The following is a 115015-nucleotide window of genomic DNA, read 5'->3' as shown; positions in this document are numbered from 1 at the left end:
TATGATCCATCATCGCGATCTGTGATCGTCTGGGACGCCAAGTATCGTGCTCCTGGCGGAAGCTATCCGACTTCCTTACCAGATTCAAAGTTAAAGGCCTGGCAGTCAGAGATCATAAACTCCGTTAAAAATATGCCGGAGGGATCGGCCAAAGCAGCCGCGGAGAGCGCGCTTAAGGCTGGCAGGGTCGAAGGTCGAATATTCAAATGGCCACAGTAGGCTTGAGGTATTTAACATGAAAGAATGGTCATCGCTGTGCAAGTCAAAGGTAGGGGACGTCGTTGTTGAACGGGAGCAATGCGTTATCGCTATGGACGACGGTGCATACAAAATTTCAGACGATCAGTATTTTTTAGCTGACGCTTTTTCTGATGAGGGAGAGGAAAAACTTTGTTTGCTATCCCTCTACTGGGCCTGCAGTGAGCCTGCATTTAGAAGAGCCTACTACAGGGATGTTGAAAATGATGACATGGCCGTATGCCGGCCGCCGCCTGAATTGCTTCCAGTTGGGGCGGGGGAGACCTATAGTCAGATAAAAAATGCTCTTGGCTCTCTTGGTTCTGACAAATTTATTGAGTACGCCTCCTATCGTGTTATGTCTGATGGTGCATTTGTTCATAAGGGCTTAGAAAGCTCATTGGCTGTTTATTATTTTCGCTTGCATGATATTGTTGATGAAGAGCTGCGTTACGCGATACTGTGGAAGCTTTCTAATGTGTGATTTGATGGAGGGGAAAGGGGACGGATTTATTTAATTTTACGAGTGCTTTGTTAATTAAATAAATCTGTCCCCTTTCCGCCCTATCGAAATGAACCCGGTCAGAGCGGGTATGGTTGCTCATCCGGGCGACTACCGTTGGACCAGCTATAGGGCAAACGCACAGGGCGAGCTATCAGGCTTTATAAGTCCGCATGCAGTTTATAGCGACTTAGGTAGCGGCGCCGCGCAACGAGCCGAAGCTTACCGGTCAACATTCCTGGATCGGCTTTCACCTGAGTTGATAGAACAAATTCGATCTTCTACAAACGGCAATTATGTTTTGGGCGATCAGAAGTTTGCGTCAGAGATTGCGCAGATATTAGGTAAAGGAGTTTCGCCGAGTGTGTCAGGACGCCCGGAAAAGTGTGTGTTAAAAGTTTAAGAATGGTGGTCTGACCCCTATTTCCTATAGTGGGTAGTGAAGTTAATAAGTAGCTGGCTAGGGATTGATATGAAATATTATTTGCTGCGTCAGGATCTTTCTATTTCCGGAAAGTGGGTGCTCGGCGATGTGAGGCACGTGGATAATTGGAACTTTAGTAATCCACCCCTTAATTTCATGGAGCCTGGCAGATATACGCTCGATGTCAGGTTCGACGGCGTTGAAATTGATTATTCTCTAGCGGGCTACGCGAGTGTTCCTGTTCTGAGTGAGAGAGCTCGAAATTCACTCATAGGTTTGTCTGAAGTCGATCAAACTTATCATAATGTGGTCTTTGAGCCCGTTGATATCGAAGGGAAACACGTTTCGCAAAATTATTTTCTAATGATCATAGAAACACAAATAGATTGTGTAGATGAAGAGTCTTCAAGGTTTACAAAGTTTTCAGTGAATGATCCTGTGCGCCCAGACATGGCTGGTCAATACCGCGCGTTTTATAATTTGGCCATAGATGAGTCAAAAGTAGGTGATTTTCATATTTTTAGGATTAAAAAATATTTGGGTGCGATTGTAGTAAGCGAAGATGTGAAACTTCGATTTGAGGCAGCAGGAGTGTTGGGGGCGGTATTTGAGTCGGTTAATGGCGATAAGGTTACTGTTGCATAAAGAAAATCAGAAGAGCAAAAAATAGGCATCAGCCAAAAGAAAAAAGTGGACGGATTTATTTGATTTTTCGAGTGCTTTGTTAATTAAATAAATCTGCCCCTTTTCGCCTCTCATCAAGGATGACCAATGAAATCCAGCAAGTTCTCGCTCCTCGCCTTTCTGATGTCCTGCTTGTTTGCAGGCTGGGGGTTGGTGTACGTCGGCCGTATCAAATGGGCCATCCGGGTGGCGGCGCTGATGTATATCGGCGTTGTGCTGATGGGGGTGAGCGGGTTGGCCGCCACGCCTGTCGGGCTGTATGTATTCATCGCTTTTATCATCACGCTCAAGCTGGCCACCGCGATTGCCTCCGCTGTGCTTGCCCGCCGTTACGACGGCCCGCCAGGCCTGCCACGCAAGCGTTTCCATGTGCTCTACGTGGGTGTGCTGATCGTGATCACCTTGCTCCTATTCGAGGTGTTTCGCGCGCCGCTGCTAGGCTTCAAAAACTACTTCATACCGTCGGGCTCGATGGCACCTACGCTGTCGGTTGGCGACTACATCATCTCTGACCTGCGGCCAGGTGCGCCCAAGGTGGGCGATATCGTGGTGTACCGCTGGGACGGCACTGAGGCGGTCAAGCGCGTGGCGGGCATTGGCGGCGACACGCTGGCGATCGTCAATGGCGAGTTGATCCGCAACGGCGAGAACCTGGGGTTGTTCCATGCACCGGCCGAGCGCGTCAAAAAGGACTATTCCCTTACGCTGGCGCCTCTGCGCGTCGAGCCAGGCCATGTGTACTTATTGGGCGACAACCGCGATGTGAGCAATGACAGCCGCTTCATGGGCCAGGTGGCCGATGAGGATGTGGTCGGCAAAGTGACCGGCATCTGGTTCTCGGGTGACCTGGGGCGCATCGGTACCACGTTCCCTTGAAGAGAGATATTGGTGAGATATTGGGGTCAGAACACGTTTTTTGAATGAGCCGGCGCATATAGGTACGAGGTTCCCATGACACGTGAGGTTCAGATGGCAGGTTTAGCGGTAGTCGGATGGCGGTTGGTGCAGGGGTTGTGCCTGCTGCTGATGTTCGTCAGTGCAAGCGTTTGTATGTTGGCGTGGGGCTCCTTCGACAGCTCTACCGCCGGCGCTTTCGGAGCGGCGCTGGGCGGTTTCCTGATGTGTGGCATTGGGCTGCTGTTCGCATTTGTGTTCGAGCGCTTGCGCACGCCTCGGGCCACGGCGCGCTACATGGTGACGCGGGTGGCCGTGGTTCTGCTGCTGGCAGCGGGCGCGGTGTACTTGGCCGACGCGGTATGGCTTGCGCCTGAGCGCGACGCGCTCGACGCGAATTTGGAAGGGGCGACCTGTGGCAAGTACACCGGCACCATCGTGAAAGGCTGGGAGCAGATTTGCGCCGGGAGGAAATAGAGCAGAAAAAGGGCACGGATTTGAATGGCACTTACTTAATCTTCGTAGAGTGGCCATTTTTTCTGATTTCGGCCCTTGCCACCGAACGTTTCGGCATCAGGGTACAAAGCGGATAGAGTTATTTAAGGGCTATAAAATAAATCCGTTCCCTTTTCCCCCAGTGCATGCTTTTCACAGCGCCAAGGCTGCATAGGCGACAGGCCACTTTCACTGCCCAAGCGTGGCCCGCACCTATTCACTGCCTCACCATTAACAGGGCAACTCGTCAGCCGCCCTGTCGCGGTCAGTTGACGCTGTTAAGCCTGCGAATGATGACATCCAGCAAATCACATCCATCGCGCAGCGGTATAGCCAGTAGTTGGGCGAAGTCTTGAAGCACCACAGCATCGCTGCTGAGCTGTTCGCGGAAGGCCAGGTTTTCCAACAGTTGCGTGACGGCGCGAATCCGGTACGCGGCGGCGTCGTGGAGCACGTCGAGGGGCGCGCTGGTGTCGATAAGCAGAGCGGGGACGGTGCAGTCGTGGCCCGTTAGGGGCATGTATTGGTTCATTTTCAGTACTCTGTTAGTGGATTAAGCCACCACGCATTCGTCGCCAAACGAATGGGTGGCAGCTGTACGCAGGTTGGCGAACCGGAACAGAGTAACCGGCAGACCCGAAGGTCTCCCGCGCACAGCCGCCATAACATGCACAGCTTTGCGGGTGCAAAAACACCTGCATGGAAGCGGGTTGCTTTTGCACTCTGTTGTCAGGTCGCCAAACCTGATCGCCATATGGGCGACGGGCCGGACTATAAGCCCCCCACCCAAACCCACGCAAGGCACCAACGCCCTGACCCAACCTCCTTTCGCCTATCCCCAACCCCACCATCCCCAACGCATTCCGCCGTCCGCTCACGGATATCAGGCAAACCCTCGGTAGTTTGGGGAAGTTTCCTACCGCAAAAGGAACCATTTCCCTCAAGCCTGGGTCTTTACCCCGCCCACCCGCAACCGGTCGGGCTGCATGGACTGCAGCGTTTTAAAACGACATTAAGGATTAATGTGAACTTCGCCTCCCCATTCCCTTGTCTGCCACCACCGACTGCGGTGCGATTGCCCGCGCCTGTGGTTCAGCAAAGTGCCTTGGGGAATGCATTCGGATCATCTGATCCCTCGCTCAGCACACCTACAGCCGCCGGGCGTATTAGCGGCTTTGACTGTAGTTCATGGAGTTTGAAATGAAGCGTAAGCGGTTCCAGAAAACCCTGCTGGCCCTGATGGTCAGCGCAGGCGCCGCGCATGTTACAGCGGTGGAATTCGACGTGAGCAGCGGCCAGAACAAGTGGAAAGGCCAGGTGTTCAACGAGCCTGTCACCTTGGTCGGGTCGCGCAATGTGGTGGCCACCCAGCGCAATGTCGATGGGGCCAGTGTTGCCGAGACCAATGTTCAGGGTTCGCTGATCAACCGTGCCGACTACAACATTGATGGCAGTGGCCTCAACATTCGTGGTTTTGTGGTGGATGGCGCGCTGGACTCTGATCTGCGTGCCCGTGGCGGCACGATCACCGGTGATGTGATCCAGGCCGGTACGATCAGGCTGACCAACCAGACCTGGGCCGAAGGTTTTGAAGTGGGCGCCGCGAACATCGGCGGCAGCGTGATCAACTCCGGAACTATCGTCGCCGTTGACGTGCCGGGGTCGTACAGTGACGGCGAGGGCATGTACCTCAATGGTACGACCGTCGGTGGTGACGTGATCAACTCCGGCCTGATTGATGTCACTTCCATCTACGGCTACGGCCTGATCCTGGACACCCATAACAACATGCCGGTGACCGTGGGCGGCAAAATCCTCAACTCCGGCACCATCCGCGTCACGGGTGAAGAGGCGTTGGGCATTGAAGTTGAAACCGACACCAGTGACCTGCGCATAGAAAACAGCGGTGTGGTGACGGTCAACGGTGGCATGGCCAGGGCCGTACAGTTCAACTCCGGCACCTTCGATTACTTGCTCAACACCGGCACGATTGAAGCCAACGGCGCCAATGCGGTGGCTGTGCATCTGACTGGGGCGACCTTTACCCAGAACCCGCAGTCGGGCGCGCGCGGCGTTATCAACCGTGGCCTGATCAGTGCCGACAGCACCGCGATCCTGGTCGATGCCCGCGACCAGACTTCGCCGTTCGAGATCAACCAGCAAGCAGGCGAGATCCGCAGCAAATCCGGCACGGCCATCGACGCCGCCAACCTTGCCACGTTGAACTGGACGGGCGGCAAAATCACCGGCGACCTGCTCAACCTGAGCGCGGTGAATGTCGCTGGCCAAGCTGATTTCGCCGGCCAGCGCATCATCGCGCCGGTGTCGATCAATTCCGGCTCGCTGAACCTGGCCGCGCCCGGTACCACGATCAGCGGCAACCTCAATGTGGCCAGCGGCGCGGGCATTGATATGCACCTGGCCGACAGCGTGGTACCGACCACGCCGTATCTGTCGGTTAACGGCACGGCTAATTTCGCTCAGGCGTCGAAGCTCACGGTGAGTGCGCAGCCAGGCGACTTTGCGCATACCAATAACGGCACCCAATACACGCTGTTGCAGGCCACCAGTGTGCAGAACAACGGCCTGTCGGTTGCCAGTTCGTCATCGCTGCTCAACGTGCTGAGCTACTCGGCGGATGCGCAAACGGTCAAGGCTGTCGTCGCAGTTAAAGACAACCAGCAAGTGCAGCAGGAACTTGCCGGTGCAGGTGCCAGCGCCGCAGCGGCCACGGCGGTGAATACGTTCAAGAACGATGTGCTCGGCGGGCTCAACCAGAACGACCCAGTGTTCCAGTCTCTCGCCAACGCCGGGACTGCGCAACAGCTTGCTCAAGTGAGCGAGCAGCTCAAGCCGGACGTCAACCGTGGCGCGCTGGATGTGGCGTTGTCGGGGCAGACTGTTATCAATGGCGCAATCTTCAACCGCCTTACCGACCAGCGCGAAGGCCATCAAACCGGCGGCGTGTGGGTGCAGGGTTTGAGCAGCAACATGGACCAGGATGGGCGCGGCGGTAACAACGGTTACTCGGCCAACAGCAGCGGCATGGCCGTGGGTGTGGACGGGCGTTTGAACGACACCACCACCCTGGGCGTGGCTTACAGCTACCTTAATTCCAACATCCATTCGGACCTGGGCAACAAGACCGATGTGGAGGGCCACGCGCTGTCGCTGTATGGCAACTGGGCGCTGCAAAACTGGTTTGTGGATGGCAGCCTCAGCTACGGTCATAACGACAACGACAGCAAGCGCCATGTGGCGGGCACCACGGCCAAGGGCAGTTACGACAGCAACGTGTTGGCAGCCAGCGTGATCGGCGGCTACGGCTTCAAGCCGTCGCAGGCGGTGGTGATCGAACCGCGCGTGGCGGCGCGTTATGCCAACGTGCGCATGGACGGCTACGACGAGAAGGGTTCTTCGGCGGCGCTGAGCACGCGTTCGCAGCGTTATGAAGTGGGTGAGTTGGGCGCCGGTGTGCGTTTGGCCGGCAACTTGCCGATGGGCGCAGGCAGCCTGCAACCGGAAGCGACTTTGATGGCCTATCACGACCTGATGGGTGATCGCGTCGCGCAAACCTCCAACTTTGTGGCGGGTGGTGCGGCGTTCACCACCACCGGCGCGTCGGTGGCGCGTGACAGCTACGAGGCGAGTGTGGGCGTGAACTACCAGGTGTCGGACTTCACCGTGGGCGCCAGCTACACCCGCCAGGCGCGCAGTGGCTTTGACGCCGATGGCGTGATGCTCAAAGCGCGTTACGCGTTCTAAGCCTCAGCGCCAAACCCCTGCGGGAGCGGGCTTGCTCGCGAAAGCGGCGGGTCAGTCGATACATGTATTGGCTGACACACTGCAATCGCGGGCAAGCCCGCTCCCACATTTGGATGTGGGTGTTTCAGGTAGCTTGGGTTGGCTTTCAGCTCAGCTGTCGACAGTGCGTTACGCGCTCCAAGCCAACACCACCGAACCCCTGTGGGAGCGGGCTTGCCCGCGAAAGCGGCGGGTCAGTCGATACATGTATCGACTGACACACTGCTATCGCGGGCAAGCCCGCTCCCACATTTGGATGTGGGTGTTTCAGGTAGCTTGGGTTGGCTTTCAGCTCAGCTGTCGACAGTGCGTTACGCGCTCCAAGCCAACACCACCGAACCCCTGTGGGAGCGGGCTTGCCCGCGAAGGCGGCGGGTCAGTCGATACATGCATTGGCTGACACACTGCTATCGCGGGCAAGCCCGCTCCCACATTTGGATGTGGGTGTTTCAGGTAGCTTGGGTTGGCTTTCAGCTCAGCTGTCGACAGTGCGTTACGCGCTCCAAGCCAACACCACCGAACCCCTGTGGGAGCGGGCTTGCCCGCGAAGGCGGCGGGTCAGTCGATACATGCATTGGCTGACACACTGCTATCGCGGGCAAGCCCGCTCCCACATTTGGATGTGGGTGTTTCAGGTAGCTTGGGTTGGCTTTCAGCTCAGCTGTCGACAGTGCGTTACGCGCTCCAAGCCAACACCACCGAACCCCTGTGGGAGCGGGCTTGCCCGCGAAAGCGGCGGGTCAGTCGATACATGTATCGACTGACACACTGCTATCGCGGGCAAGCCCGCTCCCACATTTGGATGTGGGTGTTTCAGGTAGCTTGGGTTGGCTTTCAGCTCAGCTGTCGACAGTGCGTTACGCGCTCCAAGCCAACACCACCGAACCCCTGTGGGAGCGGGCTTGCTCGCGAAAGCGGCGGGTCAGTCGATACATGTATTGGCTGACACACTGCAATCGCGGGCAAGCCCGCTCCCACATTTGGATGTGGGTGTTTCAGGTAGCTTGGGTTGGCTTTCAGAACAACTGGCGCCAGTGCGGCATGCATTCCAATCCAACACCACCAAACCTCTGTGGGAGTGTTTGTCAGAACAACTTGCGCTGCACGGCCTCATCCAGCGTGCTGCGGGTCAGTGCTTCAACCACTTCTCCGGTATTGGCCTGGAACGGGATGCCTACGATCAGCACCAAGTGCATCCACGTGCGCACCGATTCGCTTTTCTTGACCCGGCCCAGTTCTTTGCCGTCCTTGTCCTTGAACACGGTTTCCAGGGTGAAGGTGTTCTTCGCGGTGGACGGGATGATGAAGAACGTGACGCCGGTAATAATCGCCGAGGCCATGCTGAACTGTTCGTTGTTGTACAGCGTGGCGTCAACGTAGATGTCCGAGTCGACCTTGTCGGTGCTCACCCGTGCAAAGCGGTTGGACTGGCGGAACCCATCGGCCACGGTTTTTTCCCACAGCGCCGCCGGTGCGCCGGCCGTGGTATTGCCGGGGCCGCCGTTGACTTGGCTCAGCGCCGTGGTGCGCACGTAGGCGGTGGGTTTCTGTGCCGGTGTGCTGGCGGTCGGCGGCCAGGTTTGCACGGCTGGCAATTCGTGTTGCGAGTAGGACACGCAACCGGTCAACAAGACGGCGGCGAGGACCAGGCTGTGTTTGATCAACCCTTTCATGTGTTGCTCCCTGAAATTACGGTTTGGCCAGTTTGGCAGTGGCGGTATCGAGCAGTTGCGCGACCAGTTCGTTCAACTGTTTGGCGCCCATGGTCGGGGCCCAGTATTCGCGGCCGTAGAGGCCCACGTTGCGTTCAAACTTGACCTCTTGCTTGGCGCTCGCCAGTTCCTTGCCGTCACGGTCGACAATCACCAGGTCGCCGGCCACGTCGAAGGTGTCGACGAAAATCGGGCCGTTGACCCAGATCCAGATCGTCAGCGTCAGCAGCGCGCCAGGCACGTAGGCGGGGTGAACGCCACGGTGGCCTTTGAGGGAGGTCATGTTGAATTTCAACGCGACGTCGTTTTCGCCAAGGCGCACCGGGTACTCAGTGACCTGCTTGAAGTAACCCGCCGTGCGCACGTACTGGTTGAGTTGGGCCGTGAGCGAACGGCTGATCGCAGTTTTATTGGCGTCGTTGACGTCGGCGGCGCTCACTGTCACATCAGCGACTTGCGCACTGCGCGGGCTGCTGACGGGGGCCGGGTGGAGCGGGGCGCCGATGGGGCCGGTGACGGTGTAAGAGACGCAGCCGGTCATCGACAGCGTCGCGAGCAGGGCCGCAGCCCGAAGGAGGGTTTTCAACACGCAATATCCCTATTTAATGAACAAGCCAAGCCAATGTCTCGACCGATGGCTGTGTAACTTGAGGCGGGCGCGCAGCGTAACAGAATGCCGTTGAGCGGCGAACGCCCCCGCAGCAGCGAAACCGCTTGAGTACACAGGGCAACCCCGTAAAATGCCGCGCACTGGATACAAGGCATTTTTCAAGGATGAATCAAGCAATGCGCCTCTCTGCTTTTCTCCCTGCCACCCGCCTCACCGCGGGCCGCACGTTTCAACCGCACTGCTGCGAGGCAGTCACCCTTCCTGATACCGCTATTGGCGGGCTCGACACTTTCCATGTTGAGGCTGCGTGCAAACGCGCGCGCGTTTTCAGCAAAATCTGATTGCCGCGACTTCGTTGATAACTTACATAACAGCCCTTTGCGCTGGTTTCACCTCTAGGAGCACTCTGTGAAAACACTGTCCAAAATTCTGCTGTCGGGCCTCACCGCCGCAGCGCTGCTGAGCGTGGCCGGTTGCGCCACCGAGAGCAACCGTGCGATGCCGGTGGAGCAAGTTGCCAGCGCCAGCGTGGCCTATTCCGGCGTACGTGTACCGATTGCCGTGGGCAAGTTCGATAACCGTTCCAGCTACATGCGCGGCATCTTCTCCGATGGCGTTGACCGCCTTGGCGGCCAGGCCAAGACCATCCTGATCACCCACCTGCAGCAGACCAACCGCTTCAGCGTGCTGGACCGCGACAACATGGGCGAAATCTCCCAGGAAGCCGCGATCAAAGGCACCGTGCAAAAGCTCAAAGGTGCTGACTACGTGGTGACGGGCGACGTGACCGAGTTCGGCCGCAAAGAGACCGGCGACCGCCAGTTGTTCGGCATTCTCGGCCGTGGCAAAACCCAAGTGGCTTACGCCAAAGTTGCGCTGAATATCGTCAACATCAGCACCTCCGAAGTGGTGTATTCCACCCAGGGCGCCGGTGAGTACGCGCTCTCCAACCGTGAAGTCATCGGTTTTGGCGGCACTGCCAGCTACGACTCCACGCTCAATGGCAAGGTTCTGGACCTGGCCATGCGCGAAGCGATCAACCGCCTGGTAGACGGCATCAACGCCGGCGCCTGGAACCCGCGCAACTAATAACAACAACGCCAAGGAGCACTACACGGATGAGCAAGGCAGTTAAGTTGGCGCTGATGCTGACAGCAATCGCGACGGTCGCCGGGTGCCACACGGCGCCCCAACCCCTGTATCAGTGGGAAAGCTACCAGCCGCAGGTTTACGAGTACTTCAAGGGCGAGCCCAAGGAAGCGCAGGTGGAAGCCCTGGAACGCGATCTGCAAAAGATCAACGCCAGCGGCCGCAAGGCCCCGCCGGGTTACCACGCGCACCTGGGCATGCTGTACCTGAGCATGGGCAAGGATGACCAGATGGTGCAGGAGTTCCGCACCGAGAAGGCATTGTTCCCTGAGTCCGCTGCGTACATGGACTTTTTGCTGAAAAACGCCAAGGCTGGAGTTGCCACTAAATGAACCTGTTAAAACTCACCGGCGCCTTGCTGGCCCTGGCATTGCTCGGCGGCTGCGCGGCGCCCAAGACCATTGATTACACAGCGTTCAAACAGGCTCGGCCGAAGTCGATCCTGGTACTGCCACCCATCAATGAGTCGCCGGAAGTGCAGGCCTCCTACAGCCTGGTTTCGCAGGTCACCTACCCGTTGGCCGAAGCCGGTTACTACGTGTTGCCGATTGCTCTGGTGGACGAAACTTTCCGCCAGAACGGCCTGACCACCGCCAACGATATCCAGGGCGTGGCGCCGGGCAAGCTGCATGACATTTTTGGTGCGGACGCGGCGCTGTACATCACCATCAGCGACTACGGCACCAAGTACATGCTGATCTCCAGCGACACCTCCGTGACCGCCTCGGCCAAGCTGGTGGACCTGCGCACCGGCACCACGTTGTGGACCGGCTCGGCACGCGCTTCCAGCGAGGAAGGCAACAACAATGGCGGCGGCCTGGTGGGCATGCTGGTCTCGGCAGCGGTCAAGCAGGTGATCAACAGCTCCACCGATGCGGCGCACCCGATTGCCGGTATTGCCAGTGTCCGCCTGCTGTCGGCCGGGCAGCGCACCGGCATTTTGTATGGCCCGCGTAACCCGAAATACGGCACCGACTAAGTACCTGTTCAACCGTGAACAGCCTTTGCTGACCGCTCGGGTCTGCAAAGGCTTCGCGGGTTGGGTGTCACGCGTTGCCGTCAGTTTACAAGCACATCCGGTGGCCTGATCACTTGCGTACTGGTCACCACGAAGTCTGCTGTGCGGTTGCCGGTCAAGTCGATGGCGATGAAGTGGCGCTGGGTCTGCGGGTTGAAGCCCACGATCGCGTCGCCGATACGCCCGCTGAACGCCTGGACGGGCTTGAATCGCGTGTTGGACCTTCGCTCCAGCCCGCGCAGGTCAATCTTGTCGGTGCCGCTGGTGAAATCCATGATGACATCGGGGTTTGCAGGCGTGGAGTCGCTGGCGTGGTTATAGACGAAACTGTCGGCGCCGCCGCCGCCGCGCATGCGGTCCGCACCCGCCCCACCGGTGAGCCGGTTATCGGCGGCGTTGCCGATCAGCACATCGTGGCCTGAGCCACCGATAGCGTTTTCGATAAGGCAGTTGCGGGCGATAGAGACGTTGCCCTGATAACCACCTACGTCGGAAAACGAGCCATCTCTCAGATTGATCGTTTGGTTATTGCCGTAACCCGAGAAGTCCAGCGTGTCATTGCCGGCGCCATCCCATACGCAAAAAATAGCGGCGTCCTGATGGCTTCTCAGGGAGTAGTGGTCCCTGCCGGTGTTGGAGTTGAAACCGTAGATGTTGTTTTCTCGGCGGGTTTGATAGTTGGCGCCGTACTGGTGCTGGATAGCACTGATGTCATCCATCATGGGAGCCAGCGGCCTGCCCTCGAAGTGTTTGCCACTGCTTTGGGCAGGGTAATAGCTCATGACGGTATGGGCTTTAGAGTCTTGGGCATAAAACCGTTTGGCGTCGTCTTTTTGGCCGTTGTAAGTACCGGGGTGATTCAGGCCGAGCGTGTGACCGATTTCGTGGGTTACGGTGGGGCGTGTCACAAAGCCCGGTTGATAGCGGGTATCGCCAGCGATGCCGTTTTTGTCGTTGCTATAGGGGTAGTAGCCGTCGGCAACTATCACATTATTGGAAATACGGAAGGCCAGCCGTCCTTCTGCCGGGCCGCCGTTTTCAGTGAACGTCAGGTTCGCCACATCGCCCCAGGACTGGATGGCGCGCCGTGCTTCTTGTTTCTCGTAGTCGTTGAATCCAAGACCCTGTTCATAAGTGAAGTTGTAGGAAATCTCGGTCCTGTTGTTTTGGTTTCGGTCCTGCCATTTCCACCTGCCACCCGTCAGTTGCTCAACGGCCTGACGCTGATTAAATGACGGCCTGTCGGCTCTACTTGTGTAGGGATCATCCGAGCGTTGAGTCGGGTCATAGTTGCCCCCATTGCCGCTGAGAGAGCGGGCAACCGGGGCGTCCCAGCGGCGGTGTGCAGGGCTTTGGGCTGACTGAGCGCTGCTCGAATAAGGCTTGTACATCGGCGTTACAGGATTAATTCTCAAGATCGTTGTTCTCACGGGGTATTGGCACTTTTCCTTCTTGGTGAGGCAGGCAGGTTCCCTTTTGCCTAGTGTGAAGTTGCCAGTGTTGGCGTCACTTTCCAAAGCCCGATGTGTGTCCGAGTAAGTCGTTTTTCTTGCAGGTAAAGTGTTCCTACACAGGGTTAAGCCAATGCCCAGTCCTGGGCTGAATTTTCGCCCTGCATCAGAAAAAACGGCCACCGCGAATGACCGTTTTTCACACGTGTTCAGGGACGACTTTGAACCCTGGTGCGACAGTGCGTTTATCCGAATATAGGCCGTGAGGTCATCAGCCCACTGATATCCTGGGGCCTTATCAACCGCGTGCTTTTCAGCAGGAAGTCCGTCTGGCCGTTTCCTGTCAGGTCAATGGCGACAAAGTACCGATTACTGTAGGCGTTGAACCTCACCAGCGTGTCGCCCGCGCGGCCGGAGTAGGTGTGGACCAGTCGCAGCTGAGTGCGGGTGCTCTGGCTCAGCCCGGTAAGGTCGATCCTGTCTCGGCCGCTGACAAAATCGGTGATCAGGTCAGCACCCGCAGCGGTTGAATCGCTGGCCTTGTCGTAGACAAAAACATCCGCGCCGCCGCCGCCCCTCAACGTGTCTGCGCCGCCCCCGCCCTTGAGGCGGTTGTTGGCGTTGTTGCCAATCAACGTATCGTCATGGCTGCCGCCAATGGCATTTTCCACGGTCACGCCCTTGGCGATGGAAACGTTGCCTTTCATACCGCCCACATCAGAGAAAGCTTCGGCGTTCAAGTTGATGGTTTGTTTCTGATTGAAACCGGAACAGTCCAACGTATCGTTGCCACCGCCATCCCATATGCAAAAAACCGGCGCGTCCCGCGAGGACTTCAGGCTGAAATAATCACGCTCGGTATTGGAGTTGAAACCGTAAACGGTATCGCCGCGACGGGTCTGGTAGTTGGCGCCGTAAGCGGCCTGTATAGCTGCAATGTCATGCATCAGGGGCGCCACCGAGTAATGGGTCCACTGTGCGTTTTTTGAGAAGTTCTGACCACTTCTGATCTCGGGGTTGTAGCTCATCACGCTATAGGCTTGAGTGTCCTCCAAGTAGTCGCGCGTGGCGGGTTGCTGGGTATAGTCACCGGTATGGTCAAGGCCCAGGGTATGCCCAATTTCGTGAGCCATGACATGTTGGTCGTAACGGTCGGTCCTGGGTTGTGCATGCCCTGAGTCCAGCCATGCCTCGCCTCCTTTTTTGAAGCTCTTGGGAAACGGCAGGGTCGCATAGGATTCCTCGTTACCCTCGTAAAGACCCAGGGTCAGTCGCCCCTCGGTACTCGCGCCTTTATGTGAGAACTTTATACGGGTCACATCCGCCCAGGCTTGCATCGACATAAGCGCCCGTTTCTTTTGTTGTTCATTTAACTCACGGGCACCCTTGGGTACATGACTGACCCTGTGTGGCTCATCCGGCGTGAAGAACTCGTAGGCAATATCAATGACGCCGTCGCGGGTATGGTCTTGCCATTTCAATCCCATTTCCCGGCTGGTGCGCAGCAGGTGCCTGGCGGCGCGGTCGGTGGTGTAGGACGCCAATGGCTGGTCCTTTACAGCACCCGGTTGTTGATGGGCAGGCTCAAATAATGCAAGCGCCGTATAAGGCTTGTTATCAACAGAGAGCATCTACTTGAATCCTTTTAATAGGCGAGCGGAGGTGTGAACGTTAACGCTCATGGGAACACGCGATGGTGTCAGGGGTTGATAGGGTTAAACCTTCGAGGTGACTACCTGCGAGAAAATACCCTGGCTTGGCTTTGGAAGTTTGCAGTCAAACCCATAATGTCCTCGGGTTTTATTAGTTGAGTGCTTTTGACCAGAAAGTCGGTCTGGCGATTACCCGTAAAGTCCACGCCCACAAAGTATCGACCACTGCGTGAATTTAACTTAACAACGGTATCGCCAATGCGGCCTGTATAGGTATCGACAAGCCGCAGCGGTGTGCCGGTATTCTTGGCCAAGGCAGTGAGATTGATCTTGTCTTTGCCACTGACAAAGTCCTCAATCAAGTCGGCATTCTGATAGGACGAGTTACTGACCTTTTCGTAAGTGTGTGTCATTGAACGGTGGGAGGGGCGGGTGGGTGTGAGTGTGGATCGAGTAGTGGGGGTCTCAGGCTGTTGATGATGGGCTGTGGTGTTTGCGGAGGCGACAATATCGTCTGCTTTGACTTGCCCATAAGTGCGGATCAGCAGGTCGGCTTTGCCGTCGCCCGTCAGGTCAATCGCCACGCTGCCCTTGCCGCTTTGTTGATCGTAGGTGAGCACGGTCTGACCGGCCTTGCCTGTCATCTCACTGACGAAGGCCAGGGCGTCGACATTGGCGTGCTTCATGGCCACGGACACATTAATTTTGTCGGTGCCGCTGACAAAATCCATAATCGTATCGGGGTTGTCGGGCGTGGAGTCACTGGCACTGTTGTAGTCAAATGTATCCGCGCCGCCGCCTCCGCGCAGCCGGTCTCCACCCGCGCCACCGGTGAGCCGGTTATCGAAATCGTTGCCGATCAGCGCGTCGTCGCCTGAGCCGCCGATGGCGTTTTCCATGACGACACCCCGGGCAATCGACACGTTGCCCCTGAGCCCGCCGACATCGGAGTACGAGCCAGCCTTGAGATTAATGGTCTGGTTGGAACGGTAGCCGGAAACGTCCAGGGTATCGTTGCCACCGCCGTCCCATATGCAGAACACGGCAGTGTCCCGGTTGGAATTGAGGGTGTAGTAGTCGCGCTGGCTATTGGAGTTGAACCCGTAGGTGGTGTTGTCCTGACGGATCTGGCGGTTGACGCCATAGAGCGCCTGGATGGCGGAAATATCATCCATCATGGCTGACGCTGGTTGGGCGCCGCCATGGCTTTTGCCGCTCAGTGCCGCCCCGAAATAGCTCATGACGCTATGAGCCTGGGAATCCTGTACGTGACTCCTTCGGTTCTCGTCATAGCCGCCATTGTAGTTGCCGGTATGCGACAACCCCAGGGCGTGACCCGTTTCATGAATCAAGTCGTGGCGCGTGACCCTGGTGGGGTTATACAGGGTGTTGCCTCCTTGGTAATGGTTGCTTGGGTAATAGCCTACGGCGGTGCCGACGGCGTTCGATATGCCAAATGACATTTTGCCCTCTGTGCGTGGCCCATTCTCTTCAAAGGAGAGATTGGACACATCGCTCCATGACTGCATGGCACGTCGTGCCATTTCTCTCTGGCGACCATCGAATTGCCAGGCGGCGCTGTTGAACGAGTAGGAAACAGAGACCTTGCCGTCGGCATTGTTGTCATGCCACTTAAGGTTTCCCCGAGTGAGATTGTTGGTTGCCTGGCGCTCATCGAAAGAGCGCACATTGAGGTTAGCCGCGTAGGGGTCGTTGGCGCGCAGAGTTGGATCTTTGCCGTCCCAGTAGCGTTTGGTGGCGGTGTCGAATGTCGTCGGGTTGGTTGTTGTGGTTGGATTAAATGGCCGCCGTGTGGGTGGCTGAATAGAGGGCTGTACGAACTTACGCACGAAGGGGTGTTTGAGAAATGGCTGCACGAAAGGTCTGAAGACCGGGTGGTTGAGATAGGGTTGGGCAAAAGGCTGAATAAGCGGGCGCAGAAAATGTTGGCTGTAGTTGGGTTGCTGGAAAACAGACGGGCGCAAGTCGATTCTCATAAGAGTAATCCATGTTCTTGTTGTTGGCCTATTCCTTGTGTAGGGAAGTGCATGTCCGTGTGCTGGAAATACCTTCGCACCCTATAAGTTAATTTCCAATAGAGTATTTATTTCTAGTGTGTGTCAACAGGCCGGTATGACATGGTTTGCAACGGCTGTTATGTTTATCCGGTTTTTAAATTTCGTGTCAAAGAGTCGGGTTCCCCAAGCATTACGCGTCTTGTTGAAAGCTGATATGTCGTTTGTGTTTAACGTGTTTTTTTTGGAAATATAGAATTGCTTACAGTGTGAGTATTTTCGTTAAGAGCATTCTGGAGTTTCTCGGTAATCGTAAGTTGTTTCGGGCTCGGCATCGTTGAGTGACCTACAGGGCTCGATGCTTCCAGCTGACGCCCGATGGCTTGGTACTCTGTAGGGCAAGCGTGTTGTATGCGTAAATTCCGAGATTTAACCCGAACCCGAAGTGCTTTGCGTCTGAGCCTATGAACGGATTATTTACTGTTGAGGTTCTGCGCCATGTCACATGCTCGTTTAGTGCTCCGTCCCCTTGTCTGCAGCGTTGCGGTTGCCGTACTGGCTTCGCTGGCCGGCTGTGGGCTTTCATCGTCCAGAGAGGTGGCCAAGCCTCCCGCGCCCGCCGAGCCTCAGGCTGAGGGTGCCTTGAGCAAGCAGGCAGCGATGCCTGTGCTGATGGCCGCGCCAATGGCCATGCACGAAGCCGTGGCCTTGGCCTATCGGGCCGAGCCTCACGAACGCTACCAGAACCTGCCCGACAACCCGGTCTACAGCGTTGCACAAACCCCGGTCTCGACCTTCAGCGCCGACGTCGACACCGGCAGTTACGCCAATGTGAGACGTTTCCTCAACCAAGGGCGGCTGCCACCTGACGGCGCCGTTCGACTGGAGGAACTGCTCAATTATTTCCCCTATGACTACGCGCTGCCCACTGATGGCTCGCCCTTTGGCGTGACCACCGAAGTCGCCGCCACACCGTGGAACCCGCACACGCGATTGCTGCGCATCGGCATCAAAGCGTCCGACCGCGCGGTGGCAGACCTTGCGCCAGCCAACCTGGTGTTTCTGGTGGATGTGTCGGGCTCCATGGACCGCCGTGAAGGCTTGCCGCTGGTGAAAAGCACGCTGAAATTGCTGGTGGACCAGTTGCGTGATCAAGACCGTGTGTCGCTGGTGGTCTACGCCGGTGAGTCGCGTGTGGTGCTTGAACCCACCAGCGGGCGCGACAAAACCAGGATCCGCAACGCCATCGACCAACTCACCGCCGGCGGCTCAACGGCAGGCGCCTCCGGCATCGAGCTGGCTTACCAGATGGCCCGTGCCGGCTTTATAGAGAAGGGCATCAACCGCATCCTGCTGGCCACCGACGGTGACTTCAATGTGGGCGTCAGCGACTTCGACAGCCTCAAGCAGATGGCCGTCGACCAGCGCAAAAGCGGCGTGTCCTTGACCACCCTGGGTTTCGGTGTGGATAACTACAACGAGCACCTGATGGAGCAGCTTGCCGACGCCGGCGACGGCAACTACGCCTACATCGACAACCTGCGCGAAGCCCGCAAAGTGCTGGTAGACCAGCTCAGCTCGACCCTGGCGGTGGTGGCGCGGGATGTAAAGTTGCAGGTGGAATTCAACCCCGCCCAGGTCAGCGAATACCGCTTGTTGGGTTATGAAAACCGCGCACTCAAACGTGAGGATTTCAACAACGACAAGGTCGACGCCGGTGAAATTGGCGCCGGGCACACCGTGACCGCGCTGTACGAAATTGTGCCCAAGGGCGAGAAGGGCTGGTTGGAGCCGTTGCGTTACGCCGCCGCGCCTGCGGCCGAAAACACCTCCGCTGAGCTGGCCATGCTGCGCGTACGCTACAAACCGGCGGCGGGCGGTGCCAGCCAACTGATTGAACGGCCCATCCGCAACGAAACCACCCAGGCCAGCGAAGACTTGCGCTTCGCGGCAGCGGTGGCCGCCTTCGCCCAACAGCTCAAGGGCGATGGCCGCTACACTGGCAGCATGAGCTTAAAAGACACCGCCGCACTGGCCCGCTCGGCTCGCGGCGATGACCCGTTCGGGTTGCGCAACGAGTTCGTGCAACTGGTGGAAGTGGCGCAGAGCCTCAAACACTGATCCCGAACATGGCAACAACCAACTGTGGGAGCTGGCTTGCCTGCGATGGCAGCAACTCGGTGTACAGGATGTACCGAGTCGCCTGCATCGCAGGCAAGCCAGCTCCCACGGTAAATTTGCATCGATCCATCAAAAGGAGTTCGCCAACGACATGGCCGTTCCAGATGACTCACTCAGCGACGAATCGCTGCTGGCCCGCTACCGAACCGGCGACGCTGCCGCGTTCGAGGTGTTGTACGCGCGGCACCGCCAGGGCCTTTACCGGTTCCTGGTGTCACTGAGCAACAAGGCCGAACTGGCCGAAGAGGTGTACCAGGAAACCTGGCTCAGCCTGATCCGCAGCGCCACCCAGCCACAGGGCCGGGCGAGTTTTCGTACATGGCTGTTCCAGATTGCCCGCAACCGCCTGATCGACCACTGGCGCAAGCACGGCATCCACAACCCCTTACATGACAGCTACGACGAACAGCTGCACGCCCAGGCCGACGACAGCGCCGGCCCTGAGCAGCAACTGAGCCTGAGCCGCGACCAGGCGCGCCTCGACGCCGCTTTGCAAGACCTGCCCGAAGACCAGCGCGAAGTCTTCCTGCTACGCCTGCACGGCGACCTCGAAGTGCCGCAAATCGCCGCCCTCACCGGCGCCCCGCTGGAAACCGTAAAAAGCCGCCTGCGTTACGCCCAGCAGAAACTGCGCCGCCTGCTGGCCGAGGAGATACTCGTATGAACCACTCCCCACACACACCTGACGACGAGCTGATCCAGCATTTTCGTCAACACAGCACCGGCGAACCGCCTGCGTCCCTCGACGCCTTCATCCTCGCCACCGCCCGCCGCGAAGCCCCGGCGCCGCAACCCAGCCTGTGGCAACGCTGGCTGCAAGCCTGCCGCCAACCGCGCTGGCAAATGGCATTCGCCACCGTCGCCGGTGTAGCACTGATGATCGGCGTAGTGATGCGCGTGCCCGAGTCGCAACCGGAGATATCCCCCGCGACATTTTCCGCGGCGCCAGCCCCACAGATGTATGCCGCACCTGCGCCCGCACCCATGGCGCGGATGGCGGTCGCGCCGAGGGTAGAGTCTGCACCGGTTCAGGCTGAAATCACCGGTGCGATGGCGGATGCACCCGTGGCGAAACTGAGCAAACGCGCGCCGGTCGTTGTGCCTTCGTTGGAGGAAGGGTTGCAGGAGATTGTGAACCTGCGCATGGCGGGGCAAGCCAAAGCGGCGGATGAAAAGCTGTTGACGCTGCATGAGCGCTTCCCCGAGGAAGACTTGCCGGCGCGGTTGGAGGCGTTGCAGAAGCGATAGATGCCTGCAAAGAAACCCCGCCACCGACTACTCGGTGGTGGGTTTTTTAATGGAATCTTGAAAACAACTTGGCCAAAAATGTGGGAGCGGGCTTGCTCGCGAAAGCGGTGTATCAGTCATATATGTATTGGCTGACACTCCGTCTTTGCGAGCAAGCCCGCTCCGACATTTTGAGCATCGTTTGTCTGGAAAGGCGCTGGGGGGAATGGGAGAGATTTATTTACACCGCAGGTCGATTATTTGGATAGTGCGGAGACTTGAAGCCCAATACATACAAAAAATCGGCTACAAAAAAGCCCCGGGTCTTTCGACCTATAGCTTTTTCGTCTGTATCTGGAGTCCCGGCGGGATTCGAACCCACGACCCCTGCCTTCGGAGTCCTAAAAGTCGACGTTTAGAATCAATGCGTTAGCGGGGATTAGCTGGGAAATCAATGAGTTGTGTTAGCTGGGGTTAGTGGGCTGTCGCTACAATTAGCCAAGGGATTGTGGCTAATTTGTGGCGTCTATTCAAAATCTTCGACTCATCGCATCAGCTTCCATCTACCTCGTATGAGGGAGAGTATTGCGGTGGGCGGACATTGCCAACAATGCGGCTGACCGTATTCATTTGCCCAGTCTTAAATTCGTTGAGACTCATCAACCGCATCGTCCGGTAGCGAAAGCAAAGGGCAGATAATAAAATTTCTCAATAAAATCAGATATATAGCGTTTGGTAGAATTAATTGTTTTTATGGTGATTCCAGTCTTGGCGTATGGGCGGAGATATGCTGGATGCGCTATAATCACCCGCGCAGAATAGCTGGCTGGCTAGGTAGCTCAAGCTTTAGTAATATTCTCATCGCGTGTCTTATACCATTTTTAATATATGGTTTTGATGATTTCGCTATGCAATTAAATGGAATTAATATAGGCAATGAGATGTCGGCAAAAACTATTCTTTGCAATCACACAGGCACGCAGGTCGAGTACGAAATCACATCGGGGTTTCAACTGGGAGCAATTATCAAAATGCAGGCCGACTGGCAGGCAGAAAAATCAATGGTTCTCAAAGAGATCATAGCCAAATATGGCGTTCAGTTGGATGATGAAGATTTTGCTCAGGAAGCGCTATTACGCTATAACTTGGCGGACTTGAACTGGGATTGGACTGCAAAAGCTTTTCATTGCAAGTCTGATGACTATATTTGGTTTTTATTTATGGCCGAGGGTCATGTTCAGGGTGCCTGTATTGTATACCATCCTAAGCAAAGTCGATTTGACGGAGATAATATTTTCTATATTGATTATATCGCCGCGTCGTATAGTAATAGAGATCGTCCTGACTACACCCGAAGGTTTTCAGGGGTGGGGAGCCGTTTGATTTCTTTTGTCTCGAAATTTGCCCTAGAAACGCTAAGTTATAGGCATGGATTTTGTCTCCATTCGCTTCCTACCGCCGAGCTTTATTATCGAGGTTTAGGTATGACGGAGTTTCCAGCTGACCCAGACAAAGAGAACCTAGTGTACTTTGAAGCCTGCCCCGCCACTGCTGCAAAAATAGCGGGGGCGGCATAATGTCCGATGACAAAGAAATGACTCAGGGCCAAGATTTTTCGGTATTGCACGGCCTTAGTAGATCTGCATCAAGTGTGTTCAAGGTTTTCTCAGAGCTTAAGAGTCGGTGTAAACCCTCTGTGCTCAAGGGGCGGACCCTCCCAAATGAAAGTTTTGATGATTTCCTCTTACGAGTCGCAGTTTCATCTACGTCAGGCAGTAGTACCCTCTATAGAAAGGCGGAAACCGCAAATGACGCACTAGCATTAGTGTGGTTAGCACTTGTAAAAGATCGGGCGACCAGTCTGTGCTTGAATCGAGACATGGCATTTTCGTCTGCCTTTACCGAGAAAGATCTGCGGGATGTTACTCGACTCAGCCAGGATCCAAGCACGATAACAACGCTACCCGAGCTATTGGCTGAGCGCTACGGCATAATATTAGTAATGGAGAAATATTTACCAGCTATGAAGCTTGATGGGTGTGTTTTCAAGCTAATAAATGGTGTGCCAGTAATAGGGATAAGTGCTAGATATAACAGATATGATAATTTTTGGTTTACGTTGAGTCACGAGTTAGCACATATTGTTCTACATTATGAAAGTTTAGATTCTCCTATTGTTGATGATTTTGATCAGGCGTCAGACAGTGACGTTGAAGTTGAAGCAAATCGTTTGGCCACGGATTCGCTTATTCCGCGTAATGTTCTTAGAAAAATAATGCTTAACCAGGGAAGTTTGAAGAGAGTCGTAGAGCTGAGCAATGAGGCTGAATGTCACCCAGCAATCGCTGCTGGTATGATTCGGCATAGGACGGGGCAGTGGACCCTGTACTCTGAGCTTGTAAATTTCATGGACGTGAGAAGCGAGCTAGGATTAAATGATTAAGTACTCCCCGTTTTTGAAGCTAAAGCTAAATGAGGCGAAAGCGTTAGAAGAGCTTCCTAGTCATATAGCTGGGCAGATTCGCCCTTTATTTGATATACCTCGAACAACAAAAATACAGTCAGAGGCAGGCATCATAAAGCGAATTGATATGGGGTTAAAATGCTTAAAAAATTTATACGAAGAAAAACATGCTATTGAATTTTATATAGATAACCATGATATCGATGATGACGTGCACTTGAGTGGGATGCATCAGTATGAATACATTCTGTCAAGGTTTTTTGATTTTAACCCTATCCCGGTTTTAGCTCTTGATCGAAACGCAAATCATAACACTGCGGCATTTTCATATTTAGCAAAAAAGGGTGGGAAAGTTGCTATCCGCCTTCAAAGAGAGGACATTGAAAGCTACAAGCTAACCAAGTCAGACATTGTAAGTCTATATGGTGAGATCGCTAAATATAACGTTACTGAGGTGCATCTGCTTTTGGATCTGCGTGTGATATCTGACGTAAATAGCGATTTTGCAATTGTTAATAGCTTTTTAGATGGATTTACTAAGGATTTCAGTTGCGGGAATCTTATAGTTTCTGGATCAATAATCCCGTCAAACATAGCAGGGCTTATAGGAACGAGTAAACAGTTGCATGTGCCCCGGAATGAAAAGCTCGTCTGGAATAGGGTGGTGTCGAAGTTTCCAGTGCAGTTCGGTGATTATGGAGTGGTTAGTCCCGACTATTCGGATGCCGATTTAGATCCTAAGTTGCTTCGGTTAGTGTCTACTCCGAAAGTTTTTTATCCTTACGCAGATAGTTTTTTTATCCTGCGTGGTAGTTCGTTACACACTAATCCTAAAGGGAATAACCAATTTTTTGATATAGCCGATATGATAGTGCCAGAGTCTTTCTACCGTACTATGACTTACTCGTACGGGGATAAGTATATTCATGATCGGAGTTATTTGTCGGCCAAAAAGCCTGTTAAAGCGGGGTCGCAAGGCTCTTGGATAAAAGGAATGCTTTGCGCTCACATTACGTATATCGTCAAAACGATATAGCTATCTGGATAAGATGGCGTCTCTTACTAAATCTAGAGTGAGGTCTTTCCTTAATAATGGACTTATAATTGATGCCAGTTCTTGTCTGGTATGTGACGTTTTTACTTTAAGGTTTGTTGAGTTCTTGGCGATTTTTACTAATTCGTCCTTCCAGAGAGTCATGAGTGCCATCTCTTTGTCAAACTGAGGATTAAGCTTCGCTCCTCGCTGGTACTTAAGTATCACGTCTGTTCCATGCTCACTAGCAAGAATTATTCCCCAATACGGCGGAAGATTATTTTCTGCCCACTTTAGATGGTTTTTAGTTATTACCGCTGTTAATTTTGGGAATACTAAGTTGTAGAATCCAGACTGTCTAGTTAAGCGGCTTACGTTGTCGGTTTCGCCTTTAATCTCATAGCAGTGCATTTCTTTATAAAAAGCTACAACGTCAGCTATCGCGTTTCCATTCTGAATGCGTAACTCCTCAAGAATTTTCGATGCCGCAGGCCGTCGTTTTAACAGATGTTGCTTCAAAGCGAAGCGAATATGTTTGTCTTTTAAGCTCATAATAAAAATTCTAGCTGAAGTATCACCATCGTTAAACGCCTCGTCGAAACACAAAGCGGCTCTGCATCCGCCACCACTATACGTCACTGAGCACCTGTTCTCTAAAGCGGATGCTAGGTGCGTAGACCTCACGCCTCGGCGGTCGAGTACTTTCTCAATATCTCTGGCTTCGAGTCGCTGGGCTTTGCATGCGCTGGGCAGTGCCTGAGTCCGGATCACTCACTCTACCTGCCCGGGGCAAGGAATGCTTTGATCGTCGTCCGATACGCTGAGAATGTACGATGCTTTTAACAAGGCGACCAACGGGCATGGCCGCAGCGGCCTATTTCTCTCTCAAAGCATGCTCGTAGATAGCAGAGAAGCTTGTAAGATCACTATTCGTAAAACTAGGCATAGATCACGTAACTCGGCAGTGTCCAACCGCCGTACTCCTCTCTCCACGTCACTCATGAACGATTGCGGTCTCCCCAGCGCAGCAGAGCACTGGGCCTGAGTCATCCCTGACTCCACACGCATGCGCTTCAGCACTTGCAGAAAGATCACTTGCTCACGTCGATAAATAGCCTTTGTCATAGCCGGAAAAAAATGGGGACAGATTTATTTATATTCACACCAGAACCCAACTCATTGCCTGACTACCACCCCTCACACAGAATTTCTGGCTGCCACTAGAGCCCCCGTCGTTCTAGGACCCAAGCCCCCCAGCCAGACGCATCCATCCGAACCCCCCGGATAACTAAAACCATAGCCTTAAAAAATTCGCCCACAAAAAAGCCCCAGGTCTTTCAACCTGGGGCTTTTTCATCTGTATCTGGTGCACCCGGCGGGATTCGAACCCACGACCCCTGCCTTCGGAGGGCAGTACTCTATCCAGCTGAGCTACGGATGCTTGTGCGGGCGACATCATACCCATGTCGCCCTGATGCGTCCATTCCAGCGTTTTCGCCGGTAACTGTCGGCCGTTTCCCACCCAAAATGGCTAATCGCCACTCTCATTCACAACTCCCCGCGCCGCACGTCCCTTTGTTTGCTTTGCTCTTGTGGCTTTAAACCGCTTCCAAGCCGCAATTCCCCAGGTGAACGCATGCATTCCAAAGGAACCGTGATGCTCGATCTCCCGTTGAGACAAACCCTGTTGGCCCGCTCCGATTTGTTTCGAGGTATGCCGGAGCACCTCTTGCGCTACGTTGCCACCCATATGGTGGAGCGCCTGCTGGATGATCGTGAACTGCTGTATTTCAAGGACGACAGCCTCGAATTTATTGCATTGGTGGTTGAGGGGCGGATTTATTCGGTGGTGCATGGGCCGGACGGCCGGGAGCAGATTATCGGCAGTACCGGGGCCGGGCAGGTGGTGGGGGAGACGGCGTTGATCAAGGATCATGGGCGCGAGTCTTCCACCTTTGCCAGTGGCCCCACGCGGCTGTTGCAACTGGGTAGCCGGCATTTTGGTGTGCTGTTTGAGGAGCCGGTGTTTTTGCGGCGCTTGTTGATGCTGATGATGCTGCGCTTGCTGCAGGCCATCGAGTTGCTGGAGTTGGTGTGCCTGCATCGGTTGGAGTCGCGGTTGGCGCGGTTTCTGTTGGCCAACCTGGGCGATATCGACCTGGCGCTGGCCATGCCGAGCGTCTCTTTGCCCGCCAGCCAGGGGGTGTTGGCGTCGATGCTTAACACCAGCCGTCCCAAGCTCAATGTGCAGCTGCAATTGTGGCGCCGCAGTGGGCTGATCAGCGGCAATCTGGAACGCATGGTGATCAACGATCTCGAGCATTTGCGGCGCAAGGCATTTGCCTTGAATTAGTCATTGCAGTGTTCCGCAGGTAACAGCGCACCCCTGTCCCGCGCTTGCAGACTGGCCCTTCATCAAGGATGCACAGGAGTGCTGGCGATGGGGATGACTGTTCAGTTCAAGGATCAATGGGCCGCCGATGACCGTTTGTTCGAAGCGAGTTGGCGCGCCGTGCAGGGCGAACTCAAGCGGCGCGCGCTGCGGCGGGCCAAGGGCAATCTGGATCAGGGCCAGGAATGGTTGTCGGCCACGGCGATCAAGGCCCTGCTGTTCTTTCGGCGTTCGCCGGAGCGCATTCGCGACCCTCAGGGGTTTCTGTTTCTGGTACTCGACCATGTGTTTCTCGACAGCTTGCGACGCAGCAAGCGCGAGGAGCGGCTGCTCGATGATTCGGTGGACCTTGAGCACGATCACCTGGCCGCACTCGCCGCGCCCTGCGCTTCGGTGCTGGAACGGGTGGAGTGTTACGAGCGCCTCGAGCTGATCGAGGCGCAGGTGGCGCGGTTGCCGGTGTTGCAGCAGCGCTTGTTTGAGATGCGCTTTGTGGATGACCTGCCGTATCCGCAGATCGCTGCCGCGTTGCAGGTCACGCTGCCACTTGTACGCAAGCGTGTGCAGCTGCTGCGCAACGCCTTGCGCTGAGTTTGATTCACACACGCCGGCGCGGGGCGTTCTAGTTGTATGAGCGCGTCCTGCCGCCACTACCCACGCCCAACCCTGGGTGAATGCCATCAAGGAGAGATGTATGACAGAGGTCAACAGCCAGATCACCGACGCGGTCACCCAAACCAACGTCAAAGTGGTGGCAGAAGCGCCGGCCCAGGCCATCGCGTCGCTGTATCAGGTGGCGAGCAGTGCGGCGGGCCTGTCGTTACAGAACGCGGTCAACAGCCAACAGGCGATGAACCAGATTTCGAATGCGGTGATCTCCAAGGCCGTGGCGCTGATCATGCAGATTGGCGAGAAGGGCTAAGCCCTCGGGAGATCGATTATGTCGTGGTTCAGTAGAAAGAAACCCGCCGCCCCGCAAGCAACGCCCGCCGCCGACCCACCTGCGCCGGCGCCCGCCGCACCGGCCTCGCGCTCGATCATGGCGCGCATGAACGAGCACCTGCTCAACCAGGCGAGCACGCCGTCGCCCGACAGCACCGCTGCCCTCAACAGCCAGATCGTGCAGGCGGTGCAGTTCACCAACTCGCAGAACTTTGCCTATGCGCCGGCGCAGATTGCGGTGCCCGCCGACATGATGATCAGCCAGGCGGCCGGCCTGGTGGCGCAGGCGGCGGCGGGGTATTTCGACGGGGTCAGCAAGATCGCCCTGGCGGCCCAGGCCGTGCTGCTCCAGCAAATGACCGAGAACATCATCAAGGACAACCTGCCGGCCGCTGCCGAAGACGCCTTGGGCGCCTTGGCCACCGACTTGCTGGTGGGCGCCGCTGCCGCTGTGGCCGCCGCCGCGGGTGCCATGGAAGCCGAAGCCGCCAGCGTGGCCATCGACAAGATCGACCAGAGCATCGCCAAGTACGCCGACACCTTGGCCAACCGGGCTGCGCCAGCGGCCTGAACCGAGCACAACGTTCCAGGGTTCTTCTGGAACGGTGCAACAGCAACTTGAAAGCAACTTTTCTTAAGTGAGGAGCGACATCATGCAGCCTGGAGATATTATTTTTTCGGTGAAGCAAGAAGACGACAGCGCGACGCGCGCGTTCATTCGTGCGGGCCAGTTGGTCAAGGCCAAGGTGTTTTCCCAGGACACGACGTTCCTGAATGTGGTTCATCCGGCGATTGCGGTGAGTGACACCCAGGTGATTGAAAGCGTGGGTGAGGGGTTGTCGCTGACTGACCTCAGCCTTGAAAAGCCCCCGCGTTCGGCGATGGTCTTCTCTTGCGTGAGCAGTGAGTTGGGCGAAGCGGCAGTCGTGGCGGCCAAGCAGTTCTATTTCGACAAGATCAGCGGCGATATCCGTGGCCGTTACAGCGTGTGGAACGCGATGATTTCTGCATTCCGGCGCTGGACCTCCAACACCAGCCTGGTCGAGCGCATCAACGAGTCGGTGGCGATTGGCAGCAGCTCGTTCTGTTCCCAGTTCGCGGCCAACTGCTATGAAGTCGGCAACCTCTATAACTCGGCCAACCTGCTGCCGCCGCCGCCGGCGATTTTCGGCAACCAACCCAGTGCCATTACCCCTGCGGAGTTGGCGACGTTCTGTGATGCCTCGGCGTATTTTTACTTCTCGGGCTTCTGGCAGGACAACGTCGAGGTGCGGCTTTAGCGGCCCTTCAGCCAGCAACGTAGTGCCCAAGGAGGCCGTCATGGCTCACCCAGCCACACCGTCAGTGCTGTCCAGCGATGATCGCCTGCGCCTGGAAGCGATGCTGCGCAACCCGCAGATCTTCGCCGGAACGCCCCAGGCCATCGTCGACGAAACCCTCAAGCGCGCCAGCCAGGTGCTTGAGCAGTCCAAGGCCAATGAGCAAGCGCTCAAGGCTGCCGCCGAGCAGCGTGAGGCGGCGCTACGCCAAGTGTTGGACGGCGCGGCCCCGGACAAGGACGCGCAACGCAAGGAAGTGCAGGCCCTGATCCAGGGTTTGATTACGCAGATTGAAGCGGCGCTGGGCCCAACTGCGAAACCTTGAGCTCGCGCGTTTCACAGCGCCTGTTTGGCAACGTTCATTCATGAACACGGAATGCACCGTGTACCCCTATAAGGAAATTGATCATGGCATTTGTTAACGAGCAAATTACCGACGCGGTCACCCAGACCAACGTCAAAGTGGTGGCCGAATCGCCGGCGATGGCGATGAGCACTATCTATCAATCCATGGCGCAGGCCACGGCGATTCTGTTCCAGAACGCTGTGTCGGCCCAGCAGCAGCAAAACACCCTGGCCCAGGCGGCCACCAACCAGGGCGTCATGCAGATCTACAGCGTCGATACCACCGCCGGTGCGGCGGCCACCGAAAAAGTCGCCCAAGGCGGCGTCTCGGATAACCTCACCAGCCTGTTGACTGTGCTCAAGTCCTTCCAGCCTTAAGCACTCAGCGATAACGGATGTTGTTCTTTCTCACACCAGGAGTTTCAACCATGAGCACAGTCAGCCCGCAAATCACCGATGCCGTCACCCAGACCAACGTCAAGGTCGTTGCCGAATCGCCAGCGATGGCCATGAGCACGATCTATCAATCCATGGCCCAGGCCACGGCGATCCTGTTCCAGAACTCGGTCTCGGCCCAACAGCAACAAAACACCCTGGCCCAGGCCGCCACCAACCAAGGCGTGATGCAGATCTACAGCGTCGACACCACCGCTGGCGCTGCGGCCACCGAAAAAGTCGCCCAAGGTGGCGTGGCCGACAACTTGACCAGCCTGTTGGCCGTGCTCAAGTCGTTCCAACCGTAAGTTGCAAGGCCCGACAGCCCCGGCGCCCATAAGGCACCGGGGCTGTTGTCGTTTGTGCGCTTGATCTGAAAGATGCATCAAATGCGCCGTTTTCGTTCTTTTTTTCGAACAGACTATTGCCCTGTACCCCCATTGATCCTAGGATTCGTTTGAGATTTCAAACGCTCTGTCTCCCGTGCGCTATTTCACTTATCTCGCGTGCTGGGGCTGATTTCCCTGACGGCAGCCCACAAGGCGCCTTTCAACAACTCTAATTCGCTCCGCGTGCGCGCGGTGCTGTTAAGGAAAGCCGACATGCAGCTCAAAGATACCCAGTTGTTCCGCCAACAAGCCTTTATCGATGGCGCTTGGGTCGATGCGGACAACGGTCAAACCATTAAGGTCAACAACCCGGCCACGGGCGAAATTCTCGGCACCGTGCCGAAGATGGGCGCGGCTGAAACCCGCCGCGCCATCGAAGCCGCCGACAAGGCCCTGCCGGCCTGGCGTGCACTCACCGCCAAGGACCGCGCCAACAAGCTGCGTCGCTGGTTTGAGCTGATCATCGAGAACCAGGACGACCTGGCGCGCCTGATGACCCTGGAGCAGGGCAAGCCGCTGGCCGAAGCCAAAGGCGAAATCGTCTACGCCGCTTCGTTTATCGAGTGGTTCGCCGAAGAGGCCAAGCGCGTCTACGGTGATGTGATTCCTGGCCACCAGCCGGACAAGCGCCTGATCGTGATCAAGCAACCGATCGGCGTTACCGCGGCCATCACGCCGTGGAACTTCCCGGCCGCGATGATCACCCGTAAAGCCGGCCCAGCGCTGGCCGCCGGTTGCACCATGGTGCTCAAGCCGGCTTCGCAAACCCCGTACTCGGCGTTCGCCCTGGCTGAACTGGCCCAGCGCGCGGGCATTCCAAAAGGCGTGTTCAGCGTGGTTTCCGGCAGCGCCGGTGATATCGGCAGCGAGCTGACCAGCAACCCGATCGTGCGTAAATTGTCCTTCACCGGCTCCACCGAAATCGGTCGTCAGCTGATGGCCGAATGCGCCAAGGACATCAAGAAAGTCTCGCTGGAGCTGGGCGGCAACGCGCCGTTTATCGTGTTCGACGACGCCGACCTCGATAAGGCCGTCGAAGGCGCGATCATCTCCAAGTACCGCAACAACGGCCAGACCTGCGTGTGTGCCAACCGCCTGTACATCCAGGATTCGGTGTACGACGCATTCGCCGAAAAACTCAAAGTGGCCGTGGCCAAACTCAAGATCGGCAACGGTCTGGAAGAAGGCACCACCACTGGCCCGCTGATCGACGAAAAAGCCGTGGCCAAGGTTCAGGAGCACATCGCTGATGCCCTGAGCAAAGGTGCCAAGCTGTTGGCCGGTGGCAAGGTGATGGAAGGCAACTTCTTTGAGCCGACCATTCTGGTCAACGTGCCCAAAGACGCTGCTGTTGCCAAGGAAGAAACCTTCGGCCCACTGGCGCCGCTGTTCCGCTTCAAAGACGAAGCCGAAGTGATCGCGATGTCCAACGACACCGAGTTCGGCCTGGCTTCCTACTTCTACGCGCGCGACCTGGGCCGTGTGTTCCGTGTGGCCGAAGCCCTGGAATACGGCATGGTTGGCGTCAACACCGGGTTGATCTCCAACGAAGTGGCGCCGTTCGGCGGCATCAAGGCTTCGGGCCTGGGCCGTGAAGGCTCCAAGTACGGGATCGAGGATTACCTGGAAATCAAATACCTCTGCCTGGGCATCTAAGCTCGGCAAGAGATTGCAGTAAACGCAGAGGGCACGAGAGCGCTGACCCTTTGCGTGTTTGAAGACGTTATTCGTAGTGGCCGGGAAAGCTGTGGCAGTCGATCATCGCATGCTGCCGTAGTTGCCTCCCCGCCACGTATTCCTTGGACCACGCCACCCGATGAGTGGCGAATGAGGACTTTATGAGCAAGACCAACGCATCCCTGATGAAACGCCGCGAAGCCGCTGTACCGCGCGGTGTTGGCCAGATTCACCCGATCTTCGCCGAATCCGCGAAGAACGCCACCGTGACCGACGTTGAAGGTCGCGAGTTCATCGACTTCGCCGGCGGTATCGCCGTGCTGAACACCGGCCACGTGCACCCGAAAATCATCGCGGCCGTGACCGAGCAACTGAACAAGCTGACTCACACCTGCTTCCAGGTGCTGGCTTACGAGCCTTACGTGGAGCTGTGCGAAAAGATCAACGCCAAGGTGCCAGGTGATTTCGCCAAGAAAACCCTGCTGGTCACCACCGGTTCCGAAGCGGTCGAAAACGCCGTGAAAATCGCCCGCGCCGCCACTGGCCGTGCTGGCGTAATCGCGTTTACCGGCGCTTACCACGGCCGCACCATGATGACCTTGGGCCTGACCGGTAAAGTCGTGCCGTACTCGGCCGGCATGGGCCTGATGCCAGGCGGGGTGTTCCGCGCACTGTTCCCGAACGAACTGCACGGCGTGAGCGATGATGACGCTATCGCCAGCATCGAACGCATCTTCAAAAACGATGCCGAGCCGCGTGACATCGCTGCCATCATCATCGAGCCGGTGCAGGGCGAAGGCGGTTTCTACGTCGCGCCTAAGTCCTTCATGAAGCGCCTGCGCGAACTGTGCGACAAGCACGGCATCCTGCTGATCGCCGACGAAGTGCAAACCGGTGCCGGCCGTACCGGTACGTTCTTCGCCATGGAACAGATGGGCGTGGCTGCCGACCTGACCACCTTCGCCAAATCCATCGCTGGCGGCTTCCCGCTGGCCGGTGTGTGCGGCAAGGCTGAATACATGGACGCCATTGCGCCAGGCGGCCTGGGCGGCACTTATGCCGGTAGCCCGATTGCTTGCGCTGCTGCGCTGGCGGTGATGGAAGTGTTCGAAGAAGAGCACCTGCTGGACCGCTGCAAGGCGGTTGGCGAGCGCTTGGTGACGGGCCTCAAAGCCATTCAAGCCAAGTACCCGGTGATCGGCGAAGTGCGTGCCCTGGGCGCGATGATCGCGGTCGAGCTGTTCGAAGATGGCGACAGCCACAAGCCAAACGCCGCTGCCGTGGCTTCCGTGGTGGCCAAGGCGCGTGACAAGGGCCTGATCCTGCTGTCTTGCGGCACTTACGGCAACGTGTTGCGCGTACTGGTCCCGCTGACCTCGCCGGACGAGCAGTTGGACAAAGGCTTGGCGATCATCGAAGAGTGTTTTGCAGAGCTTTAAGCGGCAAGCCTCAAGCTGCAAGTGACGTAGAGCTTGCAGCTTGAGGCTTCAAACTTGCAGCTCAAAGAAGTAGCCAGTGAACAAAAAAACCGCAGATGCGGTTTTTTTTGCTTACGGGCTGCTTCTTTGACTAAGGTGCAAGTATTGCCGATGGAGCGTGCTGGATGACTGCTGTTGATTTACCCGCTGTACCCCGCGTGTTGATTGCCGAGGCGGACCCTTGGTCGCGGGACCTGCTCAAGCAAGTGTTGTTGAATGTGCGCTGCGACGCGCGGCTGGATGTGTGTGCCGATGGCCAGGAAGCGGCCACGCTGTTGCGAGACAAAACCTACGACCTGATCCTGGCGGATTGGGAACTGCCGGGCGTCGATGGCCTGAGCCTGCTGCGCAGCGTGCGCCAGAAGCGCCGTTCGCTGCCGTTTATTCTGCTGAGCAGTCGCAATGACAGCGCCAGCGTGCGCGAAGCCTTGCCCCTGGCGCCCACGGCGTATCTGACCAAGCCCCTGAACATGGAAGGCCTGACCCAGCGCCTGCAAGACCTGCTGCTCGATGAAGGCGAAAGTGTGTATTGCGAGATACCGCCGCTGGCGCCCGGTATGGCCTTGCCAGTGTTCCTGGAACGCCGCCGCGACGTCTGCGATGGCGCGCCGCTGCGGGTCGATGTGAAAGCCGCCGTGCAACACAGCCTGGCGCCGGACGGCCTGGACCTCAAGCAACTGGAAGACCAGGTAAAAACCGACCCGCAAATCACCGCTGTGCTGATCGCCGCCGCCAACAGCGCCGGCCATCACGGCACGCCGGTGCAGACCCTGGCCGCTGCACTGCAAAAGCTCGCCGCCGGGCAGAGCATGAACCTGATCCTGGGCCTGGCGCTCAAGCACAACGTGGTGCTGGGTGACCCGGCGCTGGTGGCCTACGCCGAGCGCCACTGGCAGTTGTCCCAGGACACCGCCGACTACGGCCGCCGCCTGGCGCGCATGCTCGAACTGGACCACGAACGTTGCTACTGCGCGGGCATTCTGCATCGGCTGGGTGACTTGGCGTTGTTACGCTGCCTGGAAGACTGGCGCCTGGGTGGCGGGGCGCTGGATGACGAGGCAATCGGTGAGTCCCTCGACACCTTTGGCGCCGCCTATGGCTCGGCGTTGCGCACGCGCTGGCGCTTGCCGCTGGAGTTGCGGCAGTTGATTGCGGCAACCTACTCACTTGAAGGCGGGGTGTATTCGCGCGACGCGCTGGTGGTGAACCTGGCGGCGCAAATGGCGCGGTTGACCGAGCATGAGGGGTTGGAAGCGCTGGCCAAGAGCAAGACGGCCAGGTTACTCAAGGTGGGCTTGTCGGAGCTGACGCGGGTGCGCAAAACCTAGCTGGCAACGAAGTTCAGGTCTGGGAGCGGGCTTGTGTGGGAGCCGGGCTTGCCCGCGATAGCATCAACTCGGTACCCCTGATAGACCGAGGTGCCGGCATCGCAGGCAAGCCAGCTCCCACACAAGCCAGCTCCCAACCAGGCCGGTTCCCATTGGTTGATCGAGTTCTAGCCCTCTATGACGCGGTTCTTGCCTTGGCGCTTGGCCTCGTACATGGCGGCATCGGCCCGTGCGAACAGGCTGTCCAGGGTTGAGTCGTCTTCACGCAGGTTGGCCAGGCCTTGGCTGACTGTCACGGTAAACTCCCGGCCTTCATAGCTGAAACTCAGGGCCTGGATTTCCTTGCCGAGCCGTTCGGCTACCTGCAACGCCATGTGCGGCGCACAGCCAGGCAGTACCGCAGCGAACTCTTCGCCGCCAATGCGCCCGAACAGGTCGCCACGGCGCAGCACGCCGCGACCGCTCTCGGCGATACGCCGCAGCACCTGGTCGCCTTCCAGGTGGCCGTAGCTGTCGTTGACGTCTTTGAAGTCATCGATGTCCAGCAGCAGGAACGCCAGCGCGGCGCCTTGGGCGCAGGCGCTGTCGAACGCCTGGTTGGCGCATTCGAAAAAGTGCCTGCGGTTGCTGCTTTGGGTCAGCACATCAGTGGTGGCGAGTCGGTGCAGCTCCAACTCCATGTGCTTTTTTTCGGTGATGTCTTCGGCCATGCCCACCACAATCAACGGCTTGCCGGGTTCGACCTGTTGGTTGATATAGCACTTGTCGCTCAGCCAGCGAATCTGCCCGTCGGCGGTGATGATGCGGTACTCGCGGTCCTCCACGGCGCCGTCTTCCAGCACGCGGGCCAGGCTGTGTTCGGCGTAGTCGAGGTCTTCGGGGTGAATGCTGTTGCGCCATTCGCGGTGGTCGGCGAGCAACAAACCAGCGGATCGGCCAAACACCCGTTCGTAGGCCGGGCTCACGTACAACACACGCCGGGTTTCCCAATCGATGGCCCACAGCACGGCATTCACGCTGACCAACAGTGAACTGAGCAGTTGTTCACGCTCACTCAGCCGTTCGACTTCACCTTGGGCATGCATCAGCGCCAGCAGGGTGGCCGCCGCAGCCGGGCGTGGGTGCTCAGCGACGGGCGCATCGGTTGAATAAGGCTTTTCGGGAACCATCGGCACAACTCTCTCTGGGATCGCCGCAGGATGGAGCAGCGGTCAGTGCAAGGGCCACCATGATGGCGAAGTGTTCCTTGAGAGAGGGGATTTGCGGTGAAGTTCCGTGAACGGGCTGACTAAGAAATGGCGTCAGAAACCAGTATGCAGAGCGCGGGCTTACTGTGGCGAGCAGGCTTGCCCCGCGTTGGGGCGCGCAGCGGCCCCAATAAAAACACCGCGTTCTGCCAGGCAGGGCGCGGTGTTTGGTTTCAGGGCTGCTTCGCAGCCCAACGCAGGGCAAGCCTGCTCGCCACAGCAAGCCCGCTCACCACTAGACCGTGTCAGACCGCTGCAGGGCGCAGCGAGTAGGTCTTCAACTGGTGGGCAAAATCGCGCAGGGACTGAATACCGCTGGCCTCAGCCTCATGCACCCATTCCTTGATCGCGGCCAGCATGTCGTGGCCATTGGTGCTGGTCTTCAGCCAGATCTGCTGCAGCGCCAGGCGCTTCTCGTAGATCACGGTCAGCGCGTGGCTGTGTTCGAGCATGCTCTGGATGCGCACGTGGTGGCGGTCATCCAGCAGGCTGGTTTCACGCGACAGCAGGCGCTTGGCGCGGTGGAACTGGTGGCGTACCGAATGATCGACCTTTTCCAGCTCCTGCTTGACCAGTGGGCCGATCACCAACTTGCGGTACTGGGCCATGATCTGGAAGCGGTTGTTGAGGATCGCCATGGCGGTGTCCATGTCCAGGTGGCCTTTGCCTTCCACGCGGTGCGCGATCGGCGCGACGCGCTGCACCTTGGCCAGGCGCAGGAAGCTGAACACTTTGATCCACGCCCAACCCAGGTCGAACTCCCACTTCTTCACCGACAGCTTGGCCGAGTTCGGGTAAGTGTGGTGGTTGTTGTGCAGCTCTTCGCCGCCAACAATGATGCCCCACGGCACCAGGTTGGTGGCGGCGTCACGGCACTCAAAGTTGCGATAACCGACCGCATGGCCAAGGCCGTTGATGACGCCGGCGGCCCAGAACGGGATCCACATCATCTGGATCGCCCAGATGGTGATGCCAATGGTGCCGAACAGCAGCAGGTCGATGACCCCCATGATCGCCACGCCCAGCAGCGGGTAAGGCGTATAGATTTTGCGTTCGATCCAGTCGTCCGGGCAGTTTTTGCCGTAGATGCGCAGGGTCTCGGGGTTCTCGGCCTCGGCGCGGTACAGCTCGGCGCCTTTGCGCAGCACGGTGGACAAACCCTTGATGACCGGGCTGTGCGGGTCGTCGACGGTTTCGCACTTGGCGTGGTGCTTGCGGTGGATGGCGGTCCACTCGCGGGTGTTCTGCGCCGTGGTCAGCCACAGCCAGAAGCGGAAGAAGTGTTTCAGGCCGGCATTGAGCTCCAGGGAGCGATGGGCTGAATAACGGTGCAGATAGACCGTGACCCCAACAATGGTCACGTGGGTCATCAACAGCGTGACTGCCACCAGTTGCCAGGCTGACAGGTCAAGAAAACCGTTGTACCACATAGGCTGTATGGCCCTCAGATAAAGAAAAAAACAGCTCACGCATTATCACTAAGCCTACAGAGAAAACCAGCCGCCCTTTCAGATAGGAGTGACTGGATGTTTCTTATTCTATAATCCGCAGCGTTTGTAGGGCGATTTTGTTTTTTGGGTAAGGATTACTGACCATATGCTGTTTTCGTACCGAGGTGCCCTGCGGGTGGGGCTGGTATACCTGCTGGTTTCCATTGTGTGGCTCCAGCTCAGCAACCACCTATTGATCAACTTTCTCGATGACCCGAGGCAGTTAGGACGTTGGTTGCAGGCGCGCGGTTATGTGTGGGTGGCCCTCAGCGCGTGGGTCATTTACCTGATCTGTGCCCGTTTTGCCCGCACCCATCGGTTGCAGCAACCCTTGAAAGAAAACCATGAACGCCTGCAACAGGCCGCCGCCGTGTTCGATTGCACCCGTGAAGGCGTACTGGTCACCGACGCCCATGGGCTGATCGTGCATGTGAATCGGGCCTTTATGGAGATCACCGGCTACAGCCGAGAGGACGTGATGGGCGAACGGCCGAGCCTGTTCAAGTCCGGACGCCATTCGTCGAATTTTTATCAACAGATGTTCCAGACCCTCGAACGCACCGGCGAGTGGAGCGGCGAAATCTGGAACCGGCGTAAAAGCGGTGAGATTTATCCACAGTGGCAAACCATCCGAGTTATCCACAATGACCAGGGCCAGGTCAGCCATTACGTCGCGGTGTTTTCCGACATCAGCGCCATCAAGGACTCCGAGCACGAACTGGCGCACCTGGCCCACCACGACCCGCTCACCGACTTGCCCAACCGCCTGCTGTTCACCGACCGCGCCGAGCAGGCGCTGGCCTCGGCGCAAGTGCACAAACGCGGCTGCGCGTTGCTGTTGATGGACCTGGACCACTTCAAGATCATCAACGACAGCCTCGGCCATAATGTCGGTGACCAGCTGCTCAAGGCCGTTGGCGAGCGGTTAAAGGGCCTGTTCGGCCCCGGCGTGACCCTGGCGCGCCTCGGTGGCGATGAGTTCGCCGTGCTGGCCGAAAGTTGTCCACAGGTGGTGCAGGCTGCCGCGCTGGCACAACGCATGCTCGATGCGATGAAAGAGCCGTTTGTGTTCGACGGCAACCAGTTGTTTATCAGCGCCAGCATCGGCATCAGTCTGTTTCCCAGTGATGCCCTGAGCGCCGAACAACTGCTGCGCAATGCCGACTCCGCGCTGTTCAAAGCCAAGAGCGCCGGCCGCGAAGGTTATGCGCTGTACACCGAAGAACTGACGGCCCACGCCCAGCACCGCGTGGAAATCGCCAGCGAACTGCGCCGCGCCCTCGATCAGCAAGAGCTGCGTGTGTATTACCAGCCCGTGCACGACCTGCAAGACAGTCGTCTGGTCGGCGTCGAAGCCCTGGTGCGCTGGCAACACCCTGAGCGCGGCCTGGTGCCGCCGGGTGAATTTATCCCGATTGCCGAGCGCACCGGGCTGATTGCCGATATCGATGCCTGGGTGATGGACCAGGCCTGCCGCCAGATGGGCCAATGGCTGGCCGATGGCGCGCCGTTGAGCTTTATTGCGGTGAATGTTTCCAGCCGTTTGTTTGCCCGGCGTGAACTGTATGAGCAAGTCGCCCAGGTGCTGCACACCACCGGCCTTGACCCGGCTTATCTGGAGCTTGAGGTCACCGAAAGCGCCGTGATGGAAGACCCCGAAGTCGCCCTTGAGCAATTGCACCGCCTGCGCGAGCTGGGCCTGCGCCTGGCGATTGACGACTTTGGTACCGGTTATTCGTCATTGCTGCGCCTCAAGCGCCTGCCGGTGCAGAAGCTCAAGATCGACCAGGGTTTTGTCGCCGGCTTGCCGTGGGATGAAGACGACGCGGCGATTGTGCGCGTGGTGATCGCTTTGGCAAAAAGCATGGGCATGCAGGTGCATGCTGAAGGCATTGAGCAGGTGGAGCAGGCGAGGTTTTTGTTGGAGCAAGAGTGTGATTTGGCGCAAGGGTATTGGTTTGGCCGGCCGGTGCCGGCGCAAGAAATGGATTGGGCCAGGGCACCCTCTATCCGCATGTGAAATGCAGGCCAATGTGGGAGCCGGGCTTGCCCGCGATGAGGCAGTATCAGTCGAAACATCAGTGCCTGACACACCGCCATCGCGGGCAAGCCCGGCTCCCACAGGGTTTAGCGGTGCTTGGGTAGCAGTATTTTCCAGGCCAAAACCTTCGCAACCCCACGTCCTGTCAGAAAATTCTTTCTGGTTATATAAACATTCTTAAATAGTATTTTTAAGAATATCCGCGCTTATCTACTATCGCCCTCACGCCGCAAGCAGTGCCGCCACTGCCAGGCACTATTCATTTCAGGAGCGAGACCATGAGCGCATCTCTACGTAGCGTCGACGGCCAGGACGAAGCAGCCATTTTGCGTGAGATCCAGAGCGCCTTGCGCGACCTGCGGTTTGGCGCGGTGGAAATCACTGTGCACAACGCCCAAGTGGTACAGATCGAACGCAAGGAAAAATTCCGTTTGCAGAACCCCGGTAACAAACCGAGCTAAGCAACAACGGCGATTCGCATGCTAGACCCGCAACTATAAGAAAAAGCCAACACCCAAGAATTATCAGGAGCTTCTATGTCGTCGATTCGCCGTTACGCCCTGGCCGCACTGGCCAGCGCCGTGTTTGCCGGTTCCGCCGTTGCCAAGGACTACGAGTTGCTCAACGTCTCGTATGACCCGACCCGTGAGCTGTACCAGGACTACAACGCTGAATTCACCAGCTACTGGAAACAGTCCCACCCTGGCGACAACGTGAAGATCCAGCAATCCCACGGTGGCTCGGGCAAGCAAGGCCGTGCGGTGATCGATGGCTTGCGCGCCGACGTAGTGACCCTGGCCCTGGCTGGCGACATCGATGAAATCGCCAAACTGGGCAAGACCCTGCCGGAAAACTGGCAAACCCGCCTGCCGGATGCGAGCACTCCGTACACCTCGACCATCGTGTTCCTGGTGCGCAAGGGCAACCCTAAAGGCATCAAGGACTGGGGCGACCTGATCAAGAAAGACGTTTCCGTTATCACGCCTAACCCGAAAACCTCCGGCGGTGCGCGCTGGAACTTCCTCGCCGCGTGGGCCTACGGCCTTAAATCCGGCGGCAGCGAAGCCAAGGCGCAGGAATACGTAAAAGAGCTGTTCAAGCACGTGCCGATCCTCGACACCGGCGCTCGCGGTTCGACCATCACCTTCGTCAACAACGGTCAGGGTGACGTGTTGCTGGCGTGGGAAAACGAGGCGTTCCTGGCACTCAAAGAAGACGGCGGCGCCGACAAGTTCGATATCGTCGTGCCGTCCCTGTCGATCCTCGCGGAGCCGCCAGTGGCCGTGGTCGACAAAAACGCCGAGAAAAAGGGCAATACCGAGATCGCCACCGAATACCTCAAGCACCTGTACAGCCCGGCTGGCCAGGAGATTGCGGCGAAGAACTTCTACCGCCCACGCGATGCAAAAGTGGCCGCCAAATACGCCCAGCAGTTCCCGAAACTGGACCTGGTGACTATCGACAAAGACTTCGGCGGCTGGAAAACTGCCCAACCGAAATTCTTTAACGACGGTGGCGTGTTCGACCAGATCTACACGGCGCAGTAAGCCAAATTAAACTGTAAGAGCCGGATTTTCTGTAGGCGCTGGGCTTCTGTGGGAGCTGGCTTGCCTGCGATAGCATCACCGCGGTGTGTCTGACACACCGAGGTGCTTGCATCGCGGGCAAGCCCGGCTCCCACAGTAAAACCAGGTCCCGCAGAGAGTGCGCTCCTACAGTGGTGTTTACCCTTTAACCAAGGACTCTTATGTCGCGTCGTATTTCCCCCGTCATACCCGGCTTCGGGCTGACGCTGGGCTACACCGTGGTGTACCTCAGCCTGATCGTACTCATCCCCCTGGCAGCGATGTTTGTACATGCCGCTCAACTCACTTGGGATCAGTTCTGGGCCATCATTAGCGCACCGCGTGTGCTGGCGGCGTTAAAACTGAGCTTCGGCACCGCGTTCGTCGCGGCGATCATCAACGGCGTGATCGGCACACTGCTGGCCTGGGTGCTGGTGCGTTACACCTTCCCTGGCCGCAAGGTCATCGATGCGATGATCGACTTGCCGTTTGCCCTGCCCACCGCAGTGGCCGGTATTGCCCTCACTGCGCTGTACGCACCGGCAGGCCTGGTCGGGCAATTCGCAACCGACCTGGGCTTTAAAATCGCCTACACCCCAGTCGGAATCACCCTTGCTTTGACCTTCGTCACCTTGCCCTTTGTGGTGCGTACGGTGCAGCCGGTGCTGGCCGACATCCCCCGGGAAATCGAAGAAGCCGCCGCCTGCCTGGGCGCCAAACCGTTGCAGGTGTTCCGCTACATCCTCGTACCCGCATTACTGCCCGCCTGGCTGACCGGCTTCGCGCTGGCCTTCGCCCGTGGCGTGGGTGAGTACGGTTCGGTGATCTTCATCGCCGGCAACATGCCGATGAAAACCGAGATTCTGCCGTTGCTGATCATGGTCAAACTCGACCAATACGACTACCGCGGTGCCACCTCCATTGGCGTGCTGATGCTGGTGGTTTCCTTTGTCTTGCTGCTGCTGATCAACTTGTTGCAGCGGCGCATCGAACGTCCATAAGGAGGCGCGGAACATGTCCCAATCGTCTATTTCCGCTGCAGCCTCGGCCAATGCTGCCCGGCGTGGCAGCGCGGTGTCGCGTCGCATCCTGATCACACTTGGCTGGCTGGTGTTCGCGCTGTTTCTGCTGCTGCCGCTGTTTATCGTGGTGTCCCAGGGTTTGAAGAATGGCCTCGGCGCGTTCTTCACGGCGATCCTTGAGCCGGACGCGCTGTCGGCGCTCAAGCTCACGGTGATCGCCGTGCTGATTTCGGTGCCGCTCAACCTGGTGTTCGGCGTCAGTGCCGCGTGGTGTGTGAGCAAGTACTCGTTCCGTGGCAAGAGCATTCTGGTCACGCTGATCGACCTGCCGTTCTCGGTGTCGCCGGTGATCGCGGGCCTGGTCTACGTGCTGATGTTCGGCGCCCAGGGCTTCTTCGGCCCGTGGCTGCAAGACCATGACATCCAGATCGTGTTCGCCTTGCCGGGCATTGTGCTGGCGACCATCTTCGTGACGGTGCCGTTCGTGGCCCGTGAACTGATCCCGTTGATGCAGGAGCAGGGCACCCAGGAAGAAGAAGCCGCACGCCTGTTGGGCGCCAATGGCTGGCAGATGTTCTGGCATGTGACCGTGCCGAACATCAAGTGGGGCTTGATCTACGGCGTGGTGCTGTGTACCGCGCGGGCGATGGGTGAATTCGGCGCGGTGTCGGTGGTGTCCGGCCACATTCGCGGCGTGACCAACACCTTGCCGCTGCACGTCGAGATCCTCTACAACGAATACAACCATGTCGCCGCGTTTGCCGTCGCGAGCCTGTTGCTGATCCTGGCGCTCTTCATCCTGCTGCTCAAGCAGTGGAGCGAGAACCGTATCAACCGCCTGCGCAACAGCGCCGGTGAGGAATAAGTCATGTCGATCGAAGTCCGTAATGTCAGCAAGAACTTCAACGCCTTCAAGGCCCTGAACAGCATCAATCTGGACATCCAGAGTGGCGAGCTGGTGGCGTTGCTTGGCCCGTCAGGCTGCGGCAAGACCACCTTGCTGCGCATCATTGCAGGCCTGGAAACCCCGGACGCCGGCAGCATCGTGTTCCACGGCGAAGACGTGTCCGGCCACGACGTGCGTGATCGCAACGTCGGCTTTGTGTTCCAGCACTACGCGCTGTTCCGCCACATGACCGTGTTCGACAACGTTGCCTTCGGCCTGCGCATGAAGCCGAAAAACCAGCGCCCGAGCGAAAGCCAGATTGCGGTCAAAGTGCATGAACTGCTGAATATGGTGCAGCTTGATTGGCTGTCGGATCGCTACCCGGAACAACTCTCCGGTGGCCAGCGTCAGCGTATCGCCCTGGCGCGCGCCCTGGCGGTAGAACCCAAGGTGCTGTTGCTGGATGAACCCTTCGGTGCCCTCGACGCCAAGGTGCGTAAAGAGCTGCGCCGCTGGCTGGCGCGCCTGCACGAAGATATCAACCTCACCTCGGTGTTCGTGACCCACGACCAGGAAGAGGCCATGGAAGTCGCCGACCGTATCGTGGTGATGAACAAGGGCGTGATCGAGCAGATCGGCTCACCGGGCGAAGTCTACGAAAACCCGGCCAGCGATTTTGTGTATCACTTCCTCGGTGATTCCAACCGTCTGCACTTGGGCGAAGACAAGCACGTGCTGTTCCGCCCGCATGAAGTGTCGCTGTCGCGCCATGAGCTGGAAGATCACCACGCGGCGCAAGTGCGCGATATTCGCCCGCTCGGCGCCACCACACGGGTGACGCTCAAGGTCGAAGGCCAAAGCGAGCTGATCGAGGCCGAAGTGGTCAAAGACCACGACAGCCTGACCGGTTTGGCGCGTGGTGAGACCTTGTTCTTCAAACCCAAGGTCTGGCAAAAAGCCTGACCCTCAGATCGTTCACTCTGCGTGGGAACGATCATGTGGGAGCTGGCTTGCCTGCGATAGCATCACTACGGTGTGACTGATACACCGAGGTGCCTGTATCGCAGGCAAGCCAGCTCCCACATTCAGACCTTGCTTGGCTTCAGATCGCGGCGTTCTACCGGGCCGGACCGCGCCTCAATCTGCTCTTTAAGTTCATGCCGCAACCCCAGCAAGAACGCCAATTCCGCCACCACAAACAACGGCCCCACAATCAATCCCGACACATCATCCACAAACGCCGGCTTCTTGCCTTCGTAATAGTGCCCGACAAACTGAATCACCCAGCCCACCACAAACATGCCGATGCCGCTGCTCAGCCACACCAGCGTGCTCTGCGCCGCCAGTGCATGCCCGGCCCACACCGACAAACCCATCAACAGCGTCATCAGCAGGCCCAGCGCCAGTTCCAGGCGCAAGTAGAACCATGCCGAAAACAGCGCGAGTAGCACTGCCGGAGATATCCACAGGCTGCCGATTGCCCATTCCGGGCGCGACAGCAGCACCGCCACGGCGACCACAATCAACGGGATGCCGACAAAGTGGCTGGCGATATTGCGCGGGTCGCGGTGATAGGCGGCGTATTGGCTGAGGTGGTCGACGAGGCTTTTCATTGTTGTTCCTCCTGTAGGATGCTTGATCATGCCCTGTCCGCCTGTGACTGACTGTCAGCTGGGCGACAATCTTCGGAGTGCTCATGGACACAGAGAAATGGCGTACTCGCTTGGCCTCTGGCCACTGGTTCAGCCACCTGCCTGAGCCTTTTCAGCATAGCCTGCTGGCCCACGCCCGGCAGCGGCAGCTGGCGGCGGGGCAAACCCTGTTCAAGCGTGGCGACCCGCCCTGTGGCCTGTACGCGGTGCTCGACGGCGCCTTGCGCATCAGTGCGGTGAATGAACACGGCAAGGAAGCACTGTTGAGTCTGGTGGAGTCACCCTTCTGGCTGGGTGAGATTTGCCTGTTCGACGGCCTGCCACGCACCCACGACGCCTGCGCCGTCGGGCCGTGCACGCTGCTGCAGGTGCCACAGCAGGCGCTGCTCAGTATCCTCAATGAAAGCCCGCAGTACTGGCGCGACCTGGCGTTGTTGATGAGCCAGAAGCTGCGCCTGAGTTTTATCAATATCGAGCAACTGAGCCTGATGCCGGCCTCGGTGCGCCTGGCCCATCGTCTGTTGATGATCGTCGAGGGTTACGGCGAGGCTGAGTCGTTAAAAAGCATGCTGCAACTGCCCCAGGAAGACCTGGCCGCCATGTTGAGCCTGTCACGCCAGACCACCAACGCCTTGCTCAAGGACCTGCAGGCCCAAGGCATCGTGCGCCTGGGCTACGGCGAGATCGAAATCCTTGATGCCCGGCGACTGCGTGAGGCGGCGCACACCTGAGGGTGTTAGCCTGCAAGCCTGATTAATCGAGGTGTGTTATGCGCGTGCTGTTAGTGGAACATGAATCCGAAGAGGCACAGCGGATGGCCCAGGGCTTGAACGAGGCCAGTTACAGCGTGGAAGTTGCGGCCAATGGCATGGCGGCGTTGCGCCTGGTTGAAAGCGCTGAGTACGACCTGGTGATCCTGGATGTGATGCTGCCGGGGCTCAATGCCTGGAAGTTGCAGCAGGCGATCCGGTTGAAGGGGGAGACGCCGATGTTGTTCCTGACCACACCGGGCGGGATTGAAGACCGCTTGCGTGGGTTGGAACTGCATGAGGATGATTATTTGCTCAAGCCGTTTGATGCCAAGGTGCTGGTGGCGCGGGTGAAAAAACTCTTGCGGCGTGGTCGCTGAGCCACCGCTATCGCAGGCAAGCCAGCTCCCACAGTTGAAATGCATTGCCCTGTGGGAGCTGGCTTGCCTGCGATGAGGCCCGACCTAGCGCAACCCATCGCGAAACTGCCCCGGCGTCATCCCCGTCCAGCGCTTGAACGCTCGGCTGAAACTGCTGGTATCGGCAAACCCAAGCAAATAACTGATCTCGGCCAATGAGCAGTGCGGATCGCGCAGGTGCAGCAGCGCCAGGTTCTCGCGGCACTCATTGAGCAACGCATCAAACCGACAGCCTTCATCCGCCAAATGCCGCTGCAAGCTGCGCAGACTCAGGTGCAACGCCTGGGCGATGCGCTCGGCACTCGGCTCGCCCTCCGGCAATTGTTCCTCGATCGCCCTGCGCACCTTGCGTTCCCAGGTCAGCGGTTGCAGCTGGGCCAGGGTGCGCTTGAGCACGGTTTCATTGTGCTCGGCCAACTCGGGGTTGGCGTCGTCCAGGTGGCTGTCGAAGTCCTGGGCGGAAAATTCAAGACGGTCTTCCTCGGCATCGAAAAACACCGGTGCGCGAAACACCGTGTGCCAGGGTTTTGGATCCGCCGGTTCCGGCCGCCGCAGGTACACCGCCAACGGCGCGTAGTCACGGCCCAGGCGATTACGGCAGGTGCGCACATAGATCGCTGCAAACGCATCAATCGCTTCCGGCGCGGGTGCCGGACTGTCCGCAGGTTGCAGCAGACGAAAGCGGTAACGCTCACCCTCTCGGCTAAGCTCCAGCGTCAGGGCATCGCTGACCACTTGGTGATACCGCACGATGCGCTCGAACACCTCACGCAAACTGCCGCTGGCCACCAGCGCATAACCCAGCGCATGAAAGGTGGTCGGGCTCACAAACCGCGACACGCGCAAGCCGATCGCCGGGTCGCCACTGGCCTGCACTGCCAGCGCCCACAGGCGTGTGGTGGCCGACAGCGGGTAGCGTGCGTTGGGGTCGTCCATCTGCTGCGGGTCGAGCCCGGCCTCGATGCACAGCGCGGCGCTGTCCAGGTTGAGGGCGTCGAGCTGCTTGCGCAGGGCGCGGGTCCAACTGGCGAGAGACGTGGGTTCAGTCATGGTGATTGGCGCTTGCGGTCAACAGGTTGGCGTCCGGGGCTAGCGTCCGGCCCGATCGCTTGGGGCAGGATGGACGTATCACTTAACAAGAGGATGGGAGCATGGACGGTACTTCTGCAAGTCCCCAACAGATGAATGCGCAACAGCGCTCGGCAAAAATCCGCGAAGTGGTGCTCGCCGAGGGCGTGCGGTTGCGCCAACAGCACCCCTGGCTGCTGCATCAGGACGCGTTGGGCGCGGGCATCCTGGCCTTTGCCTTGCTCGGCATGCTTGGCTCGGCGGCGCTCTATATCACCGGCCATATGGCCTGGTGGGCGTGTTTGCTGCTCAACGCTTTCCTCGCTTCGCTGACCCACGAGCTGGAACACGACCTGATCCACAGCATGTACTTTCGCAAGCAACGCGTACCGCACAACCTGATGATGGGCCTGGTGTGGCTGGCGCGGCCGAGCACCATCAACCCGTGGATACGCCGGCATTTGCACCTTAACCACCACAAGGTGTCCGGCACCGAAACCGATATGGAAGAGCGCGCCATTACCAATGGCGAGCCCTGGGGGTTCGCGCGGTTGCTGATGGTGGGCGATAACGTGATGTCGGCGTTTATCCGCATGCTGCGGGCCAAAACCTGGAGCCACAAACTCAAGATCCTCAAACGCTCGCTGCTGGTCTACGCACCGCTGGCGCTGCTGCATTGGGGCGCGTGGTATGTGTTCCTGGGCTTTCATGCCGCCAATGGCATCGCCAGCCTGATGGGCGCGCCAATCCAGTGGTCCGCCGGTACCTTGCAGATGATGCAGGTGATTGATATCGCCGCCGTGGTGATCATCGGTCCTAACGTGCTGCGCACCTTTTGCCTGCACTTTGTCAGCTCCAACATGCACTATTACGGCGATGTGGAACTGGGCAACGTGATCCAGCAAACCCAGGTGCTCAACCCGTGGTGGATGTGGCCGTTGCAGGCGTTTTGCTTCAACTTCGGCAGCACTCACGGCATCCACCATTTTGTGGTGAAGGAGCCGTTCTACATCCGTCAGATGACCGCCAAGGTGGCCCACAAGGTGATGCGCGAGATGGGCGTGCGCTTCAATGATATCGGCACGTTTACCCGCGCCAATCGGCTTGAGCGCCAGGAACGGCCGGACGCTGAGCTGGCATTCAGCAAGCAATAAACGCCAGCGGCAGGTCGCGAATCTGTTCGCGCAGCGGCGGCTGATAGTGGCCGTCGCTGATCAGTTCATGCAGCAGCTCTTCGCGCAGTTGGTGGAATTCGAAGCTGCTGCGCTGGCGTGGGTGGGGCAGGGCGATGTCCACCACCTGTTTGATGCGCCCTGGCCGCGGCTCCATCACCACCACGCGGTCGGCGAGGAAAATCGCTTCTTCCACATCGTGGGTCACCAGCACCGTGGTGATTTTGGCGCGGGCGCGAATTGCCAACAGCTCGTCCTGCATCTGCTGGCGGGTCAACGCATCGAGGGCGCCGAACGGCTCGTCGAGCAATAGAATGCGCGGGCTGGCCACCAGGCCACGGGCGATTGCCACACGTTGCGCCATGCCGCCGGACAGCTGATGCGGATAAGCGCGGGTAAAGTCGGTAAGGCCCACCAATTCGATAAAGTCACCGATGCGCCGGTTGCGCTCGGCCTCGCTCAACGGCTCGTTGACCAGGCCCAGGCCGATGTTTTCCGCGACGGTCAGCCAGGGAAATAACCGGTGCTCCTGGAACACGATGCCGCGTTCGCCGCCGATGCCCTTTACGGCGTGGCCATCCACCCGGATCTCGCCACGAAACTGCGTATCCAGCCCCACCAGCAGGCGCAGCAGGGTGGATTTGCCGCAGCCGCTGGAACCGACAATTGCCACGAACTCGCCTTCGGCAATGTCCAGGTTGAATTCGCGAATCGCTTCCAGCTCAAAGCCGTCGACGTCAAAGGTCTTGCCCACATGGTTAAAGCTGACGATAGGTGCGTTCATGCGTGTCTCCAGCGCGTGGCGCGGGTTTCGATGCGTTGGCCGATAAGGTTGAGCGTGGCGCCGGTAAGGCCGACCAGCAGCATGCCGCCCATGATCAGGTCCATGCGCAGCAACTGTTGGGCGCCGATCATCAGGCTGCCGATGCCGCCATTGGACGGCATGAAATATTCCGCGCCGATGGTGCCCAGCCAGGCATAGATCAGGCTCAGGCGCAGGCCGGCGAAGATCCCCGCCGCCGCGCCCGGCAGCACCAGGCGGCGCAGGCGCTGGAACAGGTTCAGGCGCAGTACTTGCGCGGCTTCGCGCAGCTGTGGCGACAGGTTCAACACGCTGCGCTGCGTGGCGATAAACAGCGGAAAAAACGCCGCCAGGGCGATAAACACCCACTTGGCCAATTCACCCAGGCCGAACCAGGCGGTGAGTAATGGCACCCAGGCGAAAATTGCGATCTGGCGCAGTGCGGCCAGGGTCGGCCCGAGCACTCGCTCGCTGCGTCGCGACAAACCCAGCCACAAGCCCATGGCAAATCCCAGGCTGGCGCCGAGCAACAAGCCTCCCAGCGTGCGGCCGAGGCTTTTGCCCAAGGCGCCGGACAGGCTGCCATCCAGCACACCCGCGCCGGTGGTTTGCAGCACGGCCCATGGGCTGACCAGAATATTCGGGTCCACCCAAGCGAGATCCGTCGCCACCTGCCACAACGCCAGCAAGAGCAGCGGCAACAACCACGGTTGCAGGCGTTGCCACCCTTGATAACGCGGGCCGCGGCGAATCTGCGCAGTGGCCGGGTGCGGCCAGTGCACCCATTTGCGGTCCAGCCAGCCGATGCCGCGATCCATCACCACGCCCAACACGCCGATGACCACGATGCACACGAAGACAATATCGAGCATGAACAACTGGCGTGCCCAGACCATCAGGTAGCCGATGCCTTCGCTGGAGGCCAGCAGTTCCACGGCCAGCAACGAGGTCCAGCCCGCCGCCAGCGCCAGGCGCACACCGGCCATGAAGGCCGGCAATGCAGCGGGCAGGATCAGCCGACGAATCAGCAGGTGCGTGGGCAGGCGCAGCACGCGGGCGGCTTCACGCAGGTTGGGTTGCGCGTCACGCACACCAACCAGCGTGTGCAGGGTGACGGGCACCACAATCGCCTTCACCAGCACCACCAGTTTCAAGGTCTCGCCGATGCCGAAAAACACCATGAACAATGGGATCCAGGCCAGGGTCGGCACTTGCGACAGCGCGCTGAAGGTGGGGAACACCAGGCGTTCGGCGCGCGCGCTGAAACCCAATAGCGCACCCAATACGGCTCCCGCGCCGATACCGGCCAACAGCCCCCAGAACAAGCGCTGCAAGCTGATCGCCAGGTTGCTCCATAGCTCGCCGCCGGCCAGCTCTACGGCGCTGCTCCACACCAGCGACGGCGCGGGCAAAATTTGTTCGCTCATCCACTGATTACGGCTGGCCAACCACCACAGCGCAAACAGTGCCAGCGGCAACAGCCAGGGCAGCAGACGCTCACCGAGCAAGGGCCAGCGCGGCGCGGGGGCTGAAAGAGGCAGGCTCAACTGTGAAGTGCGGGCCATGGCTGACCTCCGTCGGCGTTATGTGATTTCGATCTTATAAAAATGGAATTAAGATGATTGTGAGATAAGAAAAATCATTTAAAGCCTCTGCCCGGCACGCATCCAATGCATTCGAAGAATATTTTTGATGCTGTTTATGCATACGCCGCTGGAGCCAGCGTTTTAGCTCGCATAGTCCAAAAGGCTATTAAATTGTGAATTTATAGTATTTAAAGTTTTGCTCGGGCTGTGCCTACTTTCTGCTCCCCAGGCGACCGTCGCCCACCAGGAGCTGCGCTTATGAAACTGCCCTTCAAACGTCTGATCAGCCTGTTCGCGGGCACCGCGCTGGCCGGGTTGGTACACGCCGCCGACCTCAAGGAAATCCGCATCGCCGTGCCCGACCTGAGTGCCGGCAGCCAGCACAGCGGCGGCGGTATAACGGATGTATTGCGCGAGCAGCAGATCTTCGAAAAGGCCTTTGCCGACCAAGGTATCAAGATTCAGTGGAATTACTTCAAGGGCGCAGGTCCCGTGATCAATGAAGCCTTCGCCAATGGCCAGGTGGACCTGGCCTACCTGGGCGATCTGGCGGCGATCATCGGTCGCTCCAATGGGCTGGACACGCGTTTGCTCAGCGCCACGGCACGTGACGTCAAGCAGTACCTGGGCGTGGTGCCGGGCTCGGGGATCAAGACCCTGCAAGACCTCAAGGGCAAACGTGTGGCGGTGTTCCGTGGCACGGCCAGCCAGTTGTCGTTCGACAGTGCATTGGCCAGCCAGGGCTTGAATGAAAAGGACCTGAAAGTCATCAACCTGGATTTCAACGCGGCGGGCGCGGCATTGGCCGCCAAACAGATTGATGCGACTTGGGGCGGTTCGAACCTGACGGCGTTGCAGGCCAAAGGGCTGGCGGAAATACCGCTCACCACCAAGGACCTCGGCGGCGCCGGCAGCGTCCAGGCGGTGCTGGTGGGCAGCAAACAGTTCGTCGAAGAACACCCCGACGCGGTAGCCAAGTTGCTCAAGGCCCAGCAGCAAGCGGTGCAGTGGTTGACCACCGACAGCAACAAGCAGGCCTACATCGAGTTGGTGTCGGGGCGAGCCAGTTACCCACCGGTGATCCTGACCAACGACTTGAAAGACCAGCAGCTCAGCGAGATTTTCCCGGCGACGCTGGATCCGGTGTTCCTGGGCAAGTTGCAGGGCGCGGTGGATTTGGCGTCCAAGGAACGGCTGATTCGCAAGTCGTTTCAGGTGAGTGACTGGGTGGCGCCGAACCTGGCGGCGGCGGGGCTCTGAGGTTTTTGGTGGCTGGGATATTGCTATCGCAGGCAAGCCAGCTCCCACAGGGGAATGCATTCCAACTGTGGGAGCTGGCTTGCCTGCGATGAGGCCCGTCAAACCGCCACACTCACCTCCTGCCTGTCGACCTCCACCAATGTCTCGATCATCGCCTTGGCCGCCGGCGACAACCTCGATCCCGTGCGGCTGACAATCCCACAACGCGCGCTCATGGTCTCCATGTTCTGCGGCAGGTTGCGCCAGTGCAGCAGCACCAGCGAACCCTGTGCGATGTCCTCGGCAAAAGCTTCCTCGGTGCCCACGCCGATGGCGTTCGATTGCAGCACGATTTTTACCAGCGCCGGGAAGTGTTCAGTCTGAATGCTGGGTGAAAAGTCCATGCGCCCACTCAGGTTCGCCAGCAGTTTACGAATGCCCTGGGAGATCAGCGGCGAGGCCAGCGGGTAGTCGAACATGTCGTTGGTCGACAGGCTGTCCTTGGCCAGTAACGGGTGGCCTGGGCGGCAGAAAAACACGCCGCGCTTGGGCGTCAATGCGCGGGTCTGGAAGTTCGGGTCGGCCTCGAACTGGCGGATATCGGCGATAAAGAATTCGATCTCTTCGCGGCTCAAGGCGCGGCTGAGTTTTTCCCAGTTATCCACTTGGAAGCTGGTGCGGATTTTCGGGTGCGCGCCAATAAAACGCGCCACCGCGTCCGGCACCAGTTTTACTGCTGGCGCCGGGCCGCAACCGAAGCGCAGGTCGCCGGCGTCGAGCTTGGTCATGCGCGTAACTTCACTGCTCAGCAGCGCGGCGCCGTGCACCAGGGTCAAGGCATGTTGCAGCACCACCTGGCCCTCTGGCGTGGGGCGCAAGTCCTTGTGGCCACGGTCGACCAGCACGCAGCCGAACTCCTGTTCGAGGCCCTGGATGCTGCGGCTGAACGCCGGTTGGGTGATGCCCATGGCGTCGGCGGCGCGCACGAAACTACGGTGTTCGTTGAGGGCGATGAAGTACCGAAGTTGGCGAAGATCCATATGCTTTCCCGGCATTTGAAAAATAGGTCGAAGGCATTTGCGACCGTGGGAGCTGAGGTTTTAAATGCAAGCTCTTATTCCGTCAACGAAGCATTGATTCATTTGCTAGATCTAAATTGCATATGGATAGAGCGTTGCAGGAAAGCATCCCACCATCAGCAGGCACATGAGGGTCATCACAATGAGCAACGCCGCATTAGCTGTTCAACCCGTCGCCCAGGCGCTCGACATCCACCCGGTGGCTGGCCGCATCGGCGCCGAGATCCGTGGTATCAAACTCTCCGGTGACCTGGATGCCGCCACCGTCGAGGCCATCCAGCACGCACTGGTGCAGTACAAAGTGATCTTTTTCCGCGAGCAAACCCACCTCGATGACCAGAGCCAGGAAGCCTTCGCGCACCTGCTCGGCGAGCCGATCGCACACCCGACAGTGCCGGTGCGCGACGGCACGCGCTTCCTGTTGGAGCTGGACGGTGCCCGTGGCCAGCGCGCCAATTCCTGGCACACCGACGTGACCTTCGTCGACGCCTACCCGAAGGCATCGATCCTGCGGTCGGTACTGGCGCCAAAATCCGGTGGCGACACGGTGTGGGCCAACACGGCCGCCGCCTACAACGACCTCAGCGCCGACCTGCGCGCACTCGCCGACAACCTGTGGGCCGTGCACAGCAACGAGTACGACTACGCCGGGCGCAAGCCGGATGTGTCGCTGGAAAAGCTTGAGGAGTACCGCAAAATCTTTACTTCCACCGTGTATGAAACCGAGCACCCAGTGGTGCGTGTACATCCGGTCAGCGGTGAAAAAACCTTGCTGCTGGGGCACTTCGTCAAACGGCTCAAAGGCTATTCCCAGACCGAATCGGCGCAGCTGTTCAACCTGCTGCAGGGCCACGTCACCCGCCTGGAAAACACCGTGCGCTGGCGCTGGAACACCGGCGACGTGGCGATCTGGGACAACCGCGCCACTCAGCATTACGCGGTGGACGACTACGGCACCCAGGAACGCATCGTGCGTCGAGTGACGCTCAAGGGCGATGTGCCGGTGAGTGTGCAAGGGCAGCGCAGCCAGACCACCAAAGGCCTCTAAGCCAGGTTGGAGATTAAACAATGTGGGAGCTGGCTTGCCTGCGATGCAGGCACCTCGGTGTATGAGTCACACCGAGGCGATGCTATCGCAGCGGTGCGACGATTCGACAAGCCAGCTCCCACATTAGTTTTTTGTGTGTTTACCAGACGCCGATTTTCACTACCTTTTCCGCCTCAGGCTCACCGTACCGGAACCACTGGCCACGCGAATCAACCTCCGCATGGCTGATGGTCGTACGCCGCTTCAACCCACGCAGCCATTCGAACAAATACCCCAAGTGCGTCTCGCGCACGGCCGCATACGCTGGATCGTCGCCCAAATCCTGCACTTCCTGCGGGTCATTTTCCAGGTCAAACAGCTGTGGACGAAAGCCGTCATAGGCCAGGTATTTCCAACGCTCACTGCGCACCATGGTCATGCGGCAGCGGTCGATGGGCTGCGCCAAACGCTCACGGGCTGGGGCCTGGAAGGCATAGTCGTATTCAGCGATGGCGTAGTTGCGCCAGGTGATGGGTTCGCCGTGCAGCAGCGGGATCAGCGAGCGGCCTTCAAGGCGATGGTCTGCGGCCGGCAAGCCCAGGGCATCGAGGAACGTTGGCAGGGCGTCGATGGTTTCTACCAGGCGCTCATCCACCGCGCCACGGCTGATATCGGCACTGGCACGCGGGTCGCGCACGATCAGTGGAATACCCACCGCAGGCTCCAGCAGAAACTCTTTTTCGCCGAGGAAGTGGTCGCCGAGGAAGTCGCCATGGTCACTGGTGAACACGATCAATGTGTCATCCCAGCGGCCGTTGCTTTGCAGAAAATCGAACAGACGCCCGAGTTGATCATCGACTTGTTTGATCAGGCCCATGTAGGTCGGAACCACTGTGAGCCGCACTTCATCACGGGAAAAATTCACGCTTTCCTGATGCTGACGGAAAGCCTGGTAGACCGGATGATCACTGGTTTGCGCAGGCTGAATCGGCGCCTGGATATGCTCGGCGCCATACAGCGCGTGGTACGGCGCCGGAGCGATGTAGGGCCAGTGCGGCTTGATGTAAGACAGGTGCAAACACCACGGCTGCTCGCCTAGTTCAGCGATAAAGTCGATGGCGCGGTCGGTGGTGTAGACGGTTTCCGAATGCTCCTCGGCGACGCGTGCGGGTAGCCCCGCGTTGCGCATATGCCAGCCGCTGAGCACTTCGCCGTTTTCACCGGCTGCAGCGTTGGCCCATTCATGCCACGGGTTTGTGCCGTCGTAGCCGTGCTCGCGCAGGTACTGAGTGTAGGGCGCGGACTCGCGTTTTTCCGCGAACAGGGGGCTGTCGGGGTAGATGCCGTCATGGCGCAAATAAGCGTCGAAACCCACCTCATTGAAAGGCTCGGCCTGCTGGCTGTCGGGGTCGATATTCAGGCGCTGCAAGGCCTCAAGGTTCGGCGTGGCGTGGGTCTTGCCCACCAGCGCGGTGCGGATGCCATGGGGGCGCAGGTAGTCGCCGATGGTCAGCTCTTCCAAGGGCAACGGCACCGCGTTCCAGGCCACCTGATGGCTGCTGACATAGCGCCCGGTGTACGCCGACATCCGCGACGGCCCGCAAATGGTGCCTTGGGTGTAGGCGCGGCTGAAGCGCACGCCAGCGGCGGCGAGACGGTCGATATTGGGCGTGTGCAAATGCGCGTGGCCGTAGCACGACAGGTAATCGCGGCGCAGTTGATCGCACATGATGTAGAGCACGTTGCGCACGGGTTGGGAGTTGGACATGAGGCTTCACCGGACTGAGGACAGGTGAAGGTTTTCGCTGTTCGGGTGGTGGGCTGGCAAGTGCATTTGAGGACTGGGTTTTATGCAGGGAATGCATGGGTGTTGCTACTGGCGCTATCGCAGGCAAGCCAGCTCCCACACTTGAAATGCGTACCCCTGTGGGAGCTGGCTTGCCTGCGATAACGCCCGCTCAGACAGCGAGATTTTCCAAGGCACACACATCCTCATCCAGCTCATCGATCTGCTTGATCTGCTCAATCATCGCCTCCGCCAACGGCGACAGCCGATACCCCGCCCGACTGACAATCCCGTAGCGGGTATAGCGCTCTTCCAAGTCCTCAGCCAGCCCATCAATCTTCAAACACACCAACTCGCCACGCGCCATATGCAGCACATCGCTGTTGGCGCTGACGATGCCGATCGCATCCGAGCGCAGCACCACGCCCATCAGGCTGTAGCCGTTTTCGCATTCCACATTGGGCAGGTAATCCGGCCGGCCGCTGAGGTCGACGATGACCTTGCGCAGGTTCGGCGGGCGAATCGTCACCGCCAGCGGGTAGCTCATCAGCTCGCCGGCGCTGACGCTTTCGCGCTTGGCCAGCGGGTGCCCGGCGCGACAGCAGAAGTACCAGCGCCGCGCACGCAGGCGGTGGGTGTGGTAGTCCGGGTTGGCTTCGAAGTGGCGGGTGTCGGCGACGAAAAACTCGAACTCTTCGCTGAGCAGGCGCTTGCTCAAACTTTGCCAGTCATCCACCTGGAACTGCACGCGGGCCTTGGGGTAGCGCCCGATAAAACTGCCGATGGCACGCGGGATCAACCCGGCAGCGGGCGCCGGGCCACAGCCGAAGCGCAGTTCACCGGCTTCCAGGCCATTGAACTGGCTGATCTCGTTGGCCAGTTGCTGGGCGCCGCTGACCAGGCGCCGTGCATGTTCGAGCAGCACCTGGCCTTGTTTGGTCGGCGCCAGGTCCTTGCGGCCACGGTCCACCAACTGGCAACCGGCACTGTGTTCCAGCGCCTGGATGCTGCGACTGAACGCCGACTGCGACAGGTTCACGGCCAACGCCGCCGCGACAAAACTGCGTTGTTCGGCAAGGGCAATGAAGTGGCGAAGTTGGCGCAAGTCGATATGCATTTTTCACATCAAAAATATCCGGGAAATGCATTGGCTATGCATTAGGTCGACTCCTTATAAAGGCTATCTCTTATGCAGTAAATGTTCGTAAAAACATAAATAAATAACCTGTTGGAATATTGGATGAACAATATTTCCAGGTTTCGGAGCCGCTTATGAGTCTGTTGAAGTCCTTGCCCCTGGCCATGTTGGTGGCCGGGAGCACCAGTTGGTCGCCGACCCAGGCCGCCGAAACACCTGCGCCTGCCGGCAAGGGCGAAAACGCCAGCGGCCAGCTTGAGACCGTCACTGTGACCGCACGGCGGCGTACCGAAAGCGCGCAGGAAGTGCCGACGCCCATGAGCGTCATCGGCGGCCAGGCGCTGGAGAGCCAGCGGGTCTACCGCATTCAGGATTTGCAGCAACTGGTGCCCAGCGTCAACGTCGCTTATATGCATGCGCGTCAGTCCAGCGTGTCGATTCGCGGGTTGGGCAACAACCCGGCCAGCGACGGCCTGGAAGGCAGCGTGGGGCTGTATATCGACAACGTTTATCTTGGGCGGCCGGGCATGGCGGTGTTCGACTTGATGGACATCGAGCAGCTCGAAGTCTTGCGCGGCCCGCAAGGCACCTTGTTCGGCAAGAACACCACGGCGGGCGTGATCAATATCAGCACGCGCGCGCCGAGTTTCACCCCGGAGCGCAGCATCGAAACCTCGTTGGGCGAGGACGGTTATTTCCAGACCAAGGGCACGATTTCCGGCCCGCTCACCGACGAGTTGGCGGGGCGTTTTTCGGCCTATCGCACACGCAGCGATGGCGACATCAAGAACGAATACGACGGCCATGATCTTAACGGCGGCTCACGCCAGGGCTTTCGCGGGCAGTTGCTGTACAAGCCCAGCGACACCTTCAACCTGCGCTGGATCGGCGACTACAACGAAGAAGATTCCAGCGCCGGCACCCGCGTGCTGTACAGCACGGGGCCGACCATCAATGGCACCAACCTCTATCACTCCCGGGCCGCAGCGGCGGGCGCGACCCTGGTGGATGGCACCCATCGCAAGGTCAACCTGGACAACGACCAGCATGTCACCGTGTTCCAGGGCGGCACTTCATTGGAAGCCAACTGGACGTTGCCGAGTGACTTCACCCTGACCTCGGTCAGTTCGTATCGCTGGTGGAATTTCACCCCGCGCAATGACGATGGCCTCAACGTGCCGGCGTCGTATAACGCTGGCGTGTCGGTAGAGGATAAGCAGTGGTCCCAGGAATTCCGCCTGGCCTCGCCTACCGGCGGTTTCTTCGACTATGTGCTGGGCGCCTACTACTTCGGCAACTCGCTGGATAACAAATCCTTCGCCTATTACGGGCCCAAGGCGGATATCTGGAATGGCACGCCGACCGGCGCGCTGAATGATGTGAGCACTGTCGGCAACGGGCATATTCGCACCGACAGCTTTGCCCTGTTCGCCCAAGGCACCTGGCACCTCACTGAACGCCTGGATTTCACCGCCGGTGTGCGCGGCACTTACGAAGAAAAAAGCGCCTGGGTCAGCCGCAATGCGCCCGTGGGTGGCGCTGCGGTCACCGGCGCCGCTGCCACGGCGCGGCGTGGGCGCACCGGCGCGTATGACTCCGGCGATCTCAACCAGTACAGCGCTACGCCGTCGGGGCTGCTCAACCTGAGTTATCACTTCAACGATAATTTGTTGGGCTATGCGACGTTGTCCCATGGCGAGAAGTCCGGCGGGGTGAATTTGGTGGTGGGTTCTGCGCCGACGGCTGGCGCGGATTCGCTGCTGGTGGGCACCGAGCGCGCCAACAACGCCGAGTTGGGGTTTAAAAGCACGCTGTGGGACCGCCGCCTGCAACTTAATGCCAACCTGTTCTGGACCCAGGTCAACGGCTACCAGACCAACGCCTACGACCAGGAAAACCGCGTGCAATACCTGACCAACGCAGGTTCGGTGCGCTCACGCGGCGTGGAAGTGGAAAGCACGCTGGTGCCGATCCAAGGCCTGACGTTGAACATTAATGGCTCGTTCAACGATGTGAGTTACCTGTCTTACAAAGATGCGCCGTGCCCACCGGAGGTCAGCTTGCGTCCGGGTGCGCCGGCCTCCTGCGACCTGAGCGGCCACCAAGTGGTGGGCGCGTCCAAGTGGATCGCCAACGCCAACGGCGAATACAAGTGGAACCTGGATAACGGCTTCGAACCTTACGTGACCGCCAGCTATGCATTCCGCTCCAAAGCGGTGGGCACGGTGGAGGATTCCGACTATGGGCAGATTCCGGCCTATGCGGTGGTCAACCTCTCTACCGGCCTGCGCGGCAACTACCAGCAAGGGCAGTGGGATGTGTCGTTGTGGCTGAAAAACGCCTTCGACAAAACCTACTACACCACCCTGTGGACCGGCGGCAACGGCGGCTACGAAGGCTTGCTGGGCACGCCGCGCACCCTAGGCGTGACGGGCCGCTACGACTTCTGAGTCGGTGCGGTAGGTGGCCGGGCGGAACACCCGCGTCACCACCAGCATCGCCAGCGCCGTGACCGTCAGCACCACCCAGGCGCTGACGAAGTTGCCGGTGAGTTCGCGCAGCCAGCCGGTCAGCCAGGGCGAAACCGCGTTGATCAAAAAGCCCACGCCCTGCACGAAGGCCGCCAGTTGCCCGGCCTGACGTGGATCGCGGTGGTGGTCGAGGGTCAGCAGCAGGCTCAGGGCGAAACACGCGCCCAGGCCAAAACCGCACAAGGCTACCCACAGGTGCGGGTACTCCAGCGGTGCGAGGATCAGGCCGAGGTAGCCGACAGTCTGCGCCAACAGGCTGATGCCGAGCAGCGGGCGACGGTCGATACCGCGCTGAGCCAGCACCGGCATCAACAGCGCAGCGATCACCTGGAAGATGGTCATGAACGCCAGCAACGAACCGCTCGGCAACACGCCCCAGCCGAGTTGCTGATAGTAGGCCGGCAGCCACGCCACCATGCTCATGTAGCCGCAATTCACCAGCCCGAAATACAACGCCAGCAGCCATGCCCGACGATTGCGCAGCCCCTTGAAGGCAGGCGCGATTTGCTGGTTTCTCGCCGCGCCCAACGGCAGCCAGGCCCACAGCAGCAGCGCCCCCAATGCAGGTAACAGCCAAACGCCAAGCCCTGCCTGCCATTGCTGAAAATGCGTAGCCACCACGGGGCTGAGCAACGCCGCCAGGCCACCGCCCGCCATTAACGAGGCCGAGTACACGCCCATCGCCACCGGCACGCGGTGATGAAATTCGCGCTTGATCATCGCCGGCACCAACGCCTGGATCAATGCCACACCGGCGCCGCCCAGCAACGCGGTAACCAGCAGCGCCGACGCCTGGCCCATCAACCAGCGCGCCAGGCACGCCAGCAGAATCATCATCAAGCCCAGCGCGATGCCGCGCCGTTCGCCCAGGCGTGCCTCCACGCGCACACCGACCAGCGCCACCAGGCCCATGCACACCACCGGCAGGCTGGTGAGCAGGGCGCTGCTTTGGAAGCTCAGGCCGGTGGCTTGGCGGATCTCGCCGAGCAAGGGGCTGATGGAGCTGAGGATGGGGCGCAGGTTCAGGCCCAGTACGACCAAAAGGCCCCAGCCGGCGAGTTTGCCCGCGAATGAATGGTTGAGCGTCATGCACGGCCTGTCGTCTGCGCAAAAGAGGCGTGAAGTATGGCCAGCTGCCAGAGTATTCTGAAATTAAATATAACCATGCCAATCAGTGGCAAACGCAATGGTGACGAGCATGTTTGATCCCGTGTTACTGCGCAGTTTTGTCGCCGTGGTGGATTGCGGCAATTTCACCCGCGCCGCCGAGCGCCTGCACTTGACCCAATCCACCGTCAGCCAGCAGATCCGCCGCCTGGAAGACACGGTGGCGTGCCAGTTGCTCGACCGTGACCAGCGTAGCGTGGTGGCCACGGCCGAGGGCGAGCGTTTGCTGGCGTACGCGCGGCGCATCCTCGCGCTGCATGAAGAGGCCGCCGATGTGTTGATCAACCAGCAAAGCGACGGCGTATTGCGCCTGGGTGTGCCGGAGGACTTTGCCGCCGAGCGCCTGATGCCGTTGCTGTCGGCTTTTGTGGTGGCCTATCCGCGGATGCGTCTTGAGGTGACCAGCGGCCTGGGCCCCGAGTTGCAGCGCCAATACCGTGCCGGCGAGTTCGACGTGTTGCTGGTCAAGCAGATGGGCGACAGCGACGACTGCGTGGCCTCGTGGCCGGAACCCCTGTGCTGGGTCGACAGCCGCGACATGCCGTCGCTGGGGCGCGACCCGCTGCCCCTGGTGGCGTTTCCGGTAGGCGGCTTGTACCGCAATGAAATGCTCCACCACCTGGAAGTCGGCGGCTGGCGTTGGCGTATCGGCTATTCCAGCGCCAGTTTGGCCAGTGTGTGTTCGGCGGTGGCGGCGGGGTTGGGTATCAGCCTGTTGCCGCGACGGGTGGTGCAGCCAGGGCATGTGGTGCTCGGTGACGACAGTGGTTTACCGATGGTGCAGGGCGTGCGCCTGGCGCTGTATGGCCGCAGTGGGTTGGGCGCGGCCGGGCAGACTTTGCAGCAGCAATTGTTCGCTCTATGCGCCAACAACCCATCTTGAAGCGTTCGACGAATGTTTTTTTGTGGCGAGCGGGCTTGCCCCGCGTTGGGCTGCGCAGCAGACCCAAAACCTGCCAACACGCTATGCCTGGCGCGCCGCGTTTTGCCTTAGAGGGGCCGCTGCGCAGCCCAACGCGGGGCAAGCCCGCTCGCCACAATCCATGCGTTTACTGAATATTTTTTATGCCTTTAAAGCATTCAAAAACAACCCCTTCGCCACAGGCCACGGCCAACGTGGCTTTGGCGTTTCAGGATGTTTCTTTTATTCAATTTAGATCTATGTATAACTTTAAAGATTACTTTAAGAGATAAGTGTCTAGCCCCGATGATTCAGCCCTCGACGGCCGCTTTGGCAGGCCTGTCGGTTTTTTGGTGTGAAAACCGTAGGGAGTGAATCAATGGGCAATGTCCAGACCGCCGCCAGTGTCCCCGAGGCGCAGTGGCGCCAGGCACCGGGTGGTGAGTTGGTCGACCTTGGCCGGCCGCACCGCGCGCCGTTGGGGCAATTGCGTTTGCAGAAAACCCCGAAGCGTTTTTCGAGTCGTCGTGAAGGGATTCTGCTGGGGTTGCTGGTGTTGGCCCTGCACGGTGCAGTGATTTATTGGGTGAGCCAGAAGCCCACGCCGGTGTTGCCGATTGTGCCGCCGGAAATCCCGCCGATGACGATCGAATTTTCCCAACCCGCGCCGCCGGTGGTGGAGCCGCCTGCGCCTGTACCGCCGCCTCCGCCACCGCCTGTGGTGGAGCCACCACCGCCGGTGGTCGATGAGTTGGCCGCCAAACCAGCGCCGCCCAAACCTGTTCCAAAACCCAAGCCGAAGCCGGTGCCAAAACCTGAACCCAAACCTGTGCCAAAAGCGGTCGAGCAACCGCCTGCGCCACCGAAACCTGCGCCTCCAGCGCCAGCAGCGCCAGCAGCGCCACCGGCACCTTCACCTGCGCCGGTGACACCTGCTTCGGCCAACGCCGCGTACTTGAAGAACCCGGCGCCGGAGTACCCGTCACTGGCTCAGCGCCGTGGTTGGGAAGGCACCGTGCTGTTGCGCGTGCATGTGTTGGCCAGCGGCAAGCCGGGTGAGGTCCAGGTCCAGAAAAGCAGCGGTCGCCAGCAACTCGACGACGCCGCACTGGCCGCCGTGAAACGTTGGAGTTTCGTGCCGGCCAAGCAGGGCGATGTGGCCCAGGACGGCTGGGTCAGCGTCCCGATCGATTTCAAGATTCACTAACGATTCGGCAGCGGTGTGTTGGACACGCCGCCACCTGCACAGAGGGAAAACATCATGGCATTAGCATCTCCACTTGAATCCATCGAAAGCGCGGTAATCTGGCTGCTGGTGGTCTTTTCGGTCGCCACCTGGGGCCTGGCGTTATTGAAGGGCGTGCAGTTCGGGCGCCTCAAAGCGCAGGATCGCAAGTTTCACAAACAGTTCTGGGCGGCGTCGAGTCTCGATTCCGCCGCTGAGCTGACCGAGACCCAGCCCGGCGCCGCAGCCCGTGTAGCTCAGGCCGGTTATGCCGCGATCCAGGTCGGTGATGCCCCGCACGCGGCAGACTTGAGCCAGGCCATCAATCACCAGGACCGCCTTGAACGTGCCCTGCGCCAGCAGATCGTGCGTGAGCGCCGCTCTTTGGAAACCGGCCTGGCCGTGGTCGCCAGTATTGGCAGCACCTCGCCGTTTATCGGCCTGTTCGGCACCGTGTGGGGCATCATGGAAGCCCTCAAAGGCATCAGCGCTGCCGGCTCGGCCAGCCTGGAAACCGTGGCCGGTCCAATTGGTGCGGCATTGGTCGCTACCGGTGTGGGTATCGCGGTCGCGGTGCCGGCGGTGCTGGTCTACAACTACTTCCTGCGTCGCCTCAAGCTCACGGCAGCGGACCTGGATGACTTCGCCCACGATTTCTACAGCCTGGCGCAGAAGAATTCCTTCCGCGTGCTGCTGCACCCTACGCTGACCAAAAGCGCGGCAGGCACCGCGCAAAAAGTGAAGGAGGCGTCCTGAAATGGCCTTCTCCACGCAAGACAGTGATGAGGTGCTGAGCGAGATCAACGTCACGCCGCTGGTGGACGTGATGCTGGTGCTGCTGGTGGTGTTTATCGTCACCGCGCCGCTGTTGACCAACTCGATCCCGATCAACCTGCCCAAGACCCAGGCTGTAGCCCCGGTGGAGCAGAAAGACCCGCTGGTGGTCAGCATCGACGGTGCCGGCAAATTGTTTATCAACAAGGACGAAATCCAGCCCGACCTGTTGGAATTCAACCTGCAGGCGGCCAAGGCCAAAGACCCGGAAGTGCGGGTGCAACTGCAGGCCGATGATGGCGTGAATTACGGCGAAGTGGCGCGAGCCATGGCGTCTATCGAGCGCGCGGGCATCACCAAGCTGTCGGTGATTACGGCACGTTAGTTTTAAAAGCCTCGACAATTTTTTGGCCGTCTCCTTGGCAGGGTGCGGCCTTTTTTTTTGATAACTGAAAGAACTATTTGGTATGAAGTAGAGGTGGTTAATTTCAAAAAAGTCGGATGAACCTGTTAGATGTCACAGTATTAATACCTGAGTTCAGTCGTTAAATTTGAGAAGCGTGGATGGCACAACCTTCGAATATTATTAATTACTGATGGAGTAACAAGATGGCTTCTCCAATTGGGTTATATCTAAACGAGATGGGTGATAATCTTACTATTCTTCACCAACATCCAGACCAGTCTGTTTCGGGCAGTTATACCCGATACGGCGAAAGCGCTTCAGGCGCTTATAATTTTTCTAACGTTCACCTTAATGGAAGTAAGTTTGTTTTTACCGGTACCGTTCCGCCTGACCCCAGGTACGGGATAGTGGGAGGTGAGGAAGTGAGTGGGGATTTCACGTTTTCGCCTGATTTCACTAGTCTCCAAGGGACTTTGCTGGTCAGGGGGTATCGGAAAAATTTCACTTTCAAGAAGATGGCCGACACCTTGGATAATTTGGGAAATCCTATTACCGGAGCAGTCATAGGCGCTTACCGCGGCGTGGTGCGGGGGCTACCGGTAACATTGACAATAGGGGGACCCGTTGAACCACAACCAGGAACCGCCGTATCAGGGCCTTCAACTACCGGTACCTTAGTAGAAAACGGCGTCACCTACTCAATACAGGGGCCGATTAGCCGCGACTATATATCGTTCACTGTTTATAATTACCGAGATGGTAAGAGCCATTGGGGTGGTAGCGTCGTAGATTGGAGTTGCAACAGCCTTAATATATTTTTGGACGGTGATGGAGGAGCCGTGGAGGGGCCTTTTGTACTGACGCGGTCGTGAGAAATGAGTTAACCGGTCTGTTATTTGGCACATGACGCATGTCCGGAGGCACTGACAAGGAGGGGGTTGCCCCTCCTTGATCTCTTTTGCGTTCGCGCTGTGCCAGCAAACCTTCCGGGCGCGTGTGGAAAAGATTTTTTGGTTATTAATAAATAGCTTCTTATTCCTTAACGAATATAACCCTCGTCCCTATACTGACCAGCAACGTTAAATGCTGCAGGAGGGCACACCCATGCACAGCGAGTCGATTCGTTATCTGATCGTGCCGGGCTGGCAAGGATCGCCAGAAGATCATTGGCAAAGTCATTGGCAGAACAGCCTGCCCAACAGTGCGCGCGTGGAGCAGGCCGACTGGCTTACCCCGCGTCGCGAGGACTGGGTGGCCGCACTAGCCGAGGCTATCGCCGCCGACAGCACGCCGGTGATTCTCATTGCCCACAGCCTGGGTTGCATCACGGTCGCCCACTGGGCGGCCACCGCGCCGGTGCATTTTCTGCGGCAGGTGCGCGGCGCCTTGCTGGTGGCGCCGGCCGATGTCGAACGCCCAGCCTGTGCCCCCGCCCTGCGCAACTTTGCACCGATTCCCACGCACCTGTTGCCGTTTCCCAGCCAAGTGGTCAGCTCCGACAATGACAGCGCCGTCAGCGCCACCCGCGCCTTGGAGCTGGCCCGCAACTGGGGCGCCGAGGCCGGCATTTTGTCCGGTGCCGGGCATATCAATGTGAAGTCCGGCCACCAACGCTGGGAACAGGGTTTCGCTTACCTCTATCGCCTGCAAAACCGCCTTGAGCATCACGCCCGGCGCAGTGCATAAATTTTTTCAACGCCCCGTCCCTGAGCGGATTTGGGGCGGGAGCCTGCCATGAGTCATGACACCTTTGGCCAGCCGTTGCTGACCTTTCCCGATGCTGAAAAAAGCCCGCTGAGCATCCGCGCCAAGGCGCTGGTGTTTGTCGACCCGCGTTCACGCCAGCTGCGTGAAGAACTGGAAAGCCTCGCACCGCGTGCGTTGCCGGTGTTGATTCGCGGTGAGACCGGCAGTGGTAAAGAGCTGCTGGCGCGGCATATTCACCGGGGCAGCGACCGCACGGGTTTGTTTGTGTCGGTCAATTGCGGCGCCATCAGCCCTACCTTACGCGGATGCCGAATTGTTCGGTTATGCCGCCGGCAGCCATAGCGGCGCAGCCAGCAGCCGCGCCGGCTGGTTTGGCTCGGCCAATGGCGGCACCCTGTACCTGGACGAGATCGGCGACTTGCCGCTGCCTATTCAGGTGAAACTGCTCGCCGCCCTGGAAAACCATGAAGTCACCCGTGTCGGCGCTCATCAGCCGAGCCCGGTGGATGTGCGCCTGGTTGCGGCCACCAGCATCGACCTGGCCCAGGCTGTGGCTGCCGGCAAGTTTCATGAGCGCCTGTTTCATTACTTGAGCGAAGGCCAGCTCGACCTTCCGGCCCTGCGTGAGCGGGTAGGCGACATTTTGTCCCTGGCTGAATATTTCCTCGGCATCTACAGCCAGCGCCTCGACCTGCCGGTGCCACTGATCAGTGACGCCGCCCAGCGTGTGCTGGAGCATCACAGCTGGCCGGGCAATACCCGTGAGCTGGAAAACGTTATTCACTTTGCGCTGTTGGTAAGCAGTGGCGATGAGATTTTACCCGAGCATTTGAACCTGCCCGCCGCCGGTTCGCCGTTGGAACAACTGCGGCGGATCTTCGCGAGTGCCAGCGCCGCGGAACAGCAAACCTTGCTCAGCTTTCTAAATGAGCAGCCGCAACATGAACAAAATGGAATATCAACGTGAATAAAAGATATTGTTCGGGAATAAAAAATCTAGGTATTGTCCATCCCACGCCGCGATAGCACTTCGCTGGCACACCATAAAAACGGTCGTCAGAGACGCCCCGGAATTTCGATAAGGACACTGCATGAAAAAGGTTCTGTTGTTTACCGCACTGGCGGCTGCCCTGACTGCAAGCTTCGCCCAAGCCAACGAGAAACTGGTGGTAGCGGCTACCCCGATCCCGCACGCGGAGATCCTTGAGCTGGTCAAGCCGACCCTGGCTAAAGAAGGCGTGGACCTGCAAATCAAGGTCTTCACTGACTATGTGCAACCCAACACCCAGGTTGCCGAGAAGCGTCTGGACGCCAACTACTTCCAGACCCTGCCGTACCTGGAAAACTTCAACAAGGGCAAGGGCACCAACCTGGTCACCGTGATTGGTGTGCACGTTGAACCCATCGGCGGTTACTCGAAAAAGATCAAGAACATTTCTGAACTCAAAGATGGCGCCACCGTGGCCATCCCGAACGAAGGCTCCAACGCCGGCCGTGCCCTGTTGCTGCTGCAAAAGAATGGTCTGATTACGCTAAAAGACCCGACCAATGCACTGGCTACGCCGAAAGACATCGCCAGCAACCCGAAAAACCTGAAATTCAAAGAGCTGGAATCGGCGCTGCTGCCACGTGTGCTGGACCAGGTTGACCTGGATGTGATCAACACCAACTACGCCCTGGAAGCTGGCCTGAACCCAGCCAAAGACGCGCTGATCATCGAAGACGCCAAGTCGCCGTACGTGAACTTCCTGGTGGCGCGCCCGGACAACAAGGACAGCGACGCCATCCAGAAACTGGCCAAGGCCCTGACCAGCCCGCAAGTCAAAGCCTTCATCGAGAAGAAGTACAACGGCGCGGTAGTGCCTGCGTTCTGATGTAAACCAAACCCCCTTCAAGGTTTGAACGCCGACGGCTACTGCAGCGTCGGCGTTTTTTTATGCCTGAAACAAAATCAAACCCTGTGGGAGCTGGCTTGCCTGCGATAGCGGTCTGCCAGTGACAAATAAGTTGGCTGAGCCACCGCCATCGCAGGCAAGCCAGCTCCCACATTTGGGTTTTCAGTGGCTCAGATATCGCGGCTATTGATCGCCCGACGCAACGCCACCAGCCACTTCACCAGTTCCTGCGGATCAATCGGTTTCGCTTCGTTCATTATTCATTCCCTCGAAACACAGACCCATCAACCATAGCCGCAGCCCGCCAAACCCGCGAATCCGCGGGTTATCTTTTTGGGTGATATCAATATGCTATTTGGGTATTTAAATTTTACTTTTTATGCCTTTAAAGTTCGCGCTACCCGGCGTTACCCATGCCGGAACGGACAGCGCCCGCCGCATTACCCCTGCGGCGTCATGGACTCAAGATGACCTTCGATTTTGCTTTTATCCTCAGCACCTTGCCGGCGTTTCTCAAAGCCGTGGGGGTCACGCTGCAAGTGGGTTTGATCGCCATTGCCACCTCCCTGCTGGTGGCGCTGATCAACGCCGCACTGCTGGTGTTTCGCACGCCCTACCTGTCGCGCCTGGTGGCGCTGTATGTGGAGCTGGCGCGTAATACACCGCTGCTGATCCAACTGTTTTTCGTGTACTTCGCACTGCCGGCCCTGGGCTTCAATATCTCCGGGTTCTGGGCGGCGATCATCACCATGACCTTCCTCGGCGGCGCCTACCTCACCGAAGTGCTGCGCGCCGGAGTGGAAGCGGTGCCGCTGGCGCAGATCGAGTCGGGCAAGTCCATCGGCCTGTCGGACTGGCAATTGCTGCGTCATGTGATCCTGCCCCAGGCCAGTATCCTCAGCCTGCCGGCGCTGTTTGCCAATTTCATCTTTTTGCTCAAAGAGACCACCGTGGTGTCCGCCGTGGCGGTGCCGGAGATTCTCTACACCACCAAGAGCTACATCGCGCTCTACTACAAGACCTACGAAATGCTCGCCGTGCTGACGCTGATTTGCGTGTTGCTGTTCTTGCCGCTGTCGCTGTTGCTCAGCCGCCTGGAAAGGAGGCTCCAGCATGGCCAGTTCGGGTCTTGAGTTGTTGTGGGTGTCGTTGCCGCAATTGGGCAAGGGCGCGGCGCAAACCCTGTCGATTTCATTTTTGAGCATCGCCTTCAGCACTGTCGGCGGCGTGTTGTATGGCGTATTGCGCACCTTGAATAACAAGGTGATTAACGCGGTGCTGCGGGTTTACCTCGAGCTGTTTCGCGCGATCCCGGTGCTGGTGTGGTTGTACCTGCTGTTTTTCGGGCTGCCGATTTTCTTTGGCCTGAGCATTCCAAGCTTCTGGTGCGCGGTGCTGGTGCTGTCGCTATGGGGCGCCAGCGAGGTCGGCGAAGTGGTGCGTGGCGCGCTCCATTCGCTGCCACGTGGCCAGCGCGAGGCGGGATTGTCGATTGGTTTATCCGACCCGCAACTGTACGGCTACGTACTGCTGCCCCAAGCCCTCAAACGCATGACGCCGCCGACCATCAACGTCTATACGCGCATCATCAAGACCAGCTCGCTGGCGGTGCTGATCGGCGTGGTGGATGTGATCAAGGTCGGCCAGCAAATCATCGAGCGCACCTACGAGTCGGTATTGATCTACGGCGTGCTGTTCCTGTTTTTCTTCTTTATCTGCTACCCGTTGTCGGCCGCCTCCAAGGTGCTGGAACGGCGCTGGGGCCAGGCATGAGCGCATTGATCGAGTTCCAGGGTTTCAACAAATTCTTCGGCGAGGCGCAGGTGCTCAAGGGCATCGACCTGAGCGTGCAGAGTGGCGAAGTGGTGGTGATCCTCGGCCCCAGCGGCTGCGGCAAAAGCACGTTGCTGCGCTGCCTTAACGGCTTGGAAGTCGCCCACAGTGGCAGCCTGCGTTTTGCCGGCAAGGAGCTATTGGACAAACACACCGACTGGCGCCAGGTGCGTCAGGACGTAGGCATGGTGTTCCAGAGCTACCACCTGTTCCCGCACATGAGCGTGCTCGACAACATCCTGCTCGGCCCGTTGAAAGTGCAAAAACGCGACCCACGCGAGGCGCGTGAGCAAGCGGAAAAGCTGTTGGAACGCGTGGGACTCGCCGACAAGCGCGACGCCTTCCCGCGACAGCTCTCCGGCGGCCAGCAGCAACGCATCGCCATCGTCCGTTCGCTGTGCATGAACCCGCAGGTCATGCTGTTTGATGAAGTCACCGCCGCCCTCGACCCGGAGATGGTCAAGGAAGTGCTGGAAGTGATTCAAGGCCTGGCCCGCGATGGCATGACCCTGTTGATTGTCACCCACGAAATGGCCTTCGCCCGCGCCGTCGCCGACCGCGTGGTGTTCATGGAGGCCGGTCGCATCCTCGAGCACAACACCCCCGAGGCATTCTTTACGAACCCGCAAACCGCACGCGCGCAGCAGTTCCTGGAGAAGTTCTCCTTTGTTTCAACACTGCCCAAAAAGACCAAGGAATTGGAGCTGATATGAAAAAACTACTGCTGCCACTGTTTGCCGTCGCCTTACTGGCCGGCTGCGATAAAAAGGCCGAAGAGCCTGCCAAACCCGTCGCTGCTGCCAGCTACATCGACAGGATCAAAGCGCGGGACAAGCTGATCGTCGGCGTGTTTACCGACAAACCACCGTTTGGTTTCGTCAACGAAGCGGGCCGCTATGTGGGGTTTGATACCGACATTGGCCGCCAATTCGCCAAGGACCTGTTGGGCGATGAAAACAAGGTTGAGTTCGTAGCCGTCGAGCCGGCCAGCCGTATTCCGTTCCTGCAAAGCGACAAGGTCGACCTGATCCTCGCCAACATGACCGTGACGCCGGAGCGCAAGGAAGCGGTGGACTTTACCAACCCCAACTTGAAGGTCGCTGTGCAGGCGCTGGTGCCGAATGACAGCGCGGTGAAAAGCCTGGATGACCTGGCGACCCGCACCACCATCGTCACCACCGGCACCACCGCCGATATCTGGCTGACCAAGAACCACCCGGACTGGAAACTGCTCAAGTTCGAGAAAAACTCCGAGTCACTGCAAGCCCTGTCGGCCGGGCGTGGCGATGCCTACGCGCAAGACAACCTGGTGCTGTTCAGCTGGGCCAAGCAGAACCCTGGCTACCGCGTGCTGGAAGAGAAACTCGGCGATGAAGCGCCAATTGCGCCGGCGGTGAAGAAGGGCAATATCGAACTGCGCGACTGGGTGAATGCGGAGCTGGCGAAGTTGGGTGAGGAGAAGTTTTTGCTCAAACTGTATGACCAGTATGTGCGTAAAGAGCTGAGCGATGACACCAAGCCTGAGAGTGTGATTGTTGAAGGCGGGAAGTGGCAGGGCTGATTATGTGCTGACTGCTCTACCGCTATCGCAGGCAAGCCAGCTCCCACCTTTGAATGTGTTCGCAAATCAAAATGTGGGAGCGGGCTTGCCCGCGATGAGGCCGGCCCAGTCATCCCTTATTCCGGCCAATGCCAGGCCGGTGCATCCAGAATTCCCTGGCCGACAATCTGGGTCTGCCCCAGCACCTTCTCCAGCACGATGCAATTGCATTGCTCATCTTGCTGCAACGCCGCGATCAAGCGGCTGGCATGCGACACCACCCACACCTGGCACTGCTTCGAGGCCTGGATAATCAAACGCGCCAACGCCGGCAATAAATCGGGGTGCAGGCTGGTTTCCGGTTCGTTCAGTACCATCATGGTCGGCGGCCGTGGCGTCAGCAGTGCCGCGATCAGCAGCAGGTAGCGCAAGGTGCCGTCTGACAATTCCGCTGCCGACAATGGCCGCAGCAAACCTTCCTGATAAAACTCAATTGCAAAACGCCCACCTTGCAACGGCTCGATATTCAGCCGTGCGCCGGGGAAGGCATCACTGACTGCGCGTTGCAACGCCTCGGGGTCGCCGATTTCGCGGATGGTCTGCAATGCCGCAGCCAAGTCGCGCCCATCGTGATGCAGTACCGGTGTGCGCGTGCCCAGTTGCGGCTGGCGCACGGGGGCATCCACATCACTGCGAAAATGATCATAAAAGCGCCAGCCACGAATGCTTTCGCGTAGCAGCAACACTTCCGGCGAGCCGCGCAGGCTGCCGACCTGATCAAACAGGCTGTGGTAGTTGGGTGTGTGCTGGGCCAATACGTCCCAGGCACGGCCATCGCGGGCGCGCACCATCGGCCCGGACCGCTGCACCAGCAGGCTGGCCGGGCGGTAGATGTGACCGGCCCAGATGCATTCTTTCTTTACCTCCGGGTCCAGTTGGAACGCGGACAGGGTCTTTTCCGGCAACCCAAGGGAGATTGCGTAGCTGAAGTCCTCAGCGGCAAACCCCAGGCGCAGGCGTTTGACGCCCTGGCGCACGGTCGGCTCAACCGCCACCTCGCCATTGCGCATGCGTCGGCTGACGTTCTCAGGCCCGGCCCAGAAGGTCGAATCCAGCCCGCCTTCACGCGCCAATGCATTGATCACCCCGCCTTGGGCGGTTTCGGCCAGCAAGCGTAAAGCGCGGTACAGGTTGGACTTGCCGCTGCCATTGGGGCCGGTGACCAGGTTCAGCCGGGCCAGCGGCACCACCAGTTTATTGATCGAGCGGTAGTTGGCCACCGCGAGGGTTTTGAGCATGTGTATTTAGCCGGCGTGGGAACCCTTGGAGTATGGGATGCTCAATGCAGATAAGGAACCCTGATCTAAGCTCACAGTCGCATACTCACTGTCACATCGCGTCACGCAAAAGGAGCCTGCATGGGCGGTCGTATTTACACCTGTATTTTCGGATTGGGCCTGCTGACGCTGCTGAGCGGTTGTGGCCAGGAAAAGTCCGAACCCAAGGAACATTCGCGGGTGTTTGTGCAGGCCGTGCAACCCGCGGATTTTGCCGCCGCCGTGACCCTGACCGGCGATATCCAGGCCCGCGTGCAAACCGATTTGTCCTTTCGTGTGGGCGGCAAGATCATCCAGCGCATGGTCGACGTGGGCGACCGCGTGACCGCCAAGCAAGTGCTGGCCAAGCTTGACCCCAAAGACTTGCAGACCAACGTCGATTCCGCCCAGGCCCAGGTCGTGGCCGAGCAGGCGCGGGTCAAGCAAACCGCCGCCGCCTTCGTACGCCAGGAAAAGCTCCTGCCCAAGGGCTACACCAGCCGCAGCGAATACGACGCCGCCCAAGCCGCGCTGCGTAGCAGCCAGAGCGCTCTGGCTGCCGCCCAAGCCCAATTGGCCAATGCCCGCGAACAACTCGGCTATACCGCGCTGGTCGCCGATGCACCTGGCGTGATCACTGCACGCCAGGCCGAAGTCGGCCAGGTGGTGCAGGCCACCGTGCCGATTTTCAGCCTGGCCACCGATGGCGAGCGCGATGCGGTGTTCAATGTCTATGAATCCTTGCTGGTGGAGCCGCCGCCCGATGCGCCGATCACCGTGAGCCTGCTGGATAACCCGAGCATCAAGGCCGTGGGTAAAGTGCGCGAAGTCACGCCCGCCGTGGCGGCCAATACCGGCACCGTGCAAGTGAAAATCGCCCTGCAATCGCTGCCTAAAGGCATGCAACTGGGCTCAGTGGTCAGCGCCACGGCCAATGGCCCGGCCAAGGCCAGTGTGGAGTTGCCGTGGTCGGCGCTGACCAAAGACCTCAACGAACCCGCCGTGTGGCTGATTGACGGCGACGGCAAGGCGCAACTGCACAAAGTCACGGTAGCGCGCTATCTGACCGGCAAAGTGATCATTGGCGACGGCCTTAAAGGCGGTGAAAAAGTCGTGGTGGCCGGCGGGCAATTGCTGCACCCGGGCATGATCGTCGAGATCGCCCAGCAAGGAGTCCAGCCATGAAGCGCCTGACGGCATTGCTTGCCGCCAGCCTGTTGCTGGTCGCTTGTTCCAAAGAGGAAACGCCGCCCGAGCCCGTGCGCCCGGTGCTGTCCATGCAAGTGAAGTCCGAAGACCAGGAAAACCTCGGCCGCTTCGCCGGCACCATCCAGGCCCGCTACGAAAGCAACCTGGGTTTCCGCGTGCCTGGCCGTATTGCCCGCCGCGCCGTGGATGTCGGCGCCGAAGTGGAGAAGGGCGCCTTGCTCGCGGTGCTCGACCCCACCGACCAGCAAAACCAGTTGCGCGCCGCCCAAGGCGACCTGGCCCGCGTGCAGGCGCAGTTCATCAATGCCCAGGCCAACGCCCGGCGCCAGCAGGAACTGTTCAATCGCGGCGTCGGTGCCCAGGCCCAGCTGGATGTGGCGCAGACCGACTTGAAAACCACCCAGGCGACCCTTGATCAAGCCAAAGCCTCGGTCAACCAGGCTAAAGACCAACTCAACTACGCCGAACTGCGCACCGACCACGCCGGGATCGTCACCGCCTGGAATGCCGAGGCCGGACAAGTGGTCAGCGCCGGCCAGCAAGTGGTGACCCTGGCGCGCCCGGACATCAAGGAAGCGGTAATCGACCTGCCCGCCGGGCTTGCCGAGCGCCTGCCGCCGGACGTGGTATTCCTGGTCGCCGGACAGCTCGACCCCAGCGTCAACACCACCGCCATCGTGCGCGAGATCGAACCCCTGGCCCAAAGCGCCACGCGCACCCGCCGCGCGCGCCTGACCCTGGCCGAGACGCCACCTGCGTTCCGCCTCGGCACCGCCATCAGCGTGACCCTGAGCACGGCCATTGCACCGCGTATCGAAGTACCGCTGACCGCCTTGCAGGAAGCCGACGGCAAAACCCGTATCTGGTTGCTCGACACCCAGAGCCAGACCGTGCAGCCGCGTGACGTCACGGTGATCAGCCGGGATGCCAACAGCGCCTTGCTCAACGGCGGCGTCAAACCCGGCGAACGCATCGTCACCGCTGGCGTGAACAGCCTGAAACCCGGGCAAAAAGTCAAAATCGACGAGGACAGCCCGCGATGAAAGGGAGCTTCAACTTATCCGACTGGGCCCTTAAGCATCAGTCCTTCGTCTGGTACTTGATGTTCGTCGCGCTGCTGATGGGCGTGTTCTCCTACATGAACCTGGGCCGCGAGGAAGACCCGTCGTTCACCATCAAGACCATGGTGATCCAGACCCGGTGGCCGGGCGCGACCCAGGAAGAAACCCTCAAGCAGGTCACCGACCGCATCGAGAAAAAACTCGAAGAACTTGACTCCCTTGACTACGTGAAGAGCTACACGCGGCCGGGTGAATCCACGGTATTCGTCTTCCTCAAGGACACCACCAGCGCCAAGGCCATCCCGGAGATCTGGTACCAGGTGCGCAAGAAGATCGACGATATTCGCGGCACCTTCCCCCAGGGTTTGCAGGGGCCGTCGTTCAACGATGAGTTCGGTGATGTGTTCGGCTCGGTCTACGCCTTTACCGGCGACGGCCTGTCGATGCGCCAACTGCGCGACTATGTAGAGCAGGTGCGCGCCGAAATTCGTTCGGTGCCGGGGCTGGGCAAGGTCGAGATGATCGGCCAGCAGGACGAAGTGATTTACCTGAACTTCTCCACGCGCAAACTCGCCGCGTTGGGCATTGATCAACGTCAAGTGGTGCAAAGCCTGCAATCACAGAACGCCGTGACGCCTGCCGGGGTGATCGAGGCCGGGCCGGAACGGATTTCGGTGCGCACGTCCGGGCAATTCGCCTCGGAGAAAGACCTGGCCAACGTCAACCTGCGGCTCAATGACCGTTTCTACCGGTTGGCGGACATTGCCGATATCAGCCGTGGCTACGTCGACCCGGCGCGGCCGATGTTCCGTTTCAACGGCAAACAGGCGATTGGCTTGGCCATCGCCATGCAGAAGGGCGGCAATATCCAATCCTTCGGCAAGGCGCTGCACACGCGCATGGACGAACTGACCGCCGACCTGCCAGTGGGCGTCGGCGTGCATAAGGTTTCCGACCAGGCCGAAGTGGTGGAAGAAGCCGTCGGCGGCTTTACCAGCGCCTTGTTTGAAGCGGTGATCATCGTATTGGTGGTGAGCTTTATCAGCCTCGGCATGCGTGCCGGCCTGGTGGTGGCGTGCTCGATTCCACTGGTGCTGGCGCTGGTGTTCGTGTTCATGGAATACAGCGGCATCACCATGCAGCGGGTGTCGCTGGGCGCGTTGATCATCGCCCTCGGCCTGTTGGTGGACGACGCGATGATCACCGTCGAGATGATGATCACGCGCCTGGAAAAAGGCGAAACCAAGGAGCAGGCGGCGACCTACGCCTACACCTCCACAGCCTTCCCGATGCTCACCGGTACGCTGGTGACCGTCGCCGGCTTTGTGCCGATTGGCCTCAACGCCAGCTCGGCGGGCGAGTACACCTTCACCCTGTTTGCGGTGATTGCCGTGGCCATGCTGGTGTCGTGGGTGGTGGCGGTGCTGTTTGCGCCGGTGATCGGCGTGCATATCCTCAGCGCCAAGGTAAAACCGCATGACGCTGAGCCTGGGCGCATCGGCCGCGCCTTCAACGGCGGCATGCTCTGGGCCATGCGCAACCGCTGGTGGGCCATCGGCATCACCGTGGGCCTGTTTGTAGCCTCGGTGTTTTCGATGCAATTTGTGCAGAACCAGTTCTTCCCGTCCTCGGACCGCCCGGAAATCCTGGTCGACCTCAACCTGCCGCAAAACGCCTCGATCAATGAGACGCGCAAGGCCGTCGACCGCCTTGAAGCGATCATCAAGGACGACCCGGACATTGCGCGCTGGAGCACCTACATTGGCCAGGGTGCGATTCGTTTCTACCTGCCCCTAGACCAGCAACTGGAAAACCCTTACTACGCGCAGCTGGTCATCGTGAGCAAAGGCCTGGAAGAGCGCGGTGCGTTAATTGCACGCCTGCAAAAGCGCCTGCGCGATGATTTTGTCGGCATCGGCAGTTATGTGCAGCCGCTGGAAATGGGCCCGCCGGTAGGGCGGCCGATTCAGTATCGGGTGTCGGGCAAAGACATTGATCAGGTGCGAAAACATGCCATCGAACTGGCGACCTTGCTGGATAAAAACAGCCACCTGGGCGAGATCATCTACGACTGGAACGAGCCGGGCAAAGTGCTGCGCGTGGACATCGCCCAGGACAAGGCGCGCCAACTCGGGTTGTCGTCGGAAGACGTGGCGCAGTTGATGAACAGCGTGGTCAGCGGCGCTTCGGTGACCCAGGTACACGACGATATCTACCTGATCAACGTGGTTGGCCGCGCCGAAGATGCCGAGCGCGGTACGCCGGAAACCTTGCAGAACCTGCAGATCGTCACACCCAACGGCACCTCGATTCCGCTGCTGGCCTTCGCCACCGTGCGTTATGAGCTGGAGCAGCCGCTGGTATGGCGTCGCGACCGCAAGCCGACGATCACCATCAAGGCCTCGGTGCGCGATGAGATGCAGCCCACGGACCTGGTCAAACAGCTGGCGCCGACCATCGAGAAATTCAGCGCGGGGCTGCCGGTGGGTTACAAGGTGGCCACCGGCGGCACCGTTGAAGAAAGCGGCAAGGCCCAAGGCCCGATTGCCAAGGTGGTGCCGCTGATGCTGTTCCTGATGGCGACGTTCCTGATGATCCAGCTGCACAGCGTGCAGAAGATGTTCCTGGTGGCCAGTGTCGCGCCACTGGGCCTTATTGGCGTGGTGCTGGCGCTGATTCCTACCGGCACGCCCATGGGCTTTGTGGCGATCCTCGGCATTCTGGCGCTGATCGGCATCATCATCCGCAACTCGGTGATTCTGGTAACGCAGATCCACGAATATGAAGTGGCCGGCTACACAGCGTGGGACGCGGTGGTTGAAGCCACCGAGCACCGGCGCCGGCCGATCCTGCTCACCGCAGCGGCGGCCAGCCTGGGCATGATCCCGATTGCGCGGGAAGTGTTCTGGGGGCCGATGGCTTACGCGATGATTGGCGGGATCATCATTGCGACCTTGCTGACGCTGCTGTTTTTGCCGGCGTTGTATGTGGCTTGGTACAAGATTCGCGAGCCGAAAAAAGAACAGGCCTGACCATCGGAGCCTTCCTGCAAGGATGTGGGAAGGTTCTTTGAAACACTTTTCGAACACTTGCTGAGGCTTATGTGCATTACCCTCCGGGCCTGATCTTGTCTGGAAGGCCCGTGCCATGCGTCATTTTTTGCTGGTTGTCAGCCTGTTGTTATCTCCACTGGCATTAGCCGGCACCGTGTTGGAAAACGCCCTGTGGCGTGTCGAACTCGACCCCGCCACGCTCGCGCTGCGCGTTACGCCCGCAGGCGAGGCTTCGGTGCAGGCGTCCAGCGGTGTGGCTGCCCATGCTGTCAGTGATATGCAAGCGGGTGCCGAGCAGGCTGCCTGGCAGTGGGACAACGGCGCTTATCGCCTGACGGCCCGCCTTGAGCAGCGCGACCTGTCCCTGACCCTCAGCGCCCGCGAGCCGGGTGAGTTGCCGCTGCTGCGTCAACCCGCTGCGGCCATGGGCAAGGGGTTGATCTGGCCCTTGGCCGAAGGGCATTACATACCGGCCGATAACGCCGTGTGGAAAGCGTTTTTGCTGGAGCAGGGCGAACTCAATACCACTCAGGACCTCAGCCTGCCGTTATGGGGCATGGATCATGGCCGCTTCACGTTGAACTGGTTGCTGACCAACCCCTACAACAACCAGTTGAAATGGCAGGCCGACGGCAAGGGCCTGGCACTCTCGGTGGCGCACGAATTTACCCGTCTTGATCCCACCGCGCCGATGACCTTGCGCTTGCACCTGGGCGACGCCGACCCATTGGCCGGTGCCAAGCGCTATCGGCAATGGCTTGTGGAGCAAGGCCGCTACGAGCCGCTGGCGGACAAGCTGCAGCAAACCCCCGAAGCCAAAAAACTGCTGGGCGCCAGCCATGTCTACCTGTGGGGCAACAGCCTGCTGGCCCCCGCTGATGTGCGTGATTGGCCGCTGCTGGTCAAACGCTTGCGCGGTCATGCACTCAAGGGGTTGATGGACAAAGAGGCGACTCAGGTTCTCGCGCAAGCCAAGGCTTTGAACCGTTATGAGCAAGGCGTTTTGCTGCGGGGCTTGAATGCGGCGATCAATCAGCAAGCCCGGCAGGCTTGGCAAGTCGAAGACCCGGACATGACCCGACTCGCCGCCCGCTATGGTGAACTGCGTAGCGAGCTGGCCAAGGACTTTGCCGGGGCCTTGACCGGCACCCCCGAGACCTGGGGCAACCAGACGATTCAATCCCTGCGCGACGCCGGGCTGCCGCGCCTGTTGCTGACCCTGGGCGAAGGCTGGGAAGGTGGCCTGTGGCATCCCGAAGCAATTCGCGCCGGTGTCGCAGCCGGTTACCTGGTGGCGCCCTACGACTCCTATGAAACCGCCTTGTCCGCCAGCGAAAACCCGGACTGGACCACCGCGCACCTGGGCGCCAAGGCCTACCGTGACTGCGCGATTGTGCTCAAGGACGGCAAGCTGAAAACCGGCTTCCAGCAATCGGGCCACTACATCGACCCGCGCTGTATACGGCCTTTGCTGGAAGCACGTGTGAAGGCGGTGCAGGCCAAGGCCGGTTTTAACGCCTGGTTCCTGGATGCCTACGCCACCGGCATGGTGTTCGACAGCTACCGTGACAGTGCATCCATGACTCAGGCGCAGAACGCCGAAGGCAATATCGACGCCTCCCGTTGGATCAACACGGTACTCAAGTTGCCGGCGGGCTCCGAAGATGGCAATGCCAGCACCGCCCAAGGCACTCTGTTCGCCCACGGCATGCAGACACCGGTGATCGGCTGGGGCGATCGGCAGATGACCCAGGACAAGCAATCGCCCTATTACGTCGGCAACTGGTACCCGCCGGAGCAGCCGGCGGTGTTCTTCAAGCCCGTGCCATTGAAAGAGCCGTTTCGCACACTGTACTTCGACCCGACCATGCGCCTGCCGCTGTATCAGGCGGTGTTCCACGGCTCGGTGATTACCACCCACCATTGGCTGTTCGACAGCCTGAAGCTGAGCAATGTGCAGGCCGAGAACGAGCTGACCCAACTGCTCTACAACGTGCCGCCTTTGTATCACCTCACGGATGCGACGCTTAAGCAGCGGCTGCCGGTGATCCAGCGTCAGGACAGCTTTTTCAGGCCGCTGCATCAGCGTTTGGCGGCTCAGGCGATGACCGATTTTCGTTGGCTGACGGCGGACAAACAGGTGCAGCAGACTACCTTTGCCGATGGCACAAGGTTGGTGGCGAATTTTTCTGTGCAGGAGCAAGCGGGGTATGTGGGGCGCAGTGTGACGGCGTTGGTGGTGGGTGAGAAACCGGTGGTGTATCAGGTGAAATAGCGGCGCTGCTTAAATCGCCATCGCAGGCAAGCCAGCTCCCACATTTTGATGTGTGAATACCTTCGAATGTGGGAGCTGGCTTGCCTGCGATAGCGTCAGATCAAACAACGAACCTCTATGCCTTGCGCCACACACTCGCCAACCAAGGCTGCTGCTCGCGCGGCAACCCGGCCGGTCGGTAGTAATGCTCCAACTCCACAAACCCTGCCGCCGTCAGCAAACCCCGCCACGCCTCCAGGTCGTGATAAGACCCGTACCGAGGCCCGTTCCAGCCTTCCTGATTCTCACCCCGAGGGTTGGAACTGAACAACACACCACCCGGCTTCAGCGCCCCATGCAGCTGCTTGAGCACCCGAGGCAGCTCCTGTTTGGGAATATGAAACAGCACCGCATTGGCAAATACCCCATCAAAGCGCGCGGCGGGTAAAGCCAGCTTCAGGAAGTCCTGCTGCAACACTTCACAACCACTGTCTTCACGCGCCATCTGCGCAAAGCGCTCAGAGCCGTCCAGCCCGACGGCGATATGCCCCATGCGCGTAAACGTCTGCAAATCCCGCCCAGGGCCACAGCCGAAATCCAGCACGGTGAACGGGGGCGTGCCCTGGATATGCCGCAGCAGGGCGTCGATGTTCTGGCTCACATCGTGATCGCGGGTGCCTTCGCGGAAGTCTTCGGCGACTTTGTTGTAGTGGCCGAGGGTGGTGGTGGTGATCTGGTTGAGGTCGTCGGGCTTTAGGGTCATGACGGGTAATACCGGGCGCTGAGATTGCCCGACTATACCTCACCTCTCCCTCATCTCTTGTTAAGCACCCGCGCCAACCGATCCCCACCCAACTGAATCACTGCTACCAACACCACCAGCAGCACAATTACCGTGAGCATGATCTGCGAATCAAAGCGCTGATAACCATAGCGGTAGGCAATATCTCCGAGGCCACCCGCCCCAATCGCCCCAGCCATGGCCGACGAGTTGATCATCGTCACCAAGGTAATCGTAAACCCGCCGACAATCCCCGGCAGCGCCTCGGGAAGTAGCACATGCCAGATAATGTGCCAGCGGCGGCAGCCCATGGCCTGTGCGGCCTCGATCAAACCATGATCGACCTCACGCAAGCTCACCTCGGCGATCCGCGCAAAGAACGGCGTGGCGGCGATGGTCAGTGGTACAACGGCGGCCCACACGCCATAGGTGGTGCCGACGATCAGCCGGGTGAACGGGATCAGCGCCACCATCAGGATCAAAAACGGAATGGAGCGGAACAGATTGACGAACGCCCCCAGCACGCGGTTCAGCGTGGGGGCTTGGTAGATGCCGCCCTTGTCGCTGGTGACCAGAAACACCGCCAGCGGAATCCCCACCAGCAACGCAATCAGCGATGACACGCCAACCATCAACAAGGTGTCGATGGCGCCCTGTAATAAACGATCAAACCACATAGCCCAGTACCTCTACCTGTTGCGCCCAATTCCCCGCGCGGCTGCGCAACTCTTCGGCGTTGTGGGGCGAGCCATTTACCGCCAACAGCAATTGCCCCAGGGCATGCCCCTGAATCCGTTCCACACCGCCTTGCAATAAGCGCACGCGCCCTCCGAGGGCAGCGAACAGCGCGGCCAGGTCGGGTTCGTCCGCGGCGCTGCCGGTGAACTGCAACCGCAACACCACCGCCGCCGTCGACGAAGGTTCAGTCTGCAAGCGACTTTGCAGGTCTTCCGGCAACCCGTGTTGCAACGGCGCCAGCAGGGTTTGGCTGACCTCGTGCTGCGGGTTGCCGAACACTTGCCACACCGGGCCTTGCTCGACGATGCGCCCGTGTTCCAATACCACCACGCGGTCGCAGATATCGCGAATCACCGCCATCTCGTGGGTGATCAACACGATGGTCAGGCCCAGGCGCTGGTTGATCTCGCGCAACAGGCCGAGGATCGATTGGGTAGTTTCCGGGTCGAGGGCCGAAGTGGCTTCGTCGCACAGCAAAATCTGCGGGTCATGCACCAGCGAGCGGGCGATGCCCACGCGCTGCTTCTGCCCGCCGGAGAGTTGCGCCGGATAGGCTGTGTGCTTGTCTTTGAGGCCGACCAACTCCAGCAACTCGCGCACTTTTTGCTCACGCTGCAGCTTGGGCACACCGGCGACTTTCAGCGGCAGTTCGACGTTCTGCCATACGGTCTTGGCCGACATCAGGTTGAAGTGCTGGAAGATCATGCCGATGCGCCTCCGCAGCGCCACCAGGCGGTCTTCGTCGAACTCCCCGATGTCCACCTGATCGATCAGTACGCGGCCGCTGCTGGGTTGCTCCAGGCGGTTGATGGTGCGGATCAACGAGGATTTACCGGCGCCGCTGCGGCCGATAATGCCGAACACTTCACCGTGCTGGATCGCCAGATCAATGCCTTGCAGGGCATGCACGGCGCCGTCATAGGTTTTGCCCAGGTTGATAAAACGCACATGGGCGCGGTTCAGGTCCGGGTGCAGCTCTGTCTGCTCGGCGGCCCTGGGCGGCGTGCCCAGGTCGCGCAGTTGGGCGTTGGCGGCGGTCATTTTTTATCTTCCCAGCCGACTTGGTAGAGCTTGCCGAGGGATTTATCCAGCGCCGCACGTACCACCGGCGAGTGTTGGTAAATGTCGACGAACTTGATCACCCGCGGGTCGGTTTTACTCTTGGGCTGGATCACAAACTGAATCACGTATTCCGGGTGGTCGAGGCCGTCGAACAGCAGCGCCGATTCCGCATCGAAGGTCTTGGACAGGCGGATATAGGCCGGGTAGCCCTGCACCAGATCGGCGTCGTCATAGGCGCGCACCAGTTGCACGGCCTCGACTTGCAGGATCTTGAGCTTTTTCGGGTTGGCGATGATGTCTTCTTCGGTGGCCTTGTAGCCCACGCCCGGCTTGAGGCTGATCAGCCCGGCCTTGGCCAGCAATTGCAGGCCGCGACCGCTGTTGATCGGGTCGTTGGCAATCGCCACGCTGGCGCCTTGGGGCAGGTCGTTGATGGTTGTGTACTTCTTGGAATACAGCCCGACGTTATTGATGATGCCCGGCGCATACGGCACCAGGTCAAAACCGGCGGCGGCCTTGGCGTTTTCCAGGAACGGAATGTGCTGGAAGTAGTTCACGTCGATATCGCCGGCGGCCAGGCTGACGTTGGGCGCGATCCAGTCGGTGAACTCCACCAGCTCGACTTTCAGGCCTTGCTTGTCGGCTTCGGCCACGGCGGCTTCGAGGGGAATCGCGAAGGCGGCGGTGGTACCGATTTTCAGCGGTGTGTCAGCGGCAAATACGGCCGAGCTGAACAAGCCGAAGGCCAGGGCCAGTGCTTTGACTGGGTGGGAGAGCCGTGTTTTTTTCATAATCGATTTCCAGTCATAAGGTAATGGATAAGAACAATGCGGTTCTAAATGTGGGAGCTGGCTTGCCTGCGATGGCGGTGGGTCAGCAAAAAAAATGTGGCTGACAGACCGCTATCGCAGGCAAGCCAGCTCCCACAGTTTTGGTTCAGTGTCGGTAAGTGGAACCGGTGTGTTGCTCGGGTAGGCGAGCGCCGGCGTGGAAGACTTTTTCGCGCAGTGTTCCCTGCTCATAAGCCGTCTTGTACGACCCACGCTTCTGCAACTCCGGCACCACCAGGTCGATAAAGTCGACATAGCTTTCCGGCGTCACAATCCGCGTCAAATTGAAGCCATCCAGCCCCGTCTCGCTGATCCAGGACTCCAGCTCATCAGCCACTTGCTCGGGCGAGCCAACCAAAGTGATGTAACGCCCACCCAAGGCGTGCTGCTCCAGCAATTTGCGCCGGGTCCAGTCGTTGTTCTGCAGGTTCTTGGTGGCGGACTGAATCGCGTTGCTCTTCACGTACTGGATCGGTTCGTCGATCTCGTATTGAGAAAAATCAATCGCCGTGGACGCTGAAAAATGCGCCACGCCGGCCTCCGGGCTGGCGTAGCTCAAGTACTCGGCGTGCTTGGCCCAGGCCAGCGCTTCGGTGGCGCCAACGATCACGTTAAGCCCCATGAACACCTTGATGTCCTCCGGGTTGCGCCCGGCGTCGACGGCACTGGCGCGCACCTTGTCCACCTGGGCTTTGGTCGCGGCCTTGTTCTGGCCGCTGATAAATACGCACTCGGCATGGCGCCCGGCAAACAGCAGGCCACGGTCCGAACTGCCGGCCTGGAACAATACTGGCGTGCGCTGTGGCGAGGGTTCGCACAGGTGATAACCCTCGACCTGATAGAACTCGCCGTGATGCTCGACCTTGTGCACCTTGCCCGGCTGCGCGTAGACCCGTTGCTTCGGGTCATTGAGTACCGCGTCGTCTTCCCAGCTGCCTTCCCAGAGTTTGTACAGCACCTGCAGGTACTCGTCGGCCTGGTCATAGCGCCGGTCATGCTCGACCTGCTCGGTCAGGCCCATGGCCTTGGCCGCGCTGTCGAGGTAGCCGGTGACGATGTTCCAGCCGACCCGGCCACGGCTCAGGTGGTCGAGCGTGGACATGCGTCGGGCGAACAGGTACGGCGGCTCGTAGGTGAGGTTGGCGGTGAGGCCGAAACCGAGGTTTTTGGTCACGGCGGCCATGGCCGAGACCAGCAGCAGCGGGTCATTGACCGGCAGTTGGATCGACTCTTTGAGCGGCACGTCGACCGAGTTCTGGTACACGTCGTACACGCCGACGATATCCGCGATGAACAAACCGTCGAACAGCCCGCGTTCCAGGGTTTGCGCCAGTTCGGTCCAGTATTCGACGGTTTTGTACTGCGTGGAGGTATCCCGTGGGTGGGTCCACAGGCCGTGGTTGATATGCCCGATGCAGTTCATGTTGAAGGCATTGAGCAGGATTTTTTTCTTGGCCATTCAGATGGTCCCCCGCAGGGGTGGGTTTTCATCGTTGAGGTAGTAATTGCCCACCGCGTGGTACTTCCAGCGCACCGGGTCGTGCAGGGTATGCACGCGGGCGTTGCGCCAGTGACGGTCGAGGCCATGCTCGGCCAGGGTCGCCTGGCTGCCGGCCAACTCGAACAAGGTGCTGCCGGCGGCCAGGGAGATTTCAGTACTCAATGCGCGCACTTCAGCGACAGCAATGGAGGCTGCTGCGACGGTCTGGGCATTGCTGTCGGCCTGGGCGCGGTCGAGGTATTCACCCGCGCGCTCCAGCAAGGCCTCGGCGGCGTGCAGGCGGATGCTCAAGTGGCCGAAGCTCTTGAGCGTCAGTGGGTCTTCGCTGGCCTTGTCGTTGCCGGCGTCGATCCACGGGCGGGTCTTGGTGCGTACAAAGTGCAGCGCGTCTTCAAAGGCGGCGCGGGCGATGCCGGTGTCGATGGCGGCGTGAAGGATCTGCGCCAGCGGGCCGACGGTGGTTGGGCGCTCGAAGGCGCTCTGGAACGGGATCACGTCCTGGGCGGCCACCCAGACGTTTTCGAACACCACTGAACCGCTGCCAGTGGTGCGCTGCCCGAAGCCGCTCCAGTCGTCGATCACGCTCAAGCCCTCGCTGTCGCGGGGCACAAACGCCAGTTGCTGCACGCCGTGTTCATCTACCACCGAAGTGGGGATGCGCTGGGCGTAAATCGCGCCGGTGGAGTAAAACTTGCGCCCGGTGATGCGAAAACCATCGCCGTCGCGGGTGATGGAGGTGACGCGGTCATGGGCGGTTTTGGTGCCGAGTTCCGCCAAGGCGTTGCCGAAACGCTGCCCGGCGAGTACTTCGGCGTACAGGCGTTTTTGCTGGGCCGGGCTGCCGTTCACGCGCAGCACTTCCAGCGCATAAAAGTGGTTTTGCGGGATCTGGCCCAGCGAGGCGTCTGCCTGGGCAATCAGGGCGATGACTTTGGCCAGGGTGACGTTGGAAACGCCAGCGCCGCCATACTCCTTGGGCACGCTGATACCCCACAGGCCGGAGCGCGAAAACACGTCCAGTTCAGGCAGCGGCAGGCGGCGTTCGCGGTCGCGCTGGGCGCTGTCACGGCGGAAGTCTTCGGCCAGGTCGCTGGCGACAATAAGGGCGTGTTCGTCGCTGGTGATGACCGCGACGTTAGGGGAAAAAGTCATGGGTTTCTCCAGATGTCTGGTCGGTCAGATCCAGGAATGTCGAGCAGGCAAAGTGCCGTTCAGCCGATACGCGCCGATGGCGTGATACTTCCAGCGCACCGGGTCGTGCAGGGTGTGCACGCGGGCGTTGCGCCAGTGGCGGTCGAGGTTGAATTCGGCGAGGGTGGCGCGGCTGCCGGCCAGTTCGAAGAGCTTTTCGCTGACCAGCAACGATACTTCGGTGGTCAGCACCTTGGCCTCGGCCACGGCAATCGAGGCGCGGGCGGCCGAGTGCGCGGTGATCGGCGCGGCGCTGACCTCGTCCAGCAGCTTGCCGGCCTTGCGCAGCAGGGCTTCGGCGGCGTGCAGTTCGATTTTCAGTTTGCCGATATCGGCGATCACGTACAGGTCATCGCTGGCGCGTTCGACCTTGGCGTCGATCCACGGGCGCGAACGTTCGCGCACGAAGGCGATGGTGTCATCCAGCGCCCCACGGGCGATGCCGGCATCGATGGCGGCCTGGATCAGTTGCGAAACGGCGCCCTGGATATTCGGGCTTTCGCCGAGGCGCCAGTTGTCGACGACCAACTCTGCGTCCACCGGCACCTGATCGAGCAATACCGTGCCGCTGGCGGTGGTGCGTTGGCCAAAGCCCGACCAATCGTCAACGATGCGCAGTCCTGGCGTGCCACGGCGCACGAACGCCATGACTTGCTTGCCGTCATCGTTGAGTGCTTTTACCGCGACCCAATGGGCGAACAAGGCGCCGGTGGAGTAGAACTTCTGGCCGCTGATCACATAGCCGTCATCCTTGGCCGTGAGGCGCGCCTTGAGTTCCAGGGTGTTTTTGGTGCCGCGCTCGGGGCCGCCATTGCCGATGCGCCAGCCGTCGAGCACGCTCTGGAACAGCTGCTTTTTCTGGCGCTCGGTGGCGGTGCTTTGCAGCAGGTGCAGAATGCCGAAATGGTTCTGCGGGATTTGCCCGAGGGCCGGGTCCGCTGCGCTGATGATCGCGAACACTTCGGCCAGGGTCACGAATGACACCTGGGGGCCGCCGTATTCACGGGGAATGGAAATACTGCCCAGCCCGCTGCGGGTGAACTGTTCAAGCTGCGCCCAGGGCAGCTTGCGCTGCTGGTCGCGTTTGGCCGCTTGCAGGCGCGCGGCCTGAGCCAGCTCATGGGCCGCGCTCAACGCCTGGGCGTCGTTGCGCAGCACCGTGGCCGGCAACAGCAGTGGGGCTACGTCCAGATCACTCTGGGGGGGTGTTAGAGCCAAGTTAGACATCAGCGCCGCTCCTTGGCTGCACGTAATGCCCTGGCGTTATGCACCGGGGTAATTCTGACCATACCGACCTCGCATTCAATGAAATAGAAACAAAAAAATCAGAGATGTCCGGTGGTCCGGTGCATATACCCTAAGCGTGTTAAATCTTTAAATAAACTAACTTTTAGGAATATGCATAGAAGGGCTGTCACCCAGGTTCGCAGGGGGAACCTGGCTGACGCGGTTGATAGATCGTTGTGGCGCTGGCTGGCCGGGCTGGCGGCTGTGGCGCGCAGGTGGCGATATTCAAGGTGCGCACCGGCGCCCAGCGCGAATTATTGCCGACCCGATCGAGAATGCAGTACGTCACGTCCAGGCGGCTGTCGTCACCCGCTTCGATAATCATTGTGGACGGCACCCACACCTGCACCGGCAGGCCGACGCCTTTGGCCTGGATTCTTGGCAGGTCCAGGCGCACGTCGCCCCAGCGCAAGGTGATTGAATCGCCCGTGGCCATGTTCAGGTAGGGCTGGATGGTCAGCGGAATGCCGCGCCGCACCTGGCTGCCGTTGACACCGTAGCGGCGGATGGTCTCGGGCAGACCCACGGGGGCGAGGTTCTGGTTTTCATCGTCCAGCAGTGCGCAGGGGTGGCCACCCGGATAGCAGGTCTTCACAGGCACCTGAGTGAGGTCTGAACGTGCCGGGCCGTGGCCGACTTGCATGACCTGGTAGTGAACCCGTGCGGTGCCATCCTGAATAAAACTTTCGGGTACACGCAGGCGGGTCAGCGTGCCGACCTTGCACGCGGTAATCCGACGTGAGTCGGCAAAGCAATTGTTCCAGAACAGTTCGATCAGGTCGCCCTCGTCCATGCCAGGGTAAGGCGCGATATCCACCTGCAATTGGGTGGCGGCGAGGGCATTGATGCCGTGTCGATTCGCCTGGGGCATGGTCGGGGCGGTGAGCGTGGCCTGGGGTGCGGTGCGCGTCATAAGTAATCTCCTTGATGCAGCCAGCAGCAATCGTTCCGGCGCCCGTGGCGCGATTGCGCGCTGGGTGCCGAAAGGAACGATTCAGTGAGTAGCCGGGATAGGATCCAATCCTCTGAGCGCTAGATAAGAGGGTTGGCCAGCGGGCGTCAATGGCGGCAAAAGGCTAAACGGCGAGTTGGAGCAGATTCAGAAAAGGCTGACGCGGCTGGGGATTTTAAGGCGGGTTTGGCGGGGCGTTTTACCCATCGTTGCGAGGGTTTTGCGTAGGACTGTGGCGAGGGAGCTTGCTCCCGCTGGAGTGCGAAGCGCTCCCAGGATTTTGGGGCCGCTGCGCAGCCCAGCGGGAGCAAGCTCCCTCGCCACGCTGCAAGCCAGTCAGTGGGCCAAAAACTTGCTCAAAAACTGCTTGGTCCGTTCTTCCTTGGGGTTGGCGAACAGTGCCTTGGCTTCGCCTTGCTCCACGATCACGCCTTTGTCGAAGAAGATCACCCGGTTGGCAACATCGCGGGCGAAGCTCATTTCGTGGGTGACGATGACCATGGTGCGGTTTTCTTCGGCCAGGCTGCGGATGGTCGCCAGCACTTCGCCGACCAGCTCCGGGTCGAGCGCCGAGGTGGGTTCGTCAAACAGAATCACCTCCGGCTCCATGGCCAAGGCACGGGCAATCGCCACGCGCTGTTGCTGACCACCGGACAAGCGCCGCGGGTACGCGTCTTCCTTGCCGGCCAGGCCGACCCTGGCCAAGAGCTTGCGACCGAGCGCGGTCGCCGCCTCGCGCGGCATCTTCTTGACCACGATCGGGCCTTCGATGACGTTTTCCAGCGCGGTGCGGTGCGGGAACAGGTTGAAGTTCTGGAACACAAAACCCACATGCTGGCGCAAGCGCCGCACCAGGCCTTGTTGCTGGTTGAGCGGTTTGCTGCTGTCGATCTCGATATCACCGACCTTGATGCGACCGCTGGTGGGTTCTTCGAGGAAGTTCAGGCAGCGCAGCAAGGTGGTCTTGCCGGAACCGCTGGGGCCAATGATGGCGACCACTTCGCCTTCCTTGACCTCCAGGTCGATGCCGTTGAGTACCACCTGACCTTTGAATTGTTTGGTCAGTTTTTCAACCACGATCATGCTCAGGACTCCAGGTCATGCCGGTTGACCCGGTCTTCCAGGCGATTTTGAAAATGCGCCAGGATGCTTGCCAGGATCCAGTAGATCAGGGCGGCGGACAGGTACATGGTGAAGATTTCGAATGTACGCGCCGACACCAGCTGTGCCTGACGGAACAACTCCGGCACCTGGATTGTGGCGGCCAGCGCCGTGTCCTTGACCAGCGAAATAAAGCTGTTGCCCAGCGGCGGCAAGGCCGTGCGCATGGCCTGCGGCAGGATGGCCCGGCGCAGGGTCTGCGCGCGCGTCATGCCGATGCTGGCGGCAGCTTCCCATTGGCCGCGTTCGATGGAGCTGATCGCCGCGCGCAGGATTTCACAGGCGTAAGCGGCCATGTTCAGCGAAAAGCCGATCATGGCCGCCGGGATCGGATCCAGCTCGATGCCCACTTGCGGCAAGCCGTAGTAGATCAAAAACAGCTGTACCAGCAAGGGCGTGCCGCGAAAGAACGACACGTAGACTCGGGCGGTCCAGCTTAGAAGCTTGAAGCGCGACAAACGCATCAAGGCCAGGCCGAAGCCCAACAGCAAGCCGAAAAACATCCCGCCGAGGCTAAGAATCACCGTGTAGTACGCGCCCTTGAGCAGAAAGGGCGCGGAGTCCAGCGCGAGTTGGAAACCTGCTTCCATTATTCAGTGACGTCAGCGTTGAAGTACTTCTCGGACAGCTTCTTCAAGGTGCCATCGGCGCGCAGCTTGTCGAGGGCCTCGTTCACTGCGTCGAGCAGTTCTGGCTCGCCTTTGCGCAGGGCAATACCGGCTTCCTGACGGGAGAAGGCATCACCGGCAGCGGCGGTGTCCGGGGCTTTCTTGGCGTATTCCAGAGCGGCCAAGCGGTCGATCAGGATGGCGTCGATACGGCCAATGCGCAGGTCCTGGAACTTGGTTGGGTCATCGTTGTAAGTCTTGATGATGGCTTTGGGTTGGTTGTCCTTGAGCCATTGCTCATAGTTGGTGCCCAGGCCCACACCGACTTTCTTACCGGCCAGGTCGTCGGCGGTCTTGATGCTGTCGGCGTTTTTCTTCAGCACCAGCGCCTGGATACCGGACACGGTGTAAGGCTTGGAGAAGTCATACTTCTTTTTGCGCTCCTCGGAGATGGTCACTTGGTTGACCACAGCATCCAGGCGCTTGGATTCCAGGGCGGCGAGGATGCCGTCCCATGGCGTGGCCTGCAGCTTGACCTTGACGCCCAGCTCTTTGGCCAGCGCTTCGGACAGCTCGACTTCAAAGCCGCTGAGCTTGCCGCTTTCATCGACAAAGCTGAACGGCGGGTAGGTGCCTTCCAGGCCGATCTTGATCTCGCCCGCCTTCTTGATGGTGCTCAGCTGCTCGCCGGCGATGGCTTGGCCCATCAGACCAGCCCCGAGTGCCAAGCCCAAAGTGCCAACCAGCAACGTGCGACGCAATACAGAAATAGTCATGAACAGCCCCTGTGTTTTTTATGTTGAGCGAAGCAGGTGACGCAGTAGTCGTATCCTGCCTTAAAGCGCGGTGCGCGTCTTCGCCTTCGGCGCGACTATAAAGCGAGTTTTTAAGACTTGAAAATAATATAAAATTAATTTGATATTTCTTTTTGGACTATGAGGTTGATCTAATGTGGGAGCTGGCTTGCCTGCGATAACGGTGTATCAGCCAACACATTTGTAGCTGACGAACCGCTATCGCAGGCAAGCCAGCTCCCACATTTTGATCGGTGTTTATTCAGTTAAGCACCGAGTCATACGCAAACAACGCCGGTGCCCCGCCGGTGTGCAGGAAAATGATCGGGCCGTCCTCAAACCGCTGACGCCCGATGCCATCGAGCAAACCGGCCATGGCCTTGCCGGTGTAGACCGGGTCCAGCAGCAAGCCTTCCTGGCTGGCTAACAGCTTGACCGCCGCCAGGGTGCCAGCGTTCGGTTCGCCGTAGCGCGGGCCGAAATATTCGTCCCACAGGATCACTTTGAAGGCTTCGGGAATGTCCACGCCCAGCAACTCGGCGGTGCGTTCGGCCAGACCCTGTACTTTCGGGAACTGGGCTTCTTCGGTGCGCGACACGGTAATGCCCACCACCGGCAGGTTCGGCAGCACTTCACTCAACGCCAGCGCGAGGCCGCTATGGGTACCCGCGCTGCCCGAGGCCAGCACCACGGCGGCGAACTCAATGCCGCTGTCTTCGATCTGCCCGGCCAGCTCCAGCCCGGCGCGCACGTAACCCAAGGCACCCAAGGCATTGGAGCCGCCGATGGGGACGAGGTAGGGCTTCTTGCCGTTGCTGCGCAGGCGGTCGGCGAGGGCGTTGAGTTGGTCGTCGACGTTATCGAGGTTCTCGACCAATTCCACCTTTGCGTCGAACAACTCCAGCAGCAAACGGTTGCCGTTGCCCAGATAGTTGGGGTCTTCGGTGCCGGTAGGATTTTCCAGCAGCGCCACGCAGCCCAGGCCGAGCTTGGCGGCCAGCGCGGCGGTCTGGCGCACATGGTTGGATTGGATGGCGCCGGCGGTCACCAGGGTGTCGGCGCCCTGGGCGATGGCATCGGCGGCCAGGTATTCAAGCTTGCGCAGCTTGTTACCGCCCATGGCCAGCGGCGTGGTGTCGTCGCGCTTGACGTAAATGTCCCTGCCCAGCCAGGCCGACAGCCGCTCGAGTTTTTCCAGAGCGGTGGCGCCGCCCAGCAGTTCCAGGCGGTTAAAACGGTCGAGCTGTTGTTTGATCATGGCGACATACAGTGGCTAAGTGATGGGGCGACTATAGGCAGGCACTTTTCAACCGGCAACCGCCAATCGCTTATAAGCTTTGGTTATTTGCTCGGCATGATTGGTTCTTAAGGCTGCTTCCTTGGCATGAAGTAAAGTAGGCGAAAATTTCAGCTACAAGCTTCAAGTGATAAGCCCCAAGTAAAAGCCCAGTCGCATTTACTTGCCGTTTGTGGCTTGCCGCTTCCCACTACCAAAGGTCCTACCGTGAGTGAGCGTTCCAGTCATTGGCAATTACAGACCATCGTCAGCGAGCTGCGCAGCGCCCGGGACCAGTGGCGAACGCGCAATGGCCGCCTGAGTGGCGAACACGGTGGCCGCGAGTTGCCGTCCCGCGAGGCGGTGGCGCAGATTCTTGAAGCGTTGTGCGGCGCGCTGTTCCCGATGCGCCTGGGCCCGGTGGACCTGCGTGAAGAAAGTGAAGATTTTTACGTCGGGCATACCCTCGACGTCGCCCTGAATGCCTTGCTCGCCCAGGCCCGCCTGGAGCTGCGCTACGCCGCGCGCCAGGGCGCAAGGGATGACAGCGAGGTCGATGCCCTGGCCATCCGCCTGATCCAGGATTTCGCCCTGGCCTTGCCCTCACTGCGCAGCCTGTTGGACACCGACGTGCTCGCCGCCTACCACGGCGACCCGGCTGCGCGCAGTGTGGATGAAGTGCTGCTGTGCTATCCGGGGATTCTGGCGGTGATTCACCATCGCCTGGCGCACCATCTGTACCGCGCCGGGCTGCCGTTGCTGGCGCGGATCAGTGCAGAGATTGCTCACTCGGCCACCGGCATCGATATTCACCCTGGTGCGCAGATCGGTCCGAGTTTCTTTATCGACCACGGGACAGGTGTGGTGATCGGCGAGACCGCGATCATCGGCGAGCGCGTGCGCATCTACCAGGCCGTGACGTTGGGCGCCAAGCGTTTCCCGGCGGATGAGGACGGGCAGTTGCAGAAAGGCCACCCGCGCCATCCGATCGTTGAGGACGATGTGGTGATTTATGCCGGGGCGACGATCCTGGGGCGCATCACCATCGGCAAGGGCTCGACCATTGGCGGCAATGTGTGGCTGACCCGCAGCGTGCCGGCGGGGGCGAACATCACGCAGGCGAATTTGCAACATGACGACGGCGCGCAGAAATAGTATTTGAGCCAAACACCGATCAATTGTGGGAGCTGGCTTGCCTGCGATAGCGGAGGACCAGTTGGCACATTTGTAGCTGACAGACCGCTATCGCAGGCAAGCCAGCTCCCACAGTAGTGTCCGCATTTCAATTCCGAGCCACTGAACGATTTGCCATCCCCGCCCGTCATACCAATCCTTGAGCTAGTGTAGGAATTGTCTACCACTCAGCCCTGCGATTAGTCCAAAACCGCCTACCTATGTTTAACTTGAATGCTCGTTCAAGTTAAACCCGGTGGTTCGCTGCCCGCTCACAACAGGAGGCTTACCTTTGCTGAGTCCGTTATTTACAGCCACATCACACACCTTCGGGGTGCATCGTTCATGAGTGCATCGTCCACCCCATCCAGCGGCCTGGTGCGCATGAATGCGCCGGTTTTCTACTTTGCCGCAACCTTCATTTTGCTGTTTGGCATCACTGTCATCGCTATTCCGCAACAGGCCGGTGCCTGGCTGCTGGCAGCGCAAAACTGGGCGGCCAACACGGTCGGCTGGTACTACATGCTCGCGATGACGCTGTATCTGGTCTTCGTGGTGGTCACCGCGCTATCGGGCTACGGCAAGATAAAACTCGGTGCCGACCACGACGAGCCCGAATTCAGTTACCTGTCCTGGGCCGGCATGCTGTTCGCCGCCGGGATCAGCATCACGCTGTTTTTCTTCTGCGTCTCCGAGCCGCTGACACACCTGGTGCAGCCGCCTCAGGGCGCGCCGATGAATGCCGATGCGGCTCGCCAGGCCATGCAGATCCTGTTTCTGCACTGGGGTCTGCATGGCTGGGGCGTGTTTGCCTTTGTCGGCATGGCCCTGGCGTACTTCGCCTACCGGCATAACCTGCCGCTGGCGCTGCGCTCGGCGCTGTACCCGCTGATCGGCAAACGCATCAACGGCCCCATCGGTTATGCGGTGGACGGCTTCGGCATCATCGCCACGGTGTTCGGCCTGGGCGCCGATATGGGTTTTGGCGTGTTGCACCTCAACTCCGGTCTCGACTACCTGTTTGGCATCGCGCATACGCAGTGGATTCAGGTCGGCCTGATCACCCTGATGATGGGCGCCGCAATCCTCGTGGCCGTCGCCGGTGTCGACAAGGGCGTGCGAGTGATGTCCGACATCAACATGCTGCTGGCCTGTGCGCTGCTGCTGTTTGTGTTGTTCGCAGGCCCTACCCAGCACCTGCTCAACACCTTGATCCAGAACATCGGTGACTACCTCGGCGCCTTGCCGACCAAGAGCTTCGATGTGTACGCCTACGACAAACCCAGCGACTGGCTGGGCGGTTGGACGGTGTTCTACTGGGCCTGGTGGATCGCATGGTCGCCGTTCGTGGGCCTGTTCATCGCGCGTATTTCCCGTGGTCGGACCATCCGCGAGTTCGTCTTCGGCGTGCTGTTGATTCCGCTGGGCTTCACCCTGGCGTGGATGTCGATCTTCGGCAACAGCGCCATCGACCAGGTACTCAACCACGGCATGACCGCGTTGGGCCAGTCGGCCATCGATGACCCGTCGATGAGCCTCTACCTGCTGCTGGAAACCTACCCGTGGAGCAAAACGGTGATCGCCGTCACGGTGTTTATCAGCTTCGTGTTCTTCGTCACTTCGGCGGATTCCGGCACTGTAGTGCTGTCGACGCTTTCGTCCAAAGGCGGCAACGCCGATGAAGACGGGCCGAAATGGCTGCGGGTGTTCTGGGGCGCGATGACGGCGCTGGTCACCAGTGCCCTGCTGTTTGCCGGCAGTATCGACTCGCTCAAGTCGGCAGTGGTGCTGACCTCGTTGCCGTTCTCGCTGATTTTGCTGCTGATGATGTGGGGGCTGCACAAGGCCTTCTACCTCGAATCGCAGAAACAGATTGCCCAGTTGCATTCGCTGGCGCCGGTGTCGGCGGCGCGCAAAGGCCGAGGCGGTTGGCGTCAGCGCTTGAGCCAGGCTGTGCACTTCCCGTCACGCGATGAGGTGTACCGTTTCCTCGAATCGACGGTGCGCCCGGCGATTGAAGAAGTGACGGCGGTGTTTGTCGAGAAAGGCCTGAATGTGGTGACTCAGCCGGACCCGTCCAACGACAGCGTCAGCCTGGAAATCGGGCATGGCGAGGAGCATCCATTCGTTTACCAGGTGCAGATGCGCGGTTACTTCACGCCGTCGTTCGCCCGTGGTGGCATGGGTTCCAAAGAGATCAACAACCGCCGCTATTACCGCGCGGAAGTGCACTTGAGTGAGGGCAGCCAGGACTACGATCTGGTCGGCTACACCAAGGAGCAGATCATCAACGACATCCTCGACCAGTACGAGCGCCACCTGCAGTTCCTGCACTTGGTACGCTGACCCTAAACCTGCGCAAAGCCCCGATCTACGGGGCTTTCTTAAACTTAATTTCATTCGTGAACTAAGCGTTTTGACTCCGAACTGTCATCTGGCCACTGCGTAATTGTGTGAAGCGTTTGACGCTTTCATTTCAGAACAGTGACGGAGACCGGTAACAATGAAGACGTTAATAAGCCCCATGGTAGGTGCCGCCATGGCGAGCTTTATGCTGTCCGCCCATGCCGATTTTATCGACGACAGCCACGCCGACGTGACCTTGCTCAACCGCTATCTCAACCAGCAAGGTCGTGATGTGGTGGGCAGCAACGCCAAGGCACATAGCGTGCGGGATTGGGGCCAGGGTTTCGAGTTCAACTTCAAGTCCGGTTACACCGAAGGCCCGGTAGGTTTTGGCCTGGACTTGCAGGCGTTTTACGGCTTGAAACTCGACTCCGGCGGCGACCTCAACGACAAGGATCACCAGGGCCGCTACCCAGGCAGCATGTTCCCGTTGGACAACGGCAAATCCGCCGACCAGTTCGGTGTACTCAGCCCGACCTTCAAGATGCGTTTCGCCAAAGATGAACTGCGGGTTGGCACGCTGTATGGCAACAACCCGGTACTGGCCAACACCGACGGCCGCCTGTACCAGCAGACCAATACCGGCGTGCAACTGGTCTCCAAAGACCTCAGCGACTTCACCTTCACCGGCGGCGATATCTTCAAGACCAAGATCCGCAACGAAACCGGCGACCAAGGCATGATCACCGCCGGCGGCACCCGAGAAAGCGATCGCTTCCTGTTCGGCGGTGCGGATTACACCGGCATCCAGAACACCACCGTGAGCCTGTGGTACTCCAACCTTGAGGATTACTACCAGCAGTTCTTCCTTGGTGCCAAGCGCCATGACGCGTTGTCCGTAGGCGCCATCGACACCGACGTGCGCGTGTTCCGCAGCCTCGGTGTAGGCGCCAACGCCGACGGCGATAAAGACTTTACCGGCGCCGGTCTGTATGGCGACGGCACCAGCAAGGGCCGCATCAACCAAACCACCGCCAGTTTGCTGGAGAGCTACAGCCTGGACGGTCACACCGTCGGCTTGGGCATCCAGAAAAACAGCGGTGACAGCGACTTTCCGTACCTCGATTCCGGCCTCAACAGCGGCGACAACCGCCAAGGGCCGGGCTCAGGCGCAGACACCCCGGCGCTCACCAATATGCAGTTGAATAAATTTCAACACGCCGGTGAGCGCACTTGGCTTGCGCAGTACAAGTATGACTTCGGTAAGCTGGGCCTTACCGGCCTGACGTTCTCGGCGGCCTATGCCCACGGTGATGACATCCGCACCGTGCAAGGCACCACCAGCGAGTGGGAACGCAACATTGCCGTGGCTTACCAAGTACCGACCGGCACCCTCAAGGGCCTGGGCGTGACCTGGAAAAATGCCCACGCCAGCCCGGATATTACCGGTGCCACCGTTCAAGATGAAAATCGCTTTTATGTCAGCTACGTCGTTCCACTCTGGTAGGAAATTGCTGTAGAACGGAACGGCAGGCTTAAGCGATTCAGCTGGTTAAAAGGCCTGGGAATAACCTTATTCCCGGGCCTTATTTGCCTACGTCCAAGAGAGGATTCGATGACTTACATTGCTGCCGAAAACCGCTATGAATCTATCCCGTACCGCCGCGTAGGTCGCAGTGGATTGGTGCTGCCGGCACTGTCCCTGGGGCTGTGGCACAACTTTGGCGACAGCACCCCGATCGACACCCAGCGCGCCCTGCTGCGCACTGCGTTTGACCTGGGGATCAACCACTTCGACCTGGCCAACAACTACGGCCCACCGTATGGCAGCGCCGAGATCAACTTCGGCCGTTTGCTGCGTGAAGACTTCAAGCACTACCGCGACGAGCTGATCATTTCCAGCAAAGCCGGCTGGGACATGTGGCCCGGCCCTTACGGCCAGGGTGGCGGGTCGCGCAAATACGTACTGGCGAGCCTGGACCAGAGCCTGCAACGCCTGGGCGTCGACTACGTGGATATTTTCTACTCCCACCGTTTTGACGCCGACACCCCGTTGGAAGAAACCGCCAGCGCACTCGCCACTGCCGTGCAACAGGGCAAGGCGTTGTACATCGGTATCTCGTCTTATTCCGGGGTAAAAACCCGCGAAATGGCGGCGCTGCTGCAAGAGTGGAAAGTGCCGCTGTTGATTCACCAGCCGGCCTACAACCTGCTCAACCGCTGGATTGAAAAAGACCTGCTGGACACCACCGATGAGCTGGGTGCCGGGGTGATTGCCTTCACGCCGCTGGCCCAGGGTTTGCTCACCGACAAGTACCTCAACGGCGTGCCAGCCGATGCGCGGGTCAACCGCCCAGGTGGCGGCTCGTTGCAGGCCAAGCACTTGTCTGAAGCCAACATTGCCCATGTGCGCGGGTTGAATGAAATCGCCAAGCGCCGTGGCCAGAGCCTCGCGCAACTGGCCCTGGCCTGGACCCTGCGTGACCCACGGGTGACCAGTGCCTTGATTGGTGCGAGCCGCCCGGAGCAGATCATTGAAAACGTTGGCGCGTTGAAGAACTTGAGCTTCAGCGCAGAAGAATTGGCGGAGATTGATCGGTTTGCGCAGGAAGGCGGGATTAACCTGTGGGAAAAACCGTCCACTGCTGAATAAGCCGGCACAAGCCGGTCAAAAATGTGGGAGCGGGCTTGCCCGCTCCCACATTTTGATCTTCGGTGTGGCAAATTCACTCGGTTGTACTCGGCCAATGTGGGAGCCGGGCTTGCCCGCGATGGCGGTGTGTCAGTCGATGAAGTAGTGGCTGGTCCACCGCTATCGCAGGCAAGCCAGCTCCCACACTTTGATCTTCAGTGTGGCAAATTCACTCGGTTGTACTCGGCCAATGTGGGAGCCGGGCTTGCCCGCGATGGCTGTGTGTCAGCCGATGAATGTATGGGCTGGTCCGCCGCTATCGCAGGCAAGCCAGCTCCCACACTTTGATCTTCAGTGTGGCAAATTCACTCGGCAGTACGCGGTCAATGTGGGAGCCGGGCTTGCCCGCGATGGCGGTGTGTCAGTCGATGAATGTATGGGCTGGTCCACCGCTATCGCAGGCAAGCCAGCTCCCACATTTTGATCTTCGGTGTGGCAAATTCACTCGGCAGTACGCGGTCAATGTGGGAGCCGGGCTTGCCCGCGATGGCGGTGTGTCAGTCGATGAATGTATGGGCTGGTACGCCGCTATCGCAGGCAAGCCAGCTCCCACATTTGACCTTCATTGATTCAGAGGTTGTGCCTGGTTTAGAAGGGGACGTCGCCCAGGATTGTGGCGCGATGCATCACGCGTCGTTGCGGCCGGTAGTCATCCACGGCGTAGTGCTGGGTCACGCGGTTGTCCCAGAACGCCACGTCGTTCTCCTGCCAGCGCCAGCGAATGGTGAATTCCGGCCGTGTTGCGTGGGCAAACAGCAGCTTGAGTATGGCCTCGCTTTCCGTCGGCTCCAGCTCGTTGATTTTGGTGGTGAACCCATCACTCACAAACAATGACTTACGCCCGCTGACCGGATGCGTGCGCACCACCGGGTGTGACAGGGGTGGATTCTTCTTGCGGGTCTCTTCCCAGCGCGCCAAGTCTTCGGCGGTGTTGCCAAAGCGCTCCAGCGGGAAGGATTTGGTGAAATCATGAGTCGCCGTGAGGCCGTCGAGCAGGCGCTTGAAGGGTTCCGACAGGGCTTCATACGCCGCAATGCCACTGGCCCACAACGTGTCGCCACCAAAGGCCGGCAGCAGCTTGGCGCTGAGCACCGCGCCGAGCGCCGGCGTCGGCAGGAAGGTCACGTCGGTGTGCCATACGGCGTTGTCGCGCACGTCGGTCACGGCGGTGTCGAGGATCAGCACTTCGGGCTGCTCCGGCACGTTGGGGTAGATCGGGTGAATGTGCAGGTCGCCAAAATTTGCCGCAAACCGCGCCTGTTGCTGCGGCGTGACGGCTTGGCCACGGAAGAACAGCACCGAGTGGCTGAGCAGCGCCTGCTCAATAGCGTCACGTTCTTGGAGGCTCAACGGTTGGGTGATATCGACGCCACTGATCAGGGCGCCCAGGGCGGTGCTTATTGGCGTAACGGTCAGGCTGCTCATGCGGTTCTCACTCAATGTGCCTGGCCATGCCAAGGCACTAATTTGCGCTGCAGGGCACGCAGGCCCATTTCCATGGCGAAGGCAATCAGGGCGATCACCAGAATCCCCAGCACCACCACGTCGGTGACCAGGAACTGCGCCGCCGACTGCACCATAAAGCCCAGGCCGCTGGTGGCGGCGATCAGCTCGGCGGCAACCAGGGTCGACCAACCCACACCCAGGCCGATGCGCACGCCGGTAAGGATGTCGGGCAGCGCGCTCGGCAGGATCACATGGCGAATCAACTGGGCGCGGGTGGCGCCCAACGACTGCGCGGCACGCAGCTTGGCCGGGTCGACCGTGCGCACGCCGGTCGCGGTGGCGATGGCGATAGGTGCAAAGATTGCCAGGTAAATCAGCAATACCTTGGACAGCTCACCGATGCCGCACCAGATCACGATCAGCGGCAGGTAAGCCAGGGGCGGAATCGGCCGATAGAACTCGATCAGCGGGTCGAGGATGCCACGGGCAATGCGGTTGGCACCGATGGCAATCCCCACCGGCACCGCGGTCAGTACCGCAAAGCCCAGGCCCAGGCCGATGCGCGTGAGGCTCGCGCCCAGGTGCTGCCACAAGGTGGAATCCATATAGCCGGTGGTCGCCAGCAGCCAGCCTTTTTGCAGCACGGCGGAAGGTGGCGGCAGGAACAACGGTTCGATCAAGCCAGTGGCGGTGACGGCCCACCAGATTGCCAGCAAGGCGACCAGGGTGAGTACGCTGATCCAACGTGTACTCAGGCTGCGACGTACTGGAATAACCTTGTGCGCTACCGGCTTGGCGGCCGTGGCGGGAAGTTCGTAGCTGCTCATGCAGGCACCTGCCGTTGCGAGAACACTTTGCCCAGCACGTGTTCACGGGTTTCGATAAAGCGCGGGTCGGACTTGATCGCCCGCGCCGATTCACCGGCGGCGTAGCGTTGACCGAAGTCCAGGTGCAGGCGCTCGACGATCTGGCCTGGGTTGGGCGCCAGCAGGATCAGGTCGGTGGCGAGAAATACCGCTTCTTCGATGTCATGGGTAATCAGGAACACCGGCTTGGCCGTGCGCCGCCAGACTTGCAGGAGCAACTCCTGCATCTGTTCGCGGGTGAAGGCATCGAGGGCGCCGAAAGGCTCGTCCATCAGCAGCACGCGAGGGTCAGCCGCCAGCGCGCGGGCCAGGCCGACACGCTGTTTCTGGCCACCGGAAAGCTGCCAGATACGGCGGCTGTCGAAACCGGCCAGGTCGACCAGTGCGAGCATTTCCCGGGCGCGCACTTCGCGTTGTGCCTTGGGCACACCGGCCAGTTCCAGGCCGAAGCCGACGTTGGCCAGCACGTCCTGCCAGGGCAGCAGAGCGTCGTCCTGGAACACCACGCCGCGTTCGGCGCTCGGGCCTTTGACCGGCACGCCATCGAGGGTGATGCGCCCGGCAGAGGGTTCGACGAAACCGGCAATCAGGTTCAACAGCGAAGTCTTGCCACTGCCGGACGGGCCGAGGGCCACCAGCAATTGCTGAGGCCCAAGGTCGAGTGAAATATCGGACAGTACCGGTTCTGTGGCGCCTGGGTACTGTGCGCTGATGCGCTCCAGTTGTAGCAAGGCCATCGCGATGAGCTCCTTGAATCAGTTAGTGATGAACTTGGCGCTGACGTAAGGGGCGTAGTCCGGCAGCACGGCGTCGACTTTGCCTTGTTCCTTGAGGAACGCGGCGGTGTCGGTTACAGCCTTGGTGGTCGGTGCGCCCAGCAGGGTTACTTGGTCAGCGGCCAGTGGGTAGACGTTGCCTTGCAGCAGCAGTGGGATATCACTGGCCTTGGCGCCGGAGAGCTTCACCAGCTTGTCGACGTTGCCTTTGTCGGCCAGCCAGGCCTGTGGGTCTTTGCGGTAGGCGGCGTAGGCGTCCAGGGTGACTTTGGCGAAGGCGGTGATGATTTCCGGGTGTTTTTCGGCGAAGTCTTTGCGCACGATCCAGGCATCGAAGGTGGGCGCGCCGAACTTGGCCAGTTCGCCGGAGGTGATCAGCACTTTGCCGTTTTCCTTGGCAACGCCCAGGGCCGGGTCCCACACGTATGTCGCGTCGATATCACCGCGCTTCCACGCCGCAATGATTGCCGGTGGTGCGAGGTTGAGGATGGTCACTTTGGAAGGGTCGATGTTCCAGTGTTTCAGCGCGGCCAACAGGCTGTAGTGGCCGGTAGACACGAAAGGCACGGCAATCTTTTTGCCGACCAGGTCCTGTGGGCTGTTGATCCCCGAACCATTGCGCGCTACCAGCGCTTCGGCGCCGCCGATCTGGGTGGCGACCAGGAAGGTTTCAACGGGTACTTTGCGCGTTACCGCAGCGGTCAGCGGGCTGGAACCGAGGTAGCCAATCTGGACGTCGCCGGAAGCAATGGCGGCGATGATGTCGGCGCCATTGTCGAATTTGCGCCAGTCGATCCTGGCGTTGGTTGCTTTTTCATACGCACCGTCGGCCTGGGCGACTTTCGCCGGGTCTACGGTGGTCTGGTAAGCAATGGTCACATCTGCCGCCTGGGCAAACAGGCTGGCACCGGCCAGGGACAATGCGGCCAAGAGTCGCAATGGGGTAAGCAGTTTCAAGGGGAAGCTCCTCAATCAGGCGGCCGAGGGTCGGCGAGTGAGGAGACTAAATGATCTAAGAACTCGAAAATAAATAACATTTTCGAATTAGCTTATGAGGAGAAGAGTGAGCGCAATCTTCAACCCAATGAAGGCAAATGTGGGAGCTGGCTTGCCTGCGATAGCATCACCTGGGTATCACTGATACACCGAGGTGTTTGCATCGCAGGCAAGCCAGCTCCCACACAAACCAGGTCCCACAGGAGATGGCGTGATGCTTTAGTTGCTGATCGCCAGAATGCTTGCCTGGTACGAGCCGACAAACACGTCAAAGTCGCCCACTTCGTTTTGCTCAAGCTCCACCTGCTGAGCCAGCGACTTACGTGCCAGCTCTTCAAAGCGTGCTTGCTCATCGGCCGGTAAAGGCTCCTGACGGAAGTGCGCGGCGTGCACCTCGCTCTGGTGCAGGGAGAATTGCGCAAAGCTCTCTTTGCGCTCGGCCATCGCTGCCAGCACTTGGGCCGACGGCGTCAGGGACGAGTCCTTGACCTTCGCCAACTGAGCGTCCAGCGCCTGGCTGTGCTCGGTAATGCCATGGCTCTCATCCAGCAAGGCCGCCAGCGGGGCGATCTTCTCCAGCAGCTCGGTGGCCCATTCCTTCATGTCCACCGCCTGGCCTTCACGCTGCAATTGCAGGCCTGGGCGACGGCCTTCCTTGACCACACTGAGGAAGTTGGAGGTGGCATTGCCACACTCGTTGTTGGCGAACAGCGGGCTGTCGTTCAACGCGCAGTACAGCAGGAACGCATCGAGGAAGCGTGATTCCGGCAGGTCGATGCCCATCGGCAGGAACGGGTTGATGTCCAGGCAGCGCACTTCGATGTACTGGATGCCACGGGCCATCAGCGCCTGGATCGGCCGCTCGCCGGTGTAGGTCACGCGCTTGGGGCGGATGTTGGAGTAGTACTCGTTTTCGATCTGCAGGATGTTGGTGTTGAGCTGCACCCACTCACCATCCTTATGGGTGCCGATTTCGACGTAAGGCGCGTAGGGCGTTGCCACCGCTTCGCGCAGGCTGTCGGTGTAGCTGTTCAAGTCGTTGTAGCAGGGCGTCAGCCCAGCCTGGGCGTTGCTCTGGTAACCCAGGTCGCTCATGCGCAGGCTGGTGGCGTACGGCAAGTACAGCGTGTCGGCGTCCAGCATTTCAAGTTGGTGTGAACGGCCGCGCAGGAAACCGGCGTCCAGGGCCGGTGAAGCACCAAACAGGTACATCAGCAGCCAGCTGTAGCGGCGGAAGTTACGGATCAGCGCGATGTAGGCGGTGGACTGGTAGTCGCGGTCGGTGCCGACGAAGCCTTCAGTCTCCTTGAGCAACGGCCACAGCTGTTCCGGCAGGGAAAAGTTGTAGTGGATGCCGGCGATGCACTGCATGGTCTTGCCGTAACGCAGGGCCAGGCCCTTGCGGTACACGTACTTGAGCTGGCCGATATTGGAGGTGCCGTAGTAGGCGATCGGAATATCTTCCTCGGCCGGCAACGGGCACGGCATCGAAGGGCTCCACAGGTACTCGCTGCCGAGCTTGCTGTAGGCAAACCGATGGATCTTGTCCAGGCTGCTCAGGGTGTCGGCCGGGTTGGGCAGGGCGGGAGTGATGAACTCCAGCAGCGATTCCGAGTAGTCGGTGGTGATCAATTCATTGGTCAACGCGGCGCCCAGGGCTTCTGGATGGGGCGTTTGTGCCAGGCGACCCTCACCGGTGACGCGTAGGCATTCACGCTCGATGCCGTGCAAGCATTGCTCTAGCAGGGAGAGGTGTTCGCGCTTGCCGAGCAGGGCCAGGCGGCGGTTGAGAAGTTCGCTCAAGTTGGATTCCTTCACGCGTCAGTCGCCCCAATATGGGGGTGGGCAGGACGGTCTACAAGGGTGAAGTTGAAACTGGCGTTATCGCCTGGTTTAGAGTCGATTTGGCTCACATTGAAAAAGCCTACTTCACTCCATGAATTGGGCTATAGCGCAGCAAGAAAATTCCGACGCTGTTGTCGCAGCGCCGAAATTAACTCAAATCGAGGGCGGGGAGCTAGAGGACAGCGAAGGTGCCTTGTGCTTTTGCGACAAGTCTTTCGCCTTGATACACATCGGCTTCGACCACCAATGTGCGTCTGCCGGCGTGAATCACCCGGCTGGTGCACAGCACATCACCGTCTTCGACGGCGCGGATATAGTTGATCTTGCACTCGATGGTCGCGCTCTGCTGGTCAAACCCATGGGCGCTGGAACAGGCCAGCCCCATGGTGATGTCGACCAGGCTGAAAATCGCCCCGCCATGGAGCTTGCCCGCGCGGTTGCGCAGTTGCGGCTCCAGGGTCAGGGCCACCTCGGCAACGCCCTCGTCCAGGCGTTGCAGGCGGCAGCCGATCAGTTCGCTGAACGCGCTCTGGGTCAAACCGGCCGGGATTTCCATCAGCGTTTCTTCAACTGCTTGGCGTTGGCAAACAGCGACGCCATCGCGTTGTTGCTCGGCGCGGCCGTGGCGGTGGGCTCTTTACGCGGCGCGTTACCCTGGGATTGGCGCGGGGCCGAGCCTGGGCGTGCACCACGGGCGCCGTCGATTTTCTCGCCTGGGGTGTCGCTCATGCGCATCGACAGACCCACGCGTTTGCGCGGGATATCGACTTCCATGACCTTGACCTTGACCACGTCACCGGCTTTTACCGCTTCGCGTGGATCCTTGATGAACTTCTCCGAAAGCGCAGAGATGTGCACCAAACCGTCCTGATGCACGCCGATATCCACAAAGGCGCCAAAGTTGGTCACGTTGGTGACCACGCCTTCGAGGATCATGCCCGGTTGCAGATCCTTGAGGTCTTCAACACCGTCCTGGAACTCGGCGGTCTTGAACTCGGGACGCGGGTCGCGGCCAGGTTTTTCCAGCTCTTGCAGGATGTCGGTGATGGTCGGCACACCGAAGGTTTCGTCGGTGTACTTCTTCGGGTCCAGGCGCTTGAGGAACGCGGCGTCACCGATCAGCGAACGGATATCGCGGTCGGTCTCGGCGGCAATACGCTGCACCAGCGGGTAGGCTTCCGGGTGAACCGCAGACGAGTCCAGCGGGTTATCGCCGTTCATGACCCGTAGGAAGCCGGCGGCCTGTTCAAAGGTTTTTTCGCCCAGGCGTGCGACTTTCTTCAGCGCGGCGCGGGTTTTGAACGCACCGTTTTCGTCGCGGTGGGTGACGATGTTCTGCGCCAGGGTGGTGTTAAGCCCGGAAATACGCGCCAGCAGCGCGACCGAGGCGGTGTTTACATCCACACCGACCTTGTTCACGCAATCTTCCACCACCGCATCCAGGCCGCGCGCCAGTTTCAGCTGCGACACGTCGTGCTGGTACTGGCCGACACCAATGGATTTAGGGTCGATCTTCACCAGCTCTGCCAGCGGGTCCTGCAGGCGGCGAGCAATGGAGACGGCGCCACGGATCGACACGTCGAGGTCCGGGAATTCCTTGGAAGCCAGTTCCGACGCCGAGTACACCGAAGCGCCGGCCTCGGAGACCATAACCTTGGTCATCTTCATGGCGGGGTATTTTTTGATCAGCTCGGCGGCCAGCTTGTCGGTTTCACGGCTGGCGGTGCCATTGCCGATGGCGATCAGGTCCACGGCGTGCTTGGCGCACAGGGCGGCCAGAATGGCGAGGGTCTGGTCCCACTTGTTGTGCGGCACGTGCGGGTACACGGTGGCGTGGTCCAGCAGCTTGCCGGTGGAGTCGACCACCGCAACCTTGCAGCCGGTACGCAAGCCCGGGTCGAGGCCCAACGTGGCGCGCGGGCCGGCCGGTGCGGCCAGCAGCAGGTCGTGCAGGTTGTGGGCGAACACGTTGATCGCCTCGGTTTCGGCGCCGTCGCGCAGCTCGCCGAGCAGGTCGGTTTCCAGGTGGGTGTAGAGCTTGACCTTCCAGGTCCAGCGCACGACTTCACCGAGCCACTTGTCCGCAGGACGGTTCTGATTCTGGATGCCGAATTGTTGCCCGATCATGCCTTCGCACGGGTGCATGGTGCCCGGCAATTCGTCGCCGACTTTCAGCGCCGAGCTGAGAATGCCCTCGTTGCGACCCCGGAAAATCGCCAGTGCCCGGTGCGACGGCATGCTCTTGAGCGGCTCGTCGTGCTCGAAATAATCGCGGAATTTGGCGCCTTCTTCCTCTTTGCCGGCGATAACGCGAGCACTGAGAATGGCTTCCTGCTTGAGGTAGGTGCGCAGTTTTTCCAGCAGGCCGGCGTTTTCAGCGAAACGCTCCATGAGGATGTACTTGGCACCTTCGAGGGCGGCCTTGACGTCGGCGACGCCTTTTTCGGCATCGATAAAGCGCGCGGCTTCGGCTTCCGGGGCCAGCGACGGGTCGTTGAACAGGCCGTCGGCCAGCTCGCCCAAACCGGCTTCCAGGGCGATCTGGCCCTTGGTGCGGCGCTTCTGTTTGTACGGCAGGTAAAGGTCTTCGAGGCGGGTCTTGGTGTCGGCGAGCTTGATGTCGCGTTCCAGTTGCGGGGTCAACTTGCCCTGTTCCTCGATGCTGGCGAGGATGCTGATGCGCCGTTCGTCGAGTTCTCGCAGGTAGCGCAGGCGCTCTTCCAGGTGACGCAATTGGGTGTCGTCGAGGCTGCCGGTCACTTCTTTACGGTAACGGGCGATGAAAGGCACCGTGGAGCCTTCATCCAGTAGCGCGACGGCCGCTTCGACCTGTTGTGGGCGTACACCGAGTTCCTCGGCAATGCGGCTGTTGATGCTGTCCATAAAACCACCTGAAATTCTTGAAAGCAGCTCGCAGGCCCGGAAAACAAGGCGTTGCGAGGCTGGTTGAGCGGCGCCAGCGGCACCGCTGCCTGGGTCAAAAGGCTGCCTATTGACCCTCGAAATCGGGAAATTGCTGCCCCGCGCTGAAAAAACGGCTGAGGCTGCAAACAGTAAAGTCTGACAGTGCCCTGCGTGAAGGCGCCGCATTATAACCAGCGTTCTGCCCTTGGGGGGTACTGCGCCGGTGGTTGTAGGACGCGGGTTCGCTGGCGGTGGAGGAAAAATCTGCTAACAATGCACACGGTGCGTATAACGGCAGCTACGCCATAATGCGCGCCGAGATAAGAGGAGCATCTAATGAGCAGCACTGCACAAACTGCTGAAGGCGAAAAAATTCTCATCGTTGACGACGATCCGGGGCTGAGCAGCCTGCTGGAACGTTTTTTCAACTCCAAGGGCTACCGTGCCCGCGCGGTGCCGAACACCGAGCAGATGGACCGCCTGTTGGGGCGCGAAGTGTTCAACCTGGTCGTACTCGACCTGATGCTGCCCGGCGAAGACGGCCTTACCGCCTGCAAACGCCTGCGCGGTGCGAACAACCAGATCCCCATCATCATGCTGACCGCCAAGGGCGATGAGCTGAGCCGCATCAAGGGCCTGGAACTGGGCGCTGATGACTACCTGGCCAAGCCGTTCAACCCTGACGAGTTGATGGCCCGGGTCAAGGCCGTATTGCGTCGCCAGGCACCGCCGGTACCGGGCGCGCCAGGCAGCGAAGACGAGAGCGTCACCTTTGGCGAATACGAGCTGTCACTGGCGACCCGCGAACTCAAGCGTGGCGAAGAAGTGCACATGCTGACCACCGGCGAGTTCGCCGTGCTCAAGGCATTGGTGATGAATGCTCGCCAGCCGTTGACCCGCGACAAGCTGATGAACCTGGCCCGTGGCCGCGAATGGGACGCCCTGGAGCGCTCCATCGACGTGCAGATCTCGCGTCTGCGCCGGATGATCGAGCCGGACCCGGCCAAGCCGCGGTACATCCAGACGGTGTGGGGCGTGGGTTATGTGTTTGTGCCGGATGGCACTGCAACCAAGTGACCGATGACTTGCAGGGGCGGGCATCCCGGCGTTTGACTCCATGAGGGTCGACGGGATGCCCGGCGTCTGCAATTCTGCGAGCGCCGCTCGTTCCTGCAAGGTGTTTAGCTGTCTCCTATGAAAACCCCGTTGTGGTTCCCGCAAAGTTTCTTCTCTCGCACCCTTTGGCTGGTGCTGATCGTCGTTCTGTTTTCCAAGGCGCTCACGCTGGTTTATCTGTTGATGAACGAAGACGTGCTGGTAGACAGGCAGTACAGCCACGGTGTCGCCCTGACACTGCGTGCCTACTGGGCCGTTGACCCTGAAAACCGCGAAAAGGTAGCAAAGGCTTCGACGCTGATTCGAGTCGACGGCGCTGGTGTGCCCGAAGGTGAGCAGCATTGGCCTTACAGCGAGATTTATCAGCGTCAGATGCAGGCTGAGCTGGGAGAGGACACCGAGGTGCGCCTGCGCATGCATGTTTCACCTGCACTCTGGGTCAGGGCTCCGAGTCTGGGAGATGCCTGGATCAAGGTGCCCCTTTACCCCCATCCGCTGCGCGGGCAAAAAATCTGGAACGTGTTGGGCTGGTTCCTGGCCATCGGTTTACTTTCAACCGCTTCCGCGTGGATTTTCGTCCGACAGCTCAACCAACCGCTTAAACGCCTGGTGTTTGCCGCCCGCCAGCTCGGGCAGGGGCGCAGTGTGCGCCTGCCGATCAGCGATACGCCCAGTGAGATGACCGAGGTGTACGGTGCCTTCAACCAGATGGCGGAGGATGTCGAACAGGCCGGGCGCGAACGCGAGCTGATGCTGGCGGGCGTATCCCATGACTTGCGCACGCCGCTCACGCGTTTGCGGCTGTCCCTGGAGTTGATGGGCAACCATAACGACCTGACCGATGACATGGTGCGCGACATCGAGGACATGGACGCGATTCTCGACCAGTTCCTGGCGTTTATCCGCGATGGCCGTGATGAGGTGGTGGAGGAAGTCGACCTCACGGACCTGGTGCGTGAGGTGGTGGCGCCCTACAACCAGAATGGCGAACAGGTGCGCATGCGCCTGGAGCCGATCCAGCCGTTTGCATTGCGTCGGGTATCGATGAAGCGCCTGTTGAACAACCTGATCGGCAACGCCTTGCATCACGCGGGTTCAGATGTGGAAGTGGCCGCCTATGTGTCCGGCGACAGCACGGCGCCCTATGTGGTGTTGAGCGTGATGGACCGTGGTACGGGCATCGACCCGGCGGAGCTGGAAGGTATTTTCAACCCATTCACCCGTGGCGACCGTGCGCGGGGCGGCAAGGGTACGGGGCTGGGGCTGGCGATTGTGCGGCGAATTGCTTCGATGCATGGCGGCAATGTTGAGCTGCGCAACCGCGAAGAAGGCGGCCTGGAAGCGCGGGTGCGCTTGCCGCTAGGCTTGATGTTGCCTAGAGACGCGGTATAGCTACAAGCTACAAGCTACAAGAGAAGGCAGATGGCCTTTGCCCTTTCTTGCAGCTTATAGCTTGAGGCTTTGAGCTGCTTCTCTACCCCTTGCCCTTGGTCCGGGTCATATTCGGCCCACCATTCTTCTCCAAATGCTGAATGATGATCCCCGCCACATCCTTGCCGGTGGTGGTCTCGATCCCTTCCAGGCCCGGTGATGAGTTTACCTCCATCACCAGCGGGCCGTGGTTGGAGCGCAGGATATCCACGCCCGCCACTGCCAGGCCCATCACTTTGGCGGCCCGCAGCGCGGTCATGCGCTCTTCCGGGGTGATCTTGATCAGGCTGGCACTGCCGCCACGGTGCAGGTTGGAGCGGAACTCCCCCGGCTTGGCCTGGCGCTTCATGGCTGCGATCACCTTGTCGCCGACCACGAAGCAGCGGATATCCGCACCGCCAGCTTCCTTGATGTATTCCTGCACCATGATGTTCTGCTTGAGGCCCATGAACGCCTCGATCACCGACTCGGCGGCAGTCGCCGTCTCACACAGCACCACGCCGATACCCTGGGTACCTTCGAGTACCTTGATCACCAGCGGTGCGCCGTTGACCATCTCGATCAGGTCGGGGATGTCATCGGGGGAGTGGGCAAAGCCGGTCACCGGCAGGCCGATACCCCGGCGCGACAGCAATTGCAGGGAGCGCAGCTTGTCCCGCGAACGGGCGATGGCTACCGACTCATTGAGCGGGAACACGCCCATCATTTCAAACTGGCGCAACACCGCGCAGCCGTAGAACGTCACCGAAGCGCCGATCCGCGGGATCACCGCATCAAAGCCTTCCAGCGGTTTGCCCCGGTAGTGGATCTGCGGCTTGTGGCTGGCAATGTTCATATAGGCACGCAACGTGTCGATCACCACCATTTCATGGCCACGTTCGGTGCCGGCCTCGACCAGGCGGCGGGTGGAATACAGACGCGGGTTTCGCGACAGCACAGCAATCTTCATGCAGCACCTGGGGCAGAAATAGTAGAGACCGGGAACACCGGCTTGTCTTGAACGTACTTGACGCCGGGGTTGACCACCAACTGGCCGTCAATCAGCGCCTTGGAGCCCAGCAACAGGCGGTAACGCATGGCCTTGCGACAGGCCAGGGTGAATTCCACCCGCCATACTCGGTCACCCAGTGCCAGGGTGGTGCTGATTACATACCGCACCTGCGCATGGCCGTTGGAGCTCTTGATAGTTTTCATCGTCACCAGGGGCGCTTCGCAGCGACGATGGCGCAATTGCACCACGCTGCCCAGATGCGCGGTAAAGCGCACCCACTTCTCACCGTCGCGCTCAAAGGGCTCGATATCGGTGGCATGCAGGCTCGAGGTACTGGCACCGGTGTCGATCTTCGCGCGCAGGCCAGCCACTCCCAGGTCGGGAAGGGCCACCCACTCGCGCAGACCCACAACGGTCAAATGGTCAAATGTCTTCAATATGGGTAACCGGTCATTCAGAAATACTTCGTAGTCGTCGAGGACAGTAACGTCCAACTGCGCATGGATTGTGACAATCCCCAAACCTTCATCAAGGGCCAGGCGCCGAATTCGCGGTATTCACGCAGAATATCCGGCAAATGGCGACAGATATCGCTCCGGCGTTGGTAATCAGTGGGTGGAATGCAAAGTCCCGCAAAAAACCGGGTGTCTGGCGTATCTTAGGTGAGGCTTGGGATTTATGCGTTGAAGGGGTTCAACGGTAAAGTTGCGACATTTTTCAGAGCGAGGAATTCAAGTGGCTCAAAAGCAGGAAGAGGAAGAAAAGGTCCGTTTGGACAAGTGGTTGTGGGCGGCGCGTTTTTATAAAACCCGTGCCCTGGCCAAGGCGGCCATCGAGAGCGGCAAGGTGCACCATCGCGGCGAGCGCTGCAAGCCGGGCAAGGAACCGCGCGTCGGAGACGAGCTGCAGATTCGTACAGGTTTTGACGAAAAGACTGTGGTGGTGCAGGCACTGTCTGTCGTGCGTCGTGGCGCGCCTGAGGCGCAGGCGTTGTATGCCGAAACCGAAGCCAGCATCGCAAAGCGCGAAAATGCGGCGGCTATGCGTAAGGCTGGCGCAACCGGCATGACCACCGACGGCAAGCCGAGCAAGAAGCAGCGGCGTGATTTGTTCAAGTTTCGCGGCAGTGGCAATGATGATTGACACGGCTCTCCCTTCAAAAGGAGATCAACAATGTGGGAGCTGGCTTGCCTGCGATAGCGGTGGGTCAGCCAGCTTCTCAGTCACTGACCCACCGCTATCGCAGGCAAGCCAGCTCCCACATTAGGACTGCGGCATTAAGCGGCTATGCGCATGACACTTAAGCGCCCGATCACCGGCAATTTGGCCAGCAACCCGAAAACCGGCGCCGTCACCCGTATCAGCAACCCCGACACTTTCGCCGCAAACGGCGTGTAATACCCCCACCCCAACGCCAGCAACGCCAGCAGCACTCCGCCGATGTAGTCGTCCTGGCCCCAATGTGCGCCCGCCACCAGCCGCGGCATCATGAACAACAATGCCAAGCCCCAGATCACCACTACTTGGGTGAAACGCTGGGCAAACACCGTCATGAACATGCCCCAGATCAGCAGCACCGACGCATGATCGCCCGGGAAGCTCTGGCTGGAACGATCCTTCAGCTCCCAGGTTTTCTCCAGGCCCGGGAAATAATCGCTCATATGAATCGCGCCGCTGATCACCATCGACGGGCTGTTGTGCTGCCAGCCCATTTGCGCCGTGAGCTTGGAAAACAGCATACGGATAAACAGCAACAGCAGCAGAATGCTTAGGAAACCGAAGAATGCCTGTCGCACCTGGATGGCCTTGAACACCCAGTCGCCGCGAATCAGCAGTGCCAGCAAAATCACCCCAACCACGGCATCAAACGGTCGCAAACTGGCCACCGCCCACACATGCAACCATGTCGAATTGCTTGCCAATGGGTCATTAAGCAGATGAAACAGCCATTCGTCGAAAACCACACACAGCATCTGTCCCGTGGGCCACAGCCAAAAACACAGCAGCCCGATAGCGACTAGATTGCAAAAGGCCCACCCCCGGAGGTTCCACCTGGCTTGGAACAAACCCGGATTGTTCATAAACTGTCCCTCTTCGCTCTGTAAAAACGCACCAAAAAGGTGCCAAAGCGTTTAATTCTATAAACCTTGTAACCAATTTGTCATCAATTCAGATACCCAGACCTATGACTGATCTACCGGATACCGACTTCACCCAACGCTTCATCTTCGATGAGAACGACGCCCGTGGCGAACTGGTCTCGCTGGAGCGCAGCTATGCCGAAGTCCTTGCCAAGCACCCCTATCCGGAGCCGGTTGCGCAACTGCTCGGTGAGCTGATGGCGGCGGCCTCGCTGCTGGTAGGCACCATGAAGTTCGATGGTTTGCTGATCTTGCAGGCCCGTTCCGAAGGCCCGGTGCCGATGTTGATGATCGAGTGCTCCAGCGAGCGCGAAATCCGTGGCCTGGCCCGTTACGAAGCCGACCAGATCGCCCCGGACGCGACCTTGTCAGACCTGATGGCCAATGGCGTGCTGGCGATCACCGTCGACCCCACCGAAGGCCAGCGTTACCAGGGCATCGTCGACCTCGACGGCGAAACCCTCTCGGACTGTTTCACCAACTATTTCGTGATGTCCCAGCAAGTCGGCACCAAGTTCTGGCTCAACGCGGACGGCAAGCGCGCCCGTGGCCTGCTGCTGCAGCAACTGCCGGCGGACCGTATCAAGGACGACGATGAGCGCACCGACAGCTGGCGCAAACTGACCGCCCTGGCCGGCACCCTGACGGCTGAAGAACTGCTGGGCCTGGACAACGAAACCATCTTGCATCGCCTTTACCACGAAGAGGCCGTGCGCCTGTTCGACGCTCAGGGCCTGCGCTTTCGTTGCAGTTGCTCGCGTGAGCGTTCGGCCAATGCCTTGGTCAGCTTGGGCCTGGAAGATGCGCAGGATCTGGTGGTGGAACATGGCGGCAATATCGAGATCGACTGCCAGTTCTGTAACCAGCGCTACCTGTTCGATGCGGCCGATGTAGCCCAATTATTCGCCGGCGCAGGCATCGACACACCCTCCGACACCCGCCACTAAAACGTTTAAGCACAGGTAAATCACCTGACAAACGCCGGATTAGCGCAGTTCTGACGGGAGGGCCCTACTCTTTTTGGGCTTTTCTGGCATAATCCGGCCCACTTTTTTCGCGGTAGTAGTGCGCAACTTTCTACTACAAAACGTTTGGAGCACTCGGCCATAGGCCGACGGGGAACCTCATGACGCAAGCCAATAACGCCGTATACACCGATCTGAGTGTTGACGATCTGGTCAAAGAAGCCCTGCAGCGCGGTGAAGGCGTGCTTGCCGATACTGGCGCGCTGGTCGTAGAAACCGGTCACCGCACCGGTCGTTCGCCGGTTGACCGTTTCATCGTTGAAGAGCCTTCCACCCAGGACGCAATCGCCTGGGGCCCGATCAACCGCAAGTTCCCGGCCGACAAGTTCGACGCCCTGTGGGCTCGCGTCGAGGCATTCAACAACGCGCAAGAGCATTTCGTTTCCCATGTTCACGTAGGGGCTGCAGAAGACCACTACCTGGCCGTGAAAATGACCACCCAGACTGCCTGGCAGAACCTGTTCGGTCGTTGCCTGTTCATCAACCCGGCCCAGTACAACCCAGCCGGCCGTGATGAGTGGCAAGTGCTTAACGTCGCCAACTTCGAATGCGTGCCAGAGCGTGACGGCACCAACTCCGACGGTTGCGTGATCCTCAATTTCGCCCAGAAAAAAGTGCTGATCGCCGGCATGCGTTACGCCGGTGAAATGAAAAAAGCCATGTTCTCGGTGCAGAACTTCCTGCTGCCGGCCGCCGACGTGCTGCCAATGCACTGCGCCGCCAACATCGGCGAAGCCGGCGACGTGACTCTGTTCTTCGGTCTGTCGGGCACCGGTAAAACCACCCTGTCGGCTGACGAAAGCCGTTACCTGATCGGTGACGACGAACACGGCTGGGGCGAAGGCGTGGTGTTCAACATCGAAGGTGGTTGCTATGCCAAGTGCATCGACCTCTCCGAGAAGAACGAGCCGGTAATCTGGAAAGCCATCAAGCACGGCACCGTGCTCGAAAACGTGGTGATCGACGATGCCAAGCACGCCGACTACACCAACGTCAGCCTGACCCAGAATAGCCGCGCCGCCTACCCGCTGGAGCACGTTGCCAAGCGTTCCGAGAAGAACCTGGGCGGCGAGCCAAACGCTGTGATCTTCCTGACCTGTGACCTGACCGGCGTACTGCCGCCCGTCTCGATCCTCAGCGAAGAACAAGCGGCCTACCACTTCCTGTCCGGCTACACCGCTTTGGTGGGCTCGACCGAAATGGGTTCGGGCAGCGGCATCAAGTCGACCTTCTCCACCTGCTTCGGCGCGCCGTTCTTCCCACGCCCAGCCGGTGAATACGCAGAACTGCTGATCAAGCGTGTGCGCGGCTTCGGCTCCAAGGTTTACCTGGTCAACACCGGCTGGACCGGCGGCGGCTACGGCGTCGGCAAGCGATTCAACATCCCGACCACTCGCGGCGTGATCGCGGCGATCCAGAGCGGCGCGTTGATCGGTGCAGAAACCGAGCACCTCGACACCATCAACCTCGACGTGCCTTTGGCCGTACCGGGCGTTGATACCGGCTTGTTGAACCCACGTAACACCTGGGCTGACAAGGCTGCCTACGACGAAGCGGCGAAAGCGCTGGCGGGTCTGTTCATCGAGAACTTCAAGAAGTTTGAAGTGAGCGATGCGATCAAGGCGGCCGGGCCTAAGTTGTAAGGTTCGGTTGTTGTGAAAAAGCCGCCCTTCGGGGCGGCTTTTTTGTGGGCGACAGGTTAGATGGCGATATGCAAAACCACGGCGCCGACCAGCACTAATGCAACGCCCAGCACCTGCACCGCCGACAACCGCTCCTTGAAAAACACATACCCCAGAATCGCCGCAATCCCACCGGACAATGTACTGATCACCGTCACCACCGAAACCGAGCCCGTCATCGCGCCCCAGGAAAACGCCGAGAACCCGCCGAGGTTCATCAGGCTCGCACCGGTCAAGGTTGCGCAGTTTTTCAACGGCGGGATCTTCAGGCCGTCCTTGATCTTCAGCACCATCACCACCAGCACGCACAGGCCCACCAGGTAACCCAGCCATAACATGGTGATCGGCCCCAGCGCGGGCAATGTGTAGCGGCCCTGCAGCCAGAAGCTGGTGCCATACAGCAAGGCCGCGAGCATGGCGTAGGCGATGGACTGGCGCGGGTTGTTGTGGGGCGTGCCGTTGTCCTTGTGGATGCTGGATAGGATCACACCAATTACGCACAGGCCGATGCAGCCGAGTTGGATCAGGTTGATGTGTTCGCCACTGGCCCAGGACAGCAGGGTGGTGACTACGCCGTAAGACGTTACCAAAGGCGCAACGATGGCGGCTTTGCCCAGGGCGAAGGCCTTGGACAGCGCCAGCGCGCCGGAGACGGTGAGCAGGGCGGCGGTGATGCCCAGGAGCCAGACGCTCAATGGGGCATTCAG

103 protein-coding genes, 1 tRNA gene and 1 pseudogene (1 of these 105 running past the window's edge) are annotated in these 115015 nt (G+C 59.5%); 62 read left to right on the top strand and 43 right to left on the bottom strand.

What is annotated here, in order from left to right:
* Nucleotides 1–235 precede the first annotated feature (235 nt).
* From ACQY47_RS13755 to ACQY47_RS13740, 4 genes are all read left to right on the top strand, one after another.
* Nucleotides 236–721, top strand: coding sequence for a hypothetical protein (locus tag ACQY47_RS13755; RefSeq protein WP_428557266.1), 486 nt, complete (start codon nt 236–238; stop codon nt 719–721).
* 490 nt (nt 722–1211) lie between these two features.
* The gene (locus ACQY47_RS13750) at nt 1212–1808 is read left to right on the top strand and encodes an imm11 family protein (protein WP_428557265.1); all 597 of its coding nucleotides are present in this window, start codon (nt 1212–1214) and stop codon (nt 1806–1808) included.
* A 126-nt stretch (nt 1809–1934) separates the two neighbouring features.
* On the top strand, nt 1935–2723 hold the full coding sequence (lepB, locus tag ACQY47_RS13745) for a signal peptidase I (protein WP_053253754.1): 789 nt from the start codon (nt 1935–1937) through the stop codon (nt 2721–2723).
* A 75-nt stretch (nt 2724–2798) separates the two neighbouring features.
* Nucleotides 2799–3218, top strand: coding sequence for a hypothetical protein (locus ACQY47_RS13740; RefSeq protein WP_017136666.1), 420 nt, complete (start codon nt 2799–2801; stop codon nt 3216–3218).
* Between the two features lie 283 nt (nt 3219–3501).
* Here the strand turns inward: ACQY47_RS13740 and ACQY47_RS13735 are convergent, their stop codons facing one another.
* Nucleotides 3502–3756, bottom strand: a complete 255-nt coding sequence (locus tag ACQY47_RS13735) for a hypothetical protein (RefSeq protein WP_017136667.1) — start codon at nt 3754–3756, stop codon at nt 3502–3504.
* 680 nt (nt 3757–4436) lie between these two features.
* Between ACQY47_RS13735 and ACQY47_RS13730 the strand changes: the two genes are divergently transcribed.
* Nucleotides 4437–7001 carry an autotransporter domain-containing protein gene (locus ACQY47_RS13730; protein ID WP_428557264.1) on the top strand — a complete coding sequence of 855 codons (2565 nt, stop codon included), beginning with the start codon at nt 4437–4439 and terminating at the stop codon, nt 6999–7001.
* Nucleotides 7002–8125: 1124 nt separating this feature from the next.
* Here the strand turns inward: ACQY47_RS13730 and ACQY47_RS13725 are convergent.
* Both ACQY47_RS13725 and ACQY47_RS13720 read right to left on the bottom strand, forming a co-directional pair.
* Nucleotides 8126–8713, bottom strand: a complete 588-nt coding sequence (locus tag ACQY47_RS13725; RefSeq protein WP_428557263.1) for a hypothetical protein — start codon at nt 8711–8713, stop codon at nt 8126–8128.
* 16 nt (nt 8714–8729) lie between these two features.
* Complete coding sequence (locus ACQY47_RS13720; RefSeq protein WP_169986733.1) at nt 8730–9341, bottom strand: hypothetical protein; 612 nt, start codon at nt 9339–9341, stop codon at nt 8730–8732.
* Nucleotides 9342–9770: 429 nt separating this feature from the next.
* On the opposite strand from ACQY47_RS13720, the gene ACQY47_RS13715 reads away from it, so the two are divergent.
* From ACQY47_RS13715 to ACQY47_RS13705, 3 genes are read left to right on the top strand one after another with little or no spacing between them, the layout of a single operon-like run.
* On the top strand, nt 9771–10451 hold the full coding sequence (locus ACQY47_RS13715) for a CsgG/HfaB family protein (RefSeq protein WP_017136672.1): 681 nt from the start codon (nt 9771–9773) through the stop codon (nt 10449–10451).
* Nucleotides 10452–10480: 29 nt separating this feature from the next.
* Nucleotides 10481–10843 carry a DUF4810 domain-containing protein gene (locus ACQY47_RS13710; protein WP_017136673.1) on the top strand — a complete coding sequence of 121 codons (363 nt, stop codon included), beginning with the start codon at nt 10481–10483 and terminating at the stop codon, nt 10841–10843.
* Nucleotides 10840–11490, top strand: coding sequence for a DUF799 domain-containing protein (locus ACQY47_RS13705; RefSeq protein ID WP_017136674.1), 651 nt, complete (start codon nt 10840–10842; stop codon nt 11488–11490). The genes ACQY47_RS13710 and ACQY47_RS13705 overlap by 4 nt, the downstream gene beginning before the upstream one ends.
* A gap of 80 nt (nt 11491–11570) precedes the next feature.
* Here ACQY47_RS13705 and ACQY47_RS13700 read toward each other — a convergent pair whose 3' ends face one another.
* The 3 genes from ACQY47_RS13700 to ACQY47_RS13690 all read right to left on the bottom strand — a co-directional run bounded on the left by ACQY47_RS13700 (nt 11571) and on the right by ACQY47_RS13690 (nt 16629).
* Entirely contained in the window at nt 11571–12959 is a 1389-nt protein-coding gene (locus tag ACQY47_RS13700; protein WP_428557262.1) for a M10 family metallopeptidase C-terminal domain-containing protein, read from the bottom strand.
* A gap of 266 nt (nt 12960–13225) precedes the next feature.
* The gene (locus ACQY47_RS13695) at nt 13226–14611 is read right to left on the bottom strand and encodes a M10 family metallopeptidase C-terminal domain-containing protein (protein WP_428557261.1); all 1386 of its coding nucleotides are present in this window, start codon (nt 14609–14611) and stop codon (nt 13226–13228) included.
* A gap of 101 nt (nt 14612–14712) precedes the next feature.
* A complete protein-coding gene (locus ACQY47_RS13690) occupies nt 14713–16629 on the bottom strand; it encodes a M10 family metallopeptidase C-terminal domain-containing protein (protein WP_428557260.1) in 1917 nt (638 codons plus the stop codon).
* A 516-nt stretch (nt 16630–17145) separates the two neighbouring features.
* Between ACQY47_RS13690 and ACQY47_RS13685 the strand changes: the two genes are divergently transcribed.
* The 6 genes from ACQY47_RS13685 (at nt 17146) to ACQY47_RS13660 (ending at nt 23555) form a co-directional block, all read left to right on the top strand.
* Nucleotides 17146–18768: a vWA domain-containing protein gene (locus ACQY47_RS13685; protein WP_428557259.1), complete on the top strand. Its 1623-nt coding sequence runs from the start codon at nt 17146–17148 to the stop codon at nt 18766–18768.
* Nucleotides 18769–18919: 151 nt separating this feature from the next.
* Complete coding sequence (locus ACQY47_RS13680) at nt 18920–19492, top strand: RNA polymerase sigma factor (protein ID WP_428557258.1); 573 nt, start codon at nt 18920–18922, stop codon at nt 19490–19492.
* Nucleotides 19489–20076, top strand: a complete 588-nt coding sequence (locus ACQY47_RS13675; RefSeq protein ID WP_428557257.1) for a hypothetical protein — start codon at nt 19489–19491, stop codon at nt 20074–20076. Before ACQY47_RS13680 ends, ACQY47_RS13675 begins: the two co-directional genes overlap by 4 nt.
* Before the next feature lie 773 nt (nt 20077–20849).
* On the top strand, nt 20850–21632 hold the full coding sequence (locus tag ACQY47_RS13670; RefSeq protein ID WP_428557256.1) for a hypothetical protein: 783 nt from the start codon (nt 20850–20852) through the stop codon (nt 21630–21632).
* Entirely contained in the window at nt 21632–22498 is an 867-nt protein-coding gene (locus ACQY47_RS13665) for an ImmA/IrrE family metallo-endopeptidase (RefSeq protein WP_177032316.1), read from the top strand. The genes ACQY47_RS13670 and ACQY47_RS13665 overlap by 1 nt, the downstream gene beginning before the upstream one ends.
* On the top strand, nt 22491–23555 hold the full coding sequence (locus ACQY47_RS13660; protein ID WP_428557255.1) for a beta family protein: 1065 nt from the start codon (nt 22491–22493) through the stop codon (nt 23553–23555). The genes ACQY47_RS13665 and ACQY47_RS13660 overlap by 8 nt, the downstream gene beginning before the upstream one ends.
* Here ACQY47_RS13660 and ACQY47_RS13655 read toward each other — a convergent pair whose 3' ends face one another.
* The 3 genes from ACQY47_RS13655 to ACQY47_RS13645 form a co-directional block, all read right to left on the bottom strand.
* A complete protein-coding gene (locus tag ACQY47_RS13655) occupies nt 23556–24104 on the bottom strand; it encodes a sce7726 family protein (RefSeq protein ID WP_177032320.1) in 549 nt (182 codons plus the stop codon).
* A 333-nt stretch (nt 24105–24437) separates the two neighbouring features.
* The gene (locus ACQY47_RS13650) at nt 24438–24602 is read right to left on the bottom strand and encodes a hypothetical protein (protein ID WP_428557254.1); all 165 of its coding nucleotides are present in this window, start codon (nt 24600–24602) and stop codon (nt 24438–24440) included.
* A gap of 314 nt (nt 24603–24916) precedes the next feature.
* Nucleotides 24917–24993, bottom strand: a tRNA-Arg gene (locus tag ACQY47_RS13645).
* 195 nt (nt 24994–25188) lie between these two features.
* On the opposite strand from ACQY47_RS13645, the gene ACQY47_RS13640 reads away from it, so the two are divergent.
* The 11 genes from ACQY47_RS13640 (at nt 25189) to ACQY47_RS13590 (ending at nt 33857) form a co-directional block, all read left to right on the top strand.
* Nucleotides 25189–25905 (top strand): Crp/Fnr family transcriptional regulator, encoded by a 717-nt coding sequence (locus ACQY47_RS13640; protein WP_099549558.1) that lies wholly within the window; start codon nt 25189–25191, stop codon nt 25903–25905.
* Nucleotides 25906–25992: 87 nt separating this feature from the next.
* The gene (locus tag ACQY47_RS13635) at nt 25993–26535 is read left to right on the top strand and encodes an RNA polymerase sigma factor (protein WP_017136685.1); all 543 of its coding nucleotides are present in this window, start codon (nt 25993–25995) and stop codon (nt 26533–26535) included.
* Nucleotides 26536–26638: 103 nt separating this feature from the next.
* A complete protein-coding gene (locus ACQY47_RS13630) occupies nt 26639–26866 on the top strand; it encodes a RebB family R body protein (RefSeq protein ID WP_003187543.1) in 228 nt (75 codons plus the stop codon).
* Between the two features lie 18 nt (nt 26867–26884).
* Nucleotides 26885–27457 carry a hypothetical protein gene (locus ACQY47_RS13625; protein ID WP_428557253.1) on the top strand — a complete coding sequence of 191 codons (573 nt, stop codon included), beginning with the start codon at nt 26885–26887 and terminating at the stop codon, nt 27455–27457.
* A gap of 82 nt (nt 27458–27539) precedes the next feature.
* Nucleotides 27540–28166, top strand: a complete 627-nt coding sequence (locus ACQY47_RS13620) for a hypothetical protein (RefSeq protein ID WP_428557252.1) — start codon at nt 27540–27542, stop codon at nt 28164–28166.
* 40 nt (nt 28167–28206) lie between these two features.
* Nucleotides 28207–28530: a hypothetical protein gene (locus ACQY47_RS13615; RefSeq protein ID WP_138451229.1), complete on the top strand. Its 324-nt coding sequence runs from the start codon at nt 28207–28209 to the stop codon at nt 28528–28530.
* A gap of 83 nt (nt 28531–28613) precedes the next feature.
* Nucleotides 28614–28928 carry a RebB family R body protein gene (locus ACQY47_RS13610; protein ID WP_005783676.1) on the top strand — a complete coding sequence of 105 codons (315 nt, stop codon included), beginning with the start codon at nt 28614–28616 and terminating at the stop codon, nt 28926–28928.
* A gap of 50 nt (nt 28929–28978) precedes the next feature.
* Nucleotides 28979–29293 carry a RebB family R body protein gene (locus ACQY47_RS13605; protein ID WP_428557251.1) on the top strand — a complete coding sequence of 105 codons (315 nt, stop codon included), beginning with the start codon at nt 28979–28981 and terminating at the stop codon, nt 29291–29293.
* 294 nt (nt 29294–29587) lie between these two features.
* Nucleotides 29588–31030: an NADP-dependent succinate-semialdehyde dehydrogenase gene (gene gabD, locus ACQY47_RS13600; RefSeq protein ID WP_056858131.1), complete on the top strand. Its 1443-nt coding sequence runs from the start codon at nt 29588–29590 to the stop codon at nt 31028–31030.
* A gap of 182 nt (nt 31031–31212) precedes the next feature.
* A complete protein-coding gene (gene gabT, locus ACQY47_RS13595) occupies nt 31213–32490 on the top strand; it encodes a 4-aminobutyrate--2-oxoglutarate transaminase (RefSeq protein ID WP_191956672.1) in 1278 nt (425 codons plus the stop codon).
* Nucleotides 32491–32654: 164 nt separating this feature from the next.
* Nucleotides 32655–33857 carry an HDOD domain-containing protein gene (locus tag ACQY47_RS13590; protein WP_099549553.1) on the top strand — a complete coding sequence of 401 codons (1203 nt, stop codon included), beginning with the start codon at nt 32655–32657 and terminating at the stop codon, nt 33855–33857.
* Between the two features lie 167 nt (nt 33858–34024).
* Here the strand turns inward: ACQY47_RS13590 and ACQY47_RS13585 are convergent, their stop codons facing one another.
* Nucleotides 34025–35026: a sensor domain-containing diguanylate cyclase gene (locus tag ACQY47_RS13585; RefSeq protein ID WP_428557250.1), complete on the bottom strand. Its 1002-nt coding sequence runs from the start codon at nt 35024–35026 to the stop codon at nt 34025–34027.
* A gap of 323 nt (nt 35027–35349) precedes the next feature.
* Nucleotides 35350–36534, bottom strand: coding sequence for a delta-9 fatty acid desaturase DesA (gene desA / locus ACQY47_RS13580; RefSeq protein ID WP_017136693.1), 1185 nt, complete (start codon nt 36532–36534; stop codon nt 35350–35352).
* A 166-nt stretch (nt 36535–36700) separates the two neighbouring features.
* Between desA and dibA the strand changes: the two genes are divergently transcribed.
* The 6 genes from dibA to ACQY47_RS13550 all read left to right on the top strand — a co-directional run bounded on the left by dibA (nt 36701) and on the right by ACQY47_RS13550 (nt 43071).
* Entirely contained in the window at nt 36701–38614 is a 1914-nt protein-coding gene (dibA, locus tag ACQY47_RS13575; protein ID WP_428557249.1) for a phosphodiesterase DibA, read from the top strand.
* A 299-nt stretch (nt 38615–38913) separates the two neighbouring features.
* Nucleotides 38914–39096 carry a sulfur starvation response protein OscA gene (gene oscA / locus ACQY47_RS13570; protein ID WP_003170956.1) on the top strand — a complete coding sequence of 61 codons (183 nt, stop codon included), beginning with the start codon at nt 38914–38916 and terminating at the stop codon, nt 39094–39096.
* Between the two features lie 75 nt (nt 39097–39171).
* Nucleotides 39172–40182 carry a sulfate ABC transporter substrate-binding protein gene (locus ACQY47_RS13565; protein ID WP_003170959.1) on the top strand — a complete coding sequence of 337 codons (1011 nt, stop codon included), beginning with the start codon at nt 39172–39174 and terminating at the stop codon, nt 40180–40182.
* A gap of 200 nt (nt 40183–40382) precedes the next feature.
* Nucleotides 40383–41201, top strand: a complete 819-nt coding sequence (cysT, locus tag ACQY47_RS13560; protein WP_428557248.1) for a sulfate ABC transporter permease subunit CysT — start codon at nt 40383–40385, stop codon at nt 41199–41201.
* A 13-nt stretch (nt 41202–41214) separates the two neighbouring features.
* The gene (cysW, locus tag ACQY47_RS13555; RefSeq protein ID WP_428557247.1) at nt 41215–42087 is read left to right on the top strand and encodes a sulfate ABC transporter permease subunit CysW; all 873 of its coding nucleotides are present in this window, start codon (nt 41215–41217) and stop codon (nt 42085–42087) included.
* A 3-nt stretch (nt 42088–42090) separates the two neighbouring features.
* Complete coding sequence (locus ACQY47_RS13550) at nt 42091–43071, top strand: sulfate/molybdate ABC transporter ATP-binding protein (RefSeq protein WP_017136697.1); 981 nt, start codon at nt 42091–42093, stop codon at nt 43069–43071.
* A 122-nt stretch (nt 43072–43193) separates the two neighbouring features.
* Here the strand turns inward: ACQY47_RS13550 and ACQY47_RS13545 are convergent, their stop codons facing one another.
* Nucleotides 43194–43721 (bottom strand): DUF962 domain-containing protein, encoded by a 528-nt coding sequence (locus tag ACQY47_RS13545; protein ID WP_428557246.1) that lies wholly within the window; start codon nt 43719–43721, stop codon nt 43194–43196.
* Between the two features lie 83 nt (nt 43722–43804).
* Between ACQY47_RS13545 and ACQY47_RS13540 the strand changes: the two genes are divergently transcribed.
* Complete coding sequence (locus ACQY47_RS13540) at nt 43805–44491, top strand: Crp/Fnr family transcriptional regulator (RefSeq protein WP_017136699.1); 687 nt, start codon at nt 43805–43807, stop codon at nt 44489–44491.
* 38 nt (nt 44492–44529) lie between these two features.
* Nucleotides 44530–44889 carry a response regulator gene (locus tag ACQY47_RS13535; RefSeq protein ID WP_056858141.1) on the top strand — a complete coding sequence of 120 codons (360 nt, stop codon included), beginning with the start codon at nt 44530–44532 and terminating at the stop codon, nt 44887–44889.
* Nucleotides 44890–44973: 84 nt separating this feature from the next.
* On the opposite strand, the gene ACQY47_RS13530 is transcribed toward ACQY47_RS13535, so the two are convergent.
* Complete coding sequence (locus ACQY47_RS13530) at nt 44974–45978, bottom strand: AraC family transcriptional regulator (protein WP_428557245.1); 1005 nt, start codon at nt 45976–45978, stop codon at nt 44974–44976.
* A gap of 101 nt (nt 45979–46079) precedes the next feature.
* Here ACQY47_RS13530 and ACQY47_RS13525 point away from each other — a divergent pair, with 101 nt between their 5' ends.
* Entirely contained in the window at nt 46080–47150 is a 1071-nt protein-coding gene (locus ACQY47_RS13525; RefSeq protein ID WP_026013676.1) for a fatty acid desaturase, read from the top strand.
* On the opposite strand, the gene ACQY47_RS13520 is transcribed toward ACQY47_RS13525, so the two are convergent.
* Both ACQY47_RS13520 and ACQY47_RS13515 read right to left on the bottom strand, forming a co-directional pair.
* Nucleotides 47137–47952 (bottom strand): ABC transporter ATP-binding protein, encoded by an 816-nt coding sequence (locus tag ACQY47_RS13520; RefSeq protein WP_017136703.1) that lies wholly within the window; start codon nt 47950–47952, stop codon nt 47137–47139. The genes ACQY47_RS13525 and ACQY47_RS13520 overlap by 14 nt on opposite strands.
* Nucleotides 47949–49535, bottom strand: coding sequence for an ABC transporter permease (locus tag ACQY47_RS13515; protein ID WP_428557244.1), 1587 nt, complete (start codon nt 49533–49535; stop codon nt 47949–47951). The genes ACQY47_RS13520 and ACQY47_RS13515 overlap by 4 nt, the downstream gene beginning before the upstream one ends.
* A 279-nt stretch (nt 49536–49814) precedes the next feature.
* On the opposite strand from ACQY47_RS13515, the gene ACQY47_RS13510 reads away from it, so the two are divergent.
* Nucleotides 49815–50816, top strand: coding sequence for an ABC transporter substrate-binding protein (locus tag ACQY47_RS13510; protein WP_177032327.1), 1002 nt, complete (start codon nt 49815–49817; stop codon nt 50814–50816).
* A 98-nt stretch (nt 50817–50914) separates the two neighbouring features.
* On the opposite strand, the gene ACQY47_RS13505 is transcribed toward ACQY47_RS13510, so the two are convergent.
* The gene (locus ACQY47_RS13505; RefSeq protein WP_017136706.1) at nt 50915–51835 is read right to left on the bottom strand and encodes a LysR family transcriptional regulator; all 921 of its coding nucleotides are present in this window, start codon (nt 51833–51835) and stop codon (nt 50915–50917) included.
* Nucleotides 51836–52016: 181 nt separating this feature from the next.
* Between ACQY47_RS13505 and ACQY47_RS13500 the strand changes: the two genes are divergently transcribed.
* Nucleotides 52017–52922, top strand: a complete 906-nt coding sequence (locus ACQY47_RS13500) for a TauD/TfdA dioxygenase family protein (protein WP_017136707.1) — start codon at nt 52017–52019, stop codon at nt 52920–52922.
* A 139-nt stretch (nt 52923–53061) separates the two neighbouring features.
* Here the strand turns inward: ACQY47_RS13500 and ACQY47_RS13495 are convergent, their stop codons facing one another.
* Both ACQY47_RS13495 and ACQY47_RS13490 read right to left on the bottom strand, forming a co-directional pair.
* Complete coding sequence (locus ACQY47_RS13495; protein ID WP_428557243.1) at nt 53062–54669, bottom strand: alkaline phosphatase family protein; 1608 nt, start codon at nt 54667–54669, stop codon at nt 53062–53064.
* 190 nt (nt 54670–54859) lie between these two features.
* Entirely contained in the window at nt 54860–55804 is a 945-nt protein-coding gene (locus tag ACQY47_RS13490; RefSeq protein ID WP_169986699.1) for a LysR family transcriptional regulator, read from the bottom strand.
* Between the two features lie 155 nt (nt 55805–55959).
* Between ACQY47_RS13490 and ACQY47_RS13485 the strand changes: the two genes are divergently transcribed.
* Nucleotides 55960–58275, top strand: a complete 2316-nt coding sequence (locus tag ACQY47_RS13485; protein ID WP_428557242.1) for a TonB-dependent receptor — start codon at nt 55960–55962, stop codon at nt 58273–58275.
* On the opposite strand, the gene ACQY47_RS13480 is transcribed toward ACQY47_RS13485, so the two are convergent.
* Entirely contained in the window at nt 58246–59445 is a 1200-nt protein-coding gene (locus ACQY47_RS13480) for a CynX/NimT family MFS transporter (protein ID WP_428557241.1), read from the bottom strand. The two genes, ACQY47_RS13485 and ACQY47_RS13480, sit on opposite strands and share 30 nt — an antisense overlap.
* 109 nt (nt 59446–59554) lie before the next feature.
* Here ACQY47_RS13480 and ACQY47_RS13475 point away from each other — a divergent pair, with 109 nt between their 5' ends.
* The 12 genes and pseudogenes from ACQY47_RS13475 to ACQY47_RS13420 all read left to right on the top strand — a co-directional run bounded on the left by ACQY47_RS13475 (nt 59555) and on the right by ACQY47_RS13420 (nt 69825).
* On the top strand, nt 59555–60406 hold the full coding sequence (locus ACQY47_RS13475; protein WP_428557240.1) for a LysR family transcriptional regulator: 852 nt from the start codon (nt 59555–59557) through the stop codon (nt 60404–60406).
* 397 nt (nt 60407–60803) lie between these two features.
* Nucleotides 60804–61631, top strand: coding sequence for an energy transducer TonB (locus ACQY47_RS13470; RefSeq protein WP_428557239.1), 828 nt, complete (start codon nt 60804–60806; stop codon nt 61629–61631).
* Between the two features lie 51 nt (nt 61632–61682).
* Entirely contained in the window at nt 61683–62405 is a 723-nt protein-coding gene (locus ACQY47_RS13465; RefSeq protein ID WP_085985974.1) for a MotA/TolQ/ExbB proton channel family protein, read from the top strand.
* Between the two features lies 1 nt (nt 62406).
* Nucleotides 62407–62808, top strand: coding sequence for an ExbD/TolR family protein (locus tag ACQY47_RS13460; protein ID WP_017136714.1), 402 nt, complete (start codon nt 62407–62409; stop codon nt 62806–62808).
* A gap of 224 nt (nt 62809–63032) precedes the next feature.
* Nucleotides 63033–63701 carry a hypothetical protein gene (locus ACQY47_RS13455; protein WP_428557238.1) on the top strand — a complete coding sequence of 223 codons (669 nt, stop codon included), beginning with the start codon at nt 63033–63035 and terminating at the stop codon, nt 63699–63701.
* Between the two features lie 232 nt (nt 63702–63933).
* Nucleotides 63934–64515 carry an alpha/beta hydrolase gene (locus tag ACQY47_RS13450; RefSeq protein ID WP_170039469.1) on the top strand — a complete coding sequence of 194 codons (582 nt, stop codon included), beginning with the start codon at nt 63934–63936 and terminating at the stop codon, nt 64513–64515.
* 48 nt (nt 64516–64563) lie between these two features.
* A pseudogene (locus ACQY47_RS13445) lies at nt 64564–65503 on the top strand (sigma 54-interacting transcriptional regulator).
* Nucleotides 65504–65627: 124 nt separating this feature from the next.
* Nucleotides 65628–66410 (top strand): MetQ/NlpA family ABC transporter substrate-binding protein, encoded by a 783-nt coding sequence (locus tag ACQY47_RS13440; RefSeq protein ID WP_428557237.1) that lies wholly within the window; start codon nt 65628–65630, stop codon nt 66408–66410.
* 488 nt (nt 66411–66898) lie between these two features.
* Entirely contained in the window at nt 66899–67564 is a 666-nt protein-coding gene (locus ACQY47_RS13435; protein WP_017135749.1) for an amino acid ABC transporter permease, read from the top strand.
* Complete coding sequence (locus ACQY47_RS13430; protein ID WP_065930871.1) at nt 67545–68204, top strand: amino acid ABC transporter permease; 660 nt, start codon at nt 67545–67547, stop codon at nt 68202–68204. Before ACQY47_RS13435 ends, ACQY47_RS13430 begins: the two co-directional genes overlap by 20 nt.
* A complete protein-coding gene (locus ACQY47_RS13425; protein WP_099549537.1) occupies nt 68201–68977 on the top strand; it encodes an amino acid ABC transporter ATP-binding protein in 777 nt (258 codons plus the stop codon). The genes ACQY47_RS13430 and ACQY47_RS13425 overlap by 4 nt, the downstream gene beginning before the upstream one ends.
* Complete coding sequence (locus ACQY47_RS13420) at nt 68974–69825, top strand: transporter substrate-binding domain-containing protein (RefSeq protein WP_428557236.1); 852 nt, start codon at nt 68974–68976, stop codon at nt 69823–69825. The genes ACQY47_RS13425 and ACQY47_RS13420 overlap by 4 nt, the downstream gene beginning before the upstream one ends.
* Nucleotides 69826–69941: 116 nt before the next feature.
* Here ACQY47_RS13420 and ACQY47_RS13415 read toward each other — a convergent pair whose 3' ends face one another.
* The gene (locus ACQY47_RS13415; protein WP_428557235.1) at nt 69942–71102 is read right to left on the bottom strand and encodes an AAA family ATPase; all 1161 of its coding nucleotides are present in this window, start codon (nt 71100–71102) and stop codon (nt 69942–69944) included.
* A gap of 120 nt (nt 71103–71222) precedes the next feature.
* Here ACQY47_RS13415 and ACQY47_RS13410 point away from each other — a divergent pair, with 120 nt between their 5' ends.
* The 4 genes from ACQY47_RS13410 (at nt 71223) to ACQY47_RS13395 (ending at nt 78718) form a co-directional block, all read left to right on the top strand.
* Complete coding sequence (locus tag ACQY47_RS13410; protein WP_017135744.1) at nt 71223–72305, top strand: efflux RND transporter periplasmic adaptor subunit; 1083 nt, start codon at nt 71223–71225, stop codon at nt 72303–72305.
* Nucleotides 72302–73372: an efflux RND transporter periplasmic adaptor subunit gene (locus ACQY47_RS13405; protein WP_186617883.1), complete on the top strand. Its 1071-nt coding sequence runs from the start codon at nt 72302–72304 to the stop codon at nt 73370–73372. Before ACQY47_RS13410 ends, ACQY47_RS13405 begins: the two co-directional genes overlap by 4 nt.
* A complete protein-coding gene (locus tag ACQY47_RS13400; RefSeq protein WP_176991681.1) occupies nt 73369–76422 on the top strand; it encodes an efflux RND transporter permease subunit in 3054 nt (1017 codons plus the stop codon). Before ACQY47_RS13405 ends, ACQY47_RS13400 begins: the two co-directional genes overlap by 4 nt.
* A gap of 115 nt (nt 76423–76537) precedes the next feature.
* Entirely contained in the window at nt 76538–78718 is a 2181-nt protein-coding gene (locus ACQY47_RS13395) for a glycoside hydrolase (protein ID WP_428557234.1), read from the top strand.
* Between the two features lie 115 nt (nt 78719–78833).
* Here the strand turns inward: ACQY47_RS13395 and ACQY47_RS13390 are convergent, their stop codons facing one another.
* The 12 genes from ACQY47_RS13390 to ACQY47_RS13335 all read right to left on the bottom strand — a co-directional run bounded on the left by ACQY47_RS13390 (nt 78834) and on the right by ACQY47_RS13335 (nt 90860).
* On the bottom strand, nt 78834–79460 hold the full coding sequence (locus tag ACQY47_RS13390; RefSeq protein ID WP_170039480.1) for a class I SAM-dependent methyltransferase: 627 nt from the start codon (nt 79458–79460) through the stop codon (nt 78834–78836).
* A 50-nt stretch (nt 79461–79510) separates the two neighbouring features.
* Nucleotides 79511–80155 carry a methionine ABC transporter permease gene (locus ACQY47_RS13385; protein ID WP_099549531.1) on the bottom strand — a complete coding sequence of 215 codons (645 nt, stop codon included), beginning with the start codon at nt 80153–80155 and terminating at the stop codon, nt 79511–79513.
* Nucleotides 80145–81257 (bottom strand): methionine ABC transporter ATP-binding protein, encoded by a 1113-nt coding sequence (locus ACQY47_RS13380; protein ID WP_428557233.1) that lies wholly within the window; start codon nt 81255–81257, stop codon nt 80145–80147. The genes ACQY47_RS13385 and ACQY47_RS13380 overlap by 11 nt, the downstream gene beginning before the upstream one ends.
* Nucleotides 81254–82069, bottom strand: coding sequence for a MetQ/NlpA family ABC transporter substrate-binding protein (locus ACQY47_RS13375; RefSeq protein ID WP_428557232.1), 816 nt, complete (start codon nt 82067–82069; stop codon nt 81254–81256). Before ACQY47_RS13375 ends, ACQY47_RS13380 begins: the two co-directional genes overlap by 4 nt.
* A gap of 145 nt (nt 82070–82214) precedes the next feature.
* Nucleotides 82215–83567: an LLM class flavin-dependent oxidoreductase gene (locus ACQY47_RS13370; protein WP_428557231.1), complete on the bottom strand. Its 1353-nt coding sequence runs from the start codon at nt 83565–83567 to the stop codon at nt 82215–82217.
* The gene (locus ACQY47_RS13365; RefSeq protein ID WP_428557230.1) at nt 83568–84761 is read right to left on the bottom strand and encodes an SfnB family sulfur acquisition oxidoreductase; all 1194 of its coding nucleotides are present in this window, start codon (nt 84759–84761) and stop codon (nt 83568–83570) included.
* Nucleotides 84762–84785: 24 nt separating this feature from the next.
* Nucleotides 84786–86027 carry an SfnB family sulfur acquisition oxidoreductase gene (locus tag ACQY47_RS13360; protein ID WP_428557229.1) on the bottom strand — a complete coding sequence of 414 codons (1242 nt, stop codon included), beginning with the start codon at nt 86025–86027 and terminating at the stop codon, nt 84786–84788.
* Nucleotides 86028–86214: 187 nt separating this feature from the next.
* Nucleotides 86215–87000, bottom strand: a complete 786-nt coding sequence (locus ACQY47_RS13355; protein WP_428557228.1) for a hypothetical protein — start codon at nt 86998–87000, stop codon at nt 86215–86217.
* 375 nt (nt 87001–87375) lie between these two features.
* Nucleotides 87376–88122 carry an L-cystine ABC transporter ATP-binding protein TcyN gene (gene tcyN / locus ACQY47_RS13350; RefSeq protein ID WP_056858176.1) on the bottom strand — a complete coding sequence of 249 codons (747 nt, stop codon included), beginning with the start codon at nt 88120–88122 and terminating at the stop codon, nt 87376–87378.
* Nucleotides 88123–88124: 2 nt separating this feature from the next.
* A complete protein-coding gene (gene tcyL, locus ACQY47_RS13345) occupies nt 88125–88790 on the bottom strand; it encodes a cystine ABC transporter permease (protein ID WP_017135731.1) in 666 nt (221 codons plus the stop codon).
* Entirely contained in the window at nt 88790–89584 is a 795-nt protein-coding gene (tcyJ, locus tag ACQY47_RS13340) for a cystine ABC transporter substrate-binding protein (RefSeq protein ID WP_428557227.1), read from the bottom strand. Before tcyJ ends, tcyL begins: the two co-directional genes overlap by 1 nt.
* Before the next feature lie 280 nt (nt 89585–89864).
* Nucleotides 89865–90860: a D-cysteine desulfhydrase gene (locus ACQY47_RS13335; protein WP_186617889.1), complete on the bottom strand. Its 996-nt coding sequence runs from the start codon at nt 90858–90860 to the stop codon at nt 89865–89867.
* Between the two features lie 246 nt (nt 90861–91106).
* Between ACQY47_RS13335 and epsC the strand changes: the two genes are divergently transcribed.
* The 4 genes from epsC (at nt 91107) to mgrA (ending at nt 97050) form a co-directional block, all read left to right on the top strand.
* Nucleotides 91107–92033 (top strand): serine O-acetyltransferase EpsC, encoded by a 927-nt coding sequence (epsC, locus tag ACQY47_RS13330; RefSeq protein WP_138449702.1) that lies wholly within the window; start codon nt 91107–91109, stop codon nt 92031–92033.
* A gap of 402 nt (nt 92034–92435) precedes the next feature.
* Complete coding sequence (gene betT / locus ACQY47_RS13325) at nt 92436–94397, top strand: choline transporter BetT (protein WP_169986756.1); 1962 nt, start codon at nt 92436–92438, stop codon at nt 94395–94397.
* Between the two features lie 178 nt (nt 94398–94575).
* Nucleotides 94576–95904: an OprD family outer membrane porin gene (locus tag ACQY47_RS13320; RefSeq protein ID WP_017135726.1), complete on the top strand. Its 1329-nt coding sequence runs from the start codon at nt 94576–94578 to the stop codon at nt 95902–95904.
* A gap of 108 nt (nt 95905–96012) precedes the next feature.
* A complete protein-coding gene (gene mgrA, locus ACQY47_RS13315) occupies nt 96013–97050 on the top strand; it encodes an L-glyceraldehyde 3-phosphate reductase (protein WP_056858182.1) in 1038 nt (345 codons plus the stop codon).
* Between the two features lie 627 nt (nt 97051–97677).
* Here mgrA and tauD read toward each other — a convergent pair.
* The 7 genes from tauD to ACQY47_RS13280 form a co-directional block, all read right to left on the bottom strand.
* A complete protein-coding gene (gene tauD / locus ACQY47_RS13310) occupies nt 97678–98514 on the bottom strand; it encodes a taurine dioxygenase (RefSeq protein WP_017135359.1) in 837 nt (278 codons plus the stop codon).
* An 11-nt stretch (nt 98515–98525) separates the two neighbouring features.
* Nucleotides 98526–99362: a taurine ABC transporter permease TauC gene (gene tauC / locus ACQY47_RS13305; RefSeq protein ID WP_428557226.1), complete on the bottom strand. Its 837-nt coding sequence runs from the start codon at nt 99360–99362 to the stop codon at nt 98526–98528.
* The gene (gene tauB, locus ACQY47_RS13300; RefSeq protein WP_017135361.1) at nt 99359–100138 is read right to left on the bottom strand and encodes a taurine ABC transporter ATP-binding subunit; all 780 of its coding nucleotides are present in this window, start codon (nt 100136–100138) and stop codon (nt 99359–99361) included. Before tauB ends, tauC begins: the two co-directional genes overlap by 4 nt.
* 18 nt (nt 100139–100156) lie before the next feature.
* Nucleotides 100157–101134 carry a taurine ABC transporter substrate-binding protein gene (gene tauA, locus ACQY47_RS13295; protein ID WP_169986664.1) on the bottom strand — a complete coding sequence of 326 codons (978 nt, stop codon included), beginning with the start codon at nt 101132–101134 and terminating at the stop codon, nt 100157–100159.
* 258 nt (nt 101135–101392) lie between these two features.
* On the bottom strand, nt 101393–102976 hold the full coding sequence (gene gshA / locus ACQY47_RS13290) for a glutamate--cysteine ligase (protein ID WP_428557225.1): 1584 nt from the start codon (nt 102974–102976) through the stop codon (nt 101393–101395).
* Nucleotides 102977–103190: 214 nt separating this feature from the next.
* Nucleotides 103191–103574 (bottom strand): PaaI family thioesterase, encoded by a 384-nt coding sequence (locus tag ACQY47_RS13285; RefSeq protein WP_017135364.1) that lies wholly within the window; start codon nt 103572–103574, stop codon nt 103191–103193.
* Nucleotides 103574–105901, bottom strand: coding sequence for a Tex family protein (locus ACQY47_RS13280; RefSeq protein WP_169986660.1), 2328 nt, complete (start codon nt 105899–105901; stop codon nt 103574–103576). Before ACQY47_RS13280 ends, ACQY47_RS13285 begins: the two co-directional genes overlap by 1 nt.
* A gap of 357 nt (nt 105902–106258) precedes the next feature.
* On the opposite strand from ACQY47_RS13280, the gene ompR reads away from it, so the two are divergent.
* Together ompR and ACQY47_RS13270 are read left to right on the top strand one after the other, a co-directional pair.
* Nucleotides 106259–106999: a two-component system response regulator OmpR gene (ompR, locus tag ACQY47_RS13275; protein WP_017135366.1), complete on the top strand. Its 741-nt coding sequence runs from the start codon at nt 106259–106261 to the stop codon at nt 106997–106999.
* A 117-nt stretch (nt 107000–107116) separates the two neighbouring features.
* Nucleotides 107117–108430 carry an ATP-binding protein gene (locus ACQY47_RS13270; protein ID WP_017135367.1) on the top strand — a complete coding sequence of 438 codons (1314 nt, stop codon included), beginning with the start codon at nt 107117–107119 and terminating at the stop codon, nt 108428–108430.
* An 82-nt stretch (nt 108431–108512) separates the two neighbouring features.
* On the opposite strand, the gene rimK is transcribed toward ACQY47_RS13270, so the two are convergent.
* The gene (gene rimK, locus ACQY47_RS13265) at nt 108513–109418 is read right to left on the bottom strand and encodes a 30S ribosomal protein S6--L-glutamate ligase (protein ID WP_003171022.1); all 906 of its coding nucleotides are present in this window, start codon (nt 109416–109418) and stop codon (nt 108513–108515) included.
* Nucleotides 109415–109879 carry an ATP-dependent zinc protease family protein gene (locus ACQY47_RS13260; RefSeq protein ID WP_169986753.1) on the bottom strand — a complete coding sequence of 155 codons (465 nt, stop codon included), beginning with the start codon at nt 109877–109879 and terminating at the stop codon, nt 109415–109417. Before ACQY47_RS13260 ends, rimK begins: the two co-directional genes overlap by 4 nt.
* A gap of 316 nt (nt 109880–110195) precedes the next feature.
* Here ACQY47_RS13260 and ACQY47_RS13255 point away from each other — a divergent pair, with 316 nt between their 5' ends.
* Entirely contained in the window at nt 110196–110603 is a 408-nt protein-coding gene (locus ACQY47_RS13255; protein WP_017135369.1) for an RNA-binding S4 domain-containing protein, read from the top strand.
* A 134-nt stretch (nt 110604–110737) separates the two neighbouring features.
* Here ACQY47_RS13255 and ACQY47_RS13250 read toward each other — a convergent pair whose 3' ends face one another.
* Nucleotides 110738–111541, bottom strand: a complete 804-nt coding sequence (locus tag ACQY47_RS13250) for a phosphatase PAP2 family protein (protein WP_428557224.1) — start codon at nt 111539–111541, stop codon at nt 110738–110740.
* 104 nt (nt 111542–111645) lie between these two features.
* On the opposite strand from ACQY47_RS13250, the gene hslO reads away from it, so the two are divergent.
* Nucleotides 111646–112548, top strand: coding sequence for an Hsp33 family molecular chaperone HslO (hslO, locus tag ACQY47_RS13245; protein WP_200431132.1), 903 nt, complete (start codon nt 111646–111648; stop codon nt 112546–112548).
* 179 nt (nt 112549–112727) lie between these two features.
* The gene (locus ACQY47_RS13240) at nt 112728–114269 is read left to right on the top strand and encodes a phosphoenolpyruvate carboxykinase (protein ID WP_065930841.1); all 1542 of its coding nucleotides are present in this window, start codon (nt 112728–112730) and stop codon (nt 114267–114269) included.
* 56 nt (nt 114270–114325) lie between these two features.
* Here the strand turns inward: ACQY47_RS13240 and ACQY47_RS13235 are convergent, their stop codons facing one another.
* Nucleotides 114326–115015 carry the 3' portion of an EamA family transporter gene (locus tag ACQY47_RS13235; protein ID WP_428557223.1) on the bottom strand. The gene runs 174 nt beyond the window's last position, so only the last 690 of its 864 coding nucleotides appear in the window; its start codon lies off the right edge, out of view; the stop codon is at nt 114326–114328.

Source organism: Pseudomonas edaphica (assembly GCF_965277385.1).
GTDB classification, from domain to species: domain Bacteria; phylum Pseudomonadota; class Gammaproteobacteria; order Pseudomonadales; family Pseudomonadaceae; genus Aquipseudomonas; species Aquipseudomonas edaphica.
The sequence above is the reverse complement of the archived record's forward strand: the minus strand, read 5'-3'. Positions and strand labels throughout refer to the sequence as shown.

Coding starts and splice junctions, on each gene's coding strand:
- ACQY47_RS13755 (WP_428557266.1), top strand. CDS start 236: ATGAAAGAATGGTCATCGCTGTGCAAGTCAAAGGTAGGGGACGTCGTT.
- ACQY47_RS13750 (WP_428557265.1), top strand. CDS start 1,212: ATGAAATATTATTTGCTGCGTCAGGATCTTTCTATTTCCGGAAAGTGG.
- lepB (WP_053253754.1), top strand. CDS start 1,935: ATGAAATCCAGCAAGTTCTCGCTCCTCGCCTTTCTGATGTCCTGCTTG.
- ACQY47_RS13740 (WP_017136666.1), top strand. CDS start 2,799: ATGACACGTGAGGTTCAGATGGCAGGTTTAGCGGTAGTCGGATGGCGG.
- ACQY47_RS13735 (WP_017136667.1), bottom strand. CDS start 3,756: ATGCCCCTAACGGGCCACGACTGCACCGTCCCCGCTCTGCTTATCGAC.
- ACQY47_RS13730 (WP_428557264.1), top strand. CDS start 4,437: ATGAAGCGTAAGCGGTTCCAGAAAACCCTGCTGGCCCTGATGGTCAGC.
- ACQY47_RS13725 (WP_428557263.1), bottom strand. CDS start 8,713: ATGAAAGGGTTGATCAAACACAGCCTGGTCCTCGCCGCCGTCTTGTTG.
- ACQY47_RS13710 (WP_017136673.1), top strand. CDS start 10,481: ATGAGCAAGGCAGTTAAGTTGGCGCTGATGCTGACAGCAATCGCGACG.
- ACQY47_RS13705 (WP_017136674.1), top strand. CDS start 10,840: ATGAACCTGTTAAAACTCACCGGCGCCTTGCTGGCCCTGGCATTGCTC.
- ACQY47_RS13695 (WP_428557261.1), bottom strand. CDS start 14,611: ATGCTCTCTGTTGATAACAAGCCTTATACGGCGCTTGCATTATTTGAG.
- ACQY47_RS13690 (WP_428557260.1), bottom strand. CDS start 16,629: ATGAGAATCGACTTGCGCCCGTCTGTTTTCCAGCAACCCAACTACAGC.
- ACQY47_RS13685 (WP_428557259.1), top strand. CDS start 17,146: ATGTCACATGCTCGTTTAGTGCTCCGTCCCCTTGTCTGCAGCGTTGCG.
- ACQY47_RS13680 (WP_428557258.1), top strand. CDS start 18,920: ATGGCCGTTCCAGATGACTCACTCAGCGACGAATCGCTGCTGGCCCGC.
- ACQY47_RS13675 (WP_428557257.1), top strand. CDS start 19,489: ATGAACCACTCCCCACACACACCTGACGACGAGCTGATCCAGCATTTT.
- ACQY47_RS13670 (WP_428557256.1), top strand. CDS start 20,850: ATGCGCTATAATCACCCGCGCAGAATAGCTGGCTGGCTAGGTAGCTCA.
- ACQY47_RS13665 (WP_177032316.1), top strand. CDS start 21,632: ATGTCCGATGACAAAGAAATGACTCAGGGCCAAGATTTTTCGGTATTG.
- ACQY47_RS13660 (WP_428557255.1), top strand. CDS start 22,491: ATGATTAAGTACTCCCCGTTTTTGAAGCTAAAGCTAAATGAGGCGAAA.
- ACQY47_RS13655 (WP_177032320.1), bottom strand. CDS start 24,104: ATGAGCTTAAAAGACAAACATATTCGCTTCGCTTTGAAGCAACATCTG.
- ACQY47_RS13650 (WP_428557254.1), bottom strand. CDS start 24,602: ATGACTCAGGCCCAGTGCTCTGCTGCGCTGGGGAGACCGCAATCGTTC.
- ACQY47_RS13640 (WP_099549558.1), top strand. CDS start 25,189: ATGCATTCCAAAGGAACCGTGATGCTCGATCTCCCGTTGAGACAAACC.
- ACQY47_RS13635 (WP_017136685.1), top strand. CDS start 25,993: ATGGGGATGACTGTTCAGTTCAAGGATCAATGGGCCGCCGATGACCGT.
- ACQY47_RS13630 (WP_003187543.1), top strand. CDS start 26,639: ATGACAGAGGTCAACAGCCAGATCACCGACGCGGTCACCCAAACCAAC.
- ACQY47_RS13625 (WP_428557253.1), top strand. CDS start 26,885: ATGTCGTGGTTCAGTAGAAAGAAACCCGCCGCCCCGCAAGCAACGCCC.
- ACQY47_RS13620 (WP_428557252.1), top strand. CDS start 27,540: ATGCAGCCTGGAGATATTATTTTTTCGGTGAAGCAAGAAGACGACAGC.
- ACQY47_RS13615 (WP_138451229.1), top strand. CDS start 28,207: ATGGCTCACCCAGCCACACCGTCAGTGCTGTCCAGCGATGATCGCCTG.
- ACQY47_RS13610 (WP_005783676.1), top strand. CDS start 28,614: ATGGCATTTGTTAACGAGCAAATTACCGACGCGGTCACCCAGACCAAC.
- ACQY47_RS13605 (WP_428557251.1), top strand. CDS start 28,979: ATGAGCACAGTCAGCCCGCAAATCACCGATGCCGTCACCCAGACCAAC.
- gabD (WP_056858131.1), top strand. CDS start 29,588: ATGCAGCTCAAAGATACCCAGTTGTTCCGCCAACAAGCCTTTATCGAT.
- gabT (WP_191956672.1), top strand. CDS start 31,213: ATGAGCAAGACCAACGCATCCCTGATGAAACGCCGCGAAGCCGCTGTA.
- ACQY47_RS13590 (WP_099549553.1), top strand. CDS start 32,655: ATGACTGCTGTTGATTTACCCGCTGTACCCCGCGTGTTGATTGCCGAG.
- ACQY47_RS13585 (WP_428557250.1), bottom strand. CDS start 35,026: ATGGTTCCCGAAAAGCCTTATTCAACCGATGCGCCCGTCGCTGAGCAC.
- desA (WP_017136693.1), bottom strand. CDS start 36,534: ATGTGGTACAACGGTTTTCTTGACCTGTCAGCCTGGCAACTGGTGGCA.
- dibA (WP_428557249.1), top strand. CDS start 36,701: ATGCTGTTTTCGTACCGAGGTGCCCTGCGGGTGGGGCTGGTATACCTG.
- oscA (WP_003170956.1), top strand. CDS start 38,914: ATGAGCGCATCTCTACGTAGCGTCGACGGCCAGGACGAAGCAGCCATT.
- ACQY47_RS13565 (WP_003170959.1), top strand. CDS start 39,172: ATGTCGTCGATTCGCCGTTACGCCCTGGCCGCACTGGCCAGCGCCGTG.
- cysT (WP_428557248.1), top strand. CDS start 40,383: ATGTCGCGTCGTATTTCCCCCGTCATACCCGGCTTCGGGCTGACGCTG.
- cysW (WP_428557247.1), top strand. CDS start 41,215: ATGTCCCAATCGTCTATTTCCGCTGCAGCCTCGGCCAATGCTGCCCGG.
- ACQY47_RS13550 (WP_017136697.1), top strand. CDS start 42,091: ATGTCGATCGAAGTCCGTAATGTCAGCAAGAACTTCAACGCCTTCAAG.
- ACQY47_RS13545 (WP_428557246.1), bottom strand. CDS start 43,721: ATGAAAAGCCTCGTCGACCACCTCAGCCAATACGCCGCCTATCACCGC.
- ACQY47_RS13540 (WP_017136699.1), top strand. CDS start 43,805: ATGGACACAGAGAAATGGCGTACTCGCTTGGCCTCTGGCCACTGGTTC.
- ACQY47_RS13535 (WP_056858141.1), top strand. CDS start 44,530: ATGCGCGTGCTGTTAGTGGAACATGAATCCGAAGAGGCACAGCGGATG.
- ACQY47_RS13530 (WP_428557245.1), bottom strand. CDS start 45,978: ATGACTGAACCCACGTCTCTCGCCAGTTGGACCCGCGCCCTGCGCAAG.
- ACQY47_RS13525 (WP_026013676.1), top strand. CDS start 46,080: ATGGACGGTACTTCTGCAAGTCCCCAACAGATGAATGCGCAACAGCGC.
- ACQY47_RS13520 (WP_017136703.1), bottom strand. CDS start 47,952: ATGAACGCACCTATCGTCAGCTTTAACCATGTGGGCAAGACCTTTGAC.
- ACQY47_RS13515 (WP_428557244.1), bottom strand. CDS start 49,535: ATGGCCCGCACTTCACAGTTGAGCCTGCCTCTTTCAGCCCCCGCGCCG.
- ACQY47_RS13510 (WP_177032327.1), top strand. CDS start 49,815: ATGAAACTGCCCTTCAAACGTCTGATCAGCCTGTTCGCGGGCACCGCG.
- ACQY47_RS13505 (WP_017136706.1), bottom strand. CDS start 51,835: ATGGATCTTCGCCAACTTCGGTACTTCATCGCCCTCAACGAACACCGT.
- ACQY47_RS13500 (WP_017136707.1), top strand. CDS start 52,017: ATGAGCAACGCCGCATTAGCTGTTCAACCCGTCGCCCAGGCGCTCGAC.
- ACQY47_RS13495 (WP_428557243.1), bottom strand. CDS start 54,669: ATGTCCAACTCCCAACCCGTGCGCAACGTGCTCTACATCATGTGCGAT.
- ACQY47_RS13490 (WP_169986699.1), bottom strand. CDS start 55,804: ATGCATATCGACTTGCGCCAACTTCGCCACTTCATTGCCCTTGCCGAA.
- ACQY47_RS13485 (WP_428557242.1), top strand. CDS start 55,960: ATGAGTCTGTTGAAGTCCTTGCCCCTGGCCATGTTGGTGGCCGGGAGC.
- ACQY47_RS13480 (WP_428557241.1), bottom strand. CDS start 59,445: ATGACGCTCAACCATTCATTCGCGGGCAAACTCGCCGGCTGGGGCCTT.
- ACQY47_RS13475 (WP_428557240.1), top strand. CDS start 59,555: ATGTTTGATCCCGTGTTACTGCGCAGTTTTGTCGCCGTGGTGGATTGC.
- ACQY47_RS13470 (WP_428557239.1), top strand. CDS start 60,804: ATGGGCAATGTCCAGACCGCCGCCAGTGTCCCCGAGGCGCAGTGGCGC.
- ACQY47_RS13460 (WP_017136714.1), top strand. CDS start 62,407: ATGGCCTTCTCCACGCAAGACAGTGATGAGGTGCTGAGCGAGATCAAC.
- ACQY47_RS13455 (WP_428557238.1), top strand. CDS start 63,033: ATGGCTTCTCCAATTGGGTTATATCTAAACGAGATGGGTGATAATCTT.
- ACQY47_RS13450 (WP_170039469.1), top strand. CDS start 63,934: ATGCACAGCGAGTCGATTCGTTATCTGATCGTGCCGGGCTGGCAAGGA.
- ACQY47_RS13440 (WP_428557237.1), top strand. CDS start 65,628: ATGAAAAAGGTTCTGTTGTTTACCGCACTGGCGGCTGCCCTGACTGCA.
- ACQY47_RS13435 (WP_017135749.1), top strand. CDS start 66,899: ATGACCTTCGATTTTGCTTTTATCCTCAGCACCTTGCCGGCGTTTCTC.
- ACQY47_RS13430 (WP_065930871.1), top strand. CDS start 67,545: ATGGCCAGTTCGGGTCTTGAGTTGTTGTGGGTGTCGTTGCCGCAATTG.
- ACQY47_RS13425 (WP_099549537.1), top strand. CDS start 68,201: ATGAGCGCATTGATCGAGTTCCAGGGTTTCAACAAATTCTTCGGCGAG.
- ACQY47_RS13420 (WP_428557236.1), top strand. CDS start 68,974: ATGAAAAAACTACTGCTGCCACTGTTTGCCGTCGCCTTACTGGCCGGC.
- ACQY47_RS13415 (WP_428557235.1), bottom strand. CDS start 71,102: ATGCTCAAAACCCTCGCGGTGGCCAACTACCGCTCGATCAATAAACTG.
- ACQY47_RS13410 (WP_017135744.1), top strand. CDS start 71,223: ATGGGCGGTCGTATTTACACCTGTATTTTCGGATTGGGCCTGCTGACG.
- ACQY47_RS13405 (WP_186617883.1), top strand. CDS start 72,302: ATGAAGCGCCTGACGGCATTGCTTGCCGCCAGCCTGTTGCTGGTCGCT.
- ACQY47_RS13400 (WP_176991681.1), top strand. CDS start 73,369: ATGAAAGGGAGCTTCAACTTATCCGACTGGGCCCTTAAGCATCAGTCC.
- ACQY47_RS13395 (WP_428557234.1), top strand. CDS start 76,538: ATGCGTCATTTTTTGCTGGTTGTCAGCCTGTTGTTATCTCCACTGGCA.
- ACQY47_RS13390 (WP_170039480.1), bottom strand. CDS start 79,460: ATGACCCTAAAGCCCGACGACCTCAACCAGATCACCACCACCACCCTC.
- ACQY47_RS13385 (WP_099549531.1), bottom strand. CDS start 80,155: ATGTGGTTTGATCGTTTATTACAGGGCGCCATCGACACCTTGTTGATG.
- ACQY47_RS13380 (WP_428557233.1), bottom strand. CDS start 81,257: ATGACCGCCGCCAACGCCCAACTGCGCGACCTGGGCACGCCGCCCAGG.
- ACQY47_RS13375 (WP_428557232.1), bottom strand. CDS start 82,069: ATGAAAAAAACACGGCTCTCCCACCCAGTCAAAGCACTGGCCCTGGCC.
- ACQY47_RS13370 (WP_428557231.1), bottom strand. CDS start 83,567: ATGGCCAAGAAAAAAATCCTGCTCAATGCCTTCAACATGAACTGCATC.
- ACQY47_RS13365 (WP_428557230.1), bottom strand. CDS start 84,761: ATGACTTTTTCCCCTAACGTCGCGGTCATCACCAGCGACGAACACGCC.
- ACQY47_RS13360 (WP_428557229.1), bottom strand. CDS start 86,027: ATGTCTAACTTGGCTCTAACACCCCCCCAGAGTGATCTGGACGTAGCC.
- ACQY47_RS13355 (WP_428557228.1), bottom strand. CDS start 87,000: ATGACGCGCACCGCACCCCAGGCCACGCTCACCGCCCCGACCATGCCC.
- tcyN (WP_056858176.1), bottom strand. CDS start 88,122: ATGATCGTGGTTGAAAAACTGACCAAACAATTCAAAGGTCAGGTGGTA.
- tcyL (WP_017135731.1), bottom strand. CDS start 88,790: ATGGAAGCAGGTTTCCAACTCGCGCTGGACTCCGCGCCCTTTCTGCTC.
- tcyJ (WP_428557227.1), bottom strand. CDS start 89,584: ATGACTATTTCTGTATTGCGTCGCACGTTGCTGGTTGGCACTTTGGGC.
- ACQY47_RS13335 (WP_186617889.1), bottom strand. CDS start 90,860: ATGATCAAACAACAGCTCGACCGTTTTAACCGCCTGGAACTGCTGGGC.
- betT (WP_169986756.1), top strand. CDS start 92,436: ATGAATGCGCCGGTTTTCTACTTTGCCGCAACCTTCATTTTGCTGTTT.
- ACQY47_RS13320 (WP_017135726.1), top strand. CDS start 94,576: ATGGTAGGTGCCGCCATGGCGAGCTTTATGCTGTCCGCCCATGCCGAT.
- mgrA (WP_056858182.1), top strand. CDS start 96,013: ATGACTTACATTGCTGCCGAAAACCGCTATGAATCTATCCCGTACCGC.
- tauD (WP_017135359.1), bottom strand. CDS start 98,514: ATGAGCAGCCTGACCGTTACGCCAATAAGCACCGCCCTGGGCGCCCTG.
- tauC (WP_428557226.1), bottom strand. CDS start 99,362: ATGAGCAGCTACGAACTTCCCGCCACGGCCGCCAAGCCGGTAGCGCAC.
- tauB (WP_017135361.1), bottom strand. CDS start 100,138: ATGGCCTTGCTACAACTGGAGCGCATCAGCGCACAGTACCCAGGCGCC.
- ACQY47_RS13285 (WP_017135364.1), bottom strand. CDS start 103,574: ATGGAAATCCCGGCCGGTTTGACCCAGAGCGCGTTCAGCGAACTGATC.
- ACQY47_RS13280 (WP_169986660.1), bottom strand. CDS start 105,901: ATGGACAGCATCAACAGCCGCATTGCCGAGGAACTCGGTGTACGCCCA.
- ompR (WP_017135366.1), top strand. CDS start 106,259: ATGAGCAGCACTGCACAAACTGCTGAAGGCGAAAAAATTCTCATCGTT.
- ACQY47_RS13270 (WP_017135367.1), top strand. CDS start 107,117: ATGAAAACCCCGTTGTGGTTCCCGCAAAGTTTCTTCTCTCGCACCCTT.
- rimK (WP_003171022.1), bottom strand. CDS start 109,418: ATGAAGATTGCTGTGCTGTCGCGAAACCCGCGTCTGTATTCCACCCGC.
- ACQY47_RS13250 (WP_428557224.1), bottom strand. CDS start 111,541: ATGAACAATCCGGGTTTGTTCCAAGCCAGGTGGAACCTCCGGGGGTGG.
- hslO (WP_200431132.1), top strand. CDS start 111,646: ATGACTGATCTACCGGATACCGACTTCACCCAACGCTTCATCTTCGAT.
- ACQY47_RS13240 (WP_065930841.1), top strand. CDS start 112,728: ATGACGCAAGCCAATAACGCCGTATACACCGATCTGAGTGTTGACGAT.